This is a genomic window from Arsenicicoccus dermatophilus (assembly GCF_022568795.1).
In the GTDB taxonomy this organism is placed as follows: domain Bacteria; phylum Actinomycetota; class Actinomycetes; order Actinomycetales; family Dermatophilaceae; genus Arsenicicoccus; species Arsenicicoccus dermatophilus.
In genome coordinates, this window is sequence record NZ_JAKZHU010000003.1 from 1 (window position 1) to 115,343 (window position 115,343).

At 73.7% G+C, this 115,343-nt stretch carries 94 protein-coding genes, 5 pseudogenes and 2 riboswitches (1 of these 101 running past the window's edge); of the genes and pseudogenes, 42 read left to right on the plus strand and 57 right to left on the minus strand.

Translation table 11 applies throughout. The annotated features are described in order from the left end of the window. From MM438_RS14500 to MM438_RS14520, 6 genes and pseudogenes are all read right to left on the minus strand, one after another. A partial coding sequence (locus MM438_RS14500; RefSeq protein WP_241453988.1) for a DUF7507 domain-containing protein occupies positions 1–241 on the minus strand: 241 nt, incomplete at its 3' end. A 131-nt stretch (positions 242–372) separates the two neighbouring features. Further along, positions 373–603, minus strand: a pseudogene (locus MM438_RS17020) (DUF7507 domain-containing protein); the annotation flags it as partial. A gap of 25 nt (positions 604–628) precedes the next feature. After that, the gene (locus MM438_RS14505; protein ID WP_241453991.1) at positions 629–1,462 is read right to left on the minus strand and encodes a DUF7507 domain-containing protein; all 834 of its coding nucleotides are present in this window, start codon (positions 1,460–1,462) and stop codon (positions 629–631) included. Beyond that, entirely contained in the window at positions 1,372–9,870 is an 8,499-nt protein-coding gene (locus MM438_RS14510) for a beta strand repeat-containing protein (RefSeq protein WP_241453994.1), read from the minus strand. Before MM438_RS14510 ends, MM438_RS14505 begins: the two co-directional genes overlap by 91 nt. 360 nt (positions 9,871–10,230) lie before the next feature. Continuing rightward, on the minus strand, positions 10,231–12,492 hold the full coding sequence (locus MM438_RS14515) for an ABC transporter ATP-binding protein (RefSeq protein ID WP_241454001.1): 2,262 nt from the start codon (positions 12,490–12,492) through the stop codon (positions 10,231–10,233). Then, a complete protein-coding gene (locus MM438_RS14520) occupies positions 12,489–13,151 on the minus strand; it encodes an ECF transporter S component (protein WP_241454003.1) in 663 nt (220 codons plus the stop codon). The genes MM438_RS14515 and MM438_RS14520 overlap by 4 nt, the downstream gene beginning before the upstream one ends. 45 nt (positions 13,152–13,196) lie before the next feature. Next, positions 13,197–13,302: riboswitch (TPP riboswitch) on the minus strand. A 37-nt stretch (positions 13,303–13,339) separates the two neighbouring features. Here MM438_RS14520 and MM438_RS14525 point away from each other — a divergent pair. Further along, entirely contained in the window at positions 13,340–13,654 is a 315-nt protein-coding gene (locus MM438_RS14525; protein WP_241454004.1) for a DUF4235 domain-containing protein, read from the plus strand. Positions 13,655–13,702: 48 nt separating this feature from the next. Here MM438_RS14525 and MM438_RS14530 read toward each other — a convergent pair whose 3' ends face one another. The 8 genes from MM438_RS14530 to MM438_RS14565 all read right to left on the minus strand — a co-directional run bounded on the left by MM438_RS14530 (position 13,703) and on the right by MM438_RS14565 (position 23,603). Continuing rightward, the gene (locus MM438_RS14530; protein ID WP_241454007.1) at positions 13,703–14,179 is read right to left on the minus strand and encodes an NUDIX hydrolase; all 477 of its coding nucleotides are present in this window, start codon (positions 14,177–14,179) and stop codon (positions 13,703–13,705) included. Between the two features lie 19 nt (positions 14,180–14,198). After that, entirely contained in the window at positions 14,199–16,652 is a 2,454-nt protein-coding gene (locus MM438_RS14535) for an FtsX-like permease family protein (RefSeq protein WP_241454009.1), read from the minus strand. 3 nt (positions 16,653–16,655) lie between these two features. Further along, on the minus strand, positions 16,656–17,426 hold the full coding sequence (locus tag MM438_RS14540; protein ID WP_241454011.1) for an ABC transporter ATP-binding protein: 771 nt from the start codon (positions 17,424–17,426) through the stop codon (positions 16,656–16,658). Between the two features lie 236 nt (positions 17,427–17,662). Then, positions 17,663–18,379 (minus strand): response regulator, encoded by a 717-nt coding sequence (locus tag MM438_RS14545; RefSeq protein ID WP_241454012.1) that lies wholly within the window; start codon positions 18,377–18,379, stop codon positions 17,663–17,665. Then, a complete protein-coding gene (locus MM438_RS14550) occupies positions 18,376–19,647 on the minus strand; it encodes a sensor histidine kinase (protein ID WP_241454015.1) in 1,272 nt (423 codons plus the stop codon). Before MM438_RS14550 ends, MM438_RS14545 begins: the two co-directional genes overlap by 4 nt. Positions 19,648–19,748: 101 nt before the next feature. Further along, positions 19,749–20,984, minus strand: a complete 1,236-nt coding sequence (gene hutI, locus MM438_RS14555; RefSeq protein ID WP_241454017.1) for an imidazolonepropionase — start codon at positions 20,982–20,984, stop codon at positions 19,749–19,751. Continuing rightward, positions 20,981–22,330 (minus strand): formimidoylglutamate deiminase, encoded by a 1,350-nt coding sequence (locus MM438_RS14560; protein WP_241454020.1) that lies wholly within the window; start codon positions 22,328–22,330, stop codon positions 20,981–20,983. The genes hutI and MM438_RS14560 overlap by 4 nt, the downstream gene beginning before the upstream one ends. 52 nt (positions 22,331–22,382) lie before the next feature. Continuing rightward, positions 22,383–23,603: an allantoate amidohydrolase gene (locus MM438_RS14565; RefSeq protein ID WP_241454024.1), complete on the minus strand. Its 1,221-nt coding sequence runs from the start codon at positions 23,601–23,603 to the stop codon at positions 22,383–22,385. 98 nt (positions 23,604–23,701) lie between these two features. Between MM438_RS14565 and MM438_RS14570 the strand changes: the two genes are divergently transcribed. The 4 genes from MM438_RS14570 to MM438_RS14585 are packed head-to-tail and all read left to right on the plus strand — an operon-like array spanning position 23,702 to position 27,192. Beyond that, positions 23,702–24,694 carry an ABC transporter ATP-binding protein gene (locus MM438_RS14570; RefSeq protein WP_241454026.1) on the plus strand — a complete coding sequence of 331 codons (993 nt, stop codon included), beginning with the start codon at positions 23,702–23,704 and terminating at the stop codon, positions 24,692–24,694. Beyond that, a complete protein-coding gene (locus MM438_RS14575; RefSeq protein ID WP_241454027.1) occupies positions 24,691–25,449 on the plus strand; it encodes an ABC transporter permease in 759 nt (252 codons plus the stop codon). Before MM438_RS14570 ends, MM438_RS14575 begins: the two co-directional genes overlap by 4 nt. Continuing rightward, complete coding sequence (locus MM438_RS16850; protein WP_241454028.1) at positions 25,446–26,582, plus strand: sensor histidine kinase; 1,137 nt, start codon at positions 25,446–25,448, stop codon at positions 26,580–26,582. Before MM438_RS14575 ends, MM438_RS16850 begins: the two co-directional genes overlap by 4 nt. Positions 26,583–26,586: 4 nt before the next feature. Beyond that, a complete protein-coding gene (locus tag MM438_RS14585; RefSeq protein ID WP_241454031.1) occupies positions 26,587–27,192 on the plus strand; it encodes a response regulator in 606 nt (201 codons plus the stop codon). A gap of 45 nt (positions 27,193–27,237) precedes the next feature. On the opposite strand, the gene MM438_RS14590 is transcribed toward MM438_RS14585, so the two are convergent. After that, positions 27,238–27,423, minus strand: coding sequence for a hypothetical protein (locus tag MM438_RS14590; protein ID WP_241454032.1), 186 nt, complete (start codon positions 27,421–27,423; stop codon positions 27,238–27,240). Between the two features lie 159 nt (positions 27,424–27,582). Here MM438_RS14590 and MM438_RS14595 point away from each other — a divergent pair, with 159 nt between their 5' ends. Beyond that, on the plus strand, positions 27,583–27,996 hold the full coding sequence (locus tag MM438_RS14595) for a hypothetical protein (RefSeq protein ID WP_241454033.1): 414 nt from the start codon (positions 27,583–27,585) through the stop codon (positions 27,994–27,996). A 37-nt stretch (positions 27,997–28,033) separates the two neighbouring features. On the opposite strand, the gene hutU is transcribed toward MM438_RS14595, so the two are convergent. Together hutU and MM438_RS14605 are read right to left on the minus strand one after the other, a co-directional pair. After that, the gene (hutU, locus tag MM438_RS14600; RefSeq protein WP_241454034.1) at positions 28,034–29,689 is read right to left on the minus strand and encodes a urocanate hydratase; all 1,656 of its coding nucleotides are present in this window, start codon (positions 29,687–29,689) and stop codon (positions 28,034–28,036) included. Positions 29,690–29,906: 217 nt separating this feature from the next. Further along, complete coding sequence (locus MM438_RS14605; RefSeq protein ID WP_241454035.1) at positions 29,907–30,341, minus strand: cold-shock protein; 435 nt, start codon at positions 30,339–30,341, stop codon at positions 29,907–29,909. Positions 30,342–30,471: 130 nt separating this feature from the next. On the opposite strand from MM438_RS14605, the gene MM438_RS14610 reads away from it, so the two are divergent. Then, on the plus strand, positions 30,472–31,617 hold the full coding sequence (locus MM438_RS14610) for a glycosyltransferase (protein ID WP_241454039.1): 1,146 nt from the start codon (positions 30,472–30,474) through the stop codon (positions 31,615–31,617). An 18-nt stretch (positions 31,618–31,635) separates the two neighbouring features. On the opposite strand, the gene mptB is transcribed toward MM438_RS14610, so the two are convergent. From mptB to hutH, 4 genes are read right to left on the minus strand one after another with little or no spacing between them, the layout of a single operon-like run. Beyond that, positions 31,636–33,102 carry a polyprenol phosphomannose-dependent alpha 1,6 mannosyltransferase MptB gene (gene mptB, locus MM438_RS14615; RefSeq protein WP_241454045.1) on the minus strand — a complete coding sequence of 489 codons (1,467 nt, stop codon included), beginning with the start codon at positions 33,100–33,102 and terminating at the stop codon, positions 31,636–31,638. After that, on the minus strand, positions 33,099–34,385 hold the full coding sequence (locus tag MM438_RS14620; RefSeq protein ID WP_241454046.1) for a glycosyltransferase 87 family protein: 1,287 nt from the start codon (positions 34,383–34,385) through the stop codon (positions 33,099–33,101). Before MM438_RS14620 ends, mptB begins: the two co-directional genes overlap by 4 nt. Positions 34,386–34,442: 57 nt before the next feature. Further along, a complete protein-coding gene (locus MM438_RS14625; protein ID WP_241454047.1) occupies positions 34,443–34,673 on the minus strand; it encodes a hypothetical protein in 231 nt (76 codons plus the stop codon). Positions 34,674–34,714: 41 nt separating this feature from the next. Beyond that, positions 34,715–36,268, minus strand: coding sequence for a histidine ammonia-lyase (gene hutH / locus MM438_RS14630; protein WP_241454049.1), 1,554 nt, complete (start codon positions 36,266–36,268; stop codon positions 34,715–34,717). Between the two features lie 147 nt (positions 36,269–36,415). Between hutH and MM438_RS14635 the strand changes: the two genes are divergently transcribed. The 9 genes and pseudogenes from MM438_RS14635 to MM438_RS14675 all read left to right on the plus strand — a co-directional run bounded on the left by MM438_RS14635 (position 36,416) and on the right by MM438_RS14675 (position 42,761). Continuing rightward, positions 36,416–36,790, plus strand: coding sequence for a nuclear transport factor 2 family protein (locus MM438_RS14635; RefSeq protein ID WP_241454052.1), 375 nt, complete (start codon positions 36,416–36,418; stop codon positions 36,788–36,790). A 272-nt stretch (positions 36,791–37,062) separates the two neighbouring features. Continuing rightward, positions 37,063–37,650 (plus strand): annotated as a pseudogene (locus MM438_RS16855) (DUF2520 domain-containing protein); the annotation flags it as partial. A 177-nt stretch (positions 37,651–37,827) separates the two neighbouring features. After that, positions 37,828–38,289: an aspartate 1-decarboxylase gene (gene panD / locus MM438_RS14645; protein WP_241454231.1), complete on the plus strand. Its 462-nt coding sequence runs from the start codon at positions 37,828–37,830 to the stop codon at positions 38,287–38,289. 1 nt (position 38,290) lies between these two features. Next, entirely contained in the window at positions 38,291–39,154 is an 864-nt protein-coding gene (panB, locus tag MM438_RS14650) for a 3-methyl-2-oxobutanoate hydroxymethyltransferase (protein WP_241454054.1), read from the plus strand. Between the two features lie 37 nt (positions 39,155–39,191). Continuing rightward, positions 39,192–40,043 carry a pantoate--beta-alanine ligase gene (gene panC, locus MM438_RS14655; protein WP_241454058.1) on the plus strand — a complete coding sequence of 284 codons (852 nt, stop codon included), beginning with the start codon at positions 39,192–39,194 and terminating at the stop codon, positions 40,041–40,043. Between the two features lie 2 nt (positions 40,044–40,045). After that, complete coding sequence (locus MM438_RS14660) at positions 40,046–40,939, plus strand: IclR family transcriptional regulator (protein ID WP_241454059.1); 894 nt, start codon at positions 40,046–40,048, stop codon at positions 40,937–40,939. Continuing rightward, on the plus strand, positions 40,936–41,517 hold the full coding sequence (gene mobA, locus MM438_RS14665; protein WP_241454060.1) for a molybdenum cofactor guanylyltransferase: 582 nt from the start codon (positions 40,936–40,938) through the stop codon (positions 41,515–41,517). The genes MM438_RS14660 and mobA overlap by 4 nt, the downstream gene beginning before the upstream one ends. Before the next feature lies 1 nt (position 41,518). Then, on the plus strand, positions 41,519–41,698 hold the full coding sequence (locus MM438_RS14670) for a hypothetical protein (protein ID WP_241454062.1): 180 nt from the start codon (positions 41,519–41,521) through the stop codon (positions 41,696–41,698). A 79-nt stretch (positions 41,699–41,777) separates the two neighbouring features. Continuing rightward, positions 41,778–42,761 (plus strand): NAD(P)H-quinone oxidoreductase, encoded by a 984-nt coding sequence (locus tag MM438_RS14675; RefSeq protein ID WP_241454063.1) that lies wholly within the window; start codon positions 41,778–41,780, stop codon positions 42,759–42,761. A 194-nt stretch (positions 42,762–42,955) separates the two neighbouring features. Here MM438_RS14675 and MM438_RS14680 read toward each other — a convergent pair whose 3' ends face one another. Further along, positions 42,956–44,260 (minus strand): M18 family aminopeptidase, encoded by a 1,305-nt coding sequence (locus MM438_RS14680; protein WP_241454064.1) that lies wholly within the window; start codon positions 44,258–44,260, stop codon positions 42,956–42,958. A gap of 208 nt (positions 44,261–44,468) precedes the next feature. Here MM438_RS14680 and MM438_RS14685 point away from each other — a divergent pair, with 208 nt between their 5' ends. From MM438_RS14685 to MM438_RS14715, 7 genes are all read left to right on the plus strand, one after another. Beyond that, positions 44,469–45,572: a hypothetical protein gene (locus MM438_RS14685; RefSeq protein ID WP_241454065.1), complete on the plus strand. Its 1,104-nt coding sequence runs from the start codon at positions 44,469–44,471 to the stop codon at positions 45,570–45,572. A 240-nt stretch (positions 45,573–45,812) separates the two neighbouring features. Then, positions 45,813–46,484, plus strand: a complete 672-nt coding sequence (locus MM438_RS14690; RefSeq protein WP_241454066.1) for an ABC transporter ATP-binding protein — start codon at positions 45,813–45,815, stop codon at positions 46,482–46,484. Then, positions 46,481–49,372 carry an FtsX-like permease family protein gene (locus tag MM438_RS14695; RefSeq protein WP_241454069.1) on the plus strand — a complete coding sequence of 964 codons (2,892 nt, stop codon included), beginning with the start codon at positions 46,481–46,483 and terminating at the stop codon, positions 49,370–49,372. The genes MM438_RS14690 and MM438_RS14695 overlap by 4 nt, the downstream gene beginning before the upstream one ends. A gap of 16 nt (positions 49,373–49,388) precedes the next feature. Beyond that, a complete protein-coding gene (locus tag MM438_RS14700) occupies positions 49,389–49,904 on the plus strand; it encodes a PadR family transcriptional regulator (RefSeq protein WP_241454070.1) in 516 nt (171 codons plus the stop codon). A 128-nt stretch (positions 49,905–50,032) separates the two neighbouring features. Then, entirely contained in the window at positions 50,033–51,286 is a 1,254-nt protein-coding gene (locus MM438_RS14705) for a hypothetical protein (protein ID WP_241454071.1), read from the plus strand. A 224-nt stretch (positions 51,287–51,510) separates the two neighbouring features. Beyond that, the gene (locus MM438_RS14710) at positions 51,511–52,728 is read left to right on the plus strand and encodes a hypothetical protein (RefSeq protein ID WP_241454073.1); all 1,218 of its coding nucleotides are present in this window, start codon (positions 51,511–51,513) and stop codon (positions 52,726–52,728) included. A gap of 363 nt (positions 52,729–53,091) precedes the next feature. Next, on the plus strand, positions 53,092–54,297 hold the full coding sequence (locus tag MM438_RS14715) for an IS110 family RNA-guided transposase (RefSeq protein ID WP_241453376.1): 1,206 nt from the start codon (positions 53,092–53,094) through the stop codon (positions 54,295–54,297). 259 nt (positions 54,298–54,556) lie between these two features. Here the strand turns inward: MM438_RS14715 and lhgO are convergent, their stop codons facing one another. Next, positions 54,557–55,765: an L-2-hydroxyglutarate oxidase gene (gene lhgO / locus MM438_RS14720; RefSeq protein WP_241454074.1), complete on the minus strand. Its 1,209-nt coding sequence runs from the start codon at positions 55,763–55,765 to the stop codon at positions 54,557–54,559. Between the two features lie 127 nt (positions 55,766–55,892). Next, complete coding sequence (locus MM438_RS14725; protein ID WP_241454076.1) at positions 55,893–57,653, minus strand: alpha/beta hydrolase; 1,761 nt, start codon at positions 57,651–57,653, stop codon at positions 55,893–55,895. A gap of 201 nt (positions 57,654–57,854) precedes the next feature. Between MM438_RS14725 and MM438_RS14730 the strand changes: the two genes are divergently transcribed. Continuing rightward, positions 57,855–59,720: a metallophosphoesterase family protein gene (locus tag MM438_RS14730; RefSeq protein ID WP_241454078.1), complete on the plus strand. Its 1,866-nt coding sequence runs from the start codon at positions 57,855–57,857 to the stop codon at positions 59,718–59,720. Between the two features lie 110 nt (positions 59,721–59,830). Here the strand turns inward: MM438_RS14730 and MM438_RS14735 are convergent, their stop codons facing one another. From MM438_RS14735 to MM438_RS14745, 3 genes are all read right to left on the minus strand, one after another. After that, complete coding sequence (locus MM438_RS14735) at positions 59,831–60,004, minus strand: hypothetical protein (protein ID WP_241454080.1); 174 nt, start codon at positions 60,002–60,004, stop codon at positions 59,831–59,833. Between the two features lie 117 nt (positions 60,005–60,121). Beyond that, complete coding sequence (locus MM438_RS14740; protein ID WP_241454081.1) at positions 60,122–60,580, minus strand: hypothetical protein; 459 nt, start codon at positions 60,578–60,580, stop codon at positions 60,122–60,124. Positions 60,581–60,613: 33 nt separating this feature from the next. After that, a riboswitch (cobalamin riboswitch) is annotated at positions 60,614–60,849 on the minus strand. Positions 60,850–60,923: 74 nt separating this feature from the next. Next, a complete protein-coding gene (locus tag MM438_RS14745) occupies positions 60,924–62,969 on the minus strand; it encodes an amylosucrase (protein WP_241454084.1) in 2,046 nt (681 codons plus the stop codon). A 90-nt stretch (positions 62,970–63,059) separates the two neighbouring features. On the opposite strand from MM438_RS14745, the gene MM438_RS14750 reads away from it, so the two are divergent. Together MM438_RS14750 and MM438_RS14755 are read left to right on the plus strand one after the other, a co-directional pair. Further along, a complete protein-coding gene (locus tag MM438_RS14750) occupies positions 63,060–64,676 on the plus strand; it encodes a CYTH and CHAD domain-containing protein (RefSeq protein WP_241454087.1) in 1,617 nt (538 codons plus the stop codon). 36 nt (positions 64,677–64,712) lie between these two features. Continuing rightward, positions 64,713–65,111: an SRPBCC family protein gene (locus MM438_RS14755; protein ID WP_241454089.1), complete on the plus strand. Its 399-nt coding sequence runs from the start codon at positions 64,713–64,715 to the stop codon at positions 65,109–65,111. A 60-nt stretch (positions 65,112–65,171) separates the two neighbouring features. Here MM438_RS14755 and MM438_RS14760 read toward each other — a convergent pair whose 3' ends face one another. From MM438_RS14760 to MM438_RS14785, 6 genes are all read right to left on the minus strand, one after another. After that, positions 65,172–66,506, minus strand: coding sequence for an AI-2E family transporter (locus tag MM438_RS14760; protein ID WP_241454091.1), 1,335 nt, complete (start codon positions 66,504–66,506; stop codon positions 65,172–65,174). A 135-nt stretch (positions 66,507–66,641) separates the two neighbouring features. Then, on the minus strand, positions 66,642–68,255 hold the full coding sequence (locus tag MM438_RS14765) for a phospholipase D family protein (protein WP_241454092.1): 1,614 nt from the start codon (positions 68,253–68,255) through the stop codon (positions 66,642–66,644). Positions 68,256–68,308: 53 nt separating this feature from the next. Beyond that, complete coding sequence (locus MM438_RS14770) at positions 68,309–69,181, minus strand: EamA family transporter (RefSeq protein ID WP_241454094.1); 873 nt, start codon at positions 69,179–69,181, stop codon at positions 68,309–68,311. A gap of 28 nt (positions 69,182–69,209) precedes the next feature. Beyond that, a complete protein-coding gene (locus MM438_RS14775; protein ID WP_241454095.1) occupies positions 69,210–70,112 on the minus strand; it encodes an oxidoreductase in 903 nt (300 codons plus the stop codon). 166 nt (positions 70,113–70,278) lie between these two features. After that, the gene (locus MM438_RS14780) at positions 70,279–71,130 is read right to left on the minus strand and encodes a PhzF family phenazine biosynthesis protein (RefSeq protein ID WP_241454100.1); all 852 of its coding nucleotides are present in this window, start codon (positions 71,128–71,130) and stop codon (positions 70,279–70,281) included. 226 nt (positions 71,131–71,356) lie between these two features. Further along, positions 71,357–73,099 (minus strand): alpha/beta hydrolase, encoded by a 1,743-nt coding sequence (locus MM438_RS14785; RefSeq protein WP_241454104.1) that lies wholly within the window; start codon positions 73,097–73,099, stop codon positions 71,357–71,359. Positions 73,100–73,596: 497 nt separating this feature from the next. On the opposite strand from MM438_RS14785, the gene MM438_RS17025 reads away from it, so the two are divergent. Further along, on the plus strand, positions 73,597–73,746 hold the full coding sequence (locus MM438_RS17025) for a transposase (protein ID WP_407568197.1): 150 nt from the start codon (positions 73,597–73,599) through the stop codon (positions 73,744–73,746). 411 nt (positions 73,747–74,157) lie between these two features. Here the strand turns inward: MM438_RS17025 and MM438_RS14790 are convergent, their stop codons facing one another. Next, complete coding sequence (locus MM438_RS14790; protein ID WP_241454106.1) at positions 74,158–74,592, minus strand: hypothetical protein; 435 nt, start codon at positions 74,590–74,592, stop codon at positions 74,158–74,160. Positions 74,593–74,753: 161 nt separating this feature from the next. On the opposite strand from MM438_RS14790, the pseudogene MM438_RS14795 reads away from it, so the two are divergent. Then, a pseudogene (locus MM438_RS14795) lies at positions 74,754–75,503 on the plus strand (IS30 family transposase); the annotation flags it as partial. A gap of 8 nt (positions 75,504–75,511) precedes the next feature. Here MM438_RS14795 and MM438_RS14800 read toward each other — a convergent pair. Continuing rightward, positions 75,512–76,340: pseudogene (locus MM438_RS14800) on the minus strand (transposase family protein). 420 nt (positions 76,341–76,760) lie between these two features. On the opposite strand from MM438_RS14800, the gene MM438_RS14805 reads away from it, so the two are divergent. From MM438_RS14805 to MM438_RS14820, 4 genes are all read left to right on the plus strand, one after another. Continuing rightward, entirely contained in the window at positions 76,761–80,291 is a 3,531-nt protein-coding gene (locus MM438_RS14805; protein ID WP_241454110.1) for a proline dehydrogenase family protein, read from the plus strand. A 149-nt stretch (positions 80,292–80,440) separates the two neighbouring features. After that, positions 80,441–80,668 carry a hypothetical protein gene (locus tag MM438_RS14810; RefSeq protein WP_241454111.1) on the plus strand — a complete coding sequence of 76 codons (228 nt, stop codon included), beginning with the start codon at positions 80,441–80,443 and terminating at the stop codon, positions 80,666–80,668. Beyond that, on the plus strand, positions 80,665–81,915 hold the full coding sequence (locus MM438_RS14815) for a GNAT family N-acetyltransferase (protein WP_241454112.1): 1,251 nt from the start codon (positions 80,665–80,667) through the stop codon (positions 81,913–81,915). Before MM438_RS14810 ends, MM438_RS14815 begins: the two co-directional genes overlap by 4 nt. A 210-nt stretch (positions 81,916–82,125) precedes the next feature. Then, the gene (locus MM438_RS14820) at positions 82,126–83,556 is read left to right on the plus strand and encodes a trypsin-like peptidase domain-containing protein (protein ID WP_241454115.1); all 1,431 of its coding nucleotides are present in this window, start codon (positions 82,126–82,128) and stop codon (positions 83,554–83,556) included. 92 nt (positions 83,557–83,648) lie between these two features. On the opposite strand, the gene MM438_RS14825 is transcribed toward MM438_RS14820, so the two are convergent. The 3 genes from MM438_RS14825 to MM438_RS14835 are packed head-to-tail and all read right to left on the minus strand — an operon-like array spanning position 83,649 to position 85,946. Further along, entirely contained in the window at positions 83,649–84,440 is a 792-nt protein-coding gene (locus MM438_RS14825) for an alpha/beta fold hydrolase (RefSeq protein WP_241454118.1), read from the minus strand. Positions 84,441–84,457: 17 nt separating this feature from the next. Then, entirely contained in the window at positions 84,458–85,417 is a 960-nt protein-coding gene (locus MM438_RS14830) for a WD40 repeat domain-containing protein (RefSeq protein WP_241454120.1), read from the minus strand. Between the two features lie 4 nt (positions 85,418–85,421). Next, positions 85,422–85,946: a SigE family RNA polymerase sigma factor gene (locus tag MM438_RS14835; protein ID WP_241454122.1), complete on the minus strand. Its 525-nt coding sequence runs from the start codon at positions 85,944–85,946 to the stop codon at positions 85,422–85,424. Positions 85,947–86,209: 263 nt separating this feature from the next. On the opposite strand from MM438_RS14835, the gene MM438_RS14840 reads away from it, so the two are divergent. From MM438_RS14840 to MM438_RS14855, 4 genes are all read left to right on the plus strand, one after another. After that, entirely contained in the window at positions 86,210–86,929 is a 720-nt protein-coding gene (locus tag MM438_RS14840) for an amino acid ABC transporter ATP-binding protein (protein ID WP_407568320.1), read from the plus strand. 129 nt (positions 86,930–87,058) lie between these two features. Next, positions 87,059–87,937, plus strand: coding sequence for a glutamate ABC transporter substrate-binding protein (locus MM438_RS14845; RefSeq protein ID WP_241454125.1), 879 nt, complete (start codon positions 87,059–87,061; stop codon positions 87,935–87,937). A gap of 2 nt (positions 87,938–87,939) precedes the next feature. Then, positions 87,940–88,620: an amino acid ABC transporter permease gene (locus tag MM438_RS14850; protein WP_241454126.1), complete on the plus strand. Its 681-nt coding sequence runs from the start codon at positions 87,940–87,942 to the stop codon at positions 88,618–88,620. Beyond that, complete coding sequence (locus tag MM438_RS14855; RefSeq protein WP_241454129.1) at positions 88,617–89,510, plus strand: amino acid ABC transporter permease; 894 nt, start codon at positions 88,617–88,619, stop codon at positions 89,508–89,510. Before MM438_RS14850 ends, MM438_RS14855 begins: the two co-directional genes overlap by 4 nt. A 150-nt stretch (positions 89,511–89,660) precedes the next feature. On the opposite strand, the gene yczE is transcribed toward MM438_RS14855, so the two are convergent. From yczE to MM438_RS14870, 3 genes are all read right to left on the minus strand, one after another. After that, positions 89,661–90,308: a membrane protein YczE gene (gene yczE / locus MM438_RS14860; protein WP_241454131.1), complete on the minus strand. Its 648-nt coding sequence runs from the start codon at positions 90,306–90,308 to the stop codon at positions 89,661–89,663. A 79-nt stretch (positions 90,309–90,387) separates the two neighbouring features. Continuing rightward, positions 90,388–91,197 (minus strand): D-hexose-6-phosphate mutarotase, encoded by an 810-nt coding sequence (locus MM438_RS14865; RefSeq protein WP_241454133.1) that lies wholly within the window; start codon positions 91,195–91,197, stop codon positions 90,388–90,390. Between the two features lie 153 nt (positions 91,198–91,350). Further along, positions 91,351–92,337 (minus strand): ANTAR domain-containing protein, encoded by a 987-nt coding sequence (locus MM438_RS14870; protein ID WP_241454134.1) that lies wholly within the window; start codon positions 92,335–92,337, stop codon positions 91,351–91,353. 235 nt (positions 92,338–92,572) lie between these two features. Between MM438_RS14870 and MM438_RS14875 the strand changes: the two genes are divergently transcribed. After that, on the plus strand, positions 92,573–93,928 hold the full coding sequence (locus tag MM438_RS14875; protein ID WP_241454135.1) for a hypothetical protein: 1,356 nt from the start codon (positions 92,573–92,575) through the stop codon (positions 93,926–93,928). Between the two features lie 56 nt (positions 93,929–93,984). Then, entirely contained in the window at positions 93,985–94,599 is a 615-nt protein-coding gene (locus MM438_RS14880; RefSeq protein WP_241454136.1) for a class I SAM-dependent methyltransferase, read from the plus strand. A 55-nt stretch (positions 94,600–94,654) separates the two neighbouring features. On the opposite strand, the gene MM438_RS14885 is transcribed toward MM438_RS14880, so the two are convergent. Further along, the gene (locus MM438_RS14885; RefSeq protein ID WP_241454137.1) at positions 94,655–96,100 is read right to left on the minus strand and encodes a cation:dicarboxylate symporter family transporter; all 1,446 of its coding nucleotides are present in this window, start codon (positions 96,098–96,100) and stop codon (positions 94,655–94,657) included. A 129-nt stretch (positions 96,101–96,229) separates the two neighbouring features. On the opposite strand from MM438_RS14885, the gene MM438_RS14890 reads away from it, so the two are divergent. After that, on the plus strand, positions 96,230–96,775 hold the full coding sequence (locus tag MM438_RS14890; RefSeq protein WP_241454139.1) for an LOG family protein: 546 nt from the start codon (positions 96,230–96,232) through the stop codon (positions 96,773–96,775). 187 nt (positions 96,776–96,962) lie between these two features. Here MM438_RS14890 and MM438_RS14895 read toward each other — a convergent pair whose 3' ends face one another. Continuing rightward, positions 96,963–97,985: a nitronate monooxygenase gene (locus tag MM438_RS14895; protein WP_241454141.1), complete on the minus strand. Its 1,023-nt coding sequence runs from the start codon at positions 97,983–97,985 to the stop codon at positions 96,963–96,965. Positions 97,986–98,261: 276 nt separating this feature from the next. Between MM438_RS14895 and MM438_RS14900 the strand changes: the two genes are divergently transcribed. After that, the gene (locus tag MM438_RS14900) at positions 98,262–98,480 is read left to right on the plus strand and encodes a hypothetical protein (protein WP_241454143.1); all 219 of its coding nucleotides are present in this window, start codon (positions 98,262–98,264) and stop codon (positions 98,478–98,480) included. A 14-nt stretch (positions 98,481–98,494) separates the two neighbouring features. On the opposite strand, the gene MM438_RS14905 is transcribed toward MM438_RS14900, so the two are convergent. The 5 genes from MM438_RS14905 to MM438_RS14925 form a co-directional block, all read right to left on the minus strand. Next, a complete protein-coding gene (locus tag MM438_RS14905) occupies positions 98,495–99,694 on the minus strand; it encodes a sulfate/molybdate ABC transporter ATP-binding protein (RefSeq protein WP_241454155.1) in 1,200 nt (399 codons plus the stop codon). Further along, positions 99,691–100,488: an ABC transporter permease gene (locus MM438_RS14910; protein WP_241454157.1), complete on the minus strand. Its 798-nt coding sequence runs from the start codon at positions 100,486–100,488 to the stop codon at positions 99,691–99,693. The genes MM438_RS14905 and MM438_RS14910 overlap by 4 nt, the downstream gene beginning before the upstream one ends. Beyond that, entirely contained in the window at positions 100,485–101,426 is a 942-nt protein-coding gene (modA, locus tag MM438_RS14915) for a molybdate ABC transporter substrate-binding protein (protein ID WP_241454158.1), read from the minus strand. Before modA ends, MM438_RS14910 begins: the two co-directional genes overlap by 4 nt. Before the next feature lie 5 nt (positions 101,427–101,431). After that, positions 101,432–101,839: a TOBE domain-containing protein gene (locus tag MM438_RS14920; RefSeq protein ID WP_241454160.1), complete on the minus strand. Its 408-nt coding sequence runs from the start codon at positions 101,837–101,839 to the stop codon at positions 101,432–101,434. Between the two features lie 203 nt (positions 101,840–102,042). Beyond that, a complete protein-coding gene (locus MM438_RS14925) occupies positions 102,043–103,311 on the minus strand; it encodes a saccharopine dehydrogenase family protein (RefSeq protein ID WP_241454169.1) in 1,269 nt (422 codons plus the stop codon). Positions 103,312–103,398: 87 nt separating this feature from the next. On the opposite strand from MM438_RS14925, the gene MM438_RS14930 reads away from it, so the two are divergent. Continuing rightward, entirely contained in the window at positions 103,399–104,907 is a 1,509-nt protein-coding gene (locus tag MM438_RS14930; protein WP_241454170.1) for a long-chain-fatty-acid--CoA ligase, read from the plus strand. Positions 104,908–105,109: 202 nt separating this feature from the next. Here MM438_RS14930 and MM438_RS14935 read toward each other — a convergent pair whose 3' ends face one another. The 4 genes from MM438_RS14935 to MM438_RS14950 form a co-directional block, all read right to left on the minus strand. Next, positions 105,110–106,237 carry a D-alanine--D-alanine ligase family protein gene (locus tag MM438_RS14935; RefSeq protein ID WP_241454172.1) on the minus strand — a complete coding sequence of 376 codons (1,128 nt, stop codon included), beginning with the start codon at positions 106,235–106,237 and terminating at the stop codon, positions 105,110–105,112. 120 nt (positions 106,238–106,357) lie between these two features. Beyond that, positions 106,358–106,867: a GNAT family N-acetyltransferase gene (locus MM438_RS14940; RefSeq protein ID WP_241454174.1), complete on the minus strand. Its 510-nt coding sequence runs from the start codon at positions 106,865–106,867 to the stop codon at positions 106,358–106,360. A 321-nt stretch (positions 106,868–107,188) separates the two neighbouring features. Then, entirely contained in the window at positions 107,189–108,763 is a 1,575-nt protein-coding gene (locus MM438_RS14945; RefSeq protein ID WP_241454177.1) for a Mur ligase family protein, read from the minus strand. Continuing rightward, complete coding sequence (locus MM438_RS14950) at positions 108,760–109,536, minus strand: alpha/beta fold hydrolase (RefSeq protein WP_241454179.1); 777 nt, start codon at positions 109,534–109,536, stop codon at positions 108,760–108,762. Before MM438_RS14950 ends, MM438_RS14945 begins: the two co-directional genes overlap by 4 nt. 405 nt (positions 109,537–109,941) lie before the next feature. Here MM438_RS14950 and MM438_RS16860 point away from each other — a divergent pair, with 405 nt between their 5' ends. After that, positions 109,942–111,666 carry a diguanylate cyclase gene (locus MM438_RS16860; RefSeq protein ID WP_241454182.1) on the plus strand — a complete coding sequence of 575 codons (1,725 nt, stop codon included), beginning with the start codon at positions 109,942–109,944 and terminating at the stop codon, positions 111,664–111,666. Positions 111,667–111,864: 198 nt separating this feature from the next. Here the strand turns inward: MM438_RS16860 and MM438_RS14960 are convergent, their stop codons facing one another. The 5 genes and pseudogenes from MM438_RS14960 to MM438_RS14980 all read right to left on the minus strand — a co-directional run. Next, positions 111,865–112,320 (minus strand): MaoC family dehydratase, encoded by a 456-nt coding sequence (locus MM438_RS14960; protein WP_241454184.1) that lies wholly within the window; start codon positions 112,318–112,320, stop codon positions 111,865–111,867. An 86-nt stretch (positions 112,321–112,406) separates the two neighbouring features. After that, positions 112,407–113,195, minus strand: coding sequence for a 3-oxoacyl-ACP reductase FabG (gene fabG / locus MM438_RS14965; protein ID WP_241454186.1), 789 nt, complete (start codon positions 113,193–113,195; stop codon positions 112,407–112,409). Further along, positions 113,192–113,509, minus strand: a pseudogene (locus tag MM438_RS16865) (SDR family oxidoreductase); the annotation flags it as partial. The pseudogene MM438_RS16865 and the gene fabG, both read right to left, overlap by 4 nt. Before the next feature lie 54 nt (positions 113,510–113,563). Further along, positions 113,564–114,709 (minus strand): acyl-CoA dehydrogenase family protein, encoded by a 1,146-nt coding sequence (locus MM438_RS14975; RefSeq protein ID WP_241454188.1) that lies wholly within the window; start codon positions 114,707–114,709, stop codon positions 113,564–113,566. A 217-nt stretch (positions 114,710–114,926) separates the two neighbouring features. After that, positions 114,927–115,343, minus strand: partial view of an AI-2E family transporter gene (locus MM438_RS14980; protein WP_241454190.1) — the final stretch only. 864 nt of this gene lie beyond the right edge of the window; 417 of the gene's 1,281 nt are visible here — the last part of the coding sequence; the start codon falls outside the window, past its right edge; the stop codon is at positions 114,927–114,929.

The following is a 115,343-nucleotide window of genomic DNA, read 5'->3' on the forward strand; positions in this document are numbered from 1 at the left end:
TGCCCTGGACCGAGGCTTCGTTGTGCACGGTGCCGGTGTTCATGTCGGCCTGGGTGAGGACGTAGTTGGCCACGTAGCAGGTGGTGGTCCGGCCCGGGTCGAGGATCGGCTGGTCGCAGACCCGTCCCGCTAGACCGAGCTTGGCGTCGGTCAGGTTGAGCAGGTTGAGCGTGACGTTGCCGGTGTTGGTGACCAGGAAGGTGTACGTGATGGTGTCACCGGCGTTCGGTGACGCCGTCACCGTTGTCGGCCACGGCGGAGGACTGCTTGTCCAGCGCCAGGGTGGGGGTCTGCGTCAGCAGCACCTGGTCGCGTTCTCGACCAGTCACGGTGGTCTTCTTCGGGTCCAGCCCCGCGACGGTCGCGGTGTTGTCTCACGCGACCGGCGTCGAGGTCGGCCTGGGTCAGCGTGTAGGCCTTCGACGGGCAGGACGCCGTCGCGCCGGGCGCCAGGGTGGCCGCGCACAGCACGTTGGACATGCCGACCTTGGGGTCCGAGACGGTGACGCCGGTCAGGGTGGTGGCCCCGGTGTTGGTGACCGAGAAGGAGTAGGTCACGGTGTCACCCGCGCTCGGCCCGGCCGGCTGCGCCGAGTCGACCAGGGCGCCGGTGGGTCTCTGTCCACGGTCACCTGCGAGGGGTGGGTGTCAGGGCGCGGCTGGCGCCGTCGTCGAGGGAGGGTACGACCTGCGCTTCCGGGCCGACGGCCGTGACGTGGGCGGTGTTGGTGATCGACCCCGCGTCGATGTCGGCCTGCGTCAGCGTGTAGGTCTGCGCCGCGCCGTAGCACCAGTCCCCCTGGCCCGGTGCCAGGCCGTTCGGGTGCTGCTGGTCCAGCCACTGGCAGTAGGTCGAGCCGCTGGTGCTCGTGGTCGGGTCGAGCCGGGAGTCGAGGAGGTCGACGTGGTGCAGCGTCGTGGTCCCGGAGTTGATCACCCAGAAGCGATAGGTCACGGTGTCGCCCGCGTCCAGCCCGTTGCCGTCGACGTCGGTGAGCCCGATGTCGGTCTTGTCCAGGGTCACCTTGGTGGCGCCGGACGTCGCGGTGGTGGTGCTGTCGGGGGCGGAGGTGACCGGGGCGCCCTTGGGGTCGGTACCCGAGGCCGTGGCCTTGTTGGTCACGGCACCGCTGTCCACGTCGGTCTGGGTCAGGGTGTACGTCTGGGCCGAGCAGACCCGGCTGGCACCGGCGGCCAGGGGCGTCACGCCGCAGGCCAGGTTCTGGGCCTTGACCAGCGGGTCGGTGTAGGTCACGTTGCTGATCGACACGGTGCCGGTGTTGATCACCGTGAAGTAGTACGTAAGGGTGTCGCCCGCGTCAGGTCCGTTGCCGTCCAGGTCCATCAGCTGGCCTGCGGTCTTGTCGATGGTCAGGCCCGGCGTCTTCGCGAGGGCGTCGGCGACGGCACCCGTCGCGGTGACGGCGCTGCCCGTGGTGGGCGTCCCCGTGGCGGTGACCACTTGGTGACGGTCCCGGCGTCGAGGTCGGCCTGGGTGAGGGTGTAGGTCGTCTTCGCCACCGCGATGGTGCAGGTGGCCTGGCCGCCCGGGGTCAGGGTGCCGGTGCAGGGCTCGTTGGACAGGCCCAGCCTGGGGTCGGTGATGGCGACCGAGCTCAGGGTCGTGGTCCCGGTGTTCGTGACCACGAAGGTGTAGCCGATCGTGTCGCCGACGCTGTTGCGGCCGTCACCCGAGGCGTCCACGACGCCCCCGGACTGCTTGACCACGCTCAGGGTGGTCGACCGGGTCACGGGGGTGGCCGTGCCGTCCGCGCCGGAGAGGACCTGGCCCTTGGGGGTGGTGGCCGAGGAAGTGGCCGAGTTGTCGACCGAGCCACGGTCCACGTCCGCCTGCGTCAGCGTGTAGACGCGGGTCAGGCAGGTGATCGTCGCGCCCGGTGCGACCGACGTGGCGCCGCAGGAGCTGTTGGTCAGGCCCAGCATCGAGTCGGTGACCGCCGGGGTGAGCGTGACGTTGCCGGTGTTGACGATCACAAAGGTGTAGGTGATCGTGTCGCCGGGTCCGGTCTTGCCGTCGCCGTTGTCGACGATCGGCCCGGCCTGCTTGTCGAAGACGTACGACGGGGTCGACGCCACCGTGGTGGTGGTGCTGCCGGGGCCGGTCACCGTGGTGCCGTCGGGCTTCGTCCCCGAGGCCACGGCGGTGTTCGTCACCAGGCCGGCGTCGGCGTCCGCCACCGCGAGGGTGTAGGGCGCCGAGATCTGGCAGTCGCGGCTCGCGCCCGGCGCCAGCGCGCCGGTCCCGCAGGCCACGGCGGACAGACCCAGCTTAGTGTCGGTCACGGTCACCGGGTCCAGGCTCACGGTCCCGGAGTTGGTCACCTTGAAGGTGTAGGTGATCGTGTCGCCGGCACCGACCTGCCCGTCACCGTTGGTGTCGGTCAGGGCGCCGGCGGTCTTCGCCAGCGTGATGCCCGAGCTCTGGGTCACGGTCACGTCGGCGGTGTCGCCGCCTTGCACGACCGTGCCCTGCGGCGAGGTGCCCGCGATGGTCGCGGCGTTGTGCACCAGGCCGGCGTCGATGTCGGCCTGCGTCAGGGTGTACGTCGCCGGGGTGCAGCTGCGCTGGGTGCCCGCCGCCAGCGGGGTGGAACCGCAGGCCACGTTCAGCTTGAGCAGGGTGTCGGTCAGGACGAGGTCGCTCAGCGACACCGTGCCGGTGTTCTGGACCACGAACTGGTAGGTGATGGTGTCACCCACGTCGACCTTGTTGGTGCCGTTGGCGTCCACGATGGACCCGGCGATCTTGTCCAGCGTCACGCTCGGAGTGGGCGCGACCGGGGTCGTGGCGGTGCCGTTCGCCTTGACCTGCTGACCGGAGTTGGTCAGACCCGACACGGTCGCGGCGTTGTCGACCCGACCGGCGTTCGCGTCGGCCGCGGTGATGGTGTATGTCACCGGGGCGGTGGTGCAGGTGCGGGTCTCGCCGCCGGCCAGCGGGCCGGTCCCGCAATCGACGTTGGTCAGGCCGAGCTTGGTGTCGTTGAGCTTGATGCTGTTGAGCGTGACCGAGCCGGTGTTGGTCACCGTGAAGGTGTACTGCACCGTGTCGCCGGCGTCCTGCTTGCCGTCGTTGTTCGCGTCGACGTAGTTGCCCACCTGCTTGACCAGGCTCATCGACTGGGTCGGCGACAGCGGCACGGACGCGGAGGCGGTGCCAGGCACGACCGTCTTGTCGGGCGCCAGGGCGCTCGCGGTCGCGGTGTTGTTGACCATGCCCAGGTCGATGTCGGCCTGGGTGATCGTGTAGGCCGGGGAGGTGCAGGTGATCGAGGCGCCGGGCGCCACGGTGCCGCTGCCGCACACCACTCCCGCCATACCGATCTTGTTGTCGGTGATGGCGACCGAGCTGAGCGTAACGGTTCCGGTGTTGGTGACGGTGAAGGTGTAGCTCACCCGGTCACCGGCGTCCTGCTTGCCGGTGCCGTTGCTGTCGACCACCGAGCCGGCGGTCTTGGTGAAGCTGTATGCCGGTCGGGTCGTGACCGGGATGGTCACGCTGTCGGAGGCGGTCAGCGCCGCACCGATCGGCGGCTGCCCGGAGACGGTCGCGGTGTTGACGATCTGCGCGGCGTCCAGGTCGCTCTGGGAGACCGTGTAGGCCCGCCCGGCCGTGGAGGCGAAGCAGTACTGCGACTCGCCCGGGGCCAGGGTCCCGGTGCCGCACCGCACGGTGGCGAGGCCGAGCTTGGCGTCGGTGATCGTCAGGTCGGACAGGGTCACCGTCCCGGTGTTGGTCACGTAGAAGCGGTAGGTGACCGTGTCACCGGCGCTGTTGCGACCGTCGCCGTTGGTGTCCACGACCGCGCTGGCCGTCTTGTCCAGGACCAGCCCACGCTGCTGGGTGATCGGGGTGGAGGTCGTGTCGGGGGTGGAGGTCACCGGGGCGCTGCTCGGGGCCGGTCCGGTGGCCGAGGCCGTGGCGGAGTTGTCGTAGGTGCCCGCGTCGATGTCGGCCTGGGTCAGGACGGAGGTCTTCTGGAAGCACTCACGGGCGACGCCCGGGTCCAGCGGGGTGGCCGGGTTGCACGCCTGACCGGTCAGCTGGAGCTTGGTGTCGGTCACCGTGGGGCTGTACAGCGTGAGCGTGCCGGTGTTGGTGATCACGTAGGTGAAGGTGATGGTGTCACCGGCGTCTGTCTTGCCGTTGGCGTTCGCGTCGGCGATGACCCCGGCCTGCTTGTCGAGCGCGATGCTCGGCGGCTGGATCGGGTAGGTCGACGGGATCGTCGAGAAGGTCGTGCGCTCGGTGTCCGAGCCGGACACCTGGGCGCCGCTCGGCGGGGTGCCGATCGCGGTGGCGGTGTTGACCAGGGTGTCGGCGTTGATGTCCGCCTGGGTGATCGAGTACGTCCTGCTGACGGTGCAGGTCCTGGTGTCGCCCGGCAGCAGCGTGCCCACGCCGCAGTCCACGGCGTTGAGGCCGAGCTTGGTGTCGGTGACAGTGACCGGGTTGAGGGTCACGGTGCCGGTGTTGGTGACCACGAAGGTGTAGGTCAGCGTGTCACCGGCGTCCGGGCCGTTCTTGTCCGGGTCGGACAGCGCGCTGGTGCGCTTGTCCAGGGTCAGGCCCGGGGCGGTGGTGAAGGCCGTCGACGTGGCGTCGGTGCTGGTCACCGTGCGCCCGCTGGTCGGGTTGGTCGCCGTCGTCGTGGCGGAGTTGTTGACCGCGCCGGCGTCCACGTCGGCCTGGGTCAGCGTGTAGGTCTTGGCGGTGCAGGTGCGGGACTGGCCGGGCGCCAGCGGGCTGGTGTCGCCGGCGTCGCAGACCTGTCCGGTCCACCCGACCTTGGCGTCGGTGACCGTGACCGGGGTCAGTGACACGTTGCCGGTGTTGGTGACGGTGAAGGTGTAGGCGATCTGGTCGCCCGCGGTCACGGTGCCGCTCTTGTCCACGTCGACGACGCCGGCGGTGGAGCCGAGACCGCCGCTCTGCGGGGTGACGGCCTTGTCCAGCGTGATGGCGGGGACGGCCTGGATCGGGACGTCGGCCATGCTCGTGGCCCTGGCCTGGGTGGCGGCCGGGTCGGAGCCGGTGCCGGTGGCGGAGGCGTCGTTGTGCACGTTGGCGGCGTCGACGTCGGCCTGGGTGATCTGGTAGGTCACCGGGGTGCAGTCGCGGGACTGACCCGGCTCGAGGGGCGAGGTGCTCCGGGCGTCGCACACCCGGTCGGTCAGGCCCAGCTTGGCGTCGGTCAGGGTGACGGCGGCGAGCGACACGTTGCCGGTGTTGACGACCTGGAAGGAGTAGGTCACCGAGTCCCCGACGTTGCGGACGCCGTCACCGTTGACGTCGGTGTAGGCCGCGGTCTTGGCCAGGGTCAGGGCGACCTGGGCCGGGATCGTGGTGGACTCGCTGTCGGTGGACGTGACGTCCGCGTTCTGCGGGGAGAAGCCGTGGATGGTGGCGGTGTTGTCCAGCGTCCCGGAGTTCACGTCCGCCTGGGTGACCGTGTAGGTGTAGTCGTTGCAGCTCGCGGTGGCACCGGGTGCCAGACCGCCCGCGAAGCAGGAGGTGTAGTTCTGCGCCAGCTTGGCGTCGACGAGCTGGACATTGCTCAGCGTGACGTTCCCGGTGTTGGTCACCGTGAAGCGGTAGGTGATCTTGTCACCGATGTCGATGCGGCCGTTGGCGTTGACGTCGATGAACGGCGAGGTGGCCGGCGTCGTCGACGCGAGCGTCTGCTTGTTCAGCAGGATGCTGGGAGTCGTGGTGACCGGCACGGTGGCGGTCGCCGGCCCCTCGGCGAGGGCGCCCGAGGGCGCGTTGCCCTTGGCGCGCGCGGTGTTGTCGACCTTGCCCGCGTCGATGTCGGCCTGGGTCAGCTTGTAGGTCACGGTGACGCCGCAGGCGCGGGAGGCGCCGGGGGCGAGCGGCCCGGTGCCGCAGGCGACGGCGGCCTGGGAGATCTTGGTGTCGGTGATCGAGATCTGGTCCAGGGTCACCGACCCGGTGTTCTTGACCGAGAAGGAGTAGTCGACGGTGTCACCGGGGTCGGTGACGCCGTTGCCGTTGCTGTCCTTGACCTGGGTGGCCGTCTTGGTGAGCGCGAGCAGCGGCGCGGCGCCGATCGTGGTCGACGCGGCGTCCTGCGCGCTGATCTCGTTGCCGACCGGCGGCTGGGCGTAGGCGTAGGCGGTGTTGTTGACCGCTCCGGAGTCCACGTCGGTCTGGGTCAGGGTGTAGGTGTAGGGCGTGCAGGCGCGGGTGTTCCCCGGGGCCAGGGAGCCGGTGCCGCAGGCGAGGCGGTTCAGGCCCAGGCGGGCGTCGGTGAGCACCAAGGTGCTCAGCGACACCGAGCCGGTGTTCTTGACCGAGAAGGAGTAGGTGATGGTGTCACCGGCGTCGGTGAGGCCGTTGTTGTTGGCGTCGATGACAGAGCCGGCGGTCTTGTCCAGCGTGAGGGCCGAGGTGCCCTGGACGGTGCTGGACGCGTTGTCGGTGGACAGCACCACCGATCCCGAGGGACTGGTGCCCGAGGCGGACGCGGCGTTGTCGTAGGTTCCGGAGTCCAGGTCGGCCTGGGTGATCGAGTGGGTAGCCGTCGGGCAGTCGACGGTGGCACCCGGGGCCAGGGAGCCCGCGCAGGTGTTGTTGATGCCCAGCTTGGAGTCGTTGACGGTCACCGGGGCCAGGGTCACCGTGCCGGTGTTGGTCACGGTGAAGGAGTACGTCAGCTGGTCGCCGACGTCGGTGACGCCGTTCTTGTTGACGTCGACGATGGTGGCGGAGGCCTTCTTGTCCAGCAGGATCGACGGGCTCGGGGGCACCGTCAGGCTCGCGGAGCCGGTGGCGGTGACGCTGGAGTTGTCGCTCGCGGTGCCGCTGGCGGACGCGGTGTTGTCGACCTTCCCGGCGTCGATCTCGGCCTGGGTGAGGACGTGCGCCTTGGTCGGGCAGGTGATGGTGGCGCCGACGGCGACGTCGCCGCAGCTGAGGTTGGTCACGCCGAGCTTGGTGTCGGTGACCAGGACGTTGGCGATCGGCAGGTTGCCGGTGTTGGTGACGGTGAAGGTATAGGTCACCGTGTCGCCGGCGTTCTGACGGCCGTCGTTGTTGGTGTCGACCACCGAGCTCACGGTCTTGGCCAGGTCGATCTTGGGACCGGCGGAGATGGTCATCGTCTTGGACGCGGTGCCGGTGGCCTGGCGCCCCTGGGGGTCCTGGCCCGTGGCGGTCGCGGTGTTGTCCACCTTGCCGTTGGTCACGTCGCTGGCCGTGATCGTGTACGACCGGCTCGGGGAGCAGGTCACGCTGTCCCCCGGGGCGAGCGTGGTCACCGAGCTGTTGCAGGTGAGGGCGCTGATGCCCAGCTTGCTGTCGGTGATCCGCAGGTTGGTGAGGTTGACCAGACCGGTGTTCTTGATGGTGAAGGTGTACGTGATCGTGTCCCCGGCGTCCTGCAGACGGTTGCCGTTGACGTCGACGATCGGGGCGGCCGACTTGGTCAGCTGGAGCGAGGGCACCGGCGGCAGCGGCGGGGGCACGCAGGCGACGTTGTTGGTGGTCACCGCGTCCTGGGTGCCGGGCAGCGCCACGGAGTTGTACAGACCGGTGCCGGGCTGCTGGGTGTTGCACGCGACGGCCTGGTTGGAGTCGGTGTAGTGGAACTTCACCAGCACGGTGTAGGTGTGCGTGCCCCCGGCCTGCAGCGTGGTCCCGGCGGGAGCGAGGGTGTACGGCCCGGCACCGGTGGCGCCGGTGCCGGCGGGGACGGCCGGCCCGCTCGTGGTCCAGGTCGCCGAGTCCACCGCGATGTTGGAGGCGAACTGCGGGCGGTCGGTCAGGGCGCCATACTGCCCATCGACCTGACCGGTGTTCTTGACGGTCACGGTGTAGGACACCGTGTAGGTGCCGTCGGCGGCGGGGCCGTTGACCACGCCGGCGGACTTGGCCGCGTCGAAGACCGCAGTCCGCACCGGCGGGTTGACGCACGCCGCGTTGTTGGTGAGCGAGGTCTCCGAGGCACCCGAGAGGGTGATCGAGTTGTACAGACCGGTCCCGGAGCCGTTGCAGACGGTGGCCAGGTTCTGGTCCAGGAAGCCGAAGGTGACCGCGACCTTCCAGGTCATGGTGACACCCGGGTCGATCTGGGTGGAGGCCCCCGCCAGGACGGCCGAGCCGCTGCCGGTCACCGAGCCGGACGTGGCCCCGCCGCCGGTACCGGTCCACGAGGTGCCCTTGACCGCCAGGTGGGTGGTGTCGAAAGCTGGGTTGTCGGTGAGCGGCCCGACGATGGCGTAGCCCGCACCGGTATTCGACACCGACACGTCGTAGGCCACCGTGTAGTTGCCGGACGCGTCCGGACCGGTGATGGTGCCACCGGACTTCACCGCGTCGATGATCGGCTTGAGCACGGTGACCTGGGTGGCGTCCTTGGTGGTCACCGTGGTGTTCGTGGAATCGGTGCCGGCGACAGTCGCGGTGTTGGTGTAGGTGTTCTGCGCGACCGGTCCCAGACAGGTGTAGGTCTTCTCCTCACCGGAGGCCAAGGCCGTGTAGGTCACCTCGCAGGCCGGCGCCAGCGGGTCGGTGACCTTGACGTTGTTCAGGGTGGTGGCACCGGTGTTCTTGACGGTGATCTTGAAGACGGGCTGGACACCCTGGTTGACGGTCTGGGTGTCCGTGCCGTCCTGCGCGGCCTTGGTGATGCGCACCTGGGAGACGGGCACCGAGATGGCGGCGGACTGCCAGACGTACTCGTCGCCGCTGGTGCCGAAGCGGTAGTTGATCAGCGAGGTGCCGGTCACGACGTTGGTCAGGTTTACGCTGCGGGCGTCGACGTTGCCGTTGAAGAAGGTGCCGGAGGTGCTGGCCCCGTACCGCACCGCCCCGTCGGAGTAGGACTGGCCGATGTTGCTGGTGCTGCCGGTCTGGTTGGCCAGCCTCGTGTAGGTCGTGCTGGTCCCGACGGCATATTCCGCGTAGTCACCGGTGATGTTGTTGTCACCCTCGATCAGGCCGTAGGACGCGCGGGCCCCCGAGGCGACGGCGGTGAAGCCGGTCAGCTGGACGGCGTCGGCGCCCTCGCCGCCGGTCTTGCGGATCATGCCGTCGTAGAGCACGACGTTGCGCGCCTGTGACGCAGCCACACCGGTGATCGCGGTGCCGAAGTCGTAGACCACCGACAGGGTCCACCCGGCCGCCATGCCGTAGTCCTGGACACCCCACACGTTGCCGACCGTGATCGTCTGCGCGGACCCGGTGGCGATGGAGGCAAAGGCGTCGGTGACGTCGGCCTGGGCGGTGTAGTACTGGTTCGCGCCGTTGGCCGCCTGAGCGACACCGTCGGCGGCAAACACCGCCGGCGGGTAGGCCTGGTAGGACCCGGTCCCGACCTTCAGGCTCACCGGAGCGCTCGCCGGGGAGCTGGGCTCGCCGGGGATCAGGGTGCCCCCGCCCCAGGCCAGGGTGCCGTTGTTGTTGTAGTACCCGGTGGTGCCGCCCCAGTAGAGCATCGCCTTGACGACCTTGGCGCCGCTGGGGATCGTGAGCGTTCCCTGGGTGGAGTCGTAGGTGGTGGTGTCGCCGTCGACGTCGACCGGGGTCATGACGAACGCACCGTTGTTGTTGGTGGTGCTGCCCGTCTGCCACTGGGAGCACGCGCTCGTCGTGCCACAGCCGAGGACACCGTTGCCGATGGTGATGAAGTCACCGTTGACGACGTCGTTGTAGGACTCGTTCATCGGGTCGACGATCGAGGCCTGGGCAGGGGTGGCGAAGGCCAGCATGAGGGCAGCGAGGACCGCCATCACCGCGGACACGGCGATGGCGGAGCGGGTGCGCCACGAGCGCGAGTCGTGACTACGCACCGTCAAGACTCCGGACGACCGGTTGCTGCTGGCCATGTGACCCCTTCGGTGGCGCGGCAGGGGGATGCCGCACGGTGAGCGATGAGAGAGCGCTGTTTCACACCCTCAGCAACCTTCCAACACTGAGAGTGCAGAGGGTCGATGCTCAATATGGCACGCCAACAGCAGACATGACGCAACGTTGCTCAAAGTAACTTTTCGTAGTGCACCCATATGAGTGACTCACGGTCGGGAGGGATCGGACACCTCGGACGCGGTGGTCACGTCCACCCGGCAGAGATGATGCTCCCGGCCACGCCGCTGACCTGCCGCGTCGGGTGACCTCCGCCCGCAAGGACTGGGCCGCACGGGTGGAGGTGGGGCCGGGAGTCACCCGTCCGTCGCCATCCGGCGTGGTCAGCGCAGGTGGCCGAGCACCCCCACCGCAGCCACGACGAGGGTCACCAGCAGCACCCCCAGGTCGCCTCGGCCCCTACGAGCGGGCTCCGCCCAGGTCCGCCGGCCCTGTCGGACGACGACGGAGGAGAAGCCCCGCGCCTCCATCGCCACCGCCGTACGACCGGCCTGGCGCAGCGCGAGGACGAGCAGCACGAAGGTCGACGCCGCCGCGTCCCGCACCGGCGCGAGCACCCCGCGGCCACCGGCCACCGCCCGCACCCGGCGCACCGCCCGCAGCTCGGACGCCGTGGCCCGCAGCTCGTCGAAGCGCTGCAGCGCCACCACCGCGGCCACCACGGGCCGGGCGGGCAGCCGCAACCGCTGGCAGAGGTGGTCGCCCAGGGTGAAGGGCTCCAGGTAGGCGCCGACCAGCACGCCCGGCAGCGCCGCCGTCGTCATCCGCAGGGGTGCCAGGGCTGCGGCGAGGGCGTCGTGGTGCTCCGACCAGGCCCAGCCCGACCACCACAGGGAGACCGCGGCCACGACCAGCGGCCCCAGGCGCAACAACGGCTGCGGCCAGCGCAGTCCGCACAGCGCGACCAGGGCCGCGAGCTCCGCGGCGAGGAGCGTCAGACCGGCCGCGACCGACGGTATGGCCAGACCTACCACCGCGGCCACGAGCAGGAGCAGCAGGAGTGGCAGCGGGGAGGCGTGCGGGGCCAGTCCTTGGCCGCGTCGTCGGGGATCGCGGGGTTGCCGGTCGGGGCGCGGGAGGGCGACCTCGCGGGTGGCGCCGCCGACGAGGAGCCGGTCGTGGGTGGCGGCCACGACGGTGGTGCCGGCGCGGGCGGCGGCGTGCGCGAGCCCGGTCACGGCGGCCCAGGTCTGCCGGTCCTGCCCGACGGTGGGCTCGTCCAGCAGGAGCACGCCGGGGCCGTGGACCAGGGCGGCGACCAGCCCGAGGCGGCGCTGCTCGCCGCCGGACAGGTGGTGCGGGTCGGCGTCGAGGCGGTCGGTCAGCCCGACCACGGCGAGCAGGGCACGGGCGCGGCGCTCGACGGCATCGAGGTCCTGGCCCAGGGCGCGGGCGGTGACCTGGGCCTCGTCCAGCACGGTGCGGGCGACGAGGGGCAGCTCGGGGCGCTGCGGGACCCAGCCGACGACGGCGGCGAGGTCGGGGCCGTCAGCAGCGTTCGGCGGGCCGTCGACCCCGTCGAGGCGGGCCAGGCCGCGCGTGGGCTCGTCGAGGCCTGCGGCGAGCGCGAGCAGGGTGGACTTGCCCGCCCCGGAGGCGCCGGTCAGCGCGACGAGCTCACCGGGCGAGGCGGCCAGCTCGACGTCCTCCAGCACCACCACCGGCAGGCGCTCGACCTGCCAGGAGGCGAGTCCCGGCTGGGTCTGGCGCTCGTGCTCGGCGACCTCGACCTCGAGGCCGGCGGGGCGGACGGGCGTGACCAGCGGGAGTTCCACCGCCGCCGGCGTGGGTGCCGGGGCGCCGGGCACCCACAGCCCGAGACGCGTCAGGTGCTCGGCCTGCGCGGCCAGCGTCGCCGCGAGCGGCCCGTCCGCGACCACCTGACCCCGGTCGCCCAGCACCACGAGCCGCTCGCACAGGTCGGTCCAGGGGGCCAGGCGGTGCTCCACGACGACGAGCGTGGCGCCCGAGGTGGCCACCGCCTCGGCCACGGCCGCCCGCACCTCGGCGGCGGCGCAGGGGTCGAGCATCGAGCAGGGTTCGTCGAGCAGGAGCAGGCCGGGGCGCAGGGCGAGCACGCCCGCGAGCGCCAGCCGCTGGGCCTCGCCCCCGGACAGGGCGCGGGTCTCGTGGTCCTCGGCATACGGGAACCCGACCGCCCGCAGCGCCGACCGCACCCGCTGCCAGATCTCGGGGCGCGGCGCCCCGGCGCACTCCGGGCCGAAGGCCACGTCGCGGCCGACGGTGCGGGCGACGACGGCGTCGGCGGGGTCCTGCAGCAGCAGCCCGGCCTGCGCCGGCGGCGGCGCAGCGGCCGCACCGGTGCCGGCCATGCCCTCGACCAGGCCGGGAGCCACGGCACCGTCGGTCACCTGGACCGACCCGGTCAGCGCCCCGCCGCCGGTCTCCTCCAGCACCCCCGCCAGCGCGCGCAGCAGCGTGGACTTGCCCGAGCCCGACGCACCCGCGAGCAGCACCCGCTCCCCCGGCGCCACCTGCAGGGACACCCGGTCCAGGACCGGCGCGTCCAGGCCGTGCGGCAGCCAGGTCAGGTCCCGCGTCGCGACGGCGGCCCCGCCGCTCATGCGGTGCGTCGCGCCTCGCGGGCCTCCTGGGCGGGCGGGAAGGCGTCGACCGCGCCGGACCGCGCCAGCGCCCGGACCAGCGCGCCGGCTCCGAGACCGGCGATCACCGCGCCGGAGATCATCCCGAGGGCGAGGTAGACGAGCTTGTGGACCGGCGCGAGCTGCGGGACGTACTGCCACCACTCGTAGCAGCAGATCTCCAGGACGGCCGCCAGGACGCCACCGAGCACGGCCGTGAGCAGGTCGAAGCGGCGCCAGCGCCACACCGCCATCGCGAGCTCCACGCCCAGGCCCTGCAGCAGCGCGGACAGCATCACCAGCGCGGCCCACTTGTTGCCGAGCAGCGTCTCCACGGTCGCGGCGATCAGCTCGACGTAGAGCGCCGCCCCCGGCCGCCGGACCAGCAGGGCACCGGCCACCGCGGGCAGCAGCCAGACTCCGAGCACGAGCGAGCCGATCGGCGCATAGACCGCGGCGGGCCCCTCGACGAGGTGGTAGAGCGAGTTGTCCCAGGCCCAGAAGGCCACGCCCATGGCCACGGCGAGGACGGCGCCGACGACGAGGTCGATGCCGCGCCAGCCCGTGAGGGGGCGGCGGGCGAGGACGGACCACGTCGAGCGGGTGCCCGTCGCGTCGGTGGGGCGGGTGGTGGTCGCCATACGAGAGATCTCCTGGTCGCTGCCAAGAGGGAGAGGCGCCGGAGCACCTCGAGAAGCTCGACTCCCTTCGCCGGTGCTAGCCGGAGCAGGTTCGAGGGTCTGCGGACCGATCCGCACTCTCAGCGCTGCGTGCGCTCCCCTGTCGTGGAAAGGTGACGATAACCGCAAGGACGTGTGAGACTCAACGCATGGGACCTAACCTCTGGAAGCTCATCGGCACCGGGGCCGCCGCGCTCGCCGGTGTCGTCGCCAACAAGATCGTCAACACCAGCTGGCAGAAGGCCACGGGCAAGGAGGCTCCCTCCGACCCCACCAACCCCGAGGTCGACTGGAAGGAAGCGCTCGCCTTCGCGGCGCTGTCCGGCGTCGTCATGGGCGTCGCCCGCCTCGTCGCCCAGCGCCAGACCGCCAAGGGCTACGTCGCCGCGGTGAAGCGTCAGAGCAAGGACATCGGTGAGGTCGACCTCCAGGCCCAGGCCGACATCAGCAGCAACCGCGCCTGACCGCAGGCACGTCCGAGGCCCGCTCCCCGTCGTGGGGGCGGGCCTCGCTCATGCCTGGGGACCTTGCCCGAGGCGGTCCTGCAGCAGGTCCAGCAGCGGTCGCTGCCCGGCGACCAGGCGCTCGCGGGCGGCCGGGAGGGTCAGCCACTCGGCCCGGTCGAGCTCGGGGAAGCGGATGACCCGGCCGGACCCGCGCGGCCACTCCATCTCGACCTCGGTGCAGGACACCAGCGCGAGGTCGGGCGCGGCCACGGCATACGCCTGGACGACCTTGCCGCCGGACTGGCGGACCTGGCCGAGGTCGAGCCAGGGGCCGGGCGGGGCGGGCACCCCGAGCTCCTCGGCGACCTCGCGGCGGGCCACGGCCTCCAGGTCGGTCTCCCCGGGCTCCACCTCGCCCTTGACGATCGACCAGGCGCCGGCGTCCTTGCGCGCCCAGAAGGGGCCACCCATGTGGCCGACCAGGACCTCGAGCCCGTCGGCGGTGTGGCGATAGGGCAGCAGTCCGGCGCTGGTGCGAGGCATGGCGTCAGCCTAGGTCGGGTCAGTCGGCCGCGAGGGCTGCCGAGGGACTCACCCGGGCGGCCCGGTGAGCCGGTATGACGGACGCGGCCCATCCTGCGGCCAGGGCGACCCCGGCGACCAGGGCGAGGCGGGCCCAGGGGACGTCGATCGCCACGGTCAGGTCGCCGCCGAGCGCGGCGTGGGCCGCGGCCACCCCGTAGCCCACCCCGAGGGCCAGCCCGACGAGGGTGCCGACGCCCGCGAGGGTGAGCGCCTCCAGGCCGAGCATGGCGCGCAGCTGGCGTCGCTCGAGCCCGAGGGCACGCAGCAGGCCGGACTCCTGGGTGCGCTCCAGGACGGACAGCCCGAGGGTGTTGCCGATGCCGACGAGGGCGATGAGCACCGAGAAGGCCAGCAGCCCGGTCACCACCGTCAGCGTGGTGTCCATGACCCGCTGCAGCTCGGCGCGCTGGCCGGCGACCGAGGCGGTCTGGCTGCCCGGGATCTGCGCGGTGTCGGTGGCGAGCCGCTCGGCGGTGGCGGCGGCGTCCGAGGTGGGGACGAGCCGGACCCAGGCGACAGCGGGGGCGGCGGGGTCCAGGCGCCGGGCGGTGGCGCCGGTGACGACGGGGGTCGAGGGGTGCTCGTCGCTGACGTGGGCACGCAGCTCGAGCGTGCGGCCGCCCTGGGTGAGCCGCACCCGGTCGCCGGTGCGGGCGCCCGTCTGCGGGGTGAGCAGGACGGTCCCGTCGTCGAGCCCCGCCAGGCTCGGGGCGCGGCGGGAGACCTGCACGGCCTCGGGGGTGATGCCGGTGACGTCCTCGGCCTGCGGGTCGCGGCCGGCGATCGACAGGGTGGGGTGCAGCCTCGTGACCAGGGCGGCCTGCTCGACCACGCGGCTGCGCCGGACGGTGGCCAGGTCGGCGGTGGTGAGTCCCTTGGCCGCCTGCACCGTCGCGTCGACCGGGTAGCGGCGGTCCAGCGCCTCGTTGCCGGACCGGGTGGCCGACGCGGCGGCGACGGTGGTCGTGGTGATCAGGGTGACGCCGACGAGCAGGGCGGAGGCGGTGGCGGCCGCGCGGGCCGGGTTGCGCCGGGAGTTGTCGACCGCGAGCGCGCCGGGCACTCCCCAGAGACGAGCGGGTAGGCCGCCCACGAGCGCCGCCAGGGCCGGCACCACCACCGGCGCGAGCAGCATGATCCCGACGAAGGACACCAGGCCGCCGGGCACGCCGAGGGCCATCGAGTGGGCCCGGGCGCCGAGGACGAGCAGCACGGTCCCGGCCACCGCCCCGAGGGCCCCCAGGACCAGGCGGGTGCGGGCGACCCGGCGCCCCCGGGAGGCCGGCTGCGGCCGCAGCGCCGCGAGCGGGGTCACCCGGGTCGCCGCGCGGGCCGGCGCGAGCGCCGCGACCACCGTCACCAGCACGCCGACGACCGGCGGGACCAGCACGGTGGCGGGGGCCGCGGTCAGGCCGCCCAGGTCGAGGGGCGTTCCCGCGCTCAGGCGGACCGCGCCGGCGGCGAGCGCCAGGCCGAGCCCCACACCGACGAGCGAGCCGACGACGCCGACGAGCACCGCCTCCACGACGACCGACCCGCGCACCTGCCGGCGCTCGCCGCCGATGCAGCGCAGCAGCGCGAGCCGGCGGGTGCGCTGCGCGACGAGGATGGCGAAGGTGTTGGCGATGACCAGCATCGCCACGAACGTCGCGATGATCGCGAAGACGAGCAGCGCCGAGGTGATCACGGCGACCTCGCTGCCGAGGTCGGCGATCCGGGCGTCCCGCTCCTCGGCGCCGGTGCGGACGGTGAGGCTCTTGGCGGCGGGTAGCGCGGCCACGGCCGCCTTGAGGCGAGCGGCGTCGGTGGCGCCGTTCCCGGCATGCACGGCGCGGTAGCCGGTCGTCCCGGTGAGGGTCCACAGGTCTCGCTCGGGCAGGAAGCCCCAGGGATTGCCGGTCGCGTCCACGGCGTCGGCGCCGGGGTGGACCAGGCCGACGAGGCGCAGGTCGCGAACCTGGCCGTCGGGCAGCGGCTTGAGCCGCACGACCTGCCCGATCGCGAGACCGCGGGAGCGGGCGACGTCCGCCGCGAGGGCGATCTCGCCGGCGGCGGGCAGGCGACCGGCCTCCAGCGTCGTGGTGGGGCTCAGGCGGGGCACCGACCGCAGCGCGAGGAAGGCCTCTCGCCCGCCGACCAGCTGCCGCACGAATCCCGTGGCCACGGGGCGCACCTCGGTGTCGGGGTGGGCGGCGCGCAGCTGCTCGACGAGGGCCGGGGGGACCGTGCCGTCCCGCCCGGGGCCGGTGACCACCACCGCGCTGGCGCCGACGGTGGCGCGGACGTCGCGGGTGAGCCGCGAGGTGAGCGAGTCGCTCAGCGCGAGACAGGCGGTGATGAAGGCGACGGACACCGCGATGGCCACCAGCACGCTGACCAGGCGGCGGCCCTGGCCGCGGACGTCGGCTGCTGCCAAGGAGATCGAGGTCATCACTCAGGCCCCCAGTCCGCGCAGTGCGCCGAGGACGTCGTCGGCGGTGGGCTCGCGCAGCTCGCCGGCCAGGCGACCGTCGGCGAGCAGGAGGACCCGGTCGGCGTAGGTCGCGGCGCTGGGGTCGTGGGTGACCATCACGACGGTCTGGCCGAGCTCGCGGACGCTGCGGCGCAGCAGGTCGAGCAGCTCGTGGCCGGTGACGCTGTCCAGGGCACCGGTCGGCTCGTCGGCGAAGATCACGTCGGGTCGGGTCACCAGCGCTCGGGCGACGGCCACCCGCTGCTGCTGGCCGCCCGACAGCTCGCTCGGCCGGTGCCGCAGACGATCCCGCAGCCCGAGCACCTGCACGACGTGGTCCAGCCAGTCCTGGTCGGGGCGGCGGCCCGCCAGGCGCAGCGGGAGCAGGACGTTGGCCTCCGCGGTGAGCGTCGGCAGCAGGTTGAAGGCCTGGAAGACGAACCCGATCCGCTCGCGCCGCAGCCGGGTCAGCCGGGTGTCGTCCAGCGTGGTCAGGTCCGTGTCACCCAGCCACACCTGGCCGCTCGTGACGTCGTCCAGCCCGGCCGCGCAGTGCATCAGCGTCGACTTGCCCGAGCCCGACGGCCCCATGATCGCGGTGAGCTCGCCGGCGGCCAGGTCCACGTCCACCCGGTCCAGCGCGACGACGCGGGTGTCCCCCTCGCCGTAGGTCTTGGTCAGCTCCCGCACCCGCACCGCGGGGGCGCGGGTGGCGGACCTGGTCGAGGGGGCTGCGGCGGGTGCGAGGCTCATCAAGGGCTCCTGAGGAATGGCGATCGAGGACGTCCTCGACGCTAGGGAGCCGGGTCCGTCGCGCGGATCCGCCTGCGGGGCGGTTGCTCTCGTCATACCCAGGTCGTATGCCGGGAGGGGACCTGCGACCCCGGTCGCACCTTGCTCCCTCCCCACCTCGAGCTCCGAGCGCAGGAGAGAGCGGGCGCGAGAGGCTCCGGGGCGTGGCGGGCGGGGCGTATGGCGGGCGCAGGGGGTCAGGCGCGGGGGCGGACCAGGCCGGTGTCGTACGCGAGCACGACCATCTGCACCCGGTCGCGCAGGTGCAGCTTGGCCAGGATCCGACCGATGTGGGTCTTGACGGTGGCCTGGGCGAGGTAGAGCTCGGCCGCGATCTCCTGGTTGGTCAGGCCCTGGCCGACGGCGACGAGCACCTCCCGCTCGCGCTCGGTCAGCGGGGCCAGTCGCTCCTCGGCGCCGGCGGGGGCCGAGGCACCCTCGTCGGGCAGGTCGGGCAGGAAGCGCTCCAGCAGCCGGCGGGTCGCGCTGGGGGCGACCACGGAGTCCCCGTGGTGCACCGCGCGGATGGCAGCCAGCAGCTCCGCCGGCCCCGCGTCCTTGAGCAGGAAGCCGCTCGCCCCGGCCTTGAGGGCGGCATGGACGTACTCGTCCAGGTCGAAGGTCGTGAGCACGAGCACCCGCGCCGCGGCGCCGGACGCCACGATGCGGCGGGTCGCCTCGACGCCGTCCATGCGGGGCATCCGGATGTCCATGAGCACCACGTCGACGTCGTCCATCCCCGAGGCTGACGCGCCCGCGGTCGTGGGCCCGGCGACGCGCGCCACCGCGGCCGCCCCGTCGCCCACCTCCCCCACCACGGTCATGTCCGGCTGGGCGTCGAGCACCATGCGGAAGCCCATCCGGACCAGCTCCTGGTCGTCGGCGAGCAGCAGCCGGATCGTGTCGTCGGTCATGAGTCTCCCTGTCCCAGGGCGGCGGTCGCGGCACCCAGCGGCAGGCTAGCAAGCACCTCGAAGCCCCCACCCAGTCGCTCGCGGGCGACCAGCTCGCCGCCCACGGCCGCCATCCGTTCGCGCATCCCGACGAGCCCGTTGCCGTGCCCGTCCCGGGATCCGGGGCCCTCCCCCGGGCCTGGGCCAGGCCCGCTCCCGGTGTCCCGCACGGCGAGCTCGACGCGCCCGGGCAGGTGCCGGATCTCGACCGTCACGCAGGCGCCGGCGCCGGCGTGCTTCATGGCGTTGGTCAGCGCCTCCTGCACCACGCGATAGACCGCCATGCCCTCGGTGGCCCCGAGCGGCGCGTGCCCGGCGGGGTCGCCCACCACGGTCAGGGTCGCCGGCATCCCCGCCTCGTTGACCTTGGCGACCAGCTCGTCGACCTGGTCGAGCGTGGCCTGCGGGGCATAGGACACCTCCTCGCCGGACTCGCGCAGCACCCCGACGAGGCGGCGGGTCTCGGCGAGGGCGGTGCGGGCGGTGTCGCCGATGGTGGCGAGGGTCCGGGCGGCGACCTCGCGGGCGGCGTCGGGGTCGCCGTGCTGGACGGCATACCCCGCGCCGTCGGACTGCACCACGATCACCGACAGGGAGTGGGCGACGATGTCGTGCATCTCGCGGGCGATCCGGGCCCGCTCCTCCTGCGCGGCCAGCCGCATCGAGGAGTCGCGCTCGCGCTCCAGGGACCGGGCGCGGTCCTGCAGGGAGGCCAGCAGGTCCCGACGCTGGCGGGCGAGCACCCCGGGGACGTAGAACGCCACCGACAGGGCGGCGCTGAACACCCAGTTGGTGATCCCGTAGACCACCGGGTTGCCGACCCCGTGCCCGTCCCGCAGCGACCAGTCCCAGGACCCGAGCACCGCTCCCACCAGCGCGGCGCCGAGCCACCAGTGCCGCCACTCGCGCCGGCCGTAGGCCCCCACGGCATAGAGCATCAGCAACGCGCTGAGGTCGACGGGCAGCACGGTGTCCCACAGCCACAGCTGGGTCAGGCACCCGACGGCGACCACGGCGATGGCGGCGTCCGGTCGGGTGCGCCGCCACACCAGCGGCAGCACGAAGAAGCCCACCAGCCAAGCCATCGCGGCCCACGCGGACCCGAGGCGGCTGTCGGGCACGCCCCCGGAGGAGGCGGCGAGTGGCGCGACGCCCAGGAGGGCCCAGACGCCGTCCACCAGCATCGGGTGGGCGGCGATCCAGGCGCGCAGGCGGTGCAGTCGGGTCACCGCTCCACGCTAGGTCGTGGGCCACCGCCGGGTCGTCATCCCCAGGTCTGACCTGTGGCCGGAGCCCCCCGGTCCGCACCGCCGGGCAGGACGGACCGGGCTCAGGAGAGGTCGAGGGCGGTGGCGATCGGGACGCCCGCGCGATAGGACAGGTGGACGTATGACGGCGCGTCCAGCAGCGTCAGGTCCGGTCGCGCGCCGATCCCCAGGTGCCCCACGTCGGAGCGCCGCAGCGCCGCGGCCCCGCCCCGGGTGACCGCGAGCAGCGCCTCGGCCGGGGTCATCCCCATCTCCCGCACGGCCAGCGCGACCACGAAGGGGATGGACGAGGAGTAGCACGTGCCCGGGTTGCAGTCGGTCGCGAGCGCCACCGAGACGCCGGCGTCCAGGAGGGCGCGGGCGTCGGGATAGGGCGAGCGGGTGGAGAACTCCACGCCCGGCAGCAGGGTGGCCACGGTGGTCGCGGCGCACGAGACCAGCGCGTCCACGTCGGCGGGGGCCAGGTGGGTGCAGTGGTCGACGGACGCGGCCTGGAGCTCGCAGGCGAGCTGCACGCCGGGTCCGGCGGAGAGCTGGTTGCCGTGGACCCGCAGCTCGAGCCCGGCCTCGCGGCAGGCGAGCAGGACGGTGCGCGCCTCGTCCCCGTCGAAGGCGTGCGCCGACGCGGGCTCGCAGAAGACGTCGCCCCAGGCGGCGTGCGGCGCGCAGGCCTCGAGCATCGGCCCGGTGACGAGCTCGACGTACTCCGCCCGTCGGTCGCGGAAGTCCGCGGGGACCACGTGCGCCCCGAGGAAGGTCGTCTCCTCCACGCCGGCCTCGACGGCGAGCCGCAGCATCCGGGCCTCGTCCGCGACGGACAGGCCGTAGCCGGACTTCACCTCGACGGTGGTGGTGCCCTGGGCGCGCATCTCGGCGAGGCGATAGAGCAGCAGGTCCTGCAGGTCCTCGTCGGTGGCGGCGCGCGAGGCCGCGACGGACACGGCGATGCCGCCGCCGTCGTAGGGCTCGCCGGTCATCCGGGCGGCGAACTCGGCCCCGCGGTCCCCGGCGAAGACGAGGTGGGCGTGCGAGTCGACGAACCCGGGCACCACGCACCGCCCCTGGACCGAGATCACCCGGTCGGCGGCGGGTGCGGACGCCGCGGGCCCGACCCAGGCGACCGAGCCGCGCTGCGGGACCGCCTCGCCCTCGAGCATGCGGTAGGCCGAGACCCCCGGGGCCGGCAGGTCGTCGACGAGGACGGCCGCGTCGTGCAGCAGCCCGAGGGGTGACTCGTCGCCGAGGGTCGGGTCGGCGGTGACGAGCTCGCCGATGTCGGTGACCAGCAGCGAGGTCACATCTCCTCCAGGAGCTGGTCGAGGGCGGTGCGCAGCATCAGGGCCACCGAGCCGTGGCGGTGGTAGCCGCCCTCGACGACGACGCGGCCGCCGACGACGACGGTGTCCACGTCGCCGGAGGTGGCGGCGTACAGCACCTGCGCGGGCTTGGCGCCGACGGTGCGCACCGAGTCGAGGCGGACGTTGCACAGGTCGGCGAGGGCGCCGACCTCGAGCCGTCCGCCGTCGGGCCACCCGAGCGCGCGGTAGCCGTTCTCGGTGCCGATGGTGGCGAGCTCCAGCGGCGTGAACCGCCCCCGCTCGTTGGTGACCAGGCGCTCGTGCATCTCCAGGGAGCGCAGCTCGCCCCAGGGGTCGATGGCCACGTGCTGGTCGGTGCCGATGGACAGCGGCGATCCGGCGCGGTGCAGGTCGTAGGCCGGGCCGATGCCGTCGGCGAGGTCGCGCTCGGTGAGCGGGCAGAAGCACGCGCCCGTCCCGGAGTCGCCGAGCAGCCGGATGTCCTCCTCGGTGAGGTGGGTGGCGTGCACGGCGGTGGTGTGCGCGGACAGCACCTCCTCCTCGGCGAGCAGCTGGGTCGGGGTGCGGCCGTAGCACGCGAGGGTGGCGGCGTTCTCGGCAAGCTGCTCGGACAGGTGGACGTGCAGCGGCATCGGCGCCTGGTGGACGCCGCCCGCGTCGCCCGCCATCTCGGCGATCTCGGTGAGCTGGTCCCGCGGGACCGCGCGCACCGAGTGGATCGCCGCGCCGACGCGGAACTCCGGGCCCTCGACGAGCTGGCTGACCCGCCCGGCCCAGGACTCGGCCGAGCCGTCCCCGAAGCGGCGCTGGGCGCTGTCGAGGGGGTGGTAGCCGCCGCCGTCGAGCCCGCCGGTGAGGTAGCAGGTGTCCAGCAGGGTGAGTCGGATCCCGGCGTCGGAGGCGGCCTCGCGCAGGGCGTGCCCCATCTCGTTGGGGTCGGCATAGGGCCGCCCGTCCGGCTGGTGGTGCACGTAGTGGAACTCGCCCACCGTCGTGAAGCCCGCGAGCACCATCTCGGCGAAGACCGCCCGGGCCAGGTCACGGTAGTTGTCCGGGGTCAGGCGGGTCATCACGGCATACATCCGCTCCCGCCAGGTCCAGAAGTCGCCGCCGGAGGCATGGGTCCGCCCGCGCAGCGCCCGGTGGAAGGCGTGCGAGTGCGCGTCGGCCATGCCGGGGAAGGTCACGCCCTGGAGCTTGGTGTCGCCCGGTCGCGGGTGGGTGCGGACCTCGATGGCGCTGATCCGGTCACCGCTGACCTGGATGCGCACACCGCTCGTGATCCCGCTCGGCAGCTGGGCGTGCTCGGCCCAGAAGGTCGTCATCGTGGCATCTCCTCGACATGCCCGCTGCGGGGGCAGCGACGGCGGCTCCACCCTAAGCCCGGGCCTCGGCGGTCAGGTCGGTGACGACCCGGCGCAGCGCGTCGACCCCGGCGTGGCAGTCCTCGACCTCAGCGTGCTCCTGCGGCGAGTGGGAGATGCCGGTGGGGTTGCGGACGAAGAGCATGGCGGTGGGGACGCCGGCGCCCGCGAGGATCCCGGCGTCGTGACCCGCGCCGGTGCCGAGCAGGGGCGCGTCGTCGAGCAGCACCGACAGCCGGGCCGCCAGCTGCGCGTCGAAGCCCGTCTGGGGGGTCCAGCTCTCCTCCACCGCCTCGACGCCCACCGTGCGGGCGACCTCGGCGACCACCTCGCGCACGTCGGCGTCGACCGGGCCGCGGGCGTCCAGCCAGGCGGTGACCTCGGAGGGGATGGCGTTGACGCCGCCGGGGACCACGCGGGTCTTGCCGATCGTGGCGACGCAGGCGTGGGTCTCGGCGGCGCTGCGCGCGGTGAGGATGGCCGAGGCCAGGCGCAGCATCGGGTCGTCGCGGTCCTCCAGCCGGGTGGTGCCGGCGTGGTTGGCCTGGCCGACCAGGTCCAGGCGCCAGCGGCCGTGCGGCCAGATCGCGGTGCCCACGGCGACCGCGCGGTCCAGGTCGGCCAGGCCGCGGCCCTGCTCGACGTGCACCTCCACGAAGGTCCCGACCCGCCCGACCGCCTCGTCGTCGCGGCCGATCGCTCCCGGGTCGCACCCCGCGGCCCGCAGCGCCTCGGCCAGGCTCACCCCGTCGTTGTCGGTCAGCGCCAGCGCCCGCTCGGGGGTCAGCGCGCCGGTGACGACCCGCGAGCCGATGCACGCGACGCCGAAGCGGGCCCCCTCCTCGTCGGCGAAGTTCACGACGCCCAGCGGCACCTGGGGGGTATGGCCGGCGGCGCGCAGCGCGTCGACGGTGGCGAGCGCCGTGACCACGCCCAGCGGGCCGTCATAGGCCCCGCCGTCCGGCACCGAGTCCAGGTGCGAGCCGATGACCACGCCGGGACCCTGGGTGTCCGGGTCGCCCCACCAGGCCCACTGGTTGCCGAGGCGGTCCTCGACCAGGTCCAGGCCGCGCCGGGCGCACTCCCCCGCGAACCACTCGCGCAGCGTGGCGTCCTCGCGGGTCCACGCGAACCGCCGGTAGCCGCCGGAGCCGGCCCGCCCCACGGGCTGCAGCTCCGCCCACATCCGGTCGAAGTCCGTCACGGCAGGGCTGGGAGAGGTCGGCGTCGACATGCCCCGAACCTATCCCCGACCCTCGTGACAGGTGTCACGGGGGCGACGTGACAGCCGCCCCTGCCGGCGGCGACCGGGAACGGACCAGGCTGGGAGCCATGACGACACCAGCGATCGAGCTGCGCGACCTGCGCAAGGAGTTCCGGGTCAAGGGGGAGACGGTCACCGCCGTCGACGGCCTGGACCTGACCGTGCTGCCCGGCGAGGTGGTGGCCTTCCTCGGGCCCAACGGCGCCGGCAAGACGACGACCCTGGACCTGGTCCTCGGGCTCACCTCCCCCACCTCCGGGACGGTCCGGACGTATGGCGGCGCGCCGCGCGCAGCGGTGCGGGCGGGGCGCGTCGGCGCGGTCCTCCAGAGCGGCGGGCTGCTCGACGACCTCACCGTCCGCGAGACCGTCCACCTGGTCGCCTCCACCTACCCCGAACCGGCGCTGCGCTCCCGCGCCCACGTCGCCGAGGTCGTCGAGCGGGCCGGGCTCACCCGCCTCGTCGACCGCCGCGTCGCCACCTGCTCCGGCGGCGAGCAGCAGCGGCTGCGGTTCGCGCTCGCGCTGCTGCCCGAGCTGGACCTGATGATCCTCGACGAGCCCACCGCGGGCATGGACGTGCAGGCGCGCCAGGACTTCTGGGCCGCGATGCACGCCGACGCCGCGGCCGGCCGGACCGTCGTCTTCGCCACCCACTACCTCGAGGAGGCCGAGCACTTCGCGCAACGGATCGTCCTCGTCGCCCGCGGCCGGGTCGTCGCCGACGGCACCACCGCCGAGCTGCGCGCCCGCTCGTCGACACGGGTCGTCTCCGCGGACGTCGACGCCGCCGACCTGTCCCGCGTCCAGGCCCTCGTCGCCCGCATCCCCGGGGTCGGGCAGGTCGAGACCACCGGGACCGGACGGACCGGCATACGGCTGACCGCCCGGTGCACCGACTCCGACACCCTCGCCCGCGTGCTCCTGCAGGAGGGAGCCCGCGAGCTCGAGGTCGGCCGGGGCTCGCTGGACCAGGCCTTCGTGGACCTCACCGGCGGCGCAGCCACCGACAGCGCTCCCGCACCCGCCGACCGCACCCGCACCCTGGAGCTGCAGCGATGAACGTCACCTACTACCGCTACGAGCTGGTCCGCGAGCTGCGGGACCGCGTCGGCCTGTTCTTCACCGCCGGGATGCCGCTGTTCATGTACCTCGTCTTCGGCGCCTCCCGGTCGTACGGCGCCGGCACCGCCGGCCACGGCAACCTCGCGGCGCACGTCATGATCTCGATGGCGCTGTACGGCGCGATCAGCGCCACCTCCTCCCTCGGCGCGGCCGCCGCCCTGGAGAAGACCCTCGGCTGGGGCCGCCAGCTCGGCCTGACGCCCCTGGCCGACGGGCAGTTCGTGCTGGTCAAGGCCGCCGCCGCGGTCACCATGGCCGCCCTGCCCGTCGCGGTCGTCTATGCCACCGCCGCCGCCACGGGCGCCCGCGCCGAGCACCAGGTGTGGTGGCAGTCGGCCCTGCTCGTGGTGCTCGGTGCCGCGATGTTCGCGCTCCTCGGGCTGTGCTTCGGGCTGGGGATGCGGTCGCGCTCGGCCGTCGGCGCCGCCAGCGGCGCGCTGGTCGTCCTAGCCTTCCTCGGCGGGCTGTTCATGCCGCTGTCCGGCGTCCTGCTGCAGCTCGGGCGGTTCACCCCGCTGTATGGCGTGACGCAGCTTGCCCGCTGTCCCCTGACGGGCGGGCGCACCATCGACGGCGACGGCCACCTGGTCGCCGAGCCGCTGTGGATCCCGCTCGCTAACGTGGCGGCATGGCTGGTGATCCTGGGGGTGCTCGCGACGCTGCTGGTGCGCCGCAGCCGGGAGCGCGCGTGACCGACGGCGTCGGCCCGGGCGCCGCCCCGAGCGGGGCCGGCCCGACGGAGGCCGGCGCCGCCGCGGCGCCCGGGCCGGACAACCCCTGGGTGCGGTTCGCCTGGATCCTGCCCGCCGTGTGGCTGATCTTCCTGGTCTATCCCGGGATCGCCATGGTGCGGGCGCCCCACCCGGTCTGGGTGCGGGCACTGGGCCTGGCCGACCTGGTGGCCTTCGGCGCGGTCTTCGTCCACGGCTGCGCCCGCTGCTGGGCCGAGACGGCGTGGCCGCGGTTCCCCCTCGCCCATCGCCTGTTCGCGGTGCTGGTCGCCCTGGTGGCGGGACAGCTGCCGGTGATCGGGCTCGAGGCCCTCGGGATCGCGCCGTTCCTGGTGTCCTTCCTGGCGTTCACCTTCCCGCTCGCCCTGGGTCTGGCCCTGACCACGGTGGTGTGGGCGTTCGCCCTCGGCATACCGCTGCTCACCGGCCAGGGATCGAGCTGGGTGGGGATGCTCGCGATCCTCGGGATCGTCACGGTGAGCACCTTCCTGACGCGGGTGAGCAACGCGCGCGGGCTGGAGTACGACCGGGCCGTGGAGCGGCTGCGGCTGTCCGAGGAGCGCGAGCGGGTCGCGCGGGACGTCCACGACGTCCTCGGCCACTCCCTCACCGTGGTGTCGGTCAAGGCCGAGCTCGCCGAGCGGCTCCTCGACGTCGACGTGGAGCGGGCCCGGGCCGAGCTCGCCGACGTCCGCGCGCTGACCCGCACCGCCCTGGCCGAGATCCGCGAGACCGTCGGCGGCCTGCGGGTGGCCGTGCTCGCCGACGAGATCGACGCCGCCCGCACCACCCTGACCGGCGCCGGGATCGAGCCGGACCTGCCCACCGACCTCACCGTCGTCGACCCCGCCACCGCACGGTCCTCGCCTGGACGCTGCGCGAGGCGGTCACCAACGTCGTCCGCCACGCCGGCGCCACCCGCTGCACGGTCCGCCTCGGCGCCGGGTCCCTGGTGGTCGAGGACGACGGACGCGGCCTGCGCGCGGGCCGCGAGGGCAACGGGATCCGCGGCCTACGCGAACGCGTCGCCGCCGTGGATGGCCACCTGGCCCTCGCCGGCGGCCCCGACGGCCGCGGCACCCGGCTGGAGGTGACCCTGTGATCCGGCTGCTGCTCGCCAACGACCAGGCCATGGTGCGCGGGGCGCTCGCCGCGCTGCTCTCGCTGGAGCCCGACCTCGAGGTCGTCGCCCAGGTCGGGCGCGGCGACGAGGTGCTGCCCGCGGTCCTCCGGACCCGCCCCGACGTGTGCCTGCTCGACATCGAGATGCCCGGGCTCGACGGGATCGCCGTGGCCGCGCAGCTCGCCCACGACACGACCGGGGTGCGGTCGCTGGTGGTGACTACCTTCGGGCGGCCCGGTTATGTGCGGCGGGCGCTGGAGGCCGGGGCCTCGGGCTTCGTGGTCAAGGACGCGCCCGCCTGCGAGCTGGCCGAGGCCGTGCGGCGGGTCCACGCTGGGCTGCGCGTCGTCGACGCGGCGCTCGCCACCGAGTCCCTGTACGGCGGCGCGTCGCCGCTCACCGCCCGCGAGGTCGACGTGCTGCGACTCGCGCTCGAGGGACATCGGGCGCCGGCGATCGCGTCGAGACTGTTCCTGTCGGCCGGGACGGTGCGCAACCACCTCTCGTCGGCCATCACCAAGACGTCGACCGCCACCGCCGTGGAGGCCGCCCGCGAGGCCCAGCAGCGCGGGTGGCTCTGACGCCGTCCTCCCGGCACACCTGCGGGTGTCGTGCCGAGCGGGGGATCAGGGCAGGGCGGACGGGGGCGGCAGGGTGCGTGTCGGCGCCGGTGCGTGCCGCACGTAGCCCACGATCACGGACACCGCTCGCCCCTGCGGCGACGCCGGCTGCTCGGTGTCGCAGACCGACAGGTGCAGCATCACGATCATCAGCGCGACGGCCACGGCAGCCACCGTCTTGAGACTTCTCATCGGATCCCCTCAGGAGGTGCGCACCCGGCGGCCGCACGACTGTCAGACGCAGCGATCCCCTGAATGGTTGTATCCCGCACCCTACTTCTTTCGGGCGCACCCCCGGAGCCTGTGGACGACGCAGGTCACCCCCGGCCCGGGGTGCGCGATGCTCGGGTGATGACGGACCCGACGATCACCATCGAGCTCACCCCGATCGAGCAGCAGGTGCTGGGCAGCGGCCTGGGCGAGTGGGGCGGCCCGGTCTCCCCGAACCCCGCCCTGGTCACCCTGCTGGAGTGCGCCGACGCGGCCGACTTCCATGCCCGGACCGACCGCCTCCGTCAGGCGATCTCGAGCGGCGCGGGCCTCACCGCCGAGGACTGGTACTGGGCGCTGGACTGCACCGAGATCGCCTTCGTCAGCGACGGCCTGGGCGTGGGGGTGGAGTGGCAGACGTGCACCGGCCTCGACGACGTCGAGACCCTCCAGGCCCTGCGCGGCCTGCAGCGGCGGCTGCCTCGGCTGCTGCGTCCCGCGGAGCTGCCCAGCCGTATGCCGGACGGCGGCCCCGACCACCCGCAGCAGGGGTGACCGGGGCCGGGCGACCGGGCGGCCGTGGCCGGGCGGCTCAGCCCTCGCGCATGGGGATCCGCACGTCGCGCTCGGCCGCGACCTCGTCGGCCCGCTCGTAGCCCGCGTCCACGTGCCGGATCACGCCCATGCCGGGGTCGTTGCGGAGCACACGGGCGAGCTTCTGCGCAGCGAGCGGCGTACCGTCGGCGACGGACACCTGCCCGGCGTGGATGGAGCGACCGATGCCGACGCCGCCGCCGTGGTGGATCGACACCCAGGAGGCGCCCGACGACGTGGAGACGAGGGCGTTGAGCAGGGGCCAGTCGGCGATGGCGTCGGAGCCGTCGGCCATGGCCTCGGTCTCGCGGTAGGGCGACGCCACGGAGCCGCAGTCCAGGTGGTCACGGCCGATCACCACGGGGGCCTGCAGCTCGCCGCTCGCGACCATGTCGTTGAACTTCAGCCCGGCGCGGTCACGCTCGCCATACCCCAGCCAGCAGATGCGGGCGGGCAGGCCCTCGAAGGCGACCTTGTCGCGCGCCCCCCGGATCCAGCGCTGCAGCCGGTCGTCGTCGGGGAAGAGGTCGAGCACCGCGCGGTCGGTGGCGTAGATGTCCTCGGGGGAGCCGGACAGCGCCGCCCAGCGGAAGGGGCCCTTGCCCTCGCAGAACAGCGGCCGGATGTAGCGCGGCACGAAGCCCTCGATCTCGAAGGCGCGCTCGCAGCCGCCCTTGCGGGCCTCGTCGCGGATCGAGTTGCCGTAGTCGAAGACCTCGGCGCCGCGGTCCTGGAAGTCGACCATCGCCTGCACGTGGGCGGCCATGGACTCGCGCGCCCGGTCGGTGAACTCCTCGGGCTTCTTGGCGGCGTAGTCGGCCCACTCGTCGACCTCGACGCCGACCGGCAGATAGCTGAGCGGGTCGTGGGCGGAGGTCTGGTCGGTGACGACGTCGATCTCGACGCCGCGACGCAGCAGCTCGGGGAAGACCTCGGCGCAGTTGCCGACGACGCCGACGGACAGCGCCTGTCGCGCGCTCTTGGCGGCGAGCGCCTGCTCGACCGCGTCGTCGAGCGAGGAGGCCACCACGTCGAGGTAGCGGTGCTCCACCCGGCGCCGCAGCCGCGCCTCGTCCACGTCGACGACGATCACGACGCCGCCGTTGAGGGTCACGGCGAGCGGCTGCGCGCCGCCCATGCCGCCGCACCCGCCGGTGAGGGTCAGGGTGCCGGCGAGGGTGCCGGCATACCGCCGCTCGGCGATGGCCGCGAAGCACTCGTAGGTGCCCTGCAGGATGCCCTGCGTGCCGATGTAGATCCAGGAGCCGGCGGTCATCTGGCCGTACATCGTCAGCCCGCGCTGCTCCAGCTCGCGGAACGTCTCCCAGGTCGCCCAGTCGCCGACGAGGTTGGAGTTGGCGATGAGCACGCGCGGCGCCCACTCGTGGGTCTGCACGACGCCGACGGGTCGTCCGGACTGGACCAGCATGGTCTCGTCGTCCTTGAGGGTGGTCAGGGTGCGCACCATGGCGTCGAAGCTGCGCCAGTCGCGGGCCGCCCGGCCGGTCCCGCCGTAGACCACGAGGTCGTCGGGACGCTCGGCCACCTCGGGGTCGAGGTTGTTCATGAGCATGCGCAGCGGGGCCTCGGTCTGCCAGCTGCGCGCGGTGAGGGTGGTGCCGCGCGGTGCGCGGACGGGGCGGGCGCCGTCCATGGCTGCCTCCTGCTGGTGATGCGGTCCCGGCAGCACTGCCTGACCGTAGGCCGGAAAGAACGTCCTCCCATCCCACCCCCGGGCAGCACGCCGGACCAGCAGCCCGACCGCGGAACCGTCCCGGATCCGAGACGTCAGCCGAGGACGGCGTGCGTCCGGTGCCGGGTGACCGGTGCCGCCCGCCGCGAGGACGGCGGCGACCAGCGCGGCGGAGCGGTCAGTCCTCGACCCAGCCGAACCCGCGCGCCATGGCGCCGAGCCGGGTGCGCAGGTGGACGATCTGGGTGCCCGTGAGCGTGGGCTCGGCGCGCAGCAGCAGCTCGGTGACCGTGGCCTCGAACTCGCGCGGCGACAGCACGTCCACCTCGCCGTCGGGGCGGTCGTCGCGGACCGCCACCGGGTCGACGGCCTGGGCCCGCAGCCGGCGGACGTCGGTCTCGTCACCGAGCGCCCGGACCTCCGCGGCCTTGGGGCCCTTGGCACCCTCCTCCGCGACGTACTCCACGATCACGCCCGGTCGCACCTGGGACCGGTCGCCGACGATGTCGTTGACGTGGAGGAACACGTCCGGGCCGTCGTCCATCGGGGCGATGAAGCCGTACCCCTTGACCGCGTCGAACGACAGCACCTCGCCCTGGATCACATCCGCCATGACTCGCAGACTACCCACCGTGAGGGGGCCGTGCGGGGATCGCACCGCTCCGGCGCCAGGTCGTGGCCCGCCGCCGGGCGCGGCGGCCCGCGGCAGCCCCCCTCTCCGGGCGGGCCGCTAGGGTCGCGGTGTGGAGCTCCGCATCGCCCAGCTGGCCAACTTCGTGGGCCCGACGTCCGGCGGCATGAAGATCGCGATCGACCAGCTCGCCCGCGGCTACCGCGCCGGTGGCGCGCAGCGGCTGCTCGTGGTGCCCGGCTCCATCGACGACTGGATCGAGACCGAGCTCGGGTGGGTGGTCACGGTGGCGGCGCCCACCGTCTCGGGCGGCTACCGGATGATCGTCGACCCCCGGCCGGTGCTGCGGGCGCTCGAGGCCTTCGGGCCCACCTCGCTGGAGGTCTCGGACAAGACGACCCTGCTCGCGGTCACCGTGGCCGCCAGGCGGCGGGGCATCCCGACGGTGCTGTTCTCCCACGAGCGGCTCGACGCGATGCTCTCGCTGCGGGTGGGGCTGGGCACGGGCCTGTCCCGCAGCCTGCGGCACCCGCTGCGGTGGTTCAACGGGCGGCTGGCCCGCGTCTACGACGAGATCGTGGTCACGAGCGCGTATGCCGCGGGCGAGTTCTCGGGGCTCGCGGCCGTCGACGCGACACGGCTGCACCGGGTGCCGCTCGGGGTGGACCTGGAGACCTTCGCGCCGCTCGACGAGGCCGCCCGCGCCGACATGCCCCGGGACGGCCTGCTCCGCCTCGTCCACGCCGGGCGCCTGTCCCGCGAGAAGGAGCCGCACCTGTCGATCAAGGTGCTGCGCGCCCTGCACCGTCGCGGCGTCCCGGTCCACCTGGACGTGTATGGCGAGGGCCCGATGCGCGGCGAGCTGGAGGCGCTGGCCGCCGGTCTGCCGGTGGTCTTCCACGGGCACGTGGCCGGCCGCGGGGCCATCGCCCGCCGGCTCGGGGAGGCCGACGTCTCGCTGAGCCTGTGCGCGGGCGAGACCTTCGGGCTGGCGGTGCTGGAGGCCCTGGCGTGCGGCACCCCCGTGGTGACCGCCGACCGCGGGGGTGCCCGCGAGCTCGTCGACGACACCTCGGGCGGCTGGGCGCCCGCCGACGACCCCGAGGCCCTGGCCGACGCCGTGCTCCGCGTCGCCGAGCGGCCGGAGGCGCAGCGGCGCCTGGCGGCGCGGGCGCGCGCCGAGCGCTATCCCTGGTCGGCGCCGGTGGAGCGGATGCTGGCGCTGCACCGCGAGCTGGCCGCCCGTCCCCGCGACTGACCGCGGGCGGTCTGCCGGTCAGGCGACCAGGCCAGCGGCCACGCGGTCGGCGTCGGCGTGCTCGGCCGGCGTGAGGCGCGCGGCCGACGCCACCGGACCCGTCCGCACCAGCAGAGGCACCACGACGGCCAGCACCATCGCCGTGGTGAGCACGGTCGCGGGGATCGCCCCCTCGAGCGAGGAGTCCAGCGGCGCCGAGATCCCGGCGACCATGCTGACCGCGAGCAGCACCCGCAGCCGCCGCTGCCCGAGCCGCAGCGGCGCCACGAAGGGCACGACCCATAGGGCGTACCACGCGTGCACGACGGGGCTGAGCAGCAGGACGGCGAGCATGGTGACGGCCAGCCCGGCCAGAGCGGCGGGCCGGTCCCCGGTGCGCGCTCGCAGGGCGACGACGGCGCCCACGAGCACCGCGAGCGCCATGCCGATCGTGCGGGCCACGGTGATGCAGGTCGCCCACACGTCCTCGGCCCCGAGTCGCTCGGCGGCCCAGCCGATCACGCGACCGACGGTGCTCGACACCGAGAAGGGCGTCAGCACCTCCCCGGGCACCGCGAGGGCGGAGACCCACCCGACGCCCAGGTGATAGGGGATGCCGGCGGCGACGAGGGTGGCGACCGCGACCGCGGCGACGGCCAGGGCCCGGGTCAGGCGTGCCCGCAGGGTGGCGTCCGCGCGCAGGCTGACCAGGACGATGCCGACGGCGACCATGCCGGCGGGGACCTTGACGGCGGCGGCGAGACCGACCAGCACCGCGCCCCAGCCCCACTGCCCGCGTCCGGCGAGGGCCAGGCCGGCGGCGGCGAGACCGGCGAGGAGCACGTCGTTGTGGAGCCCGCCGACCCCGTGGGCGATCATCAGCGGGCTGGCGACGACGAGCGCGGTGACGGTGGCGTCGTCGCGTCCGCACCACCGCGCGAGGTGCGGGGTGGCCCGCAGCAGCAGCGCGATGCCGAGCAGGGACGAGCAGCGTTCGAGCACGATGGCGACGTAGGGATCTCGCGTCAGGGTGGTGCTGACGGCCCCCCACACGAGGGGCACCGGCCCGTAGGGCGTCACGGTGGTCAGCCACCGGGGGTCGACGCGTTCGTTCCAGGCGCCGCTGAGCATGTCGGGGGCAAAGGTGTAGGGCGACAGCAGGCGTCGGGTCAGCTCGGCCTGGGCGACGTAGCTGAACCCGTCCCGGCTGAACAGCGGGGCCGCGGGCAGCAGGGGCAGCGACCAGGCCCAGGTCGCTCGCCGCACGGTGGCGAGGCCGATGCCGTCGTGGCCGCGGCTGCACGCCTTGACCAGGGTGAGCCAGGCCCAGGACAGCAGCGCGAGGCCGAGGACGTTGAGCGCGAGGCCCACCATCCGCCCCTCCATGGTGCTGCCGACGTGCGCCAGCGGCGCCACCAGGTCGGCTCCGACGGAGCGGGGAAGCGGTGTCGTGACGAAGCCCCCCACCAGGACGAGAGAGGCCCCGACGACACCACGCCTGATCACCTCGCCGACGATAGGTCGCCCTGGGTCGCTGGTCGTGAACGACAGGTGGCCGCAGGCTGAACGACGAGATAGTCGGTCGCCCGTGACCGCCCCGGCCGGACCGCCACGAGGGCGAGCAGGAGGAGCGTCAGCAGCGGCTGGGCGTCGACGAGCAGCCGCTGCCAGGCGGTGTGGTGGAACTCCGCGTGGTGCTCGCTCGGCGTCAGCCAGGGCAGCCAGCCGTAGGCCCACGGCAGCAGCGCCACGACGACGGCCCGCACCGCGAGATCCCTGCCGCGCCAGCACCACACCAGGAAGGGCACGAGCAGCACCCAGTGGTGGGACCAGCTGATCGGCGACACCAGCCAGCCCGCCACCAGGCAGACGAGGAGGGCGCCGAGGCGGTCGTCCGCGCCGACGGCCCGGCGGGCGACGACGGCGACGAGCCCGACGGTCAGCAGCGACAGCGTGACCCGCACCGCCGGGGCTCCCCCGGGGCCGGCGAGCCGCCAGATCACGCCCCGCAGGGACTGGTTGCCGACATACTCGATGCCACCGACGCGGCCCGGGTCCAGGAGCGCGCCGAACCAGTAGGTCACCGACGAGTGCGGCCGCACCAGCCAGGCCACGGCGATCGTGCCGAGCGTGCCGAGCACGGTCGCGCCCAGCGTCTTCCACCGTCCCTCGAGCACCAGCGCGAGCCCGACGATGGCGGGGGTGAGCTTGAGGCCGACCGCGAGCGCGGTGAGCCGGCCCCGCAGCCGACCTCGGCCCAGCCAGTCCTCGACGAGCAGCCAGACCACGAGCGCGTTGACCTGCCCGAGGAGATAGGTGCGCAGGACGGGCTCGCTCACGACCGTGGCGGCGAGCAGCAGGGTCGCGCGGAGGTATGCCGGAGGGCGCCACCCGCCCGCCACCTCCTGACCTCCGGGCGAGGCCGCCCGCAGGGGGCCTGCGAGGAGCCAGGTGGTGCGAGCCAGCAGCGCCCCGACGAGCGCCGACCACAGCGCCGACATCACGACGGGCGGCACCAGGTGCAGCGGCCAGAACGCCAGGGCGGCGAACGGCGGATAGGTGAACGGCAGCCCCTGCCAGCCCGTGCGGTAGAGGTCGTCGAGGCGCCCGACGCCCTCGCCGCCGCGGCGATAGCCCGCGACGTCGGCGCCGACGTAGCCCTGCGCCAGGACCGCTGCCGCCGGGACGGCGACGACGAGCAGGCAGGTCACCCACCAGGCGGTGCGCTCGGGTGACCAGGACGAGGGACGGGAGGCGGGCAGGCGGACGGCGTTCACCGGGAGAGCCACGGCGCGAACGCTCCTCGACCCCGGTGACGCTCCGGACCGCGCGTCGGCAGCCCCAGGTCAGCGTGGCCGCTGCGGGTGCCAGACGTTCTCGCCGCCCTGCAGCGCCACCGTCATCAGCGCCCCGTGCAGGACTCCCGAGACGAGCGCTCCGAAGAGGATCTCCGGCACGGCGGGGTCCTGCCCCAGCAGCGCCAGCACCCCGGCGGCGAGCAGCCCGGCGACGAGCGCCAGCGCCACCCCCATCAGGAAACGTCCCCATCGCGACAGCGGCCAGGTCAGATCACGCACGAGATCCCCCTCGGTCCAGAGAGATCCAGTATGCCGTGCCGTCAGCGCAGGGGGCCGGTGACCCCCTCCACCGCGGCGAGCAGGCTCCCGTCGGCCACGACCTGGTGGGCGAGCGCGATGTCGGGGGCGAGGAAGCGGTCGATGCCGGGTCCCTCCCAGCCGCCGTCGCGCAGCACGCCGATCGCGGCGCCCGTGGCGGGCGAGGGCTGCAGCGGGGCCCGCAGCTCGATGCCGCGGGCGGCGGTCAGCACCTCGATGGCGAGCACCCGGGCCAGACCGTCGACGGCGCGGCGCAGCTTGCGGGCGGCCGACCAGCCCATCGACACGTGGTCCTCCTGCATGGCGCTGGAGGGGATCGAGTCGACGGAGGCGGGCACCGCGAGGCGCTTCAGCTCCGAGACGATCGCGGCCTGGGTGTACTGCGCGATCATGTGGCCGCTGTCCACGCCGGGGTCGTCGGCGAGGAAGGGCTCCAGGCCGTGGTTGCGGGCCGTGTCCAGGAAGCGGTCGGTGCGCCGCTCGCTCATCGAGGCGACGTCGGCGGCGACGATGGCCAGGAAGTCCAGGACGTAGGCGACGGGTGCCCCGTGGAAGTTGCCGTTGGACTCGACCCGCCCGTCCAGGGTGACCACGGGGTTGTCCACGGCGGCAGAGAGCTCGCGGGAGGCCACCTGCGCCGCGTGCGCCACCGTGTCCCGCGCGCCGCCCGCGACCTGCGGGGCGCAGCGCAGCGAGTAGGCGTCCTGCACCCGGGTGCAGGCGTGCGAGCGGTGGGACTCGCGGATCAGGCTGTCGGCCAGCACCGCTCGCAGGTTGGCGGCCGACGCGGACTGGCCCGGGTGGGGCCGCAGCTCGTGCAGGTCGGCGGCGAAGACCGCGTCGGTGCCGAGCAGGCCCTCGACGCTCATCGCGGCGCTGATGTCGGCGACCTTGAGCAGGTGGCGCAGGTCGGTGATCGCCAGCACCAGCATGCCGAGCATGCCGTCGGTGCCGTTGATCAGGGCCAGACCTTCCTTCTCCTCCAGGCGGATCGGCGCCAGGCCCGCGTCGCGCAGGGCGTCGGCGGCGGCTACCTGCTCGCCGGAGCGCAGCCGCACCGGGCCCTCCCCCATCAGCGCCAGCGCGCAGTGGGCCAGGGGCGCGAGATCGCCCGAGCAGCCGAGCGATCCGTACTCGTGGACGACCGGGGTGATCCCGGCGTCGAGCATCCCGACATACGCCTGGGCGGTCTCGACCTTTACCCCGGTGCGACCGGTGGCGAGGGTGGACAGGCGCAGCAGCATCAGGGCGCGGACCACCTCGCGCTCCACCTCGGGACCGGAGCCCGCGGCGTGCGAGCGGACGAGCGAGCGCTGCAGCTGGGCGCGCAGGTCGAGCGGGATGTGGCGGTTGGCGAGCGCCCCGAAGCCGGTGGAGACGCCGTAGTGCGGCACCGTGTCGCCGGCCAGGCCCTCGACGACCGCGCGGGACCGGGCGATCTCCTCGACGGCCGACCCGGTCAGCTCGACCCGGGCGTCGTGGCGGGCCACCGCCACCACGTCCTCGAAGGTCAGGGGCCCGCGGCCCACACGCACGGTCTGCTGCTGCTCGTCCATGAGCACGATTGTGGGGCGGGCGGGTGGGTCGGTCGCCCCCGGGGGCAGCGGTAGTGTCCCGTATCCGAGACGATGTGGTCGAGCCGTTCGACACCGCATACCGTCGGCGACGCCATGACCAGGTCGCCTGACGAAAGGACCCACCTCATGAGCCAGACCCCCACGACGCCGCCGGCGGTCCCGGAGACCGTCCGCCGCTACTTCGAGCTCGTCGACGCCGGCGAGACGGAGGCGCTGGTGCAGCTGTTCGCACCGGACGCGACCTACGAGCGGCCGGGCTACCCCCCGATCACCGGGCACGAGGGGCTGCGCGCGTTCTACGGCGGGGAGCGGGTCATCGAGTCCGGTCGGCACACGCTCACCCACGCCGTGGTGGCGGGCGACGAGGTGGCCGTGCAGGGCACCTTCCGGGGCGTCCGGCGCGACGGGGCCCCGCTCGACCTGAGGTTCAGCGACTTCTACACCCTCGACGGCGACCGGATCGTCCGGCGCACGACCTACTTCTACGCCCCGCTGGCGTGAGCGCCCCCACCGTCGTCGTCGGCACCGGGCGGGTCGCGAGCGCCCTGGCGCACGGGCTCGCCGAGGTGAGGGAGCTCGCCGGGGTGTGCGGGCGCGACGCGGGCCGGGTGGCCGCGCTGGCGGCCTCCTGCGGGGCGCCAACCCTGACGTATGCCGAGGCCGTGGCCCGGGTCCGCGACGACGGCGGGCTGCTCGTGCTGGCGGTGAGCGACGACGCGATCCCGCTGGTGGCGACCGAGCTGGCACGCGCGGCAAGGGACCTCGACCGGGCGGTGGACGGGTCGCCAGGTGCGGCCGACGATCTCGCGGCCGACGCGGACGAGACGCGCTGCGCCGCACGGGACCTCGACGAGGCCTCGAGCCGGGCCGCCGCGGTCCACTGCTCCGGCGCCACCGGGCCGGACGCCCTGGCCGCCCTCGCCGACCGCGGCTGGACGACCGGGTGCTGGCACCCCTTCCAGGCCTTCCCCACGACAGCGGCCCGAGTCACCCCCGGCACCCTGTGCACGATCACCGCGCCCGAGCCCCTCGCCACCCGCCTCGACGCCCTCACCCGCAGCCTCGGCGGCGTCCCCGCCCGCCTCGCCCCCGAGCACCGCGCGACCTACCACGCCGCCGCGAGCCTGGCCGTCCTCGGCACCGTCGCCGCGGTCGCCCAGGCCGAGGCCCTGCTGCGCACCTGCGGGATCGGCGAGGGGTCCCGGCGGGCGCTCACCGACCTGGTCCGGGGCTCGCTCGCCGCCGTGGACGCGGTGGGACCCGCCCAGGCCCTCACCGGACCCCTCGTCCGCGGCGACACCGGCACCCTCGCCCGCCACCGCGAGGCGCTCGTCGACGACCCGGCGGCCCGGGACCTCTGTGCCGCCGCAGCCCGGTCCGTCATACCGCTGCTGCAGGCCAGAGGCCGGTCCGAGGCCGAGATCCAGGTCACCCTGACGGCCCTCGATCAGCCGACGGACACCGGGCACCCCGCCGCGTCACCTAGCATCGGGACGCTCACCCCCACACCCGGAGGACCCCTCGTGCAGCTCAAGACCATGGTCAGCGGCAAGATCCATCGCGCCCGCGTCACCGCCGCCGACCTGCACTACGTCGGCTCGATCACCATCGACGAGGACCTCCTCGACGCCGCCGGCATCGACTCCTACGAGCGCGTGCAGGTCGTCGACATCGACAACGGCGCGCGTCTGGAGACCTACACCATCCCCGGCGAGCGCGGTTCGGGCGAGATCCAGCTCAACGGCGCCGCCGCCCGGCTCGTGCAGCCCGGCGACCTGGTCATCGTCATGGCCTACCAGCAGGTGACCGTGCCGGTGCCCGAGGACTGGCACCCCCGCGTCGTCCTGGTCGACCCCAGCGACAACTCGATCGCCGAGCTGATCACCAGCCGCGAGCACCCCCAGGCGCTGCGCGGCCCCCGGCCCGTCGAGGGCCCGGCCGCCGACACCCTGTCCCCCGACGCGGCCCCCGACGTCGCGTCCGCCGAGCACGAGGGCTGACGTGTCCGTCTACCAGCCGGTCCGCCGGCGCACCGTCCCCGACCTGCTCCGGTCCCATGCCGACGGCGAGCGGCTGCCGATGGTGACCTGCTACGACTACACCTCCGCGCGGGTCGTGGACCGCACCTCGATCCCGATGGTGCTCGTCGGCGACTCGCTGGGCATGGTCGTCCAGGGCCAGGACTCGACGCTGCCCGTGACGCTGGACGACGTGATCTACCACTGCCGCGCCGTCGTCCGCGGCACCCGGCGCGCCCTGGTCGTCGCCGACCTGCCCTTCCTCACCTACGCCACGCCCGAGGACGCGCTGCGCAGCGCCGGCCGCCTGATGGCCGAGGGCGGCGCCGGCGCGGTCAAGCTCGAGGGCGGCCGCACCGTCGCCCCCACCGTGCGCCGGCTCGTCGACGCGGGCATCCCGGTCATGGGCCACCTCGGGCTCACCCCCCAGTCGGTCCACCAGATCGGGCTGCGCGTCCAGGGCAAGGACGCCGCCCGCGCCGAGGAGCTGCTCCGCGACGCGGAGGCCCTCGCCGAGGCGGGCGCCTGGTCGATCGTGCTCGAGCTCGTCCCCGCGCCGCTCGCCGACGCCATCACGGCACGAGTCCCCGTGCCCACCATCGGGATCGGCTCCGGCGCCGGCTGCTCCGGCGAGGTCCAGGTCTGGCACGACGTGCTCGGGCTCTACGACGAGCACGTGCCCCGCCACACCACCCGCTACGCCACGCTCGCCGACCACGCGGCCGCCGCCCTGGACCGGCTGGCCGACGACGTCCGCGAGCGCCGCTTCCCCACCGCAGCCAACGCCGCCGCCATGGACCCCGAGGTCCTCGCCGAGGCCGTGCGGCGGGCGGACGAGCCCACGTAGTCCCTTCCGGCACACGACCTCCGAGGAGCAGAGCACCATGCACGTCGTCACCACCCGCGCCGAGCTCGACCGGGCGCGCACCGAGCTGCTCGCCGACGGGCAGGAGCTGTCGCTCGTCCCGACGATGGGCTACCTGCACGAGGGGCACCTGTCGCTGGTGCGCGCGGCACAGCGCGACGGCGGGGCCGTCGCGGTGTCGATCTTCGTCAACCCCAAGCAGTTCGGCGAGGGCGAGGACCTGGCGACCTATCCGCGCGACCTGGACCGCGACCTGGCGCTGCTGCGCGACGCGGGGGTCGACCTGGTGTGGACGCCGGGCGACGAGGACGTCTATCCCCCCGGGTCGGCGACGTCGGTCGAGATCCACGGGGTGACCGAGGTGCTCGAGGGCGAGCGTCGGCCGGGGCACTTCGCCGGGGTGGCGACCGTGTGCACCATCCTGTTCAACGTCGTGCGGCCGCACCGGGCGTACTTCGGGCAGAAGGACGCCCAGCAGACCGTCGTGGTGCGACGCTTCGTGCGCGACCTGGCGCTCCCGGTCGACGTGCGGGTCGAGCCGATCGTCCGCGAGGCCGACGGCCTGGCCCGGTCCAGCCGCAACGTCTATCTCACCCCCGAGCAGCGGTCCCAGGCCGTGGTGCTCTCCCGCGCCGTCCGGGCCGTCGAGCAGGTATGGCGCGACGGAGGTCGCGACGCCGACGAGCTGCGGGCTCTGGTGCGCGACCTCGTGCAGCGCGAGGCCCCCGCGGGCGAGCTCGACTACGTCTCGGTCGCCGACCCGGACACCCTCGCCGAGCTCGACACCCTTCCCGGGACCGGGGCGCTCGTCTCGATGGTCGTGAGGTTCGGGCGGACCCGCCTGCTGGACAACACGATCCTGCAGCCCTGAGCGTGACCTCCCCCTCCGTGCGCCGGTCCACGGCGATGCCGGGATCGCGGGCACCCCACCCGGGGTCGCCCGGCTCGCGGCCACCCGCCCCCGGCTCCCCCGCCCCGGGCTCCCCTGCCCCCGTGTCGGGGTCGCCCGCACCTGCGGCCACCGCGACCCTGGGGATCCTGCGGCTGCTGGCGCGCCACCCCGAGCCGCTGCCCGCCGCCGCCATCGCCCGGGACCTAGGGATGCCCCGCTCCACGGCATACAAGCTGCTGGCCCTGCTCGTCGACGAGGGCTTCGTGACGCACCTGCCCGAGGAGCGGCGCTACGGCCTGGGGGTGGCGGCTTTCGAGCTGGGCTCGGCCTACACCCGGCAGGCCGGGCTGGCCCGCATCGGGCGGCCGGTGCTCAGCCGGCTCGTCGAGGAGACCACCCACAACGGACACCTCGCCGTGCTGCACGGCCGCGACGTGCTCTACGTCCTGGAGGAGCGCGCCCCCGGCCGCCCGATGCTGGTCACCGACGTGGGCGTCCGGCTGCCCGCACAGCTCACGGCGAGCGGGCTGGCGATGCTCGCGGCGCTGCCGCACGCGCAGGTGCGGGCGCTCTTCCCGGACCGTGGCGCGTTCGTCACCCGGGGGGACCAGGGACCGCGCACCCTGCACGCGCTGCGGGCCGCCCTGGCCGAAGTCCGTTCTCGCGGCTACGCGGTCGAGGTGGGCACCGTGACCGACGGGATGGCCTCCGTGGCCTGCGGGGTCCTCGGCGCGGCAGGCCACCCCGTCGCCGCCGTCGCCATCACCTACCCTAGGGACGCCCACACCGCGGTGGAGCCCCTTGCCGCGGCGTCTCGACAGGCCGCCCACGAGCTCACCCGCCGACTCGGCGGCCCCCACAAGGAGCACCCATGAGTCTGGATTCCCTCGTCACCGTCGTCGTGCTGTGCGGCGGCACCTCCGAGCGCATGGGTGGGCAGGACAAGACCGCCGCCACGCTCGACGACACCACCGTGCTCGACCACCTGCTCGGCCGCCTCCCGGCGGGCTGGGAGGTCGTCTGCGTCGGTCAGGAGCGCCCCACGACACGCCCGGTGGGCTGGACCCGCGAGGAGCCGCCGCTCGGCGGTCCCGCCGCGGGCATCGCCGCCGGCGCCGCGCTGAGCACCACGCCGGTCACCGTCGTCATCGCGGGCGACCTCCCCTTCGCGGGCGAGGCCGCCGAGCTGGTGGTCGCGGCCTTCGAGCGCCGCCGGCCGGGTGTGGAGGCCGTGGCGATCGTGGACGAGACCGGGCAGCTGCAGCCGCTCCTCGCGGCCTACGACACGCACGCCCTGCGGGGCGCCTTCCCCAGCGGCACGCGGGACGTGTCCGTGCACCGGCAGGCCGCCGCGGTCCGCATGAGCGGCGTCGAGGCCCCCACCACGCACGCGCTGCTCGACGTGGACACCCCCGCGGACCTGGACACCGCCCGGGCTCGCTGCCGGGGCTGACATGGCCACCGGGGAGATCGTCGCCCTCGCGCTGTTCGTGCTGTCGTGGGTGCTGTTCGTGTTCGCGTTCACCGGGCCGGTGCGCCGCCACCACCCGCAGTGGTCGATCCTGCTGATCCCGCTCGCGGTCACGGTGATGACGCTGGCCGCCCTCTCCTTCACCCTCACCCACCAGTTCTGACCCCCGGTGGCGGTCGGATCCGCCGCCCTGGGTCGACCAGGCGAGTCCGACGACCGGCAGCAGGTCTTACGGTGAACCCATGAAGGCGATCACCCTGCCGTCCTTCGGCGGCCCCGAGGTCCTCACCCCCAGCGACGTCCCCGCCCCCGAGATCGCACCCGACGAGGTGCTCGTCGACGTCGTCGCCGCCGGCGTCAACCGGGCGGACCTGCTCCAGCGCCAGGGTCACTATCCACCGCCCCCGGGTGAGTCCGAGCTCCCCGGCCTGGAGGTCAGCGGCCGGATCGCCACCCTGGGCGCCGACGTCGACGGCTGGTCGGTCGGCGACGAGGTGTGCGCGCTGCTCGCCGGCGGCGGCTATGCCGAGCAGGTCGCCGTCCCCGCCGGTCAGCTGCTCCCCGTCCCCGAGGGCGTCTCGCTCGTCGACGCGGCCGCCCTCCCCGAGGTGGTCTGCACCGTCTGGAGCAACCTGGTCATGACCGCCCGCCTCCAGCCCGACGAGACCCTGCTCGTCCACGGCGGCTCCAGCGGCATCGGCACCATGGCGATCCAGCTCGCGCGCTGCCTGGGCTCCGAGGTCGCCGTCACCGCCGGCTCCGCGGACAAGCTGGAGGTATGCCGGGAGCTCGGCGCCTCCGTCCTGGTCGACTACAAGGAGCAGGACTTCGTCGAGGAGCTCAAGGCCGTCGGCGGGGCCGACGTGATCCTGGACAACATGGGCGCGAAATACCTCGACCGCAACGTCTCCGCGCTCGCCCCCGGCGGCCGGCTCGTGATCATCGGGATGCAGGGCGGCGTCAAGGCCGAGCTCAACATCGGCAGGCTGCTCGCCAAGCGCGGCGCCGTCATCGCGACCTCGCTGCGAGCCCGTCCCCGCTCGGAGAAGGCCGCCGTGGTCGACGAGGTGCGCGAGCACGTCTGGCCCCTGGTCGAGTCCGGGGAGATCCGCCCGATCGTCCACGCCCGCTTCCCGATGGCCGAGGTCGCGGCCGCCCACGAGGAGCTCGACAAGGGCACCCACATCGGCAAGGTGCTGCTCCTCGTCGGCGACGCGGAGGGCTGATCCCGCGGCTCCCGCCCGCACCTAGACGTGTCGGGACCGCACCACCACGTGTCGGTCGGGGCCAGGCTGGCCCCGACCAACACGTTCAGCCCCCTCTTCGAACGTGCCACGGGGCCAGCCTGGCCCCGGATGACGCGCGCCCGAGCGAGAGGCGATTCCGTATGCCGAGCCGGAAGCGGGGCCGGAAGCGAGGGTCAGACCTGCGGCGAGAGGAAGGCCGACAGCGCTCCGGCATACATCGCCGGGTCCTGCGCGCCCATCAGCTCGCGAGCCGAGTGCATGGACAGCATCGGCGCGCCGAAGTCGATGGTGGTGACCCCGAGCTGGGAGGCGGTCATCGGCCCGATCGTCGACCCGCAGGGCATGTCGCCGCGCGCCGTGAAGTCCTGCATGGGCACGCCCGCCTGGTCGCACGCGATCCGGAACCACCCGGCCGACACCGCGTCGGTGGCGTAGCGCCCCTTGACGTTGGTCTTGAGGACGGGGCCGCCGTTGATGGCGACCTGGTGGTTGGGCTCGTGCATCTGCGGATAGTTGGGGTGGGTGGCGTGGGCCATGTCGCCGGACGCGACGACGGTGCCGGCGAGGGCGCGCTGGTAGTCGTCGCGGTCGCCACCGAGGGAGCGGGTGATGCGCTCCATGACGGTGGGCAGCATCGAGGAGAAGCCGCCGCGCTCGGTCATCGAGCCGATCTCCTCGTGGTCGAACAGGATCAGGACCTGGATGTGGGGCGTGGAGGGCCCGTCGCCGTCGACCGCGTCGACGAAGGCCCGGGTGCCGCAGTAGGTCGTGCCGAGGTTGTCCAGGCGCGGCGCGGCGATCAGCGACCGGTCCACGCCGAGGATCGTCGACGGGGTGAGGTCGTGGGTCATCAGGTCCCAGGCGAGGACGTCGTCGCCGTCGACCTCCAGCTCGCCGGCGAGGAACTCGCGCATCGAGGGCACGTCGCCGCCGGTGCCCCAGACGGGCACGAGCTGGGTCTGGGGGTTGAGGGTGAGCGCGTCGTTGGCGGTGCGGTCGAAGTGGATCGCCAGCTGCGGGATGCGCAGGATCGGCGTGTCCACGTGCACCAGGCGGGTCTCCACGCCGTCGCGGCCGCGCACGCCGACCCGACCGGACAGGCCCAGGTCGCGGTCGAGCCAGCTGTTGAGCAGGGGGCCGCCATACACCTCGCAGGTCAGCTGGGCCCAGCCGTGACGGGACAGGTCGGGGTTGGGGCGGACCCGGAAGTTGGGCGAGTCGGTGTGCGCGCCCAGCACCCGGAAGGGGGTCGCCGGTCCGTCAGCGTGCTCGGTGGACCAGGCCGCGAGGGAGCCGCCACGCACCGTGAAGTAGCGCCCGGGCTGCGTCGGCCACGCGTCGGCCTCGGCCAGCTCGGTGAAGCCGGCGGCGTCGAGGAGGCGGCCGACCTCCTGCACGGCGTGGAAGGGGGACGGGGCAGCGTCCACGAAGGTGCACAGGCCGCGGGCCTCGACCTCGGTGTCGAAGGAGTGGCTCATGCCGCCCAGTATGCCGGGCGGGGGCGGGCTGCCGCTCGACCCCCTGCGCGCTCATGACCATCCAGGAAGCTCCCGGTGAATCCTCACGATCTGGTCAGGTCGGGCTATGGCGGGCCGTCTCGGGGCAGGCGCGCGATGGCTGTGCCGGGTCGACCGGCCCGGACAGCTGCTCCTGGGGGGGAAACACATGTCCAGCAGGATCCTTCGTATGACGCTCGCGGTCACCGCTGCCCTCGCGGGCACCGCCGCACCGGCCGCCGCCTCGACCGCCGTCGCGGCTCCCGCGCACCGGGGTCACCACGCCACGCCGGCGCCGCTCGGGTTCACGGTGCAGCGCACCCTGGGCATCGACGCCGAGTCCCTGGCCACGCCGGCCGCCGGCGACGTGTGGGTGGCCGGTCGCTCCCGCGGCCAGCTCGTCGTCCAGCACGTCGCCCGGGGCCGGGTGAGCACGCAGCGCCTCGGCGCCGTCGCCGCGGACGCCGTGGTGCGGCTGACCGCGAGCAGCCCGCAGGACGTCTGGGTCACCGACGGCAAGCGGCTGCTCCACTCCCGCGGGCGGGGATTCAGCCAGGTCGCGCTGCCGGAGGGCATCGGTGGCGTCACCAACCTCGTCGACGTCCCGGGCCCGGGCTGCTACGTCACGGCCGGGGCGGGGCGGTCCACCGCCACGGTGTGGCGGTTCACGGGCGCCGGGTGGGCCGAGGTCGCGACCTACGGCAGCTACGCCGCCCAGGGCCCGGCCGCTGTGGCCTTCGGCGCCACCCCGATGATGCCGCGTGGCACCGAGGCGTCCCGCCCGACGACCGAGCAGCTCTTCGTCCCGGTGGGCGGCACGGCCGTCGACGTCGCTCCCACCTGGCAGGCCCCGCCCACGAGCAGCGCGTGGCTGTTCGCCGGCGCCGCGGTCGTGCCCGAGTCGGCGAGGTCCGCGACGGTGTACGGCTTCTCGTCATACATCTCCTCGTCGACGACCCGCGGTGACAGCCGTGGGGTCCGGCATCTCGCGGACGGGGCGATCGCCTGGCCGGTCACGGGTGCGGCCAGGCTCGCCAACGGCATCACCGTGCTCGGCGGCAGCGACACCGCCGCGCTCGGGACGCAGCAGCACGGCATCCCGCTCTTCGGGGCGGCGCAGGGTCGCTTCGCCCTGCACCGCGCCGACGGGTCGGTGCAGGTCGTCGCGGGTGACCCGGGCGACCGCACCGTGCAGGTGTCCGTGGAGAAGGGCACCGACGTGGCCTGGGCGCTGACCCGGACAGGCACCGTCAGCCGCCTGCAGCGCCTGGACGCCCACGCCGCGCGCCGCTGACCCGAGCCCGCTGGAGGCCGCCTCACCGCACGAGGGGAGGTGGCCTCGGCGTGCCCGGGTGGGCGCGTCAGATCCGCGCATACCGGGTATTGACCCCCTGTCGACTTACCGGGTATACATGGACCTGTCAGGCAACATACCGAGTATGTCGACGACACCCATCCGGGCCGGCCGGTCACCAGGGGGATGACCGGCCGGCCCCCACAACTCTCGGGGGAGCCACCGACGACGGTGCTGCAGATGACCGACGTGAGCCGCACGCACGGCTCGGGCGAGACCGCCGTGCACGCCTTGCGCGGAGTGTCGCTGACCATCGAGCCGGGCGAGCTGGTCGCCGTGATGGGCCCCTCGGGATCCGGCAAGTCCACGCTGCTCAACCTGGCCGGGGCGCTCGACCGCCCCACCGGCGGCCAGGTGACGATCGAGGGCCAGGAGGTGACCGCTCTCCGACCCGACGCCCTGGCCCGGCTGCGGCGCCGCGCGGTGGGATTCGTCTTCCAGGACGTCAACCTCATCACCTCGCTCACCGCGGCCGAGAACGTCGCCCTCCCGCTCGAGCTCGACGGCACCGGCCCGCGGGAGGCCCGCCGCCAGGCGCAGTCGGCCCTGGAGGAGGTGGGCATCGCCGAGCTCGCCGACCGCTATCCCGAGGAGATGTCCGGCGGCCAGCGCCAGCGCGTGGCCATCACCCGCGCCCTGGTCGGCGATCGCCGGCTGGTCCTCGCGGACGAGCCCACCGGTGCCCTGGACTCGGTGACCGGCGAGGGCATCCTGGAGATCCTGCGCGCCCGCTGCGACCGCGGCGCCGCCGGCCTGCTCGTCACCCACGAGGCCCGCCACGCCGCCTGGGCCGACCGGGTCGTCTACCTGCGCGACGGCGAGGTCGTGGACGCCACCGGAGGCCCCCGATGAGCAGCGCCGTCGCCCGCCCGCCCCGGGCCACCACTTCCCCGACCCCCGGCCCCGAGCGGAGTCGCTCGCGCCGGGCCGAGTGGCTCGCCGGCTGGCGGGTCGCCCTGCGGCTGGCCCGCCGCGACACCTGGGCCCACAAGGCGCGCAGCTCGATCGTGCTGCTGATGATCGCGCTGCCGGTGGCGGTGATGGTGGCCGGGCTGACCGTCTACGCGACCATCATGGTCGACGACGACGAGGCCCTCGACCAGCGGATGGGCCGGGCCGTCGGGATCGTCACCACGGTCAACAGCTCCCAGATCACGCCTTCCCTCGAGGGCGAGGGGTGGTTCCTCTCCGACGCCGGTGCGAAGGCTCCGCCCGCCCGCCCCCTTCCGGGAGAGGACGGGCCGGTGACCTCCCGGTCCGACGCGGGGTCTGCGTCGGACGTCGGCCGACTGCTCGGCGCCCGGGTGCTGCGCATCGGCGAGGCCCTCATGGTCACCGAGGTCGACGGGCGGCCCCGGGCCTTCCGGCTGATGACCGTGGACGGGCGTGACGGCCTGCTGCGCGGCAAGGTCGACCTGGTCTCGGGTCGATGGCCGACGACGAGGGACGAGATCGTGGTCACCGAGCGCGGCGCCCGCCTGGGCCTGCCGACCTCCGGCACCCTCACCATCGAGGAGCGGGTCCCGACCGCCACCCCGCAGCAGCGCCGAGGCGGCGCCCGGGTGACCGTCGTCGGCGTGGGCCGCGCGACGGCGGCCGACGGGCGCAGCCATGCGAGCGCCGTCCGCCTGCCCGACCCCTCGTCCGGCTCGCTCCTGGCGGGCGAGAGCCTGGTCGGGCGCGACCGCCCGATCACCTGGGCCGAGGTCAAGGAGGCGGCGACGTACGGCGTCGGCCTGCAGAGCCGCGCCGTCCTGCAGGACCCGCCGCCGGCCTCCGAGCTGTTCCTGCGCGAGGGTGGACGCCGCACCGGGGAGGTCCTCGCCGTGGCCCTGCTCGCCGCCGGCCTGCTCATCGAGGCCTCGCTGCTCGCGGGCCCGGCCTTCGCCGTGATCGCCCAGCGGCAGCGCCGCGGCCTGGCCCTCGCAGCCGCCAACGGCGCGACCCGGGCCCAGCTGCGCCGCACCGTGCTGGCCCAGGCCCTGGTGCTGGGGGTGGCCTCGGCGACGCTCGCCACCGTCGTGGGTGTCGCCGCCGGCGCCGCCGCCATGGCGCTCACCACCCGTCGGCGGCCGACCACCGACGTGTTCGGACCCTTCGACGTCCCCTGGCGGTTCGTCGCGGTGGTGCTGGTGTGCGCGGTGGTCGCCTCGGTCGTCGCCGCGCTGCTGCCCGCTCGCGGCCTGGGCCGTCTCGACGTGACCGCCGTGATGCGAGGCGAGGTGCCGACCCGCCGGGTCCGCCGGGCCGTCCCGGCGTCCGGCCTGGTGCTCGCGGCGCTCGGCACCGTCGGGGTCTTCGGCGCGGTCGAGTGGCTGCGGCACCGGCCCGACGACGGCACCCTCGTCGTGACCACCCTGGTGGTCTCCGCCGTGGTCCTGGTGTCGGGCGCGCTGCTGGCGGTGCCCGCCGTCCTCGCGCTCGTGGGTCGGCTCGGGGCGAACCTGCCGGTCCCGCTGCGCCTCGCTACCCGCGCCGCCGCCCGCCGGGGCGGGCGGGCCACGTCCACCGTGGCCGCCATCATGGCCGGCGCCGTCATCCTGTCCGCAGCGGGTCTCGGGCTCGCCACCACCACCGCGCTGGAGCGGGAGCGCTATGTCCCCTCCGCCCCCCACGGGTGGCTCCACAGCACCTCCCTCCCGACGTCCCCGGAGCTGGCCGCGGTCGTCCGCCAGGCGCTGCCCGGGGGAACGGTCCACGAGCAGCGCCTGGCGACCGTTCCCCCGCTGGAGCCGGCCAGGACGGAGCCCGACCTGCGCGGGGCGATGGGTCTGCCCCACGGGTGCACGGTCGCCCGGGCGCTGGCCGCGGTGGGAGAGACCACCGGGCCGTGCCTCGTCCCGCTGGCCGGCGCCATGTTCTCGACCAGGAGCACTTTTGCCCTGGACCCCGCCCTGCTCGGCCGGCTCACCACCCTGACCCCGGCGCAGCGCGCGGTGCTCGACCAGGGCGGCACCCTCACCACCTCCGAGCAGGTGGCCCGGGGCGGGACGCTGATCTGGACCCTCGTCCTGGGGCAGCTCGACGGGCAGGGCCAGGTGCGCCAGGCACGCACCACGGCGACCCACGTGGTCCCCGTCGCTCACCTCGCCCCGGAGCAGGCCCGCTTCCTCGATCCCGATGCGGCCGGCGTCGGCGTCTCGCTGATGACCGTCGCAGCGGCCCGGGCCATCGGCCTGGCCACCGAGCAGCACCGCATCCTGGCCCACGGCCCGGACGGCGCCGCGATCACCGAGGAGCAGGAGGAGGCGGTCCGGGCCGCCCTGGACCGGGCCGACCCGCAGACCCTCGGCGACGGGGACACGTCGCTGCACGGGGTGGCGGTCGAGCGCGGGTTCCACGACCCGATCGGCTGGGTGCGCCTGGCCCTGCTGAGCCTCATCGGGGTGCTCGTCCTCATCGCCACGACCACCGCCACGGCCCTGTCGATGGGCGAGTCCCGGCAGGACCTCGACACCCTCGCCGCCGTCGGGTCGACCGCGCGGACGCGGCGTGCCGTGGCCGCAGCCCACGCCGCCGTGCTCGCCCTCGTGGGCACCGCGAGCGGTCTCGCGGTCGGCGCGGTCCCCGGGACGGCCTACAGCCGCGCCGTCGTCCGTGAGGTCTACCACGCCGGGAGCGCGATCGCCGTACCGTGGCCCGAGATCACGGTGGCCCTGGTCGGCATACCGGCTCTCGCCGCCCTGCTCGCCACGCTCATGGTGCGCACCGAGCCCACCCTCACCCGCCGCCAGGCCTGAGCAGGAAGGACCCGACATGTCGATCAGACAGGGGATGCTCGCCCTGCTCGCGGAGCGGCCGAGGTATGGCGCGCAGCTGCGCAGCGAGTTCGAGGAGCGCACCGGGGGGACCTGGCCGCTGAACGTCGGGCAGGTCTACCAGACCCTCGCCCGGTTGGAGCGCGACGGCCTCGTCGAGCAGCAGGGCGAGGACGCCGAGGGCCGCACCACCTATGCCCTCACCCACGCCGGTCGCGCCGAGATCGCGCGGTGGTGGACGCAGCCCGTGGACCGGGAGGCCACCCCACGCAGCGAGCTGGCCATCAAGCTCGCCCTCGCGGTGACGCTGCCGGGCGTCGACGTCGTGCAGGTCGTGCAGACCCAGCGCACCGCGACGATGCGCGCCCTGCACGAGCTGACCCGGGCCAAGACTACGGTCCCCCCGGAGGACCTGGCGCGGCTGCTGATCCTGGAGCACCAGGTGTATGCCGTGGAGTCCGAGGCCCGCTGGCTCGACCACGTCGAGGCCCGGGTGCTGCGACGCCGGGGCTGACACGGCAGGGGACATCCGGGAACAACCCGACAAATGACTACAGAGGGCTATAGATCAGTCACTCTCCGGTGAGATCAACTGAGGGTGACCGACCCTGCCCACCTGTTCGTCCCGAGGGGGAACCCCAGATGACCATCACTCGCACGCTCGCCGCCACCCTGCTCGCGGCCCTGACCGCCGGCACCGCCACCGCGGCGGCCGCGCCCGCCCCACGGCCCGTGCCCGGCGCCACGGTGCCGGTCGGCAAGGCCGCGACCACCACGGGCTTCCGCACGGTCCGCACGACGAGCTTCACCGCCCAGTCCGTCACCTCGCCCGCCACGGGCACGGCGGTCGTGGTCGGGGTCAAGGCCCAGCCGGGCACCGCCGGCCCGATCATGGTCGAGACCTTCGGCCCCCGCGGCTGGACCACCCGGACCCTGCCCGGCTCGGCCACCCAGGCGCGCGTCGCCTCCGGCGCCGGCACGATCTGGATCCTCGGCATCGGCGCGACGCCCACCCTGTGGCGCTCGCAGGGCACCCACCACGTGCGCGTGGCCGTCCCCCTGCCGCCCGGCGCCGCCTCGTTCACGCCCTATGCCGTCGCCGCCGAGGGCCGCACCGTGGTGCTCTGGGGCGCGACGACCAGCGCGGGGTCCCGCCCGGGCAGCGGCGCGCTCGCCCGCTTCGACGGCAAGGCCTGGACCTTCCAGCAGGACTCCTTCGGCCCCACCACCTTCTACGGACCGTCGGACCGCACCGGCCGCACCCTCCTCGAGCTCGTCGACGGGCACGCCCTCGCGGGCACCGGATTCATGGGCCAGGTCCACGTCTGGGGGACGCTCTACGACTACGCGACCACCCCGCCCACGGATCTCGGCTGGCTCGAGGTGCACGCTCCGGACGGCGGCGGCTACCGGGCGGAGGACCTCACCGCGCGCTCCCCGCAGGACGTCACCGCGTGGGGCGCCAGCACCGACCTGGACCCGCAGAACCATGACCTCTACCGCACGCGTGGGCTGTGCATCCGGGTGACGCCCGGCCAGCGCGACTGGTGCGCCGCCCCGACCTATGCCGTCGCCGCGGCCGACCGCCTGGCCGACGGCCGCCAGGTCCTCGGGGGCAAGGACACCTTCACGACGTACGACCGGATGACGCAGGCGCGCACCGACCTGGTCCAGGGTGGGTATGCCGTCGTCACCGCGCCGGGCGGCACCCCGCAGGCGCTGCCCGGCGATCCGGGGGACGCCGTGGTCGACCTGGCCGCCGAGCCGAGGGGCACCGCCGTCTGGTCCGTCGTCAGGAACGGCGACCGCACGGCCGTGCAGCGTGCCTTCCTCGCCGCGGGCATCGTCGCCAAGACTCCGGCCACGACCACGGGCGCGGGCGCGGGTCACCGCTGACAGGCCCGACGGCGCACCCCGCCACCACCGCCCCAGGAGCCCGACTCCCGCCGTGCGGGGATCGGGCTCCTGGTGTGCGTGGGGTGACCGGCGCGGCTACCAGATCGGCGGAGCCTTTCGTCACTTAGAACTACGTAAAGTTGTCAACTTAGCCTGAATGGCTCAAATACGTGGCAGTCTGGAGCCGGGAAGTTCCCAGCATCAGAGTTCCTCAGGGGGAACCCATGACCACCGTCCGCACCCAGGCCACCGCCGCGCTCGTCGCTCTCCTCGCGGCCGCCGGCGCCCGCTCCGCCCCGACCGCCGGCGCTGCGGGGCCGGTCGTCAACCGCCCCGGAGCGCCCCGCCAGCCGGCGGCGGTCGGCTTCCAGACGGTCCGCCGCGTGCCCTTCCGGGCCCAGGCGGTCGCTGCCGGAGCCGGCCAGGTCGCCGTCGTCGGCACCCGCGCCACCGCTCCCGGGGCCGAGGGCACCGTCGTCGCCGAGGTCCTGCGCAAGGGCGCCTGGACCTCGACGACCTTCGCCGCCAAGGCCCGGACCACCCAGGTCGCCGTCTCGGGCGGCACCATCTGGCTGCTCACGACGGGCACCACCAGCACCCTGTGGCGCAGCCAGGGCACGACCTTCGTGCGGGTGCCGATGCCCGCCATGCCGACCGGGGTCTCGAGCTTCACCCCGCAGTCGCTGGCCGCCGGCCCGACGAGCATCGCCCTGTGGGGCCGCAGCCACGGCGCCACGCTCCCGGCCACGGGCACCACCGCGGTCCTCGCCAACGGCGCCTGGCGCGCCACCCGGCAGAACCCCACGACCCTCGGAAGCCCCTCGGCCGCAGGCCTGCTCGCGATCGCGCAGGGCCGGGTGCTCGCCGACACGTCCTTCCCCGGCGGACGCCCGAGCGGCACGCTCTACGACTACTCCGCCACCCCGGCCAAGGCCCTCGGCAGCACCATGACGACCGCCCCCTCCGGCGAGGTGTGGGGCACCAAGGCCCTGGTCGCGCCGTATGCGAGCCAGGTGACCGCCTGGGGCTACCACCGGTCCTTCGACCAGGGCGACCCGGCCGTCTGGGCCGACCGCGGCAGCTGCCTGCTCCTCGTCTCCGGGGTGATGACCTGGTGCGCGGCGCCCGCGTGGCAGGTGACCGCGGCGACCCGGCTCGCGGACGGCCGCCAGGTCATCGGTGGCCAGGACACCTACGCCCGCACCGACCGGGCGACCGGCACCGGCCGTGACCTGGTCCAGGGCGGCTATGCCCTCGTCGCCGCACCCGGCGCCCGGCCTTCCGGCATGGCGGGCGACCCCGGTGCGGCAGTCCTGGGTATGGCGGCAGACCCGAGCGGCACCACCGTGTGGTCCGTGGTCACCGACGCGAACGGCGCCACCGCGGTCCAGCGGGCGATCCTGCCCGCCATGGTCAGGCCCCGCACCACGCCCGGCCGCTGACCGCGTGTCGCCGGGCACCTGCCCGCCGACCGCACCGCACCGACATACCCCTGGCACGGCGAAGGGACCCTCCCCGGAGAGGACCCCTTCGACCTGTCACCGGTGACGGGCAGGCCGGACCGCCCGTTACCTTCTTCGTGCCCTCGGTGATGGGGGTGCTGGTCACCAGGTCTGGTATGACTCTTTGCCCCTGTCGCGCATGATCCGGGGGGTGTTGTCGCCGGGCTTGGTGGCGTCGGTGTGACCGCTGATAGGGACACGGCCCCCGCGCTCGGGAGGTCTCTTCGTAACGTGGCTGCCGGCTGCTGACGCCCGACCTGTGGCCAGCGGATCATGAGTCCGTCGGTCAACGAGGAGGACAGGATGCACGGGCTACCCGACCGCACCTACGCGGTCTACCTGGGGTTGGACGTCGGCAAGGAAACTCACCACGCCACCGCCCTGGACCCGTCCGGAAAACGGCTGCACGACAAGGCGCTACCGCAAGACGAGACCAAGCTGCGCGCCCTCTACGAGCACCTGTCCACGCACGGCCCGGTCCTGGTCGTGGTGGACCAGCCCGCCTCGATCGGGGCCCTGCCGGTCGCGGTCGCCCGCGCCGTCGGGGTCGACGTGGCGTACCTGCCGGGCCTGGCGATGCGCCGCATCGCGGACCTACACCCCGGCGCAGCGAAGACCGACGCCCGCGACGCGTACGTCATCGCCGACGCGGCCCGCACCATGCCCCACACCCTGCGGCGCGTGGACATGAACGACGACGCCCTGGCCGACTTGGAAGTCATCGTCGGGTACGACGACGACCTGGCCGGTGAGGTCACCCGCGTCACCAACCGCCTGCACGGCCTGCTCACCCAGATCCACCCAGCCCTGGAACGAGCCCTCGGACCCCGACTGCACCACAAGGCTGTCCTCGAGCTCCTGACCAGGTTCGGCGGACCCGCCGGGCTACGCACGGCCGGTCGGCGGCGGCTGACGAGCGTGGCCAAGCCCCGCGCGCCGCGCTCCTACGATCGGATCGTCGACGAGGTCATGACCGCCCTGGACGCCCAGACCGTGACCGTGCCCGGCACCCGCGCGGCCGAGCTCGTCATCCCGAAGCTGGCTTCCCAGCTCGCCGACCTGCTCGAGCAACGCGCGACCGTCGCGGCGCAGGTCGAGGAGATCCTTGATGCCCACCCTCTTGCCCCGGTCCTGACCTCGATGCCCGGCGTCGGTGTCAGGACCGCCGCAAGGATCTTGCTCGAGGTCGGCGACGGCAGCGCCTTCCCCACAGCCGGGCACCTCGCCGCCTACGCAGGCCTCGCCCCCGTCACACGTCGATCCGGGTCCAGCATCCGCGGCGAGCACCCCTCCAGGTCAGGCAACAAGAACCTCAAACGCGCGCTGTTCCTGTCCGCCTTCGCAGCCCTGTCCGACCCCACCAGCCGCGCCTACTACGACCGCAAACGAGCCCAAGGCAAGAAGCACAACGCCGCCCTCATCTGCCTGGCCCGCCGACGCTGCGACGTTCTCTACGCCATGCTCAGAGACGGCACCACCTACCAAGCCCCGACGGCCGCCGCGGCTTGACGAACCCCATAGGGACACCCCCCCAGCGGCCCGACCTGCCCTCCCCGGTCCAGCGGCACCCGCCCCCCAGCGGGTGCCGCTGGCCCCTAGCCTCTCGCACCGGACCCCCTCGCGACAGAGCCCCCGTGGGTCATCTTCACAGATGGTCCAGGTCTATCGAACACGTAGTCACTTCAGGCCATTTCGGACCAGTCGGACCGGTCGGACCAGCGGGGCCGCGGTGCGCCAGGCGGTCCGTGAGGGGACCGCCCGGCTGCCCTCAGAGGCGCTCGGCCTCCTCCAGCTTGTCGGCGACGACCTCGGCGATCGCCAGCGACGCGGTGGCCGCGGGCGAGGGAGCGTTGAGGACGTGCAGGACCCGCGGGTGCTCGTGCAGGAAGTCGAAGTCCTCGACGAGGGTGCCGTCCGGGCGCATGGCCTGGGCGCGCACACCGGCCCCGGCGCGGACCACGTCGTCGACCTGCACCTCGGGCATCATCTTCTGCGTCGCCCTCACGAAGGCCTCCTTGGAGAAGGACCGCTGGACCTCGCCGACGGAGTAGCGCCAGTACTTCTGCGCGAGCCGCCAGATCCCCGGGAAGGCCGCGAGCTGGACCATGTCCTTGGGGTTGATCTGGGTCCACGAGTAGCCCTCTCGCGCGAGCGCGATCACGGCGTTGGGTCCCAGGTGGACGTGCCCGTCGATGCCCCGCGTGGCGTGCACCCCGAGGAAGGGGAAGCGCGGGTCGGGCACAGGATAGATCAGCGATCTGCACAGGTAGGACTTCTCGGGGGTGAGCTCGTAGTACTCCCCGCGGAAGCCGACGATGCGGGTCTGCGGGTGCGCCCCCATCGCCCTGGCGACCAGGTCGGCGTTGAGCCCGCCGCAGGTGACGACCTGCTTGGCGACGATCGTGCCCTGGCTGGTCTCCACGGTGACGTCGCGCAGCCCGGGCCGCCCCGACACGAGCGCGGTGCCCGTGCGGATCTCCCCGCCCGCGGCGCGGATGTCGTCCGCGTAGGACCGGCACACGACCGTGTAGTCGACGACGCCGGTGACCGTCACCTGCAGCGCCGCCACCCCCTCGGCGTGCGGCTCCACCTCACGGAGCTCCTCGCGGCTCAGCCAGCGGGTCGGCACGTCGTTGGCCTGGCAGCGGCGCTGGATCTCCCGCATCTTGTCGACCTCGTCGGCGCCGGTCGCGACCACGAGCTTGCCGTCGATGCGGTGCGGGATCCCCTTGTCCTGGAGGTAGTCCACCAGCCGCACCCGGCCGTCGAAGCACAGCCGCGCCTTGTAGGACCCCGGCGTGTAGTAGACCCCCGCGTGGATCACGCCGGAGTTGTTGCCCGTCTGGTGGCGGGCGATGTCGTCCTCCTTGTCGATGACGACGACGTGCGCACCAGGCTTGCGCAGCTGCAGCGCTCGGGCGGTGGCGAGCCCGACGATCCCCCCGCCGACGACGAGGACGTCTGCCTCGGTCTTCATGTGATTCCCCTTTCGACTCCCCCAGTCTCTCGCGCGGGCTCCCGCGGCGGAGCGGACTTCGCCACGTCGGGCGGAGGTATGCCGAGGGCCGCGCCCGGGAGCACCCGGACGCGGCCCAGCCCCGCGGTCACCTGGCGAAGAGCGCCTTGTCCGGGGTGCAGGTGACGTCGGCGGCCGGTGTCTCCTGGGTGGTGAGGTAGGCCGTGACCGTCTTGTCGACGCAGGCCGAGTAGCCGTGCAGCGATCCGTGGCCGAAGCCGTCCTTGACGGTGACCAGGCGTGAGGTCGGCAGCGTCCTGCGGTAGGCCGCGGCTCCGGCGTACGGCGTGGACGGGTCGTGCTGGTTGGCGACGATCAGGACGGGCGTGGACGTGGCCTTGTCGAAGGGGCCGCGGTAGACCCCCGTGGCCTTGCCCGGCCAGCCGGCGCACACGCTCGAGGCCCAGGTCCACAGCGGGCCGAAGCCCCCCGCGGCGGCCTTGGCCCGCTCCGCGGCGGACACCCACTCCTGCGGGTCGCTCGGGTTGACGGCGTCGCTGCACAGCACGCCCGAGTAGCCCACCCAGTAGCTGGCCTCCTTGCTCGGCGGGGTGGTGGGCGTGGCCGTGGGGCGCGGTGCGGGCGTCGGACGCCGGGTCGGCGTCGTGGTCGGTCGGGGCCCGTGCAAGCCCGGCGGGACGACGCCCGGTCGCCGGTCGACACCTGGCTGGGGCCTGGGGTCGATGGGCACCTCCTGCGCGGCCGGCGAGGTGGCCTCGGCGGCCCGGGCCAGCGCGTGCAGCTGCTTGAGCGCGGCGGTCGCCTTCTTGCGGGCCCGCGGCGCCGCGAGCATGGCCCTGCTGGGGATCCGCGCAGGCAGGGCGGCCCGCAGGTCGTGGATCGTCGTCAGGACACCGGGGATCTGGTCGGCGGAGTAGAGCGCGCGCAGGACGGTGGAGTGCAGCTCGTCGTACCGCAGCTCGCGCCCGTCGCCCAGGGCGACCGGGCCGCGCTCGGTGGCCGCCACCAGGTCGGCCCAGTCCTGGCGGACCGTCGCGGCGGACGGGCAGCGCGCCGCGCCGACGCGCTCGCACTCGGCGAACGCCGCCTCCAGCGCCTCCTTGGCCCCCAGGTGGGAGCCGAGGCGCTCGGTCAGCGGCCGCAAGGTGCCCCGGTCGCGGCCGGTGCTCCACTCGACCGGGTCGATGACGCCGTCGAGGACCATGGCGCGGACCTTGTCGGGGAAGAGCGCGGCATAGGTCTGGCCGAGGTAGGTGCCGTAGGACGTGCCGTAGTAGGTGAGCCGCTCGTCGCCGAGGGCGGCGCGGGCCAGGTCCAGGTCACGCGCGGCGTCGGCGGTGGACATGTGGTCCAGCAGCTGGGGTGCACCCTTGGCGCACAACGCGCGCTGGCGCCCGTCGACGGTGAGGCGCACCCGCTGCTCGTCGGCCGTCGCGGGGAAGACCACGCCCCCGCCGGGGAGGTCCGGGTCCTCACCCGCCGCGGTGCAGCTCGCGTCGGCGCCGCGGGTCGCGAGCCCGACCACGTCGAAGCGCTTGCGGACCTCGGGGCCGAGCTTGTCCGCCATCTGCCCGACCTGGTCGGGGACCGCCAAGCCCGGGCCGCCAGGGCTCGTGAAGATCGACCCCACCCGGTGCGCCTGGTCCTCGGCGGGCCGCCGCGCCAGGCGCAGCGTGATCGTGCCCGTGTCCGGGCGGGCGTGGTCGAGGGGGACGGTGAGCTCGCCGCACTGGAGGCCACGGCCGCAGTCCTCCCAGGTGATGCCGGCGGCCCGGCCGGCCGTCGTGCGCGAGCCGGGCGCAGGAGCGGGGCCGGCCGCCGTCGCGACGGACGGGACGGACACCAGGGCGGCCGCGACCAGCGCGACCCCTCGGACGGGCAGGGACATGCGAGCCTCCAGACAGGCGTGGCGGACGGACGGACGGTGACCAGCAGACCACCGATCCCTGATGACTCGCCGAAAGTACTCCCGGCACAGGACGATCCGCGACCGCAGCAGGCCGTGCAGGGCCGCTGTCGACAGGGCCTCGCCCCGGTGACCTCGCGCGACGCAGGGTGCGGGCCGCACGTCAGTCGCTACCCTGGGCGCGTGAGCCCAGCCACGTCCTCCGACCGGGGTCGCCAGCCCCCTCTCGCGTGGGCACTGTGCCCCCTGCGCGTGCTCGGCGCGCTGCTCGGCCTGCTGGCCCTCGCCCTGGCCGCTGCCGTCGTCGGCATCGGCGTGACCAGCGTGTGGCCCACCGACGTGCAGACCAGCTCCTACGCCGCGACCCTGCGCCTGTCCGCCGAGCCCGACCAGCTGTCGTCGGTCCACGCCCCGACCCTGTTCGGCAACCTCGACCTGCGCTTCGACGGTCCGCTGCCCGCGCCCGGGGTCAGCGCCGACGCCCGCGTCCGCGACCGGATCACCGCCGTCCTCGCCACCAAGGACCTGTCCGTGTCGGCGCTCAAGCCCGGCGCCGCCGAGATCGACGCCGCCATCAGCTCCGGGGCGTCGTCCCTCGCCGGGAAGTATGCCGCCGGGGTGCTGCTCACCTGCGCGCTGGCCGCCTTCGCCCTGCGGCACTGGCGATCCGCCGAGGCCGGCCTGCGCCCGTGGCGACGGTCCGCTCCGGTCCCCGCGCTCGCCGCCGTCGTCGCGCTCGCCGGGACGGGCGGGTCGGCGTGGGCGACCTTCCGACCCGACCGGCTGGAGACCGTGCAGGCCGACGGGCTGCTCGGCTACGTGCGGTCCAACACCCGGATCCTGTCCGACGTGCAGGCCCGCTCCGCCCAGGCCGAGCCCTACGTCAAGAACATGCTCGCTCTGTCCGCCGCGCTGCAGGAGCACTTCGTCCCGCCGGACCTAGCCCGCCCGGCCGCCGTGAAGCTGCTGCTGGTCAGCGACATCCACGGCGCCAACGCCTATCCTCTGATGCGGCAGATCGTGCAGACCGAGGGCATCACCGCGGTCGTCGACACCGGTGACCTGCTCAACTTCGGGCACGCGCAGGAGGGCGAGGCGGCGGGCATGTATGCCGGGATCGCCTCCCTCGGCGTCCCCTATGTCTTCGTGCGCGGCAACCACGACGCGAGCGCGGCCACCGACGAGTCGGTCCTGCGACGGCTGGCGACGATCCCCAACGTGATCCTGCTGGAGCCGACCGCGGGGACGTACACCGTCGCCACGATCGGGGGCCTGCAGGTCGCGGGCTTCAACGACCCGCGGTGGTTCGGCGACGAGGGCGGCGACACGGCGGGGCAGGTGGCGGCCGCGCGGCGCTTCGACCGCGCGATGGAGCAGGTGCGGTCGGGGCGGGTCGCGCCGGTCGCGAGCACGACGCGAGCCGGGACGCCGGCACCGGCGGCTGGGGAGACCGCACCGGGCGCGGCGACGTCGTCGGGTGCGGCCGCCTCGGGGGCGACCACCTCGGGCGGTGCGTCTGCAGCGGCGCCGCCCGCGACCACGCCGGGCGCCTCCCCGGACCCGACCGCCTCGGCCGCCGTCGCCACCGACCTCCGTCGCGGTCTGGACCTGCTCGTGGCGCACGAGCCCTATGCCGCGGACGCCTTCCCCGCCGCCCGGGTGCGCCTCAACGGCCACATGCACTCGGCTGCGCTGCGCGGCAACCGGATCCAGCTGGGCACCTTCACCGGGGGCGGGGTCGTCGCGCACTACAGCCAGGACCCCGCGGGCGCCGAGCTCAACGGCCAGCCCTATGCCTTCGACATCCTCAGCTACGGCGCCGACTGCCGCCTGGAGACCCTCACCCGCTACAGCTACCGGGACCTGCTCGAGGGGCGGCCGGTCTACGACGACGTCCGCGCCGTCAACGGTCGCTCGATCCAGGCGCCCCAGCCCTCCGCCGGACGGGTGTGCCGCGCCGACGCGCCGCTGACGCTGGCGACCGTCGTGGCGGACGCCCCCGACCCGAGCTCCTCGCCCACGCCGGCGACCACCAGCACCACCCCCTGACCGAGCGGCTCACCCCACGCTGACCTCCCCCGCGCCGGGTGGGACGGGAGCGGGGTGCCGGGCGCGAGGCGTATGGCGGGACGGGACGGCGACCACGTCCCGGCGTGCGGTCAGCGGCGGGCGCGCGAGCTGACCATGCGCCACAGCGCGATGCCGCTCGGCACGGCCACGGCCGCCGCGGTGGCGTAGTCCTTGCGGCGGAAGGCCTGCCACGCCGAGACCAGGCTCGACACCATCAGGGTGCCCGAGGCGGCGTTGTTCACGGACTGCTGGTTGATCGGCATACACCCTCCAGGACAAGAGTCACGGTCGATCACCGAGCGTATCTTCCGGTGCGTCAGGAGGGGCCCGAACGACGCACGACGGGCCGCCCCGCAAGGACGGCCCGTCGGGTCGCGGGATCAGCCGTGGCGGTGCACGCCGATGTGCTCCACCATGATCTGCCCGTCGGCGAGGTCCTCGGCGACGACCGGGCGCCAGCCGACGTGCATCAGGTGGCCGAGGGCGCGCGAGTCGGAGGCCAGCGAGACCTTGGGGTGGCGCAGCGCAAAGAGCTCGATGATCACGTCGACGAGGGTCTGGGTCAGCCCGGGCTCGGCGTGCTCGGCGGCGGGCACCGTGAGCAGGCGCTGCAGCTCGACGTGGTCGCCGCGCAGCGTGCCGGCGGCATACCCGGCCAGCCGGCCGTCCAGGCTCACCGTCACCAGCCGGAAGCTCTCGTCGCCCTCGCGCCGGGCGAGCCACGGCACGGTGGCGTCGGCCGACCGGGCGGCCTCCTCGAGGTGGGTGAGGTCGTCGCGCAGGCGCTGGGCGCCGGCGGCGTCGTAGTGGGAGACGCGCATCGACAGCATGGTGGGCATGGGTCCTCCAGACCGAGTCGGGTCCGACGACCCGGGTGGGTCGCCGCGCTGGCAGGTCTTCGGACTCGCGGGCGTCGCGCGGCAGGCTGACCTGCACGCGGGCCTAGGCGCCGCTTCCCGAGCCGACCGCTCAGTGCGTGTGGCGCGGTCGTTCCCGCTCACCGCTGCACCGCGGGCGGCTGCCCCCGGCGCAGTCCCGGACTCGCACCGGGTTCCCTCTTGCCCCGGCGCGCCCGAGGGTGTGCCGGACCAGTGCGGCCCAACCTATCCAGGCGGCGCGGAGGGGGCTCGTCGGGACGCGTTCCGCCGGTTGCGGTTCCCGCGATGACCGCCCCCGGCCCGCTCACGGCAGCAGACCTCCCTGGGTCGGTCGGATCCGCCTGCTCGACCAACCCCGGCCGGCCCGACCGCCGCCGGCAGGGACGATCCAGCGCTGCTGGTAGGGGTCGAGGGTGAGGTCCCACCAGACGTCCTCGCCGGTCAGCGCGTCCTGCAGCCCCGAGAGCGGCCCGAAGCCCGCGAACCCGTGGATCGACGCGTGCTGCGGCTCGGCGGTGAGGTTGGCGAGCACCAGGCAGTGCCCGCGCGGGCCCGTCCGCCACAGCGCGAAGACGTGGGGGTTGTCCAGCGGCACCGCGTCGATGGCCTGCTGGGCGTGCAGCTGCGGCAAGGACTTCCGCGCGGCGACGAGCGCCTGCAGCCCCTCGAAGACCCGCGCCGGCACCGTGCCCGCCTCGTGCCGCTGCTGCGCCGCCGTCCAGTCCATGCGCGGCCGGTGCAGCCAGCGGTTGTCGTCCGCGTGCGCCGGGTCCTCGACGTACGACCGGTCGTTGATCATCCCGATCTCGTCCCCCATGTAGATCAGCGGCACGCCGCCGAGCGCCAGGACGAGCCCCTGCAGCAGCAGGATCCGGCGTATGCCGAGGAGCTCCGCCCGCTCCCGCTCGGCACCCGCGAGCCGGCGAGCCTGCTCGAGACCGGCGAGGGACGCGAGGGACCCGCTGATCCGGCGGTCCCCGGTGGCGGGGTTGGCCTGGAAGACCTCGCCGACGGCCCACGACCCGGGATGCGCGCCGGAGTAGAAGTCCGACAGGAACGCGCGGTGGGCCGGCCCGGACAGGCCCACCGCGGCGGCGTGCTCGTCGCTGACCGCCCACCCGATGTCGTCGTGGAGCCGCACGTAGCCCAGCCACGCGGCGGTGGGCGGCAGCGGCGGCATCGCCCGCACGGTGTGGGTGAGCAGTCGGGCGGAGCCTTCGGCGAGCGCCGACCACAGCGCGACCATGTAGACGTTGTGGTAGGCGAGCTCGCACTCCTTGCCGGTCGCCTCCCCCTGGCCGAGGTAGGGCGCCAGGTCCTCGGGCGCGACGATGGCCTCGGCGAGCAGCAGCACGCCGGGCATCGCCAGGCGGGTGAGCGCACGGAAGGCCTGCAGCACCAGGTGTGCCTCGGGCTGGTTCTGGCAGCTGGTGCCGAGCCGCTTCCACAGGAAGGCGACGGCGTCGAGGCGGACGACCTCGACGCCGGCGTTGCCGAGGTGGCAGACGACGTCGAGCATCTCCTCGAGCACGCGGGGGTTCGCGTAGTCCAGGTCCCACTGGTAGTCGTTGAAGGTCGTCCACACCCAGGACCGCGCCTCCTCCACCCAGGTGAAGCTGCCGGGCGCGAAGTCGGGGAAGACCTCGGGCAGCGTCTGCTCCCACCGGTCGGGCATGGTCCGGTCGGGATAGAAGTGGTACATCGCGCGGGCCTCGGGGTCGCCCGTCACCGCCGCCCGCGCCCAGGGGTGCTCCCGCGCGGTGTGGTTGCAGACCAGGTCCACGACCAGCGAGATCCCCTGGGCGCGCAGCGTGCTCGCGAGGGCGGTCAGCTCGGCGAAGCTGCCGAGCCGCGGGTCGGTCCGCCGGTAGTCCGCGACCGCGTAGCCCCCGTCGTCGGCGCCCTCGCGCGGCAGCAGCACCGGCATCAGGTGCAGCATCGTCACGCCGAGCTCGGCGAGGTGGTCGAGCCGGTCGGGCAGCTGTGCGAAGGTCCCGGCAAAGCGGTCGGTGTAGCAGACGTAGCCGATCGTCTCGGGCCGCTGGAACCAGTCGGGCTGGGAGAGTCGGCGCTGGTCGAGCAGGTGCAGGTCCTGCGGTCGTCCGGCGAAGGCTCGCGCGGCGACGGTCACGAGGCGGTCGAGGACCTGGTCCAGGGCAGGGTCGGCGGCGACCTGCGCAGCGGTGTCCTCACCCACCGTTGCGCCGTACAAGCCCTGGACCGGGCGCACCACGTCGGCCCACAGGGTCGCCAGCCGGGCCTCGAAGATCGCCCGCGCGTCGTCGTCGAGGGTCGCCCACCCGGGCAGGGAGCGGTAGGACCGGGGGATCTCGGGCAGGGGCGCGGCCATGAGGCCATGCTCCCACCGACGCGGCGACGGGGCCCGCAGCCGCTGGCGGCACGGTCGGCGCCGCGCCCGCCCTTCGGGGACAATGGGACGGTGACTGCAACGGAGCATCAGGAGATCGAGCGCAAGTACGACGTGGCCGGCGGGGCCGAGCTGCCCAGCCTGGTGACGCTCCCGGGGGTGGATCACGTCGAGGTGCGTCCCGCCGAGGAGCTGGACGCGATCTACGTCGACACCGCCGACCTGGCGCTGGCCCGCGCCCGGATCACGCTGCGTCGCCGCACCGGGGGCAAGGACGCCGGCTGGCACCTCAAGCTCCCGGCCCGCAAGGACGTCCGCCGGGAGCTGCACGCCCCCCTCGGCGAGGAGCCGACCCGCGAGGACGGCTCGCTCGACCTGCAGCGGCTGCAGGTCCCGGCCGAGTTGCTCCCCCACGTGCTCGCGCACACGCGGGGCCGCGACATCACCCCGGTCGTGCGGCTCACCAACCAGCGGACCACCGCCGAGCTGTATGCCGGGGAGCAGCGCACCTTCCTCGCCGAGGTGTGCGCCGACCGGGTCACCGCGACCCCGCTGCGAGAGGGCCTGACCGCGAGCGCCTGGAGCGAGTGGGAGGTCGAGCTCGTCGACGGGCCCCTGTCGCTGCTGGACGCCGTCGAGGGGGTGCTGCTGGCCGCCGGCGCACGCCCGGCGAGCGGCCCGTCCAAGCTGGTGCGGGCCCTGGGGTCCCTCGCGCCGCGGCCGGTCGCGATCCACGCCGTCCCCGACAGGCCCACGGCCGGCCAGGTGATGATGGCGGCGCTGCAGTCCACCGTGGAGCGGCTCAAGGCCGAGGACGCGGGCGCCCGGCTGTCCGCGCCCGACGCCGTGCACCAGATGCGGGTGGCGTCGCGCCGGCTGCGGACCCTGCTGTCGACGTACGGCCCGCTGCTCGACCCGGACACCACCACCCACCTGCGCGAGGAGCTCAAGGTCCTCGCCGAGACCCTGGGCGGGGTCCGCGACAGCGAGGTGATGCGCGAGCGCCTGCTCGCCCTCGTCGAGGCCCAGCCGGCCCAGGCGGTCCTCGGCCCCGTGAGCGAGCGGATCGAGGCCGAGATGGCCAAGGACTACGCGCGGGCTCACGCTCGGCTGGTGCGCGGCCTGGAGCACGAGCGCTACTACGCGCTGCTCGACGCCCTCGACGAGCTGGTCGCCACCCCGCCCACGACTCCCCTCGCCCAGGAGAAGGCCCAGCTCGTCGTCCCCCGCCTCCTCGGCCGCGACTGGCGCCGCATGCGCCGCGCGGTGGTGCAGGCCACCCGCGAGGACGACCCGGCCCGCGCCGAGGACGCCCTCCACGAGGTGCGCAAGGGCGCCAAGCGGCTGCGGTACGCCGCGGAGTCCACCGGCGTGGTCCTCGGGCTGCGGGCCAAGCAGCTCGCCAGGTCCGCTGCTGCCCTCTCGGAGGTGCTCGGCGAGCACCAGGACTCGGTGATCACCCAGGAGGCGATCCGCGACCTCGGCATGCGTGCCCAGCGGCACGGGGAGCCCGTTCACCTACGGCCGGCTGGAGGGGATCGAGGAGGCCGGGCGCGGACGGCTCGCGTCCAAGGGCTACCGCAAGGCCCTCGCCGACGTCCGCAGGCGTCGCCTCAAGGGCTGGAAGAAGGTCTGAGCCGAGCCGGTCTCGTCGGGTGGGGCACCGACCACCTGGCGCGCCGCGGCTGATAGGACTTGAGGGCACCCACCACACGAGGAGACGCCATGTCCGAGCACACCCGCACCATCACGGTCGACGCCCCCGCGGACGTCGCCTTCGGCTACCTGAGCGATGCGCGCAACCTGCCCGACTTCATGCCTCGGATGCGGTCGGTGGAGCCGCAGGGCGACGGCATCGTCGCCGTCACCGCCGTGGTCACCCCCGACGGCAAGCAGGAGCTCGAGGTGCACGGCACCGCCCAGCTGGAGGTCGACGAGGCCGCCCGCACGATGCGCTGGAGCTCCGAGCGGCACAGCTACCACGGCTCCCTCGCCGTCACCGGCGAGCGCCCGGCCGAGCTGCAGATCACGCTGAGCACCGAGCACGGCGACCCCGCCACCATCGACATGGGCCTGGACCAGGCGCTCGAGGCGATCAAGACCCGCATCGAGGCGCGCGTCTGACCGCACGCCCCGCAGGCCGAGGGCCTCGCACCCGCTGCGGCGGGTGCGAGGCCCTCGGCGTCAGTCCACGGCGACGTCGTGCGCGGCCGCGTCGGACTCGGCAGCCGCGGCCTCCTGCGACGACAGCCGCTCGTCCTCGGGCCCGGGCGGCAGCGGCAGGTGGGAGGCCCGCAGCGTCGCGTTGGCGAAGGCCACCAGCGGCACCGCGAAGAGCGCACCCGCCACACCGGCCACCGCGGTGCCGGCCAGCACCGACAGGGCGACGCCGAGCGGGTGGACCTCGACGTTGCGGCTCATGATCAGCGGCTGCAGCAGGTGCGCCTCGAGCTGGACCAGGATCACGATGGTGATGGCCACGACGAGGGCCGCCCCCGGCCCGTGCTCGATGAGCGACACCGCGATGCAGAAGCAGCCGGTCACCGTCATGCCGATCAGCGGGATGAAGGACCCCACGAAGATCAGCACCGCCAGCGCCACCGCCATCGGCACGTGCAGCACGTAGAGCACCACCCAGATCGTCGTGGCGTGCAGGGTGGCGATGATCGTCACGCCGCGCATGTAGCCGCCGAGGGTGTGCCAGCCGACCCGCCCGACCTGGTCGAGACGGCGCCGGGAGCCGGCGGGCATCAGCCCGAGCACCCAGCGCCAGATCTCCTCGCCGTCGCGCAGCAGGAAGAAGGTGCTCAGCAGCAGCAGGAGACCGCCCGCCACGATCTCGGACAGCGTCGACATGGTGGTGATCGCGCTGGAGACGAGGGTGCCCTGGTTCTTGGAGATGGCGTCGGACGCCTCGGTGAGGTACTTGTCGAACTGCTTGTCGCTCACCTGAAGCGGGCCGTTGTGCAGCCATGAGCCCGCCTGCTTGAGGAACTCCTTGAACTGGTCCCCCATCCGTGGGGCGTTGGCGGAGATCTGCATGGCGACGAAGGTGATGATGGCGCCGATCACCGCGATGCCGAGCAGCAGCGCCAGGAAGGCCGCCAGCGAGTGCGGCACCCGAGCCCCGTCGCGCAGCCGGCGCTGCACCGGCCCGAGCACGGCCGTCAGCAGCAGCGCGACGACGAAGGGGATGGTGACGATCGGCACCGCGCCCAGGACGTGGGCCACGAGCCACACCGCGGCGGCGATGAGCATCAGCCGCCAGCTCCACGCGGCGGCGACGCGCACGGCGAAGGGGAGCGGGTCGGCGTCGTCGTGGGGGCCCGGCACGGTGACGTGCACGTGGGCGGTGGGCTGGGGCGCGTCCGCGGCGGTGGCCCACTGCGAGGGCGGCGGCGCGTCGAGCCGGGCCCGGACCGTGCGGGCCACGGTCCCGAGGGCTCCCCGCAGCCGGGGGGGCCGGGGCGCGCCGGTGCGGTCGTCGTGCGAGTCGTCGTGCAGGTCGTCCTGGTCCATCGCGGTCCTCTCGGGCGGTCGCGCACCATGATTCATGGCCCGGCTGAGGGTTCTCTGCCCCAGGACACCGTATGCCGAACGGGGGACCTGCGGGCCCCTCCGTCACCCGCCGGTGACCAGACCGCCCGCCGCGGGTCAGAACTCCCGCGCCCGCCGCAGCGGCCGGGGCCGCCCGTCGGGGTCGTGCAGCAGCTCGTAGACCACCTTGCACCAGGCCCGGGTCAGCGGGCCCTGCTCGACGGGCCGGATCCGGCGCAGGCGTCCCGGCGGCCGCTCCCCCGAGCACCCGCCCGCGTGCCAGGCATCAAGCCGGTCCGCGCACTCGGCATACGCCCGGAACATGCCCCGGTTGCCGAGGCAGTCGCCCATGATCGCGTGGAGCTGCTCGTCGGAGGGGTCGGGCGGCAGCTCGCGGCCCAGGTGCTCGGCGGCGAGGACGAGCCGCAGGCGGCGGGCATAGACGTTGTGGTCGGCGCCGGCGTCGTCGAAGACCACGGCCGACAGCTCCGAGTCGTGGGTCCACGAGCGGCGGTTGAAGTTGTCCGACCCGATCGTGGCCCACATGTCGTCCATGACGCAGACCTTGGCGTGGACGTAGACCGGGGTCCCGGCGGGGTTCTCGATGCCGTAGACCCCGACCCGGTCGGGGCCGGCCTGCTCGATGATCGACAGCGCCTCGTGCCGACCGTAGAGCTGCGGCTGCCGCGACAGCGCGCCGGACTGGTCGGGCACCTGCGGCAGCACCGCGATCACGTGCAGGTCCGGGCTGGTGGTCAGGGTGTCCTTGAACTGGTCGGCGACGTCGGAGGACCAGAGGTACTGGTCCTCGATGTAGATCAGGTGGTCGGCGCGCGCCAGCGCCTTGGAGTAGCCCCGGGCCACGGACCGCTCGCCGCCGCGGGCATAGGGATAGTCCCGGCCGTGGCGCAGGTTCGGATAGGTGCGCAGCAGCTGCACGTGGTGGGTGCCGCCGACGACGGGTGGCGGCGGCGGCATGCGCGGCGGCAGCGGGTCGGGGTCGGTGTCGTCGCCGCGCCACCGGTCGGCGGCCATCCGGATCGGGCTGCGCGACAAGGGGGTCGGGTCGTTCCACCGCTCCCGGAAGACCGTCTCCACGTCATACACCGCCGGTCCCTGCAGGCACACCTGCACGTCGTGCCAGGGCGGGGTGCCGCCGAACTCCTCGGCCATGTCCTGGGTCTGCGGGTCGCCGCCGTGGCCGCGGTCGTCCCCGCGGGAGTGGCACAGGTCGATGCCGCCGACGTAGGCGACGTCGCGGGTGGGGTCGTCGCGGTGCCGGATCACCACGAACTTCTGGTGGTGGCTGCCGCCGGTGCGCACCCGCATGTCCAGGAGGACCTCGGCGCCCTCGTGCTGCAGCTGCTCGCCGAACCGGCGGTTCTCGGTGCCGGAGAAGTTCAGCTTGTCCCAGTGCGAGCGCCACACCAGCCCGCGCACGTCGGCGCCGCGGCGCCTGGCGCGGATCAGCACCGATGCGATCTCCGAGCCGGGGTCCTCGGGCAGCAGCCGCTCGTCGGGGTCACCACGCCAGTCGGTGAACCACACCAGGTCCCCCTCGCCCACCGCCTCCAGCCGGGCGTGCAGGTGGCGGAAGTACTCCCGGCCGTGGATCAGGGGGACCGCGCGGTTGCCGTCGCTCCAGGCCTGGTCGCCCGGGTGCACGTCGTCCAGGGTGGTGCGCGGGTTGGCCCGCTCGTCCTTGGTGAGGAGCCAGTCCCGGATGGTCATGCCGCTCATTCTGCCCGTATGCCGGACCGGGCGCCCCACCTCCCCCGAAACGCTCAGCCTGCGGCGATGAGGCTCACGGCCGCGGCGCACCCGAGCAGGCCCACCACCTGGGCGCGGCTCGCCCGCTCCCCGAGCACGGCCATGGCGAGCAGCACGGTGAAGGCCGGGTAGAGCGACGCCACCACCGGGACGATCGTCAACCGCCCCCCGCCCGCCCGGCTCGCCAGGAAGTAGGTCAGCGCCCCGAAGGCGCCGGTGAGCCCCACCGACCACGCCGGCAGGGCCGCCCGCACCCCGCCGTCGGGGCGTCGGTGGGCCCGCTGCTGCAGGACGATGCCCCACATCGCGACCAGCGAGCCGAGCTGGCAGACGGCCACCGGCCAGCTCCCGGCGCCGGCGCCGGCGTGCGCCAGGGCCACGAAGTAGACCGCGAAGCCCACACCGGCGAGCAGCCCGTCCCGCACCCCGGCCCGGTCGTCGCGCGGCGCGGCGGAGGTGTCGGCGCCGCTCGTGCCGCCGCCCTCGCCCGCGGCTACCGCCCACACCGCGGGCAGGGCCAACGCGATCCCGACCAGGGCCGGCGGCGCCGGCCGCTCCCCGAGGGCCACCCCCAGCAGCACCGGCAGCCCGGCCGCGCAGACGGCGGACAGCGGGCCCGCCACGTGCATCGCCCCCGAGGCCAGGCCCCGCATGAGCATCAGCGTGCCGAAGACGTGCCCGACGGTCGCGACCAGGCCCCACAGCACGGCCTGCTGGGTCAACGGGCTGCCCTGCGCCACAGCGATCGCGGTCAGGCAGGTCGCCGAGAAGCTCTGGGCGACGGCGGCCACCACGAGGAAGTGACGTCGACGGGACTGCACGCCCGAGAGGAAGTCCGAGACGCCGTACAGCACGGCGGAGACGAGGGCAAAGGTGATGGCGACCACGCCTCCACCCTGTCAGACCGTCACTCCCTCACACCTGGAAGGGGACTCCCGTGAGCTCCTCGCACAGCTGCCACAGCTGGGCGGCCCTGCGGCGGTCGTGGGAGGCGGCGCTGGAGCCCACGGTGCGCGGGTGGCCCTGCGCCTCCAGGAAGCCGTCGGGGCCGACGTAGCTGCCGCCGGGCAGGTCGTCGACGGTGGCGGCGTACAGCTCGGGCAGCGCGCCGTCGGCGGCACTCTGGGCGATCTGGCGGACCTTGGCGGAGACCCGCACGGCGCGGTCGGCCCAGGCCTTGCCGGTGTGCCCCGGCAGGTTGGTGTCGGAGTAGCCGGGGTGCGCGGCCACCGAGCGCAGCGGCGAGCGGGCGGCGGTGAGGCGGCGCTGCAGCTCGTAGGCCAGCATCAGGTCCATCAGCTTGGACTGCCCGTAGGCCGCCCACGGCTGGTAGGGCCGCCGCTCGAAGCTCGGGTCGGCCAGGTCCAGCCGCCCCATGCGGTGCATCAGGGAGGACAGCCACACCACCCGGTCGGTCAGGCGCGGCAGGAGCTGCGCGGTGAGCGCGAAGTGGCCGAGCACGTTGGTGGCGAGCTGCATCTCGTGGCCGTCGACGCTGCGGGCGTGGGGGATGGCCATGACCCCGGCGTTGTTGACCAGCGTCTCGATGCGCCAGTCCGCCAGCTCCTGCGCGAAGCTGCGCACGGAGGACAGGGAGGCGAGGTCGAGGTGACGCACCTCGGCGTCGCCGGCGCCGCTGCGGTCGACGGTCGCGAGGGCGGCCTCGGCCTTGGCCAGGTCCCGGCAGGCCATGACCACGTAGCCGCCCTTGGCGACGAGGGCGCGGGTGGTCTCGAGCCCGAGGCCCGAGCTGGCACCGGTCACGACGAAGACGCGGCCGGTCTGGTCGGGGATGTCCTTGGCGGTCCAGGTGCTCATGGCTCCAGTCTGGCCCAGGTATGGCGGCCGGTGCCCCGCCTGCCCCGCTCGCCCGAGCACCGGCACCGGCACCGGCACCGGCACCGGCACCGGCATACGATCGCAGACGTGAGGGCGGGCCCCCGGGTCGACCGGTGGGCCCGCCCCCGCGGTGCGCGGCGCACCGTCACAGGTGCATGTGCCCGGTGGCGATCTCCTTGGCGTGACCGCCGAGGGAGACCTGGCCCTCGGCGTCGATGTTCATGAGCAGCATCGAGGGGCGCTCGATCTCGCGGCCCTGGTAGACGCGGTAGGCCTTGTCGCGCTCGCCGCGGGCGGCGAGGACCTCGCCGAGGCGGGAGGCGCCGGACGCGGTGGCCGCGACCTCGAGGACACCGCCCTGGGGGCCGTAGAACATGCGCGACTCGATCTCGCCGTCCTCGCGGAAGGCCCAGACGTAGACCTGCGGCTCGACGTGCAGGAGCATGGCGTACTGGTGCAGCAGGCGGGCGTCGATGCGCGCCTCGTGCACGTCCTGCGCCGTGGCGAGCTGCAGCACGATGGTGGAGCGGCTGAAGGTGACCTTGACCGTCGGGTCCATGATCGCGGGCATCTTGCGCCCGACGAGGCCGGCGAGGAAGCGCTTCTCGGTCCTGATCTCCTCGATCGTGGCCTTGCGGCCGATCATGGTCCAGTGGTCGCCGGAGTCGATGACCTGGATCTCGGGGTGCTTCTGCCCCACCAGCCGCATCACGCCGTCCGCGGGAACGCCGTTGAGCTCCTTGAGGACCTGGGCGGTCGCCATCGACGGACCGCCCGCGAAGCCGGACGCACCCTCGGGCTGGAAGAAGCGGACCTCGGGGTTGCCGTCGGCGTCGTAGCCGGTGATGAAGGAGCACTCGCACCCGAGCTGGCGGGCCGTCTGCTTCATGGTCTCGTCATCGAGACCGGAGGCGTCCGTGAACACCGCGACGGCGTTGCCGGAGAAGAGGTCCTCCGGCGTGGTGAACACGTTGAGGAGTCGGTAGTCGCAAGGCATGGGCCCAGGCTAGCCGTCGGGCCCCGGTCCGGCAGCGGGAGGTCGCTCCCCCACGCTGTGACCCCCGTCTCGCGACGTGCGCCGTGTCGCCGGGCCCGGGGCGCGTGCTGTCCCCTCGCAGCCGGGCCGATCGGCGGCCGCGGATGTCCACGGCCGCCGATCGGCATACGGCATCTCCCAGGTCCGAGCGCGACGTCGGCTCGAGCGAGGTCGACCCGCGCAGGGCTCACCCGAGACTGGTGAACAAGGGGTGGTCGGGCGTGCAGACGGCGTCCTTGGCGGGGGCCTTGCCGGTGAGCAGGTAGCTCGTGCGGATCTTGTCGACGCAGGAGGAGACGTCGAGGGCACCGTGGCCGAAGCCGTTCTTGAGGGTGACCAGACGCGAGGTCGGCAGGATCGAGCGGTAGGCCTTGGCGCCGGAGTAGGGGGTGGCTGGATCGTGCTGGGTGCCGATCACCATCACCGGGGTGGACGTGGGCTTGGTGAACGGTCCGCGGTAGGCCGCGGCCGACGAGCCCGGCCAGCCGGCGCAGACGCTGGAGCGCCACAGCCAGAAGGGCCCGAAGCTCCCGGCCGCCTTGCGCGCCCTCGGGTCGGCCGCGATCCAGGACTTGCCGTTCGCCGGGTTGACGCTGTCCGCGCACAGGACCCCGTGGAAGGTCGCGTCGTACGTCGGGGCTTCCGACGGCTCGGGGGCGGGGGCGGCGAGGACCTGGGCCGGGCTCGTGGACCGCCGGGCCTTCTCGGGCAGCAGGGGGCGGGTGAGCGACGACCCGGACGGGTGCTCGCGCTTGACCTTGGCGGCCAGGGCCTGCAGACGGGCCACGGCCTGCTTGGCGTCGGAGGCCGGGGTGTCGGCCCGCGCCGAGGCGCGCGGCGCCACGGCCTCGCGCAGGTCCTCCAGGGCCGGCAGCAGCACCGGGATGTCGTCGTAGGAGTAGAGCACCTGCGTGGTCAGCGCGATGACGTCGTCGACGCTCAGGGTCGTGCCGTCCTTGAGGTCGATCGGGCCCTTGGCCAGGCGATCCATGAGGACCTTCCAGTCCTCCTTGGCCGTGGCGGCCTGGGGGCACCGCTTGACGCCGCTGCGCTCGCACTCGGCGAGGACGGCGTTCAGCTCCTCGGAGGCGCCCTTGTGGGAGTTGATGCGCTCGGTGACCGGGACGGTGGTGCCCTCCTTGCCGCGGCCGGTCGCCCAGGCCACGGGGTCCAGGACGCCGTCGACGACGAGGGCGCGGACGTTCTGCGGATACATCGCGGCGTACGTCGCGCCGAGGTAGGTGCCGTAGGAGATGCCGTAGTAGGTGATCTTCTTGTCGCCCAGGGCCCGGCGTGCCAGGTCCATGTCGCGCGCGGTGTCCGCGGTCGTCATGTGGTCGAGGATCCGCGGCTTGTGCTGGCGGCAGGTGCGGCGGAAGGCCTCGTCGTAGGCCAGGTGCTGCTGCATCTCCTTGGCGTTGAGCGGGAAGGCGTGCTCGTCGGCCGTCGGCATCGACTCGCCCGGCTTGCCCGTGCAGACGGCGAGGTCGGCACCCTCGACACCGCGCGGGCCGATCCCCACCACGTCGAACCGGTGCCGGACCTCGGGACCGAGCGCCTGGGACAGCCCACGCACCGAGGTCGTGGCCTGGCCGCCGGGCCCACCCGGGTTGACGAACATCGACCCGATGCGCTTGCCCTGGTCGTCGGCGGGCCGGCGGGACAGCATGAGCGTGATCGTCCCCTTGGACAGGTCGCGGTAGTCCAGGGGGACGTCCATGGTGCCGCACTGCAGGCCCTGCCCGCAGTGACGCCAGGAGATCTGCGGGGTGGTCAGCGCCTGGGTGGCCCGCGCCGTGCGCTGGTCGCCCTCGGCGACCGCACGGGCAGCGGCGGGCGAACCGGGTGCTGCGGAGGCGGCAGGCGCCACGGCGCTGCCGGCGAGGGCGAGGGTGAGTGCCGCCAGGGTGGCGGCGCGGCTGGATGACATCGATGGTCTCCTCACGAGGACGGCTGGCCCCCCTGGGCCGTGGATGGGGAGCCCGACCGGCGATAGCCACGGTGGAGCTCCAGACCCATGGAACACCAAGGCCTTTGGCGTTTCATGAGAGAGGTCCCCCCACTCGGTCGGAGCGAACCCCCGGTGGTGCTGCCCCGCCCCCTGTCCCGGCGCAGCTCACCCAGGCTCTGCTCGGGGCCATGCCCGTCAGGGCACCTGGCGCCCATGACCTCGAGGCGTCAGGTCCTGGTGATCGCGGGGCACCGCGCTAGCCCGGAGATTTCACGGGGGTGGGTGTGCACGAACAGATAACAGTCGGGCTCTCAGCCCGCGGTAGCGGTCTGAGTGGTCATGGTGGCCTCCTAATCCATGGGGCTCAATCCCCTCGCCACTTCTTTGTGCCCTCGATGATGGGGGCGTGGGGTTGAGCCCGTTCGGCGGACATCCTGACTGGCCAGGCCATGTGCCTGGCCGGAGAGGATGCCCTCATGGGCGCGAAGAGGAAGAGCTACACCCCGCAGCATCGGGTCGACGCGGCCCGGTTGGTGATCGACTCGGGTCGTACGATCGCGCAGGTGTCTCGTGAGATCGGGGTCGGGGAACGGGCCCTACCCCCGGCTCTTGGACACGGGGTGTGATTACGCAGCCGTGGGCAACGTAGCGGTGTAGCCGGTCTCGTAGACGAGCGGTGAGGTGTAGCGGCACCAGGAGCCTTTTCCATCCTGGCCTTTGATCTGCGGAAACGCCCCTCAGGCTGGCGGCGAAAACTCGCCCCCGTGACCTGCGGGTCTGTGAGGGCCAGGTCTCTGAACTGCGCACTCGTCGCCGACCAAGATGGAAAAGGCTCCAGGAGGCGGACCGCTGCGGCGAGGCAGGATTCTGACCCGCCGCCGCGGGACATGAAGTAACCAGCGCGCATCGCTCTGATCCTTGATCACCTTCCCGAACCGGCCTGATAGCCGTCGCGCCGGGTCACAGTTCCGCCTCAGAGGCGTCTGAGGCGCCTCGCGCGAATACCTCGTTGCAGCTATTCAAATCACCAGAGCCGCTCAGTAAATTCTAAGAACAATCGGCCCGACCTCGCTTCCGCGTCTGTATAACTTCCACTCCAGAACATGCCTCCCATCACTTATATCTGCCATTAGGGGCATTGGCCCCTCGTCATCGACGATCAGTGCAAAGACGTCTTGAGCGCCCATCTCCAAGGTGATCTGACCCATGGAATGTGGCATTTCAGGAATCCCCGGGTCGCCATCTTCACACAGGGAGATATGTATCGGAACAACCTCCTGCCCCCCTTGGGAAAATCTAATGAAGAGGCCACACCCATCAACCTCAAGGACCTCACCACCTCCCTTCACCCATGACTTCAATCTCTTCAATTCAGGATCTATCGGGAAAGAGCCGATGCTCAAATAGAGCTGGGGGGTCTCTGAGTAGATCCAGAAGCCTTTAAGTGGGGACTTGCAGTTCGAGAAGGACATCTAGACTCTCTAAACCATGATTTGTGGGGGACCATACAGGTAGAGCTTGATCTACCCTGACTCGTGCCACCGGGGCGTGTTACCGGAGTGCGTCGAGGAGCGGTGTCATAGCGTCGTAGCAACGCTCCTGGTCAGTGGGGGTCGGCCGGGAGGTGCTGGTGGTGGGTGCGCGTCGGGTGTTGTCGATCGGGGACCGGGTCGAGATCGCGACGGGCTTGAAGGCGGGCTGGTCGATCCGGGCGATCGCGGCGGGGATCGGGCGGGCGCCGTCGGTGGTCTCGCGTGAGGTTCGCCGCAACCGGACGAAGACGCGTGGGTACCAGGTCGTGCACGCCGACGTGAAGGCCGAGCGGCGTCGGGCCCGCCCACAGGCGAGGAAGGTCGCCCTCGATCCGGTCCTGGCTGCTCGGGTCGACGCGGACCTGCGCCGCTCGCGGACGCCGCGTCAGATCGCGGGTCGGTTGACCCTGGAAGCCACAGACTCCACGGTGGCACCCATGAACGGTTCCCTCCCGGCCGATGGTCGTACCTGCTCGCACGAGGCGATCTACCAGTACATCTACGCCCTGCCCAAGGGCGACCTCGCCGCCAAGGGGATTCTCTTGCGCAGCAGGCGAACCCGCCGCAGGGCCCGTCCCGAGCCTGGGCAGCGCCGGCCGGTGATCGTCGGGATGGTCCCGTTGAGCGAGCGTAGCCCCGAGGCGGACGACCGGCGGGTACCCGGGCACTGGGAAGGCGACCTGATCATCGGCAAGAACGGCGCGACCGCGGCCGCGACCCTCGTCGAACGGACCACCCGGTACACGATCATCAAGGCCCTGCCCGCGGGGAAGGACTCCACCGCCCTGGCCGACATCCTCATCGACCACGTCAACGAGCTACCCGCGATGATGCGCAAGTCCCTCACCTGGAGCCTTTTTCATCTGGGGTTCTGACCTGCGGTGATGAGCATCCAGACTGCGGTGGTGATGGTGGTGAGGCGGTGCGGGCAGCCGCGGTAGCGGCGTAGGACTTGCCAGGCCTTCAACAGGGCGTTGGCGCGTTCGCCGCGGGCTCGCAGGCGGGCTTGGGCCGCGTTGACGGCTCTCTCGTTCGCCGAGAGGGTCCGGCGTTGGAAGTGGCCGGTCGTGCGGTGGCGGTGGACGGCGCGGATCGGGGTGGTGACTCCTGGCGCCGATGCCGGTGTATCCCTTGTCCGCGAGGACGAGCAGGCCCTGGGCGGTCAGGGGCGCCAGGGCGTCGGGGACGTGGTGCTGCCGGGCGGCGCGGACATCGTGGCAGGCGCCCGGGACCGCTGGGGAGCACCACACGAGGTCACCTCGCCCGGAGGCGAGGACCTGCACGTTCATGCCGTGGCGGTGTGTCTTGCCGCTGTAGTGGGCCCGGTCGGCGCCCTTGGGTCTGGTCCGCACGCGGTCGGTCCCCGGTCACGGTGCCGCCCCTGGATCAGGTAGGCCTTCGACCGTGCCCGCTCCAAGGCGTCGTCGAGGGTGGGGGCCATGCCGGCGAGCACCTGACAGGCCTCGACCACGTACCGGTAGACCGTGGCGGTGCCGATACCGAAGCCGGCCGCCGGCGCGGTGTACGTGTGGTTGTCGTGGCTGGTGGGCCAGGACCAGCAGCGCCTGCCGTGCCGGTGACAGCGCACGCCAGGGCGTCCTCAGCCGGGTCCGGTGCTCGGCCAGCGCGGTCGCGAGCATCTGGTGGGCGGTGGTGGACACGGGCAGCCCGACGGGATAGACAAGCACAGCGAAGCTCCTGGCACAGCGGACGATCTAGTCAATCCCCGCTCCTACCAGGAGCTTCGCCCCACCCCACGCCACCACGCCGCCCACCCAACACCCTGCCAGCCAGGATGAAAAAGGCTCAGGGCCCGGTCTGCCGTGTCGTGCGACGCCGGCACGGTTCCCGCCGCGCCGCCCATGTCGGCCTCGGAGGGCTGACGGGTCTCCACAGCCTGACCCTCGGCGTCGTGGCCGGTCCGGGCACGTGACCAGCCGGAGCGCCGCTCCTGCCGTACGAGGAGCGCAGCGCCCGGCGGCGGCTGTCTCCCACCTCGTAGGGCCCGTCGCCCGGGTTCACCCCATGTCCACCGCCGGATCACCTGTCGCGTCGATTGCGGACACCCTGCCCCGACGGGACCCGCCCCGGGGTGAACAATCTGGCTCATGACGGATCACCGACGCTCCGACGCCCCGCTCAACCTCCCCACCGGACCCGCGGCGGTCGCCGCGATCGCCGACGAGGCGGTCGAGGTGGCCCGCCGCTGGGCGCGCGCCACGGCCAAGGGCGCGACCCGCTCCGAGCGGGCCACGTCCGCCCAGCTCGGGGCCCTGCTCCGGGACGAGACCGGGCTCGACCTGGCGGTCACCTTCGTCGACGAGGTCGCCCGGCCGGAGGACCCCTACGTCGCCGCCAAGGTGCTGTCCACCATCACGGCCTCCGACGCGGGCTCCTTCCTCGGCCCGGTGGACCGCTCGCTGCTCGGCCTCGGTGCCCGGGTCGCGCCGCTCGCCCCGCCGGTCGTGGTGTCGATCGCGCGCAAGCGGCTGCGCCAGATCGTCGGCCACCTGGTGGCGGACGCCACCGACCCCGGCCTGGCCCGTCACCTGGCGGCCGCCCGGGCCGAGGGCTTCCGGCTCAACGTCAACCTGCTCGGCGAGGCCGTCCTCGGCGAGCAGGAGGCCGCGAGCCGCACCGAGCGCACCCGGGCCCTGCTCGCCCGCCCGGACGTGGACTACGTCTCGATCAAGGTGTCCTCGCTGGTCAGCCAGATCTCCACGTGGGACACCGAGGGCACCGTCGAGCGGGTGCTGGAGCGCCTGCGGCCGCTCTACCGCACCGCCGCGCACAAGCAGCCCAAGGCCTTCGTCAACCTCGACATGGAGGAGTACAAGGACCTCGACCTCACCATGGAGGTCTTCGAGCGGATGCTGCGCGAGGAGGAGTTCCACGACCTGGAGGCGGGCATCGTGCTGCAGGCCTACCTGCCGGACGCGATCCCGGCGCTGGAGCGGCTGATCCGGTTCGCGCAGGAGCGGCACGCGGCCGGGCACGCGGGCATCAAGATCCGCGTCGTCAAGGGCGCCAACCTCGCGATGGAGCGCGCCGAGGCCGAGGTCCACGGGTGGGAGCAGGCGCCATACCCCACCAAGGAGGACGTGGACGCCAACTACCTGTCCTTCGTGGAGCGGGCGCTGCGCCCCGACGCCACCGAGGTCATGCGTCTGGGCGTCGCCTCGCACAACCTCTTCGACACCGCCGTCGCCTACCTGCTGGCCCGGCAGCGGGGCTGCCTGGACGCCCTCGACGTGGAGATGCTGCAGGGGATGGCCCCCAGCCAGGCCCGCGCGGTCAGGGAGGACGTCGGCTCGGTCCTGCTCTACACCCCCGTCGTCGCCCCCGAGGACTTCGACGTCGCGGTGAGCTATCTCATCCGACGCCTGGAGGAGAACGCCCAGCCTCAGAACTTCCTGCACGCGATGTTCGCCGCCGACCCCCAGGCGGGCGCCAAGGGCCGGGGCCGGTCCGGCCCGGACTCCGGCAGCCACGACGCGATGGCCGACCAGGAGCGCCGGTTCCGCGAGTCGGTGGCCGCAATGGCCACGACCCCGATCGGTCCGCGCCGCACCCCGGAGCGGGCGGCGATCACGGACCGCTTCGACAACACCGCCGACTCCGACCCGGCCCTGCCCGCGGTGCGCGAGTGGGCCCGCCGGGCAGTGACCGCCGACCCTGCCCCGCTCACCTCCCCGGTGCTGGAGTCCGCCGCCGACGTGGACGCCGTGGTGGCCCGCGCAGTCGCCGCAGCCCCCGCGTGGGCCGGCCGCTCCGCCCGGGGCCGCGCCGACGTCCTGCGCGAGGCCGCCCGCCGCCTCGAGGCGCGACGCGGCGAGCTGATCACCGTCATGGCCGCCGAGGGCGGCAAGACCGTCGCCGAGGGCGACCCCGAGGTCAGCGAGGCCGTCGACTTCGCCCGCTACTACGCCGACCGGGCCCTGGAGCTCGACCTCGGGGCGTCGGCGCACACCGACGGGTCGACCTTCACCCCCGACCGCGTCGTCCTGGTCACCCCGCCGTGGAACTTCCCGGTGGCCATCCCCATCGGCGGAGTCCTCGCCGCCCTGGCCGCCGGCGCCGCCGTGATCATCAAGCCCGCCGCCCCCACGACCGGCTGCGTCGAGGTCGCCGCCGCCGCCCTGTGGGAGGCGGGGGTGCCCCGCGAGGCGCTCCAGGTGGTCCGCTGCGACGAGGGCGACGTGGGCCAGGCGCTCGTCGCGCACCGCGACGTGGACACCGTGGTCCTCACCGGAGCCACCGAGACGGCCGAGCTGTTCGCCGGGTGGCGGGCCCAGCACCCGGCCGGTCCCCGGGTGTATGGCGAGACCTCCGGCAAGAACGCCCTGGTCATCACCCCCGCCGCCGACCTCGACCTGGCGGCGGCCGACCTGGTGCGCAGCGCCTTCGGGCACGCCGGTCAGAAGTGCTCCGCCGCCTCCCTCGGCATCCTCGTCGGCTCGGTCGGCCGCTCCGAGCGCTTCCGCCACCAGCTCGTCGACGCGGTGCGCTCGCTGCGCGTCGGGTGGCCGCAGGACCTGGGCGCCACCATGGGCCCGGTCATCGAGCCCCCCTCGGACAAGCTGCTGCGAGCGCTCACCACGCTGGAGCCCGGGGAGACCTGGCTGGTCGAGCCCAAGCAGCTCGACACCACGGGTCGGCTCTGGTCGCCGGGCGTCAAGGACGGTGTGCGGCCCGGCTCGTTCTTCCACCTCACCGAGGTCTTCGGGCCGGTGCTCGGGCTGATGCGGGCCCGCACCCTGCAGGAGGCCACCGAGCTGCAGGACGCCACGGCATACGGCCTCACCGGGGGCCTGCACTCCCTGGACGCCGACGAGATCGCCTGGTGGACCGACCACGTCCAGGTCGGCAACGCCTACGTCAACCGGCACACCACCGGGGCGATCGTGCGGCGCCAGAGCTTCGGCGGGTGGAAGGGCTCGGTGGTGGGCCCCGGCGCCAAGGCCGGCGGTCCCAACTACGTCGCGCTGCTGGGCCGCTGGGCCGAGGAGGCGCTGCCCACCCAGGGCACCACGCCCGCCCCGCGCGTGCGCGCCCTCGTGGATCGGCTCGCGCCGCTCGTGCCCGCCGTCGACCGGCCCCGGCTGGAGGCCGCGCTGCGGTCGGACGCCCAGGCCTGGCGCAGCGACCTCGGGATCGAACACGACGAGAGCGCGCTGTCGGTGGAGGCCAACGTCTTCCGCTACCGCCCGCACCCCGAGGTGCTCGTCCGGCTCGAGGAGGGGGCCCGCTCCGCCGACCTGGTCCGGCTGCTGGCCGCCGCCGCGCTGGCCGGCTCCCATGCCACCGTGTCGGTCGACCCCGCCGTCGCCGGCTGGTGGGAGGCGCTGGCCACCGGGTCCGGGGAGGCCCGGCAGGCGGCCGACGACCTGCGGGACGTCGTGCGGGTCGAGGACCGGGCTGCCTTCGTGGCCCGGGTCGGCGAGGCCGGACCCACCCGGGTCCGGGTCGTCGGTCAGGAGCAGCCCCTCGTGCGTGAGCTGGCCGGCTCCCCGGCCACCCTGCTCACCGGCCCGGTGCTCGCCAACGGCCGCCGCGAGCTGCTGACCTTCCTGCGCGAGCAGGCGATCAGCCGCACGCTGCACCGCTACGGCCACGTGGCCCCAGACCTGGCCCGCTGAGCGTCCGGCGCCCCTCCCCACCGGGGACTCGGACGCCCGAGTCCCCGGCGGTGACTCACCCGCCCGTGGCTCACCTGGTGGTGGCCCGAGCGCGCCTGGCCCATCTGCCCACCCGCCCCGGGACGGTCCGGGTGAGCTACGGTCGAGCCATGCCTGACGACGACGTCCGACGTCCCCCACGGTCCTGGGCCAGCCGCCTCGGCGAGGGCCTGGTCATGACCATCTCCTTGCTGGTCCTGCGCTTGGTGATGCGGGGGCTGGGGCTGCTGCACGAGCCCTTCCTGGAGACGCTGACGCAGGCCGTGCTCTTCGGGGCGCTGTGGGTGGCCATCGCCTGGTCCTGGGACCGGATCCGCACCCGCAGAGACCGCGCGTGAGCGGGCCCGGCCCGGCCGGCTCACGCGGCCCGGCGGCGGCACCCGGGCGGACCACCCGCCTGCTGGGTCCGGACGACGCCGCGGCCTCCGCCCGGCTGGGGTCCGAGGCCTTCGGCTATCCAGACCCTGGCCCCGACGAGCAGCTGCCCGACCCGGGCCGCGGCGGCCGGACCTGGGTGGGCACCGTCGAGGGGGACGACCTGGTGGCGCGCGCCTGCGCGCTGCCCTACCGCACCTGGTGGGGCGGTCGCGAGGTCCCCACGGCCGGGGTCGCCAGCGTGGCGGTCCGGCTGGAGGAGCGGGGCGCCGGCAGCCTGGCACCCGTCCTCGACCAGCTGCACGACCGGGCCCGCGAGCGGGGCGACGTCCTGTCGTTGCTGTTCCCCACCGCACCCGCGATCTACCGCCGCTTCGGCTACGAGACGGTGACGTCCTACGACCAGGTCGAGCTGCTCACCCGCGAGCTGCAGGACGCGCGCACCGTCGCCTCGACCGACCAGGTGCGACTGCGGCGGGCGGGTGCGGGTGACTACGACGTGGTGCGCGCGGTCTACACCGCCTGGGCGAGCGCCCAGGACGGGCCGCTGACCCGCACCGGCGCGCTCTTCGCCGCCGACGGGGCGACCTTCCTGGAGCGGCTGGAGGGTGCCCGGGTCACCCTCGCCGAGGAGCACGGCCAGGTCACCGGCTATGCCATCTGGCGGCGCACGGACGGCTACCACGGCGGCACGACCCAGGTCGAGGACCTGGTGGCGACGAGCCCCGGGGCGTATGCCGTGCTCCTGCGCCACCTCGGCACCAGCCATCACGTCGCGCCGCGCACCACCCTGTGGACCAGCGGCGCCGACGTCGTGCGGACCTTCCTGCCCGGCACGACCTGGCGCGGGATCGACTGCCGGCCGGCCATGCTCGCGGTGCTCGACGTGGTGGGTGCTCTCGAGGCGCGCGGCTACCCCGAGCACCTGCGCGCCGACCTGGCCTTCGCGGTGACCGGCCCCGAGCCGGTGGCCGGGAGCTACGTGCTGCGGGTGGCGGCGGGTCGCGCCCGATGCACCCGGACGGAGCAGCCGGCCGGGCGGGACGGCATACGCACCCTGGACCCGCGTGGGCTGGCCCTGGCCTTTGCCGGGGCCCAGCCGTCGTCCGCCCAGCGGGCGACCGGCCTGCTCTCCGGCCCTACCGGCGACGACGAGCGGTGGGACGCCCTCGGCGGGGGCCGCCAGGTGCACGTCCGCGACTACTTCTGACCCTCACCCGACGTCCGGACAGGTCGACCCAAAGTGGCGACGACCCTGCGAAACGGCATAAACACATAGTGAATTCGTTTGCGTGAAACCTGGCAATTGACCCACCCGAGGGTTACCGTCGACCCCACCGGTACGATGGGGATCCTCCGCCCACCGGCGCCCCCAGGACCTCCCCCAGCGGCCACGGCCGCCAGCACCCGCAGGACTGACATGACCCGTCTGCTCACCCGCCGCTCCCTGACGGCGACCTTCGCCCTCGCCCTCGCCACCGGCGGCGTCGTCGCCGGTCAGGCTCAGGCCGCCTCCTCCTTCGGCACCTGGGACGCGATCGTCGCCCTGGACAACTGCTCCGGCTCGGTCGTCCGCTTCCCCGGCGCCGCCGACACCGACAAGGCCGTGGTGATGACCAACGGCCACTGCCTGCCGCAGATGCCGGACCCCAACACCTACGTCTACGACAAGGCCGCCAACCGCACCGTCACCATCCTGGGCGGCGAGGACGCGCACAAGGTCACCACGCTCAGCCTGGACCGGATCCTGTACGCCACGATGACCGGCACCGACGTGGCGCTCTACCGCAGCACGGTGACCTACGCCCAGCTCAAGCAGAGCTCCGGCGTCACGGCCCGCCCCATGCTCACCACGCACCCGGTCGACCGCACCGCGCTGTCCATCCCCTCGGGCTACTGGAAGAAGGAGTACCGCTGCTCCATCAACGGCTTCGTGCCGCACCTGAAGGAGGAGGGCTACGTCTGGGACGACTCGATCCGCTACAGCGCCGGCTGCTCGACCCCGCACGGCTCCTCGGGCTCCCCGATCATCGACCGCAGCACGGGCACGGTCATCGGCATCAACAACACCGGCAACGACGACGGTGAGCGGTGCACGATGAACAACCCCTGCGAGGTGGACGCTGCCGGCAACATCACGGTGCACAAGGGCCAGTCCTACGCCGAGCAGACCTACCAGATCAACGCGTGCTGGGAGAACGGTCGGGTCAACCTGGCCAAGGCCGGCTGCACCCTGTATGGCGCCACGGGCTCCCCCACGCCTGCCCCGACGCCGACCGCGACGCCCACGGCCACGCCGACGAGCACCCCCACGGCCACGCCCACCGCCACGCCGACCAGCACCCCCACCGTGACGCCGACCACGACGCCGACGAGCACGCCCACGGCCACGCCGACCTCCCAGCCCGGCGGTGACGTGATCGTCAACGGCGACTTCGAGAAGGGCCACACCGGGTGGACCGGTTCCAACGGTGTGATCATCGACAACTCCGGCCGCAAGGCCCACTCCGGCACCTGGAAGATGTGGCTCGGCGGCAACGGCATCACCGCGTCGGAGTACGAGCAGCAGACCTTCACCGTCCCCGCCGGTGGCGCCACGCTCACCTACTGGATCGCCATCGACACCGCCGAGACCAGCTCCTACAGCAAGTACGACAAGGCCACCGTGTCGGTCAACGGCACCACGGTCGCGTCCTACTCCAACCTGGACAAGACCAACGGCTACGTCCAGAAGTCCGTCGACCTGACCAGCTACGCCGGCAAGTCGGTCACGCTCAAGTTCGCCGCCACGGAGGACTCCGTCCACCAGACCTCCTTCGTCGTCGACGACGTGGCCCTGGCCGGTCGCTGACCAGACCCACGCCGAGGGGCGGGTGACGATCTCTCGTCACCCGCCCTTCGGCATACCCCCGAGCGTCCTCGCACCTGCCCCGCCTGGGCGGGTCAGCGGGTCGGGTGCCGGACAGTCTGGCCGAGGACGATCTCGGCGACCTCGGGAGCGTGCTGCACCGGCAGCCCGTGCCGGGCACCCCGCAGCACCACGAGCTCGGCCCCCGGGATCCGCTCGACGAGCAGCTCGGCGTTGCGCACCGGATTGATCCGGTCGGCGTCGCCGTGGACGACGACGGTGGGCGCGGTGATCCGGGGCAAGGACTCCCAGGAGTCGTGCCCGTGCGAGGCCCGGAAGTGCAGGCCTCGCTGCGCGGACCGGGTCGTGGTGGCCGCGTCGACCTCCTCCACGACGTCGTGGTGGGCGCCGAGCCAGGCCGGGGTGTAGTTGAGCAGCGCCATCTCGAGGGGATCGCAGCGGGCCAGGGTCGCGTCCACCGACTCGTCGCGCGGGGCGCCCATGCGGTCCCCGGGGGAGGTGCACAGCAGGGTGAGCGACGCGACCCGCATCGGGTGGTTGACGGCCAGCCACTGGGCGATGCGTCCGCCCATGGAGTGCCCCACGACGTGCGCGCGGGCCACGCCGAGCACGTCGAGCAGGGCGGCCGCGTCGTCGGCGAAGGAGCCCGTGGTCGGCGGATCGCGCCGGTCCATGTCGTCGGAGTCGCCGGTGCCGCGCTGGTCCAGGGCGAGGGACTCGACCCGGCCGGCGAGCTCGCGCACCAGGGGACCCCACAGCCGGTGGTCCTGGCTCATGCCCGGCACGAGCAGCACCGGCTCGCCTGCTCCCGTGCGGTCCACCGCGAGGTGAGATCCGTCGGGGAGAGCGAGCCGGTGCATGGTCATGCGCCCAGTGTGCTCCGTCAGGGAGCGATGGTCGTCGGCGGGGCACCGGAGCTCTCCTGGACGGTCACCACCCCGGTGTCCATGGACCAGACCAGGGACCCGTGGCCGCTGCTGGAGACGATGTTGACCCCCTTCGACGTCCAGGCGCTCATCGCGCCGGCCCACTCGCCCGGCACGTCGTAGCTCTTGACCACCCGACCGGGGTTGCCCGCGTCGTAGACCTGGATCCGCTCTCCGCCATCCTGGACGGCGACCGCGAGGTAACGCCCGTTGGGGCTCAGCTCGTAGCCGCGGATGCTGCCGCCCGCGCCCGCGTCGACGACCAGGCTGGACGAGCGGCTCGGGTCGACCCGCAGGAGCATCCCGCGGTTGGGGCTGCCGCTGCTGCCGACGAGGGCGAAGTAACCCCCGGCGCCCGGGGTGCCGGACAGCTTGGTGGTGGCGCCGTCCGGGAGGGCGACCGGGCCGTAGGGCGTGGTGAAGGTCGGGCCGGTGGGCTCCCCGGAGTCGGTGGGGCGCGGGGTGTCGCCGGCCGGTGCCGTCGTGGTGGTGGTGGTCTCGGTGGCCGGGTCGGTCGCCGTGGCCGTGGGGTCCCCGGTGGACTCGGTGGGGGACGGCTCCGCCACGACCGTCGACGAGGACGTGGGCCGGCGCCGGCTGGTCGGGACGTCCGTCGGGCTGGGCGCCGTCGTGGTCGTCGTGGCCGTCGGCCGGGGCATCGCCCGCTGGCTGGCCGAGGAGGTGCTCGCCGGCACCACCGTGTCGTCCTGCTGGCCCATCCGCGGCACCAGGAGCGCCGCGCCGGCCACGAGCACCAGGGAGGCCGCGGCCCCGCCGATGGCGGTGGCGCGGCGGCGCCGCCGCACCACCCGGCCACGCTCGACCACCCACTCGCCCAGGTCGGGCGCGGGGTGGACGTCGTCCACGTGCCGGTCCAGCGAGCGCTGGATCAGCTGTCCGATCTCGTCGTCGCGCACGACGTCACTTCCTCTCGCTGCCCGCGGCCGCGGGTCGTCCCGCTGCCGTGTCGTCGGGCAGCACCTTGCGCAGGTTGGCCAGCCCTCGTGAGAGCTGGCTCTTCACCGTGCCGAGCGAGCACCCCATGATGTCTGCGATCTCCGCCTCCGGGAGGTCCTCGTAGAACCGGAGCACGAGCACCGTGCGCTGTCGGGGCCCGAGCGTCTGCAACAGAGCCCACATCCCGTCCCGCTCGTCGATGTCGTGCCGGTCCTCGACGACCCGGTCCGGTGTCGTCTCGGTTGCGAACTCACGACGCCCGACCTTGCGCCACACCGAGATGTTGGTGCGGGTCAAGGCCGTGCGCGTGTATGCCTCGACGGACCCTCGGTCCGCGATCTTGTGCCACGACAGGTAGACCTTCACCAGGGTGTTCTGGAGCAGGTCCTCGGCCGAGGCATGATCTCCGGTCAGCAGGTAGGCATAACGCAGCAACGCTGCGGAGCGTGCGGTCACGAAGGCCGTGAACTCCTCATCGCGCTCGTCCATGCGGTCCGTCTCCTCCCCGAGAGGGCTGACACCGCTGACGACGCGGGTGCCTCGGCAAAGGTTGCACGCCCCCTCGGAACCGGTTCAACCGGCCTCCCCCGACGCCGGTCGGACCGTGCCGGGGACGACGGGTTGGTCACGATATGCACAACGTTCGTCTCACCGGGTCCACTTTGGTGCGCGATGCATGCAGGGGCCCGGCTAATCTCCCGGACATGAGCACCGCTGCCACGCCCCACCACGACCGACGTCCGCTCGTGGTCATGGAGCGCGTCAACAAGCACTACGGCGCCCTGCACGTCCTGCAGGACATCGACCTGACGATCCACGAGGGCGAGGTCGTCGTGCTGATCGGCCCCTCCGGGTCGGGCAAGTCCACGCTCTGCCGCACCATCAACCGCCTGGAGACCGTCGAGTCGGGCACCATCACCATCGACGGCCAGCCCCTGCCCGAGGAGGGCAAGGCGCTCGCGCAGCTGCGCTCGGACGTGGGCATGGTCTTCCAGTCCTTCAACCTCTTCGCCCACAAGACGATCCTGGACAACGTCACGCTCGGCCCGATCAAGGTCCGCGGGGTGGCCAAGGCCGAGGCCGAGACCCGGGCACGGCAGCTGCTCGACCGGGTCGGCGTGGGTCACCAGGCCGACAAGTATCCCGCGCAGCTGTCCGGCGGCCAGCAGCAGCGCGTCGCCATCGCCCGGTCCCTCGCCATGGACCCCAAGGTCATGCTCTTCGACGAGCCCACCTCGGCGCTCGACCCCGAGATGATCAACGAGGTCCTCGACGTGATGACCGAGCTGGCCCGCAGCGGTATGACGATGATCGTGGTCACCCACGAGATGGGCTTCGCCCGGCGCGCCGCCGACCGGGTCGTCTTCATGGCCGACGGCCAGATCGTCGAGCAGGCCACCCCCGAGGAGTTCTTCACCAACCCTCGCTCCGACCGCGCCAAGGACTTCCTCGGCAAGATCCTCACCCACTGAGCACGGCGCCCGCCGCGCTCCCACCGACCTCCCGTCCGCGGCTCCCCGGGCCCCATCCCCGGGAGCCGCACCCCTCCTCCCGAGGCCGGCGACCGTCGCCATACCTCGAACACCCATCAAGGAGATCCCATGACGATCCGTCGCACCCTCTCCGCCGGCGCCGCCGTGGCGCTGGCCGCCTCCCTCGCCGCCTGCGGCAGCTCCGGCGACTCCCAGACCAGCTCGGGCACCGGCGCGGCCGGCGGCTCCGGCGGCTCCGGCGGCTCCGGCGGCTCCGGCGGCTCCGGCGACACCATCAAGGTCGGCATCAAGTTCGACCAGCCCGGCATGGGCCTCAAGGAGGGCGCCAGCTACTCGGGCATGGACGTCGACCTGGCGAAGTACATCGCCAAGGAGCTCGGCAGGACGCCCGAGTTCGTCGAGGCCGTGTCCGCGCAGCGCGAGCAGATGCTCCAGGCGGGCAAGGTGTCCTACGTCGTCGGGACCTACTCGATCACCGACAGGCGCAAGGAGAAGGTCGACTTCGCCGGGCCCTACCTCGTGGCCGGCCAGGACCTGCTCGTCCGCTCCGACGACACCACCATCACCGGCCCGGACACCCTCGCCGGCAAGAAGCTCTGCTCGGTCAAGGGCTCCACCTCGGCCACGAAGATCAAGGACAAGTACCCGCAGGTCCAGCTGCAGGAGTACGACACCTACTCCAAGTGCGCCGAGGCCCTCGCCAGCGGCTCCGTCGACGCGCTCACCACCGACAACACCATCCTCGCGGGCTACGCCGCGCAGAAGCAGTACCAGGGCAAGCTCAAGGTCGTCGGCAAGACCTTCTCCGAGGAGAGCTACGGCGTCGGCCTCAAGAAGGGCGACACCGCCCTGTGCACGCAGATCACCACGGCCATCGACAAGTACGTCTCCTCCGGCGCGTGGCAGAAGTCGATCGACGCCAACCTCGGCTCGGGCTTCGCCATCGACACGACGAAGAACCCGCCCAAGCCCGCCGCCTGCGCCTGATCATGCTCGACCTGTTCCGGGAGTTCGACATCCTGGGCGCCTTCTGGATGACCATCACCCTCACGGTCCTGTCCGGCATCGGTGCCCTGATCATCGGGACGATCCTGGCGATCTTCCGCCTGTCCCCCGTCCCGATGCTGCGCTTCCTCGGCGCGCTCTACGTCGACGTGGTCCGCAACACCCCGCTCACGCTGATCGCGGTGTTCTGCAGCCTCGGCCTGGTGGCCCAGCTCGGCTTCCACCTGGCCGACCCGCGTTCGGCGACCTTCATCAAGGACAACAACATCCGGATCGGGGTGGCGGCGCTGTCGGTCTACACCGCGGCCTTCGTGTGCGAGGCGCTGCGGTCGGGCGTCAACACGGTGCCGGTGGGGCAGGCCGAGGCCGCCCGCTCCCTGGGGCTGGGCTTCCGGCAGACCCTCGGCGAGATCGTGCTGCCGCAGGCCTTCCGGGCCGCCCTGGTGCCGCTGGGCAACACCCTCATCGCGCTGACCAAGAACACCACCGTCCTGTCGGTCATCGGCGTCGCGGAGATCTCCTACCTGCAGGCGCAGGTCATCGAGGACCGCCCGGACGTGATGTTCACCTTCTTCGCGATCGTGGCGCTGGGCTTCGTCATGCTCACGCTGCCGACGGGCCTGCTCTTCACCTGGCTGTCCCGCCGCCTGGCGGTGCACCGATGAGCGCCTCGGTCCTGTTCGACGCCCCCGGGCCCCGCGCCCGCCGCACCCAGCGGATCGTCGCGGCGGTCCTGCTGCTCGCGGCCCTGGCCCTGGGGGCCTGGGTGCTGACGACCTTCGCCGCCAAGGGCCAGCTGGACCCGGCGAGGTGGCGCCCGCTGCTGTGGACCGACGTGTGGTCGGAGTACCTCCTGCCCGGCATCCTCGGCACCCTGAAGGCCGCGGCCCTGTCGATCCTCACCGCCGGCGTCGTCGGCCTGCTCCTGGGCGTCGGGCGTCTGTCGCACGTCGCTCCCGTCCGGTGGCTGGCGAGCACGGTCGTCGAGCTCTTCCGCGCCGTGCCGGTGCTCGTGATGATGCTGTTCGCCTACGCGCTCTACCTCACGACGGGGTGGTTCGGCGGGCAGGAGTCCCTCGCGGGCGTCGTCACCGGCCTGACGGTCTACAACGGCGCGGTGATCGCCGAGCTGCTGCGCTCCGGCGTGGAGAACCTCCCGAAGGGGCAGCGGGAGGCCGGCCTGTCGATCGGGCTCACCCAGGGCCAGACGCTGCGCTCGGTGCTGCTGCCGCAGGCGCTGACCGCGATGCTCCCGTCCCTGGTGTCGCAGCTGGTCGTGGTGCTCAAGGACACCGCGCTCGGCTACGTCATCCTCTATGAGGAGCTGCTGCGCAAGGCCGACCAGATCGGCTCCTGGCAGGGCAACGTGGTGCCCGCGATCATCTTCGTGGCGCTGATCTACATCGCCATGAACGTCTCGCTCACCTCGCTGGCCCACCTGGTCGAGCGGCGGCTGCGCCGGTCCGGGCACACCGCCGGTCTCGCGCCGCAGGCCACCCCCGAGGAGATCGAGGCGCACAGCACCGACGCCCTGGAGGGCTCGGTCGCCCGCTGACCTGCCCGCCCGGCGCGAAGCCCCACCACCGTCCTGCGGGGTGGGGCTTCGCGCTGCCTGCGGCGGTATGCCGCGCCTGCGGCGAGCGGGGAGCAGGGCCTGCAGCGAGCGGCGCCTGCGGGGAAGGCCTGCCGACATACGGCCGCGGGCTCAGGCGGGTGCGTCGACCTCGACCACGCACCAGGGCAGCAGGTGCTGGACGATCGGGCCGATGGTGACGGCATAGAGCACCGTGCCGAGCCCGACGCCACCGCCCAGCAACCACCCGGCGGCGAGGACGGTCACCTCGATCGTGGTGCGCACCACCCGCATCGACCAGCCGTAGCGGTGGGCGAGGCCGGTCATCAGCCCGTCGCGCGGCCCCGGGCCCAGCTGCGCGCCGATGTAGAGCGCCCCGGCGAGACCGTTGAGCACGATCCCGCCCAGCAGGAGCGCCGCCCGCAGCCACAGCGCCGACGGCTCGGCCAGGACGTGCAGGGCGGCGTCGGTGGCCACGCCGATCCACACGGTGTTGGCGACGGTGCCCAGGCCCGGCCACTGGCGCAGCGGGATCCACGCGAGGAGCACCAGCACCCCGGTCGCGACGACGATCTGCCCGATCGACAGGGGCAGGTGCAGCGCCACGCCGACGTGGAAGACGTCCCAGGGATCCAGGCCGAGCGCGCCGCGGATGATCATGGCCATCGACGCGCCGTAGACCGTCAGCCCGGCGAAGAGCTGCGTCAGCCGTCTCGGCAGGCGACCTGCCCGCAGCTGCTGCGCCGGGGTCATGGGGGTGAGGGCGCGCCGGGTCGTCATACGGCCATCGTCGCCCAGGGCGCCCCGGCGCCGTCGCCACGTCCATCCCGCCCGCCTCTCCGAGGCGGGGGTGTCGTCGTCAGAGCGGGAGCACCTCGAGGTGATAGGTCAGCGTGTGCGAGTCGCCGGGCGCGAGGGTGATCTCGTCGGCCATGGCGTTGCCGCCCTCGACGCACACCATGGTCCGCCAGGCCTCGGGCCCCATGTCGCCCAGCGAGGCGGACAGCTCGTCCCAGGGGTTCCAGACGACGGTGGAGGCCGATCCGGTCTTGGTCACCCGCAGCCGCCGCCCGAGCACCGGGTCGACCACGGTCACCGGGCCGGCGGAGCGGAACACCCGGTCGGTCTCGCGGGTGAGGCGCAGCTCGCCGTCCTGGCGGTGGCTGCGGCCCTGGTCGGTCTTGTCGACGTAGGTCGCGCCGGCCAGGCCCTCGACGGTGATCTCGCGGGCGTCGCCGACGGTGAGGTAGGCGTGCAACGCCTCCTCGTAGGTCAGCTCCTGCGCACCCGTGTTGCGCACGGTGAAGGTCAGCTCCAGCCGGGCGCCGGCGCGGACGTCGTACGTCGCCTCGAGGTCCTGGACGCCGAGCTCGGCGCCGGTGATGGCGTAGGTCGCGTGGCCGGGCTCGATCGTCGTGGACCGCCAGGGGGTGGTGCGCGCGGGTCCGTGGGTGGGCGTGCGGTCGCCGGTGCGCCCGGGTCCGAACCACGGGAAGCAGATCGGCACCCCGCCCCGGATGCCCTTGCCCTCCTCGAGCCGCACCTGCGGGCTGGCCCACAGGACGGGCGCCTGCCCCTGGGGCGCCCAGGTGAGCAGGTGCGCTCCCTGGTCGTGGATGGTGGCGGTCGCCTCGGGGCCGGAGATGTCGTGGACAGGCAGCGTGGTCATGCCCAGACCGTATGCCGCGCCGCTGCGCGGCGACACCCCGCCTCCCCGTTCCGGGGCCGTGGGGTCGCCGCTGCGGGTCGCCGTCAGGGGTCGAGGCCGGTGCGGGGATCAGGGGAGATCGCCGTGGTGGTCAGGGGCGCCAGGTCGGGGTGGTCAGGGGGTGAGCGCCGCCGGGTCGAGGCCCGCCGACAGCAGCGCCTGCTCCGCGGGGCCGGGCAGGACGCGCAGCACGGCGGGCAGCGTGCGATGGCGGTTGACGACGCCCACGACGGCGACGGCGGCGGCGGGGCTGAGGTAGGCCACCTGGGTCAGGTCGAGCAGGTGGAGCCGCTGCGGGCGGCGGATCTCGCCGAGCAGGCGCCGCAGCTCGGAGCCGACCGTCAGCGCGGCGACGGCGTCGACCTGCCCGGTGAGGGCGAGCACCACGTGGCCGTCGACCAGGGTGCTGCGCACCTGCCCGGGCTCGACCGGCGCGTCGGCCGACTCGGCCCGGACGGCGGGCACCTCGTCGGCGCGGGGGTCGAGGGCGCGGGACAGGTGGGCGTCCAGGTCGGCCGCAGCGGCGGGGCGGCCGGTCGTGCCGTGGGCGACGCGGGTCGCGAGCACGCGGACGCGGGTGTTGGTGCGCTGGGAGTAGGCGCCCAGCAGGGCGAAGGCGGCGTCCGCGTCGAGGCCGTAGCCCGCCATCAGGACCCCCTTGGCCTGCTCGATCGCGGCCCGGGCGTCGACGACCTCCTGCAGCTGGGCGGTGACCGCGGCGGCGACGGCCTCGTGGAGGGTGGCCACGAGGTCCACGAAGGCCCCGCGGACGCGGGTGATCCGGCCCTCCTCGTCGAGCTCGCCGACCCCGACGGCAAGCACCGCGACCTGCTCGTCACCGCGGACCAGGACGCGCCGGTGGGCGAAGGCCCCCCGCTCCCGCAGGCCTCGCGCCGCCCGCTCGACGAGATCTCCGTCGCTGTCGAGGCGTCCGGCGTCGAGGACGGCGGCCGGGTCCGCGGACGTGCCGGGGTCGACCCCGTGCAGGTGGTAGACCTCCGGGGTCAGGTGCCAGGTGAGCTGCTCCGGACGCTCGGGGTCGGGCACCTCCAGGTGCCACCACGCGGTGGGAGGGCTCGGGAACTCGCTCACGTCGCTCACATCCAGCTCGTTGCCAGGCGGGGGCCAGGAGGGCCACGACCGCACGGTGCATCGCTGGGGTCTGAACGACGCGACCCAGGCTGACCGAGCCTGGGCGGACGCCCATGATAGGCACGGCCGCACACCGCTGAACAACGAAGCACTCCGCGGCGTCACGGCGGGGCTTCAAAGAGTGACCGGTCAGGCGTGCCACAGTGTGCGGCAAGGACTATCGTCCGTTCCCAGGAGGTGCGCCGTGCCGAGCGCCGCTGTCGACCGGGCCCGCCGGGCCGCCCTCGTCGTGGCGGGGGCCCTCGCCACCGTCGTCGTCCTGCACCTGCTGGTGGGGTGGGCCCGCCGGTCCTCCGTGGCCCAGCCACCCACCGTCGACCTGACCCTGGTCATGGTCTGCCTGCTCGGTGCCCTCGCCCTCGCCGCCTGGGCCCAGCTCGGGCGGCTGCGCGACCAGGTCACGGCCCGCGGCCGGGCCCGCCACCCCGAGCGGCTCGCCGTCCTGACGGTCGACGACCTGCAGCGCCGCGCCTGCGACGGTCTGGACCCGGCCTGGGCGGACACCGCGACCCGGCACGCCTGGCGCGCGCGGTGGCGCGTGCTGGTCCCGCCGCTGGCCGTGGCCCTGACCGCCCTCGCCCTGGTGGGCCTCGCGACCATGATGAGCCGTATGGCGGCCGGCGACCTGCAGTCTCGCGGCGTGCGCACCTCGGCGCAGGTCACGGCCACCGGGTGGACCTGGACGGGCCTCGGCTACACCCCCTGGGCCCGGGTCACCCACGTCGAGCAGGGCAGCACCGTCTCCTCCACCGTCCACGGCCTGGACGCCGTGGCGGTGCCCGTCGGCACCCAGGTCGAGGTGCTGGTCGACCCGGAGGAGCCGGACGCGGTCATGGCTCCCGGCATCGTCAACCGACCGATCCTGCTGCAGTGGGCCACGAGCCTGCTGGTCCTCGTCGCCCTCGCCGCGCTGGCGGTCGCCCTGCTGCGCGCGGCCCGGCTGCTCGTCTGGCGCTCGATCCTTCGCCGCACCCCCTGGTCGCCGTGGCACGTCGACGGGCGGGTCCCCGGCGCCGTCCACGCCATCGCCGAGCCCGCCTCGCCCCTGACGGCGCCCTGCCCCGTCGTGGCCGCGACCGCCCGCCGCGCCGGGGTGCCGCTCGGGCGGGTGGGGCTGGTCGCCCCGCGCCCGGACGCGATCCTGCTGCGCCACCGGCTGCTGCTGGGCACCGCACCCGGCGAGGAGGCCGGCCGCCTGGTCGAGCTGCGGCTCCCGCCCACGGCGCCCGCGCGGTCCCGCCTGGTGCGGGCGCTCGCCCCGGAGCCGGCCGCGCCCGCCCCGCCCCCCGAGCCCGCCCCGCCCCCCGAGCCCGCGCCGGTCGCCGAGAGGGCGGTCGCCGACGCACCCGTCCCCCGGGCGAGCACCGCTGCCGTGCCCGACCCCGACGGGCAGGTCCTGGGCGGCGAGCCGGAGCCGTATGGCGACGAGGGATACGTCGAGGCCGGGCCCGCGCACGCGGTCGAGCCGGCGCCCGCGGACCTGGGCGACGCGGCGCCCCTGGACGCGCAGCCGCTCCCGGCGGAGCCGGCGCCGCGCTGACGACATACGGCCGCTCACTAGACTCACAGGTCCACCCACCACGTCTGGAGGACCCCGTGACCCGTGTGCCGAGCGGCTGGGAGCAGATCGTCGAGGCCGACCCCTCGCACTCCGCGCGCTACGTCGAGCGATTCCGGCGGATGGCGCGCGAGGGCGTGGACCTGCGGGGCGAGGCGCGCCTGGCGGACGCCATGGTGGGTCGCGGCGCGCGGATCCTGGACGCCGGGTGCGGTCCCGGGCGGGTGGGGGCCTTCCTGCACGAGGCGGGGCACACGGTCGTCGGCGTGGACGTCGACCCGGTGCTGATCGAGGCCGCCGAGGCCGACCACCCCGGACCGACCTGGCTGGTGGGCGATCTCGCCGAGCTGGACCTGCCGGCTCGAGGCATCGCCGAGCCCTTCGACCTGGTGCTGTGCGCCGGCAACGTGATGGCCTTCCTGGCGCCGTCGACGCGGGTCGACGCGCTGCGGCGGATGGGGGCGCACCTGGCCGCGGACGGCCGCCTGGTCGTGGGGTTCGGGGCGGGGCGCGACTACGACTTCGGCGCCTTCCGGATGGACGCGCGGGTGGCCGGGCTGCGCGAGTCGCTGCTGCTCGAGTCCTGGGAGCTGCGGCCCTGGCGGCCGACGAGCGAGTTCCTCGTGGCGGTGCTGGAGCGCGCGACGCGGTGAGCGCTCCTCGGCATACCTCCGCAGGACGTCGCGAGAGGTATGCCGAGAGCGTCGGTCAGTCGTCGGTGCGGGTCGAGCCGTCGGCGCGGTACTGCGACAGGTCGACCTGCGGCGTCGGCTGGAGGCGGTCGGCGGGGTTGACCGGGTGCGGGACGTGGCCGGGGCGGACCTCCGTGGCGTGCGGGTCGTCGTCCATCGTGGCGTAGTCGAAGGGACGCTCGCCGGACAGCACCGCGCGGGCCTGCTCGTGGTCGAGGGTGCCGGTCCAACGGCCGATGACCATCGTCGCGACGGCGTTGCCCGCGAAGTTCGTGACCGCGCGCGCCTCGGACATGAAGCGGTCGATGCCCACGATGATCCCGACGCCGTCGAGCAGCTCGGGACGGTGCGCCTGCAGACCGCCGGCCAGCGTCGCGAGCCCGGCGCCGGTGACGCCGGCCGCGCCCTTGGACGCGATGATCATGAAGACCAGCAGCCCGACCTGCTCGCCCACGCTCATCGGCTTGCCCATGGCGTCGGCGATGAAGATCGACGCCATGGTCAGGTAGATCGCGGTGCCGTCGAGGTTGAACGAGTACCCCGTCGGCACGACGACACCCACGGTGGAGCGGTCGACACCCGCGTGGGTCATCTTGGCCATCAGGTGCGGCAGCGCGGACTCCGAGGAGGAGGTGGCGACGATGAGCAGGAGCTCGCGGCCGAGGTACTTCAGCAGCTGCAGGATGTTGATCCGCGCGACGAGCCACAGCACCGCGCCGAGCACGAGGACCACGAACAGGAAGCACGTGAGGTAGAACCCGAGCATCAGCTTGAGCATCTCGCCCACGGCCTTGGGGCCGGACGTGCCGACGACGGCGGCGATGGCGCCGAAGGCCCCGACCGGGGCGAGCCACAGCACCATCGTCAGGATCCGGAAGACGACCTTCTGCAGGGCGGCGATCGCGGCGAGCACCGGCTCGCCCTGGCGGCCCATCCGCTGCACCGCGAAGCCCACGAGCAGCGCCACGAAGAGGGTCTGCAGCACCGACCCCGAGATCAGCGAGCTGAACAGCGTCTCCGGGATGATCCCCTGGATGAGCTCGACGGTCCCGCCGCCGTGCTCGGCCTGCTCGGCATACTTCTTGCCGGCGCCCGCGGCGACCTTGATGCCGTGGCCGGGCTGGATGAGGTTGCCGACGACCAGGCCGATCGCGAGCGCGAAGGTCGACATGGTCAGGAAGTACGCGAGGGCCATCGACCCGGCCTTGCCCACCGTCGCCGCAGCCCGGACCGAGCCGATGCCGAGCACGATGGTGCAGAAGATCACCGGGCTGATCATCATCTTGATCAGGTTGACGAAGGTCTCGCCGACCCACTTCCAGCCCTTGGCCTGCTCGGGCGCGAGGATGCCGAAGGCGATGCCGCCGAGCACGGCCACGATGACGGCGATGTAGAGCCAGTGCGAGCGGTCCCGCGGTGGGCTCGTGGGCTCGGGGATCTGCGGGTGGGTGCTCGCGGCCATTGGGGGGTCCTGTCACGTCGGTGGAGGGGTCGATCGGCGAAAGTATGCGTCCTCCTGGTCCGATATGCACCCACCTGTCCGCCGACGCCCCGCCGAGGCGCCGCCACGCTCCCGTGGCAGGCTGGACCCGTGCGATCCCTGTGTGTCTTCTGCGGCTCCAGTCCTGGCCGGTCCTCGGTGTATGCCGATGCGGCGCGCTCCCTGGGAGCGGCGCTGGCGAGCCGGGGGATCCGCCTCGTCTACGGCGGCGCCCGGGTCGGGACGATGGGGGTCGTCGCGGACGCGGCGCTGGCCGCGGGCGGCGAGGTCGTCGGCGTGATGCCGCAGCACCTGATGGACCTCGAGGTGGGGCACACCGGGCTCACCCAGCTGCACGTCGTCGGCTCGATGCACGAGCGCAAGGCCCTGATGGCCGACCTGGCCGAGGGATTCGTGGCGCTGCCGGGCGGGATGGGGACGCTGGACGAGCTCGCCGAGATCCTCACCTGGGCCCAGCTCGGGCTGCACGCCAAGCCGGTGGGGGCGCTCGACGTGGGCGGCTTCTGGCAGCCGCTGCTGGGGTGGCTGGACGTGGCGCGGGACGAGGGTTTCCTGGCGCCCGCGCACCGCGAGCTGCTCGTGGTGCGGCCGACGGTGGACACGCTGCTGGACGCGCTGGCCGGGGGCGCCCGCTAGCCCGGCGACCGCGTTCCGCCACACCTCCCGCTCCTGCGGCCGCCGGCTCCCCTCGCACCGGCGCTCGGAGCTTAGGAACCACACGTCGTGGGCGCCAAGACGTGCAGCTGGTGTGCTGCGAGCGCCGAAGTGAAGCGGGTGGGTGGGGCGGGAGTGGTCGGGGGACAGGACGTGGGGGTATGCCGGGTCAGGGGGCGAGCCCGCGCAGCACCTCGCCGGCGGGTGCCTCCCGCGCGGCCTGCCACCCGGCGCCCGCCCACAGCGAGACACCTTGGGGGTCACCGGCCTTCGCAGCGGCGGCCCGCAGCGGCCTGGTCAGCTGGTCGACCTGGGGAAACACCGCGGGCGCGGCGGCGTCGTGCGCCTCCACGAATCTGTTGCGCAGCCCGCGGGCCGGCCGTCCGGAGAAGGCCCGGGTCACCACGGCTCGCATCCCCGGCAGCCGCAGCCCCGCCCGGTGGACCGCGGACGTGCCCGCCTCCGGGGTCAGCAGCAGCGCGGTGCCCACCTGGACGGCCCGGGCGCCGGCGTCGAGGAGGCGGCGGACGTCTCCCGAGGTGGCGACCCCGCCGGCGACGACGCACGGGACCCCGAGGTCGCGCACGAGCGGGAGCAGACCGAGCGCGTCGAGGTGGTTGGGCTCGTCCTCGACGCGGTGGGTGGAGCGGTGGCCACCCGCGTCGCAGCCCTGCACGACGAGCGCGTCGACGCCGAGCGCGGCGGCGTGGCGCGCCTCGTCCTCGCCGGTCACGGTCACCCACACCTGCGTGCCCACGTCGTGGAGCGCGCCCACCACCTCCGGCGCCGGCAGCCCGAAGGTGAACGACACCACGGCCACCGGGTCGACCAGGGTGAGCAGCGCGATCTTGTCGTCATACGCGTCGGTGTCGGACCAGTCGGGCTCGGGCAGCCGCACCCCCAGCCGGTCGGCGTCGCCCTGCAGCTGCTGGGTGTATGCCGAGACGGCGGCCTGCCCCGCCGCCCGGACCGATCCGGACGGCACGAAGACGTTGACGCCGAAAGGCCTGTCTCCCACCAGGTCCCGGGTGGCGGCGAGCTCGGCGGCCACTGCCGCCGGGGTCGTGTAGCCCGCGGCCAGGAAGCCCGTGCCGCCTGCCGCGCAGGCGGCCGCGACGAGGGCCGGCGTGGAGGGGCCACCCGCCATCGGGGCGGCGACGAGGGGCAGGGTCAGCGTGTCGAGCAGCGTCATGTCCCCAGCCTGCCAAGCTCGGGGTGGCGCTGCTCCCCGGGCGGTCGGGCCGGGCTCGAGGGGTCGGGATGGGGCCTGGGTGGGCCGGTGGGCAGCCCCGGTCAGGGGAGGGGTCCGGGGCCTGATGGCTGGGGGCAGGCGGGCGAAGGCGGACGCCCTCCCGCAGGGGACGTGATGCCGCAGATGGCGGTGCAGGACCACCCCATGCTGGGCTGACAGCTGACGACCCAGGGCCGTCGCCTTGTCGCCCCACCCGCGTCGTGACAGCCTGGGGACATGACGGACACTCGGTGGCGCACCTGGCTGGGCCGGCTGCCCGACCTGGCGCTGCGGCTGCTGGCGGGCATCCTCGCGAGCTGGGCCGGGGTGCAGGCCTCGCACGCCCGCTGGACCCGGACGGCGCTCTTCGGAGTGGTCGCGCTGGCCCTCGTGACGGTCGGGATGCGGCTCCGCCGACGCCGGATCGAGCGAGAGCGGGCCTGCGCGTCAGGCTGACCGCGTCGATCGGCTCAGTCGTCGCCAGGGGCGGGCAGGAGGCGGACGTTCTGCGCCTTGACCGCGAGGCTGACGGGCACCCCCGGGCGCAGCCCGAGCTCGGCCACCGCGAGCGGGGTCACGTCGGCGGCGAGCCGGACCCCGCTCGCGGTAACCGCCGTGAGCCGCACCGCCCCTGATCGGGCGGTCAGGTCGGCGACGCGAGCGGGTATGACGGTCCGCGGGCTGCCGGTGACGGTCCCGACGTGGACGGCGACGTCGGCGGGGTCCCACAGCGCCACCGCCGTGGCGCCGACGGGCACCGGCCCGCGCCCGTGGACGCGGGTGCCGTCGGCGAGCTCGATCGCGTCGGGGCCGACCGCCCGACCGCGCACCAGCGTCCGGCCGGCCAGCCGCGCCCCGAACCCGCTGCGCGGCGCGCCCAGCACCTCGGCCGCCGTTCCTCGCTCCGCGACCCGCCCGCTCTCCAGCACGGTCACGTCGTGGGCGAGGCCGGCGACGTCGAGCGGGTCGTGGGTGACGAGCAGGGCCCGGACGCCGCTGTCGTGCAGCACCGCTCGCAGCACCTGGCGCATCTCGGCGGCCACGTCGACGTCCAGCGCCGAGAGCGGCTCGTCGAGCAGCAGCACGGCGGGCTCGGCCGCGAGCGCCCGGGCCAGGGCCACCCGCTGGGCCTGGCCGCCCGACAGCCGGTCCCCGCGCCGCCGCGCGAGATCCGCAGCTCCCACCCGCTCCAGCCATCGCACGGCGACCGTGTCGGCCGCCCGGCGCGACAGCCCCCGCGCCCGCGCCCCGAAGGCCACGTTGGTCCGCACGTCCAGGTGGGGGAAGACGAGCGGGTCCTGCCCGAGCAGCGTCACCCCGCGCCGGTGCGCCGGGATCCACGTGAAACCGTCCTGCAGCACGCGCTCCCCCACCACCACCTCGACGCCCGGTGCCCGCAGCAGCCCGGCGACCACGGCGAGCAGCGTGGACTTGCCCGCCCCGTTGGGCCCGACGAGCGCGGACACCCCTGGCCCGGCGAAGGACTCGTCGACGTCGAGCCCGCGCTGCGGCACCCGCGCGCACACCCGCAGGGCGGGCGCAAGGTCGCGCGGCGACGGAGACCGAGACCCGGCCCCGGAGAGCACGCCGGTCTCGACGCCGAGCGCGGGACCAGATACGGCGTCGCCAGGCCGCACGCCGCCCGGCCGCCCCTCGGCATACCTGCTCATGACGTCGGCCTGCGCAGGTGCACCAGCCCGACCACGACGGCTGCGACGACCACCAGCACCAGCGAGAGGGCTACGGCCGCAGCGGGATCGGTCTCGCGCGCGAGGTAGATCTCCAGCGGCAGGGTGCGGGTGACGCCGGGCAGCGAGCCGGCGAAGGTCAGCGTCGCGCCGAACTCCCCCAGCGACCGGGCGAACGCCAGCACCGCCCCCGACGCGACCCCGGGCAGCACGAGCGGCAGGGTCACCCGGCGCAGGACCGTCGTGGGCCCCGCGCCGAGCGTGGCGGCCACCTGCTCGTAGCGTCCGCCCGCGCTGCGCAGCGCCCCCTCCAGGGACATGACGAGGAAGGGCAGCGCCACGAAGGCCTGCGCCAGCACCACCGCCAGGGTCGTGAATCCGACTCGTACGCCCACCAGCTCGAGGTGGTGCCCCAGCAGGCCCCGGCGCCCGAGGGTGGTCAGCAGCGCGATCCCGCTGACCACGGGCGGCAGCACGAGCGGGAGCAGGACGAGCATCCGCAGCACCGACAGCCCGGGCCAGGAGGTGCGCGCCAGCACCAGCGCGAGCGGCACCCCGAGGACCAGGCACAGGGCGGTGGACGCGGCGGCGGTGCGCAGGCTCAACCCCAGGGCCTCGACCGAGGCGGGCGCACTGACCAGGCCCCACCAGCGGTCCCAGGGCACCTGCGCGACCAGGGCGAGCAGGGGTATGCCGACGAAGGCCGCCCCCAGCGCCGCGGGCAGCCAGACCCAGCGCGGCAGGGCCGTGGCCGAGGTGGCGCCCGCCCGCCTCACGGGGACTGGAAGCCCAGCTGCGTCAGCACGGCTCGTCCCGTGGGCCCGCGGACGAGGTCGACGAAGGCCGCCGCGTCCCCGCTCCCCTTGCTCGCCGCGGTGACCGCGATCGGATAGACGTTGACGGCCGTGGCCGCCTCCGGGAAGGGCACGCCGGCGACGGCCCCGCCCGCCCCCGCAGCGTCGGTGCGATAGACCAGGCCGGCGTCGGCCTGACCGGACGTGACCTTGCCGAGGACGTCGGTGACCGACTGCTCCTCGCTCACCGGATCCAGGGTCACCCCGGCGGCGTGCTGCACCGCGGTGGCCGCCGCGCCGCACGGGACCTGGGGTGCGCAGACGACGACCTGCGTCCCGTCCTTGGCGAGGTCGGCCAGCGAGGTCACGCCGCGCGGGTTGCCGGGGGCGGTGACGATGGTGAGCGTGTTGGTCGCGAAGGGCGTGGGGACGCCCGAGACGAGGGATCCCGCGACGGCCTTGCCCATGGTCCGCTCGTCGGCGGTCGCGAGGACGTCGGCGGGGGCACCCTGCTCGAGCTGGGCGACCAGGTCGCTGGACCCCGCGAAGCTGAACCGCACCCGCACCCCGGGGTGCGTCCGCTCGAAGTCCTGCCCGAGGCGGGTGAAGGCGCGCTCGAGGGAGGCGGCGGCGAGGACGGTGACAGTGCGGGCGTCGCCGGGACGGGCGGCCTGCGCGGACGTCGCGCCCCCGGTCGACCCACCGGCAGGCGAAGCGCCCTGGGACGAACCGGCCTGGGACGCAGTGCCGTTGGACAGGCCAGGGGTGGCCCCGGGCGGCGCGGAGCCCTCGCCGGACACCCCGAGGCAGCCCGACAGCCCGAGGGACGCGGCGACGGCGAGGGGGACGGCCCGGAGGGAGACGGCAGGTCTGCGCGTGCGGCGCCGGACCGGCGGGCAGGTGCGGTGGTGCTTCGGCATACGACTCATGACCGCCCGCCCGGGGTCTCCACGATGACGGTGGTGGCCTTGACGACCGCGACGGCCAGGGCGCCGGGCTCCAGCCCGAGCGACTCGGCGGAGCGCCGGCTCATCAGCGACACGATGCCGAACGGCCCGCACTGGAGCGTGACCTCGGCCATCACCCCGTCGACGAGCACCTCGGTGACCAGGCCGACGAGACGGTTGCGGGCCGACGACCCGACCCCGAGCACGTCGGGCAGCTCCCCCGACTGCTCGCGCGCCACCCGGGCCAGGTCCACCCCGTCGAGCACGATCCGGCCCGAGCCGTCCCGTCCGGCGGCCAGCTGCCCCTGGTCCACCCACCGCCGGACCGTGTCGTCGCTGACGCCCAGCAGCGCCGCCGCGTCCCGCACCCGGATCTGATCACTCACCTGGGCATCGTAGCCGCACCTGCGGCACGATGACGGCTCTGGCACCGCAGATACGGCATAAGAGTGCGCCTCCGATCGAGAGAGTCTCGGTTCGCCGACCAGCGGCCCGTCCACGGGGCCGCGGCAGGCGCCCCTCACCGTCCGGGGGAGCCGGGCCGGTCCGACCTGCCACGCCGCGACACTGACCCACCCGTGGTGGAGCGTCAGACGCGGCGGGTCGTGATCGTGAACCCCTGGGACACCAGGCGGGCCGCGCAGGCCTCGCCCAGCCCCGTCGCCGGCGTGAGCACCCCGGTCAGGGCGGGCAGGCGGGGGCGGTCGAGCACCAGGGTCAGGGCGGCCTCGCCGATCATGATGGCCGTGCCGTCATACCCGGGGTCGTAAGACGCGGCCACGGTCGTGACGTAGCGCGCCCCGGTGGTCGTGGTCGCGTGCACCTCCATGACGAACTCGCCACGGGCGCGGGCCTGCTCGCTCGGCCCCTCGCCGGGCGACGGCAGCACCCGGTCCACGACCTGCCGCAGCCCCGGCGTCGCGAGGCCCGTGGCCAGGGCGGGCAGCACCGACGCCATGCCCAGGGCCTTGAGCGGGGCGAGCCGCCCACGGCCGGTGTCCACGACCTCGCGATAGCGCAGACCCCGGCCGTAGGCCCAGTCCACGAGCGCGTTGCTGCGGCGCACCACCTGCGCGTTGAAGCCGCCCATGAAGAACGGCGCCGCCCACGACCCCGTGTCCGCCGAGCGCTCCAGCACCACCTGGCCGACGCGCCCCTCCGGCTCGGGCTCCGCGGCCCGATCGGGGCTCAGGGCATAGGGATCCACGACCTTGCGGGCGAGCGAGCGGTCGCCGCGCACGCTGTCGACCTGCAGCCGCATCGAGTCGAGGGTGCCGCCGCTCATGCCGCCCCGCATCCGCCGCACGTGCAGCGTGGTCTCGGTGAGGGTGCCCTGCCCCTCCTCGCGGGCGTGGTCGGCGGTCAGCAGCACCCCGAGGTCGGACGGCATCGAGTCGAACCCGCACGAGTGGACGATCCGCGCACCCGAGCGGCGGGCGACCTCGTCGTAACGGTCGATCGAGTCGCGGACGAAGAGCGTCTCCCCGGTCAGGTCCACGTAGTCGGTGCCGGCGTAGGCGCACGCCGACACCAGCGGAAGGCCGTGCCGTGCATAGGGACCCACCGTCGACAGCACGACATGGGTGTGCTCGGCCAGCACCGCGAGCGAGTCCTCGTCCGAGGAGTCCGCCACGACGAGCGACCAGCGCCCCGCCGACGCCGGCAGCGAGCGCCGCACCTCCTCCAGCCGCTCCCGCGAGCGGCCGGCGAGGCCGATCCGCACCCCCGCAGGGGCGTTGCGGGCGAGGTGTCCGGCGATCAACCGTCCGACATACCCCGTCGCTCCGTAGACGACGACGTCGAGGTCACGGTCACGGTCCCGGCCGATGGTGGTCTCGGTCACGCTCTGCAGGCTCATGCGTCGATCATGCCCCGGACGACGCTGTCGCGGTCAACCCGACCGCCATACGCTCCCTCCACGGCAACGACGCCCCCGGAGGACACCATGACCAACCTCGCGACCATCCTGACGACCACGGCCCGGCGACAGCCCGAGCACGTCGCGCTGCGGCAGGACGAGCAGGAGCTCACGTATGCCGAGCTCGAGCACCGGTCCGCGCTGGCCGCCGGCTGGGTGCAGGGCCAGGGGGTGCGGCCGGGCGACCCGGTGGTGCTGAGCCTGCCCAACGTCACGGCCTTCGTCATCGCCTACTTCGGAATCCTGCGCGCGGGCGGCGTGGTCGTCCCGATGAACCCGATGTTCAAGCCCCGCGAGATCGAGTACTACCTGCGCGACTCCGGCGCCCGGCTGATCGTCGCCGCGACCCCCGACGCCGCCGAGGGTGCCCGCGAGGCGGACGCGACCTTCGTCGACGTGCAGGAGCTGCCCGCGCCGCCGGCCGCGGCCACGCCCCTGCCCGAGGTCGTCGACCGCGACGACGACGACACCGCGGTCATCCTCTACACCTCCGGCACCACCGGCCGGCCCAAGGGCGCCGAGCTGCGCCACCGCAACCTGCTCAGCAACGCCCGCACCACCAACGACACCCTGGTCCGGCTCACCCCCGACGACACCGTGATCGGCTGCCTGCCGCTGTTCCACGTCTTCGGGATGACCTGCGCGATGAACACCGCCGTCCTCGCCGGCGCCACCCTCACCCTGATCCCGCGGTTCACGCCGGACCAGGCGCTGCGCGTCGTCGAGCGCGACCGCGCCACGGTCTTCGAGGGCGTCCCGACCATGTATGCCGCGATGCTGCAGACCGCCCGCACCCTCGCCGCCGGGGGCTCGGCGGTGCCCGACCTGTCCTCGTTGCGCACCTGCGTCTCCGGGGGCGCGTCGCTGCCGGTGGAGGTGCTGCGGGACTTCGAGGAGACCTTCGGCGCGATGATCCTCGAGGGCTACGGCCTGTCCGAGACCTCGCCCGTCGCGTCGTTCAACCACCCCGACGCCGACCGCAAGCCCGGGTCCATCGGCACCCCGATCCGCGGCGTCGAGATGGCGCTGCGCACCCCGGAGGGTGCGCCGGTGCCGCCCGGTGAGGTCGGCGAGATCGTCATCCGCGGAGAGAACGTCATGCGCGGCTACCGGGGGCGCCCCGACGCGACGGCGGCGGCCATCGACGCGGACGGGTGGTTCCGGTCCGGGGACCTGGGGCGCGTGGACGAGGACGGCTGCTACTTCATCGTCGACCGGGCCAAGGACATGATCATCCGCGGCGGCTACAACGTCTATCCGCGCGAGGTCGAGGAGGTCCTCTACGAGCACCCGGCCGTGCTGGAGGCCGCCGTGGTCGGCATACCGCACGAGCTGTATGGCGAGGAGGTCGCGGCCTTCGTGGCGCTGCGGCCCGGGTCGGGGCGGGCGGGCTCCGACGAGACCGCGGCCGAGCTGCGGACCTTCTGCCAGGAGCGGCTGGCGGGGTACAAGTACCCGCGCGAGATCCGGTTCGTGGACGCCCTGCCCAAGGGCGCGACCGGCAAGATCCTCAAGCGCGAGCTCCCCACGCCCTGACCCCGACCCGGACGGCCACGCGCGCCGCGCCCCGACCCGCCCACCCTCTTTCGCCACTTGCCCCTAGTAGTGGCGACACGCCGCCCGATCACCGCCACTTGCCCCTACTGGCGCACCAGAGGGGCACGAGGTGGGTGGCCAGATGCGACGAAGGGAGCCGCGCCACCCTCTCGGGCGGCGCGGCTCCCCTCGTCGGCGCGGGTCAGCGCTGCGGACCGAGACCGGTCAGCTTGCCGGAGATGCCGCCCGCGGCGCGCAGCGCAGCACCCTCCTCGAAGGACGTCGTCGGGACGCGGCGGCTCGCCAGCTTGGCCTCCTCGACCATGGCGAGCAGCATCTTGCCCGGGTCCTCGTCGGGCCACAGGTACAGCGCCATCGCGCCGGGGATCGAGTTGACCTCGTTGACGAAGATCTCGGTCCCGTCGGTCAGGAAGTCGACGCGGTTGATGCCGGTCAGGCCGGTCAGCTCGGCGACCTGGAGGGCCAGCTCACGGGCCCGCGCCTCCAGCTCGGGACTGATCTGGGCGGGCAGCTCGCGCGGTGCGGAGGACATGCCGTCGGTGCCGCCGCCCATGTACTTCCCGGCGTAGTCGTAGATCGCGCCGCCCTCCTTGCGCAGGGGCTTCTCGATCAGCGACGTCTTGACCTCGGGCGCGGTGGTGAACGAGATGTTCAGGTCCCACAGGTCGTCGCGGAAGGGCTCGACCACGGCGCCGGCGCGCATGTGCAGCGAGCTCTTGAGCAGGGCCAGCGCCGTGTCGTAGTCATCGACGACCTCGATGCCGATCGAGCTGCCGCCGAAGCGCGGCTTGACGATGTAGGGGCCCTGGAAGCTCGGACGGAAGCTCGGCGACACGATCTCGCGGCGCAGCGTCGGCACACCCGCGTCGGCCATGAGCGCGCCGAAAGCGAGCTTGTCCATGCCGAGGGCCGCGGCCGCCGGGGAGGAGCCGGTCGCGGGGACACCCAGCAGCTCGAAGAGCGCCTGCGTGCCACCGGACTCGCCGGCGCCGCCGTGCAGGGCGAGGAGCACCGCGCCGAGCTCGAGCTTCTTGGTGCCGCGGAAGCCAGCCTTCATGTGGAAGCCGTCCTCGGCACCGGCGCCGAGCCGGAGCTCGACCTTCTGCGCCTTGGCGGGTGCGCCGTCGAGGTAGTCGCGCGCCTCGGTCTGCGGCGGCACCGCGTGCCAGCGGCCTCCGCGGTCCCAGTAGAGGCACTGGACCTGGGCGCCGGCGCGTTGCAGCACGCGCTCGCACTGCAGGCCGGTGAGGATCGAGATGTCATGCTCGGCCGAGGGCCCGCCGAAGACGACGGTCACGGTCTGGGTCATGGTCGTGGTGACCTTTCTGCAGACGTTCTGGTGGGTTTGGTGCTGATCGTATGCCGGAGGCCGGACCTCGCTGACCGGGCGGCTGCCCGGCGCGCCGCCGGACGCCCGCCCGGGACTCGCTCAGGGGATGACGCCGTCGTCGAGGTCGACCGACGCGCCGACGCGCCCCGCCGCCGCGGGTGCGAGCGCGAAGCCCGCGGACCGCAGCAGACCCTGGGCGGCGACGTTGGTCGCCGCGGTGTCGGCGACGACCCGCCGGGCACCCTGACGTCGCGCCTGGTCGAGGACGAGTCTGGTTGCTGCCGTGGAGATTCCCCGACCACGGACGGAGCGGGCGAGCCAGATCCCGGTCTCCAGGACGCCGGGCTCGTCGGTGGTCCGCAGCCGCACGCACCCCACCGGGTCGGCGCCGGACAGGACCGCCCAGGTCGCCTCCCCGGAGGGCTCGGTCAGCCCGGTGCGGCAGCGACGGTGGTGGTCCTCGAACCACGCGACCCGCTCGGGCGTCCAGTCGTCGCCCGGCGTGATCGGCGCAGTGACCTCACCCGCAGTGGCGTCCGTGGTGGCCACGGTGACCAGGTGCGCGAGCAGCTCGTCGTCGACGGCGGCGAGGGTGACGGTGGCGTCCATGCCCGCGAGCCTAGGGGAATCCGCTGCCGGCATACGACCCCTCGCGGACGCGCCGAGCCGCCCTCCCCCGTGCCTCCGCCACCCGCAGATCGGGCCAGGCTGGCCCCGTGGCACGTTCAACGAGGGTCCACAACGCACCGATCGGGGCCAGCCTGGCCCCAGGAAGCCCCCGGACAGCCCCCAGATGCAGCCGGACCCCTCGGATACCCTGGGAGGCCGCGGACGCCCCCCACGTGTGCCGCGACGAGCCCGGGCGCGACGGGGCCCGGGCGCCACCCCACGAGGGATGCCACCCGGGCCCGGGTCCGACAGGCGGTCTGGTCAGGCGTAGTGGTCGGGCAGGTCGTTCTCGAAGAGGACCACGTCGCCGGCCGCGGTCTGGGCCATGATCTCGGCGGCCGCGGCCTCCCGCGAGGGATAGGTGCGCACCTCGCCCGGCTGCCCCTGCGCGCCCGCGAGCAGCGCCCGCCGGTTGGTCAGGCCGGTGATCGCCAGCACCTGGTCGGGCATGGCCGTCGCGTCGGCCGCGAAGGCCCGGTTGCGCGCCGCCTGCTGGTCGCCCAGCTCGACCATGCCGGGGGTGATCGTCCAGATCCGACCGCCCTCGCCCACCGCGGCCCGCGCGGACCGCAGCGCCGAGGCGGCGCCGTCGGGGTTGGAGTTGTAGGTGTCGTCGATGACGGCGACCCCGCGCTCGTCGCGCTGCAGCTCGGCGCGGTGGGCCGCACCCGGCAGGTCGATCATCAGCGGCGCCAGCGACGCGGCGGGCACGTCGAGCGCCCGCGCGATGCCCACGGCGATGGCGAGGTTGATCGGGTGGCCGGCGGGCGGCGCGTCCACGGTGGTGACGTGCTCGCCGTCGACGGTGACCTCCCAGCGGCCGCCGCCCGCGACGGCGGTCCCCGAGGCGTCCCCCACCGAGGCGCCCGCCAGCGGGGCGACGACCACGTCGGCCCAGCCCCCCGCGGTTGCGGAGCAGCGCACGACCCGCTTGACCCCCTCGAGCCGGTCGGCGAGGGCCGCGAGCTCGGGCACGTCGACGTTGAGCACCGACACGGCCGCCTCCTCGGTGATCTCCGACTTGGCCGCCACGATGGTCTCGCGGTTCTTCATCCGCTCCAGGTGAGCCTCGCCGATGGTGGTGATCGCGGCGATCGTGGGCGGGAAGACCGTGCACAGCTCGCGGATCTCGCCGGGCCCGTAGGTGCCCATCTCGGCCACGAACACCTCGGTGCCGGGCACCAGCCGGTCGTTGACGGTGCGCGACAGCCCCATGAGGTTGTTGAACGACGCGGGCGAGGCGACGGCGGCGTGCGAGCGGGAGAGCAGCTGGTTGACGTAGAGCTTGGTCGAGGTCTTGCCGTAGGACCCGGTGATCGCCACCACGGTGGGTCGCATCCGGCGCAGCTTGTCCTGCGCCTCGACGACGAACTTCTGCGCCATCCGCCGCTCCACCGGCCGCATGATCGCCATGGCCAGGTCCACCAGCGGCACGGCGAGCAGGGCGACCACCGCGGCGGCATACGGCCCGCGCGCGAGCCCGGCGGCCGCGACGAGGACGAGCTGCAGGCCGACGGTCACGGCGCAGAGCCGCTTCATCCGGTCGGTCCACGCGAGCGCCTTGGTCGTCCCGCGCACGGGCAGGCCGAGCGGCCAGGCGGCGATGGCGGCGAGCCCGACGAGGGTGAACGGCTTGCTCCACAGGCCCGCGCCGATGCAGATGGCGGCGGCGCCGAGCAGCACGGCGTTCTCCGGCTTGACCTCGGTCCACAGCCGCGCCATGGCGGTGTCGCGGCCGGGCTCGTAGTGCTCCCGCTGCGCGACCCGCAGCCAGCGCGAGTCCTCGGCAGCGAGCGCGGCGGCCACGGCGGCCCAGGTGACGACGTCGAGGATCACGGGCGGGACTCCTTGGGGCTGGCGAGGACGCGGTCCAGGGCGGACCGCAGGTGGGTGACGAGGGCGTCGTCGAGCAGGTGGGCGGACCCCTCCACGACGTCGAGGTGGGCGGTGGGGCCGACGAGCTCGGCGGCCGCGCGCGCCATGGCGACGGGAGCCGCGGTGTCTCCTGCCCCCCAGACCATCTCGGTCGGTATGCCGGCGGCGCGCACGGCCTCCAGCTCGCTGGTGTAGTCCTCGTTGACGGCCTTGACCAGCACGGTGCGCAGCACGCCCTGGGCGGCGTTGTAGTCGGCGGAGCCGTACTTCTTGCGGTAGCGGTCGACGACGGACTCGGGCACGATCCCGCGCTGGTGCAGGGCCTTGGCGACGCGCAGGTCGAGCGGGCCTCGGGACGGCTTGGCGCCCGCCGGGGCGAGCTGCGCACGCAGCAGCGGCACGCCGGTCAGCACGAGCCCCGCGACCCCCTCCGGCCGCAGCCGGGCGCCGTGAACGGCCACCCGCCCGCCGAAGGAGTGCCCCATCAGCACCACGGGGGCGGCGGGGTCGAGGAGGGGCAGCAGCTGCTCGGCATACTGCTCGGTCGACCAGCCGTCGGGCGGGGGCGCGGTGGCCCCGAAGCCGGGCAGGTCGAGCGCGAGGGCGTCGTGGTCGCGCAGCACCGGCGCCCAGTCGTGGCGGGTGCGGGCCCAGCCGTGCAGGGCGATGACGCGAGGATGGCCGGAGCCGTGCTTCTCGGCCATCACCTGGCCGTCGAGGAGGGTAGTCAGCACCGCGCCAGTCTAGGCGTGCGCCGCTCCCCGGCCAGGCACCCCCGGCGTCGAGCCGGGCGCACGCCTACCGAGGAGTCAGGGAGGGTTCTCCGGACGACCGGCGCAGCGTCGCCGCGGGCCTGTGGGACCTGCGTCGTCGCCTCCTTGACCGCTGCGCCGCCGAGGTCGAGGACTCCCCCTGGCGCCTCGTGCTGGTGGCGGGGCGAAGCTCCGGCACCACGCCGATCCCCGAGCCGGTCGACGGACCCCTGCCCGAGACGGCGACCAGCGACCCGTCGTGGGTCCTGTCCTGCGCCGCGCCCCGCCGCCGACCGCGTCCTCCCGCACGGACCGCTATCACCCAAGCAGCGTAATGAACAGACGCCTCGTGGGGCACGCGCCACGCTGCCGCGGCAGGATGGACGCGTGACCACCCCCCCGACCGCTCCTCCCGGCGGCGGCACCAGCGCCACCGTGGACGACCCGGACCTGAGCGCCTGCCTGGATCGGGTGTGGCAGGAGCGGCACCGCTCGGCCGAGCTCTTCGCCGAGCGGGTCGCCGCGCTGCCGGACCACCCGATCACGGCGGTGATGCGGGCCCGCGCGGCGTGGGCCATGGGACGGCTGGAGGACGCGCTCACCCTGGCGATCGAGGCCGAGGAGGCCGTGCTCGAAGCCGGCCTCGACGACCGCGAGCTGTGGCACGCTCGAGCGCTGGAGAGCACCGCGGTCGTGCTGACGACCCTCGGCCTGGAGCAGGAGGCCCAGGACCGCTTCGTCGAGGCCTCGCGCTGGTATGCCGCGCGCGGCGACGTGGTGGGTCGAGCCGGCGTGCTGCAGAACTCCGCCATCTTGAGCATGCACTCCTACGAGCGGGCGACCGAGATGTTCCTGGAGGCGCTGGACCTGGCCCGCCGCGTCGACGCTCCGGCCCTCGTCGGGGTGATCCAGCTCAACATCGGTGAGATGGCCCTGCGCAGGGGACAGCTCGACCAGGCCGGGACCTGGCTCCGGCAGGCGATCGACTCCCTCGCCGGCGTGTGGCCCGAGATCCACCTCAAAGGATGCTGCCTGCTGGCCGAGTCCTGCCTGCTGGGCGGCGACCTGGCTGCCGCGCGGGCCCTGCTGGCCGAGACCCCGAACGTGCAGGAGGTGCGCAACCCCATGGTGCGCCTCACCCTGGCCCGGATGACGGCGGCGCTGGACATCCGCGACGGGTGCCCGGACCGCGCGGTCCGGCTCCTGCAGGACCAGCCGACCGACCAGCTCCCGGCCTACGAGGAGGTGCAGCTGCAGAAGGCCCTCTCCGAGGCGGCGGAGGCGGCCGGTGACCTGCCCCTCGCGCTGGCCGCTGCCCGGCGCTCGGCGGCGATCACCGACCAGCTGCGCGAGGGCGACGCCACCCGGCAGGCCCGGGCCTTGGACGCCTGGCACCGCCGCGGGCACCTGCTGCGCGACCGGGCCGCCGCCCAGGGACGCGCCGATGCCCTCGAGCAGGCTCTCGCCGAGCGCCAGTCGGCGCTGGACGAGCTGCGGGTCGCGCACGCGCGGATCCGCGAGCTGGGCTCCCGGGACGCGCTGACCGGGCTGCACAACCGCCAGCACCTGGTCGACGTCGCCCCCGGGCTGCTGGCGCTCGGCAGCCGGGAGCAGCCCGCCCAGGTGGCCCTCCTGGACCTGGACCGTTTCAAGGTGATCAACGACACTTTCGGGCACGCCGCAGGGGACCTGGTGCTGCAGACCTTCGCGGAGGTGCTGCGCGAGCACCTGCCGTCGACCGACCTCGTCACGCGGTACGGCGGGGAGGAGTTCGTCGTCGTCCGACCACCGGCGCCCGACGGCCGGGCGACCGCGTCGTTGGCCGACGACCTGGACGAGCTGCGCGGGGTCGCCCGGGAAGCGCTGCCGCCACACGTCGACGGGACGGCGCTACCGGTGATCTCGGTGAGCATCGGCGTCGTCCAGGTGGAGCGCCCCGACCTGGACCAGGCGCTCCACGCCGCCGACGACCGGATGTATGCCGCCAAGCGCGCCGGCGGCGACCGGGTCTGGGCCTGCGTGGCTCCCTGCCTGGGGCGGCCGTCGCGCACCCTGGGCCCCGCCGCCCCCGCCCGGCCGCACGGTCCGGCCCAGCAGGCTGCCGCGGGCTGAGCCCCTCGACGCTCGCAGGCTTGTCGGTGCCCGGTGCAGGACCGGCTCCGACACCGCCGCCACCCTCCCGGGCTCGCGCCGCTCCTGCTCCTGCCCCCACCTCGGGCACTCCCCGAGGCCCGTCTCCTGCTGCGGTGACGTCGTCGTCACCCCAGGTCAGCAGCCGCGGCGACGATGCTCCAGACCCGCGGGCGGCCATCACGGCACCACGAGATAGACCACCTCGGCGATGCAGGCAGGCCGCTGCGCACCCTCGACCTCGACGGTCATGGTCAGGATCATCTGCAGGCCGGCCTTGGTCTCCACGGTGTCGGTCAGCTCGATGCCGACCCGGATCGCCTTGCCCACGCGCACCGGGGTGAGGAAGCGGATCTTGTTGGCGCCGTAGTTCATCCCCATGGTCACGCCGGTGACCTCGTAGACCTCCTCGAGCATCCCCGGAATCCGTGACAGGGTGAAGTAGCCGTGCGCGATGGTCCCGCCGAAGGGCGTCTCGCGCGCCGCTCGCTCCGGGTCGACGTGGATCCACTGGTGGTCGCCCGTCGCCTCCGCGAACTGGTCGACCTGCTCCTGGGTGACCTGGTGCCACCCGGACCAGCCCAGGTGCTCGCCCGTGGCGGCGACGATCTCCTGGACCCCGTTGAACGTCTTCATGGACTGCTTCCTCTCGTCGTATGTCGGGCGGCTCCCTGCCCCTCGGTCCCCCGCTCCGGGCCTCGCTGGGGTCCTCACGGGGTCGGTCAGTCGCGTGGCCCGCCGGCGACGTAGATCACCTGCCCGCTCACGAAGCCGGACTCCTCGCCGCACAGCCACGACGCCGTCGCCGCGATGTCCTCGGGCAGGCCGACGCGCCCCACCGGGATCTGCCTGGCCGCGCGCTCCAGGAAGTCCTCGAAGGTCACACCCATGCGCTCGGCCGTCGCGCGGGTCATGTCCGTGGCGACGAAACCCGGCGCGATCGCGTTGCAGGTCACCCCGAAGCGCCCGAGCTCGATCGCCAGGGTCTTCGTGAAGCCCTGCAGGCCGGCCTTGGCGGCGGCGTAGTTGGCCTGGCCCCGGTTGCCCAGCGCCGACGTCGACGACAGGGTGACGATGCGGCCGTAGCGGGCCTCGGTCATATGCCGCTGCGCCGCCCGGCTCATCAGGAAGGCACCGCGCAGGTGCACGCCCATCACCTGGTCCCAGTCGTCCAGGGTCATCTTGAACAGCATGTTGTCGCGGATGATCCCGGCGTTGTTGACCAGCACGGTCGGCGCGCCGAGGTCGGTGGCGACCCGCTCCACGGCGGCCTCGACGCGGGCCTCGTCGGAGACGTCGACCCCGACGGCCAGCGCCCGTCCGCCGGCCTGGGTGATCTCGTCGACGACCACCTGGCAGGCGGACGCCTCCAGGTCGAGGACGGCCACGGCCATCCCGTCCGCGGCGAGACGGCGGGCCACGGCGGCGCCGATGCCGCGGGCGGCGCCGGTCACCACGGCGGTCCGCCGCTCGGGGGCGACGCCCTGGGCCGCGTCGGTGTGGGTGGTCATCGGGTCTCCTCGTCGAGCGATGTGCCGGGGTGCGGCGTGCCCGGGGCGTACGCCGCGGGCGGGTCCTCGGCAGGGTGGCGGGTGCTGCTGGTCAGTCTCCGGGAGACCGGGCCGCCGTGCCAGTCGGTGCCCCGGCCGCCGCTGGTGGAGCCGTCGACGAGGGTGGTGCCGCCGTCGCGGACCATGGTGTGCCCCGTGGTCCAAGCGGCGTCGTCGCCGAGCAGGCAGGCCACGGCGCCGGCGACGTCCTCGGGCTCGCCGAGCCGCCCGAGCGCGCAGCCGCGGGCAGCCTGCTCCTCGCGCCCGTCCCTCCCGGCGAAGCCGTCGTACGAGCCGGAGACCGGCCCGGAGTCAGTCGAGGGAAGACCTCACAGGCCGAGGTCCCGACCGATGAGCTCCTTCATGATCTCGTTCGTCCCCGCCCAGATCTTGTGGACGCGGGCGTCCCGCCAGGCGCGGGCGACGCGGTACTCGTTCATGTAGCCGTAGCCACCGTGCAGCTGGACGCACTCGTCGAGCACGTCGCACTGCACCTCGGCGGCCCACCACTTGGCCTTGGCGGCGTCGACGGCGGTGAGCTTGCCGTCGGCGTGGGCGGCGATGCACTGGTCCACGAAGGCCTGGGTGACCTCGACCTTGGTGACCATCTCGGCGATCGTGAACTTGTTGTGCTGGAAGGTGCCGATGGGCGCGCCGAAGGCCTTGCGGTCCTTGGTGTACTGGATCGTCTCGGTCAGGATCTGCCGGGCGTTGGCGAGGTTGGCGACGGCGTTGCCGAGGCGCTCCTGCGGCAGGTGCTTCATCATCTCGATGAAGCCCATGCCCTCGGGGCCGAGCAGGTGGTCGTCGGTGACCCGAACGTTCTCGAAGAACAGCTCGGAGGTGTCGGACTCGACCTGGCCGACCTTGTCGAGCTTGTTGCCCTTGGTGAAGCCGGGCATGCCGGCCTCGAGGACGAACAGCGAGATGCCCTTGGCGCCCTTGGTGGGGTCGGTGCGCACCGCGACGACGGCGAGGTCGCACTGGTGGCCGTTGGTGATGAAGGTCTTGGAGCCGTTGATGACCCACTCGTCGCCGTCCCGGACCGCGGTGGACTTGAGGGAGGCGAGGTCGGAGCCACCGGACGGCTCGGTCATGCCGATGGCGAGGATCTTCGTGCCCGCGGCGACGTCGGGCAGCCAGCGCTGCTTCTGCTCCTCGGTGCCGAGGTGCACGATGTAGGGCGCGGTGATGTCGGCGTGGATCCCGAAGCACGAGGACGCGGCGGCGGTGAACCGGCCCACCTCCTCGGCGAAGACCGCGTTGAAGCGGTAGTCGTCGATGCCGGCGCCGCCGTGCTCCTCGGGGATGCACAGGCCGAAGAAGCCCTGCCGTCCGGCCTCCTCCCAGATGTCGCGCGGGATGACGTGCTCGCGGATCATCTCCTCCGCCCGGGGGACGAGGGCGCGCTCCACGAACTCGCGGACGGACTGACGGAAGGCCTCGTGGTCCTCGCCGTAGAGGGTGCGCTCCATGGCGTCTCCTTGGGTGGGCGGCTGCGGTGCCGGTCGTGCGGTTCGGGGGTACGGCGGTGAGGTTACTGCCGGGTAGCCATTGTTTCACGTCGACCTGATGTCCGCGCGGGAAGCGGGCGCGCCGTCCACCGTCCGGACCGCCGTCGGGGCGCCGTCCGCTCCGGCATACGGGCCGTGTCCTCCAGCCGGGCCACCCTCGGGACGACGACGCCCGAGCTCAGGCCACCGAGTCCGGGTGGTCCCCGTCCGGGTCGACGGTGTCCTTGACCGAGGGGGTCTCGGCGGTCTTGTGGTCGGCCGCGAGGAAGGCGTTGATCCAGCGGGCGTTCGGGTCGGCGTCCACCAGGATCGCCTTGAGCAGCAGGGTCATCGGCAGCGCGAGAATGGCACCCATCGGCCCCAGCACCGCCGCCCAGAACAGCAACGACACGAAGGCCAGCGTCGGGGTCACCCCGATCGCGTCGCCGGCGAACTTCGGCTGGATGATCGACTGCACGACGAAGTTGAGGACGCAGTAGGCGATCACGACGTACAGCGCGGTCATCGGCCCCTTGGCGAGCAGCGCCATGAGCGCCGGCGGGATCAGGCCGATGACGAAGCCGACGTTGGGGATGTAGTTGGTGAGGAAGCTCAG

Coding starts and splice junctions, on each gene's coding strand:
- MM438_RS14510 (WP_241453994.1), bottom strand. CDS start 9,870: ATGGCCAGCAGCAACCGGTCGTCCGGAGTCTTGACGGTGCGTAGTCAC.
- MM438_RS14515 (WP_241454001.1), bottom strand. CDS start 12,492: ATGAGCGGCGGGGCCGCCGTCGCGACGCGGGACCTGACCTGGCTGCCG.
- MM438_RS14520 (WP_241454003.1), bottom strand. CDS start 13,151: ATGGCGACCACCACCCGCCCCACCGACGCGACGGGCACCCGCTCGACG.
- MM438_RS14525 (WP_241454004.1), top strand. CDS start 13,340: ATGGGACCTAACCTCTGGAAGCTCATCGGCACCGGGGCCGCCGCGCTC.
- MM438_RS14530 (WP_241454007.1), bottom strand. CDS start 14,179: ATGCCTCGCACCAGCGCCGGACTGCTGCCCTATCGCCACACCGCCGAC.
- MM438_RS14535 (WP_241454009.1), bottom strand. CDS start 16,652: ATGACCTCGATCTCCTTGGCAGCAGCCGACGTCCGCGGCCAGGGCCGC.
- MM438_RS14540 (WP_241454011.1), bottom strand. CDS start 17,426: ATGAGCCTCGCACCCGCCGCAGCCCCCTCGACCAGGTCCGCCACCCGC.
- MM438_RS14545 (WP_241454012.1), bottom strand. CDS start 18,379: ATGACCGACGACACGATCCGGCTGCTGCTCGCCGACGACCAGGAGCTG.
- MM438_RS14560 (WP_241454020.1), bottom strand. CDS start 22,330: ATGACGACCTTCTGGGCCGAGCACGCCCAGCTGCCGAGCGGGATCACG.
- MM438_RS14565 (WP_241454024.1), bottom strand. CDS start 23,603: ATGTCGACGCCGACCTCTCCCAGCCCTGCCGTGACGGACTTCGACCGG.
- MM438_RS14570 (WP_241454026.1), top strand. CDS start 23,702: ATGACGACACCAGCGATCGAGCTGCGCGACCTGCGCAAGGAGTTCCGG.
- MM438_RS14575 (WP_241454027.1), top strand. CDS start 24,691: ATGAACGTCACCTACTACCGCTACGAGCTGGTCCGCGAGCTGCGGGAC.
- MM438_RS14590 (WP_241454032.1), bottom strand. CDS start 27,423: ATGAGAAGTCTCAAGACGGTGGCTGCCGTGGCCGTCGCGCTGATGATC.
- MM438_RS14595 (WP_241454033.1), top strand. CDS start 27,583: ATGACGGACCCGACGATCACCATCGAGCTCACCCCGATCGAGCAGCAG.
- hutU (WP_241454034.1), bottom strand. CDS start 29,689: ATGGACGGCGCCCGCCCCGTCCGCGCACCGCGCGGCACCACCCTCACC.
- MM438_RS14605 (WP_241454035.1), bottom strand. CDS start 30,341: ATGGCGGATGTGATCCAGGGCGAGGTGCTGTCGTTCGACGCGGTCAAG.
- hutH (WP_241454049.1), bottom strand. CDS start 36,268: ATGGACGAGCAGCAGCAGACCGTGCGTGTGGGCCGCGGGCCCCTGACC.
- MM438_RS14635 (WP_241454052.1), top strand. CDS start 36,416: ATGAGCCAGACCCCCACGACGCCGCCGGCGGTCCCGGAGACCGTCCGC.
- panD (WP_241454231.1), top strand. CDS start 37,828: ATGGTCAGCGGCAAGATCCATCGCGCCCGCGTCACCGCCGCCGACCTG.
- panC (WP_241454058.1), top strand. CDS start 39,192: ATGCACGTCGTCACCACCCGCGCCGAGCTCGACCGGGCGCGCACCGAG.
- mobA (WP_241454060.1), top strand. CDS start 40,936: ATGAGTCTGGATTCCCTCGTCACCGTCGTCGTGCTGTGCGGCGGCACC.
- MM438_RS14670 (WP_241454062.1), top strand. CDS start 41,519: ATGGCCACCGGGGAGATCGTCGCCCTCGCGCTGTTCGTGCTGTCGTGG.
- MM438_RS14675 (WP_241454063.1), top strand. CDS start 41,778: ATGAAGGCGATCACCCTGCCGTCCTTCGGCGGCCCCGAGGTCCTCACC.
- MM438_RS14680 (WP_241454064.1), bottom strand. CDS start 44,260: ATGAGCCACTCCTTCGACACCGAGGTCGAGGCCCGCGGCCTGTGCACC.
- MM438_RS14685 (WP_241454065.1), top strand. CDS start 44,469: ATGACGCTCGCGGTCACCGCTGCCCTCGCGGGCACCGCCGCACCGGCC.
- MM438_RS14690 (WP_241454066.1), top strand. CDS start 45,813: ATGACCGACGTGAGCCGCACGCACGGCTCGGGCGAGACCGCCGTGCAC.
- MM438_RS14695 (WP_241454069.1), top strand. CDS start 46,481: ATGAGCAGCGCCGTCGCCCGCCCGCCCCGGGCCACCACTTCCCCGACC.
- MM438_RS14700 (WP_241454070.1), top strand. CDS start 49,389: ATGTCGATCAGACAGGGGATGCTCGCCCTGCTCGCGGAGCGGCCGAGG.
- MM438_RS14705 (WP_241454071.1), top strand. CDS start 50,033: ATGACCATCACTCGCACGCTCGCCGCCACCCTGCTCGCGGCCCTGACC.
- MM438_RS14710 (WP_241454073.1), top strand. CDS start 51,511: ATGACCACCGTCCGCACCCAGGCCACCGCCGCGCTCGTCGCTCTCCTC.
- MM438_RS14715 (WP_241453376.1), top strand. CDS start 53,092: ATGCACGGGCTACCCGACCGCACCTACGCGGTCTACCTGGGGTTGGAC.
- lhgO (WP_241454074.1), bottom strand. CDS start 55,765: ATGAAGACCGAGGCAGACGTCCTCGTCGTCGGCGGGGGGATCGTCGGG.
- MM438_RS14725 (WP_241454076.1), bottom strand. CDS start 57,653: ATGTCCCTGCCCGTCCGAGGGGTCGCGCTGGTCGCGGCCGCCCTGGTG.
- MM438_RS14735 (WP_241454080.1), bottom strand. CDS start 60,004: ATGCCGATCAACCAGCAGTCCGTGAACAACGCCGCCTCGGGCACCCTG.
- MM438_RS14740 (WP_241454081.1), bottom strand. CDS start 60,580: ATGCCCACCATGCTGTCGATGCGCGTCTCCCACTACGACGCCGCCGGC.
- MM438_RS14745 (WP_241454084.1), bottom strand. CDS start 62,969: ATGGCCGCGCCCCTGCCCGAGATCCCCCGGTCCTACCGCTCCCTGCCC.
- MM438_RS14755 (WP_241454089.1), top strand. CDS start 64,713: ATGTCCGAGCACACCCGCACCATCACGGTCGACGCCCCCGCGGACGTC.
- MM438_RS14760 (WP_241454091.1), bottom strand. CDS start 66,506: ATGGACCAGGACGACCTGCACGACGACTCGCACGACGACCGCACCGGC.
- MM438_RS14765 (WP_241454092.1), bottom strand. CDS start 68,255: ATGACCATCCGGGACTGGCTCCTCACCAAGGACGAGCGGGCCAACCCG.
- MM438_RS14775 (WP_241454095.1), bottom strand. CDS start 70,112: ATGAGCACCTGGACCGCCAAGGACATCCCCGACCAGACCGGCCGCGTC.
- MM438_RS14780 (WP_241454100.1), bottom strand. CDS start 71,130: ATGCCTTGCGACTACCGACTCCTCAACGTGTTCACCACGCCGGAGGAC.
- MM438_RS14785 (WP_241454104.1), bottom strand. CDS start 73,099: ATGTCATCCAGCCGCGCCGCCACCCTGGCGGCACTCACCCTCGCCCTC.
- MM438_RS17025 (WP_407568197.1), top strand. CDS start 73,597: ATGGGCGCGAAGAGGAAGAGCTACACCCCGCAGCATCGGGTCGACGCG.
- MM438_RS14790 (WP_241454106.1), bottom strand. CDS start 74,592: ATGTCCTTCTCGAACTGCAAGTCCCCACTTAAAGGCTTCTGGATCTAC.
- MM438_RS14805 (WP_241454110.1), top strand. CDS start 76,761: ATGACGGATCACCGACGCTCCGACGCCCCGCTCAACCTCCCCACCGGA.
- MM438_RS14810 (WP_241454111.1), top strand. CDS start 80,441: ATGCCTGACGACGACGTCCGACGTCCCCCACGGTCCTGGGCCAGCCGC.
- MM438_RS14820 (WP_241454115.1), top strand. CDS start 82,126: ATGACCCGTCTGCTCACCCGCCGCTCCCTGACGGCGACCTTCGCCCTC.
- MM438_RS14825 (WP_241454118.1), bottom strand. CDS start 84,440: ATGACCATGCACCGGCTCGCTCTCCCCGACGGATCTCACCTCGCGGTG.
- MM438_RS14835 (WP_241454122.1), bottom strand. CDS start 85,946: ATGGACGAGCGCGATGAGGAGTTCACGGCCTTCGTGACCGCACGCTCC.
- MM438_RS14840 (WP_407568320.1), top strand. CDS start 86,210: ATGGAGCGCGTCAACAAGCACTACGGCGCCCTGCACGTCCTGCAGGAC.
- MM438_RS14845 (WP_241454125.1), top strand. CDS start 87,059: ATGACGATCCGTCGCACCCTCTCCGCCGGCGCCGCCGTGGCGCTGGCC.
- MM438_RS14850 (WP_241454126.1), top strand. CDS start 87,940: ATGCTCGACCTGTTCCGGGAGTTCGACATCCTGGGCGCCTTCTGGATG.
- MM438_RS14855 (WP_241454129.1), top strand. CDS start 88,617: ATGAGCGCCTCGGTCCTGTTCGACGCCCCCGGGCCCCGCGCCCGCCGC.
- yczE (WP_241454131.1), bottom strand. CDS start 90,308: ATGACGACCCGGCGCGCCCTCACCCCCATGACCCCGGCGCAGCAGCTG.
- MM438_RS14865 (WP_241454133.1), bottom strand. CDS start 91,197: ATGACCACGCTGCCTGTCCACGACATCTCCGGCCCCGAGGCGACCGCC.
- MM438_RS14885 (WP_241454137.1), bottom strand. CDS start 96,100: ATGGCCGCGAGCACCCACCCGCAGATCCCCGAGCCCACGAGCCCACCG.
- MM438_RS14895 (WP_241454141.1), bottom strand. CDS start 97,985: ATGACGCTGCTCGACACGCTGACCCTGCCCCTCGTCGCCGCCCCGATG.
- MM438_RS14900 (WP_241454143.1), top strand. CDS start 98,262: ATGACGGACACTCGGTGGCGCACCTGGCTGGGCCGGCTGCCCGACCTG.
- MM438_RS14905 (WP_241454155.1), bottom strand. CDS start 99,694: ATGAGCAGGTATGCCGAGGGGCGGCCGGGCGGCGTGCGGCCTGGCGAC.
- modA (WP_241454158.1), bottom strand. CDS start 101,426: ATGCCGAAGCACCACCGCACCTGCCCGCCGGTCCGGCGCCGCACGCGC.
- MM438_RS14925 (WP_241454169.1), bottom strand. CDS start 103,311: ATGAGCCTGCAGAGCGTGACCGAGACCACCATCGGCCGGGACCGTGAC.
- MM438_RS14930 (WP_241454170.1), top strand. CDS start 103,399: ATGACCAACCTCGCGACCATCCTGACGACCACGGCCCGGCGACAGCCC.
- MM438_RS14935 (WP_241454172.1), bottom strand. CDS start 106,237: ATGACCCAGACCGTGACCGTCGTCTTCGGCGGGCCCTCGGCCGAGCAT.
- MM438_RS14940 (WP_241454174.1), bottom strand. CDS start 106,867: ATGGACGCCACCGTCACCCTCGCCGCCGTCGACGACGAGCTGCTCGCG.
- MM438_RS14960 (WP_241454184.1), bottom strand. CDS start 112,320: ATGAAGACGTTCAACGGGGTCCAGGAGATCGTCGCCGCCACGGGCGAG.
- fabG (WP_241454186.1), bottom strand. CDS start 113,195: ATGACCACCCACACCGACGCGGCCCAGGGCGTCGCCCCCGAGCGGCGG.
- MM438_RS14975 (WP_241454188.1), bottom strand. CDS start 114,709: ATGGAGCGCACCCTCTACGGCGAGGACCACGAGGCCTTCCGTCAGTCC.